Here is a 113,896-nt window from a genome sequence, read left to right as displayed (position 1 = left end):
GCCGCACCTGTCCGTGCTGATGGGCGCCTCGTACGGGGCCGGGCACTACGGCATGTGCGGGCGCGCCTACGACCCGCGCTTCCTGTTCTCCTGGCCCAGCAGCAAGTCCGCCGTCATGGGGCCGCAGCAGCTCGCCGGGGTGCTCTCGATCGTCGCCCGCGCCTCCGCCGCCGCGAAGGGGCGGCCGTACGACGAGGAGGCCGACGCCGGGCTGCGGGCCATGGTGGAGCAGCAGATCGAGTCGGAGTCGCTGCCCCTGTTCCTGTCCGGGCGGCTGTACGACGACGGGGTCATCGACCCACGCGACACCAGGACCGTCCTCGGGATGTGCCTGTCCGCGATCCACACCGCCCCGGTCGAAGGCGCCCGCGGCGGCTTCGGCGTCTTCCGGATGTGAGGCCAGGGATGACCACGAAGAAGTCCACGTCGACGTCCGCGACGTCCCCGACGACCTCCACGTCGACCTCCGCCGGGCCGGTCCCCGTGCCGATCTCCGAGCCGGTCCCCGTGCCGATTTCCGCGCCGATCTCGACGCTGCTCGTCGCCAACCGGGGCGAGATCGCCTGCCGGATCTTCCGCACCTGCCGGGCGCTCGGCATCGCCACCGTCGCCGTGTATTCCGACGCGGACGTCGACGCGCTGCACGTACGGGAGGCGGACACCGCCGTACGGCTGCCGGGCGCGGTCCCGGCCGACACCTATCTGCGCGGTGACCTGGTCGTACGCGCCGCCCTCGCGGCGGGCGCCGACGCCGTCCACCCCGGCTACGGCTTCCTCTCCGAGAACGCCGGTTTCGCGCGGTCCGTGCGGGACGCCGGACTCGTATGGGTGGGGCCGCCGCCCGAGGCCATCGAGCTGATGGCCTCCAAGACCCGGGCCAAGGAGCTGATGGCCGGGGCGGGAGTGCCGCTGCTCGCCCCCGTCGACCCGGAACGCGCCACCGGGGCCGATCTGCCGCTGCTGCTGAAGGCGGCGGCGGGCGGCGGCGGTCGTGGAATGCGGATCGTCCGCGAACTCGGTGAGCTGCCGGGTGAGTTGAAGGCGGCGGCGGCCGAGGCCGAGGCGGCGTTCGGGGACGGGGAGGTCTTCGCGGAGCCGTACGTGGAGCGCGGCCGGCACGTCGAGGTACAGATCATGGCCGACGGGCACGACGGGGTCTGGGCGCTCGGCACCCGGGACTGCTCGCTCCAGCGACGCCACCAGAAGGTCGTCGAGGAGGCTCCCGCGCCCGGTCTCGACGACGCGCTGCGGGCCCGGCTGCACGAGGCCGCCACGGCCGCCGCGCGGGCGGTGGGCTACCGGGGTGCGGGCACCGTCGAGTTCCTCCTCGCCCCCGACGGCAGACCGTACTTCCTGGAGATGAACACCCGCCTCCAGGTCGAACACCCCGTGACGGAAGCCGTGTTCGGCGTCGACCTCGTCGCCCTGCAACTGCGCGTCGCGGAAGGCGGGCCCCTGCCCGACGCCGCACCCCCCGAGCCGCACGGGCACGCCGTCGAGGCCCGGCTCTACGCCGAGGACCCCGCCCGCGACTGGCAGCCGCAGACCGGCGCACTGCTCGCGCTGGAGATACCCGACGAGCCCGGACTCCGCCTGGACGCCGGGTACACCGGGGGCGACACGATCGGCGTGCACTACGACGCGATGCTCGCCAAGGTCATCGCCCACGCCCCCACCCGCGACCAGGCCGTACGCCTTCTCGCCCGCGCCCTGGAACGCGCCCGTGTGCACGGGCCGGTCACCAACCGCGACCTGCTCGTACGGTCCCTGCGTCACCCCGACTTCCGCGCGGCCCGCCTCGACACCGGCTTCTACGACCGCAACCTCACGACCCTCACCGCGCCGCCCGACCCGGCGGAACTCCGCCTCGCCGCCCTGGCCGCCGCCCTCGCCGACGAGGCCGCCCGCCGGGAGGGCCCCGGACCGGGACCGGTCCGCTTCGGAGCCTGGCGCAACAACCCCTCCGGGCCCCAGGTCAAGCGCTACCGCGCCGAACCCGACGGCTCCGAGCACGAGGCCGTCTACCGCACCGGCCGCACGGGCCCGGTCCCCGCGACCGGGGAGCGCGTGATCGCCGCCCGCCCGGACCGCGTCACCCTCGAAGTCGGGGGCGTCGCACGCCACTTCACCATCAGCGCGTACGGGGAGAGCCCCTACGGCGGGGCCGTCCACCGCGGCAAGGTGCACGTCGACACCACCGGCGGCTCGTACACCCTCACCGCCCTGCCCCGCTTCACCGACCCCGCCGACCGCACCGAACCCGGCTCCCTGCTCGCCCCCATGCCCGGCACCGTCGTCCGCGTCGCGGAGGGACTGGCCGCCGGGGCGGCGGTCGAGGCCGGGCAGCCGCTGATCTGGCTGGAGGCGATGAAGATGGAACACCGCATCCTCGCCCCCACCTCCGGCATCCTCACCGCGTTCCATGCCGCCCCCGGCCTCCAGGTCGAGGTCGGCACCCTGCTCGCCGTCGTACGGGACACGGACGTCACCCCGGGCAGCCGGACGCCGGACACCGATACGAGCCCGAGCACCCAGGCACCGAGCACGCACGCACCGAGCACCCACGCACCGAGCACGCACGCACCGAGCACGCACGCACCGAGCACGCACGCGCCGAGCACCCACGTACCGGGCACCGACACACAGGAGGCACCGAAGCGATGAGCACCGTTCTCGAAACCGACGAACACCGGGACCTGCGCGCCGCCGTCGCCGCCCTCGGAAAGCGGTACGGGCGCGACTACATGATGTCCGTCGTGAGCGACGGCTCCCATCCCCGCGAACTGTGGGCCGAGGCCGCCAAGGCGGGCTACCTCGGCGTGAACCTCCCCGAGGAGTACGGCGGCGGGGGCGGTGGCATGGCCGAACTCTCCATCGTCCTGGAGGAGTTGGGGACAGCCGGCAGCCCACTGCTGATGATGGTCGTCTCCCCGGCGATCTGCGGCACGGTGATCGCCCGCTTCGGCACCGACGAGCAGAAGCGGCAGTGGCTCCCCGGCCTCGCCGACGGCAGCCTCATCATGGCCTTCGGCATCACCGAACCCGACGCCGGTTCCAACTCCCACCGCATCACCACCACCGCCCGCAGGGACGGCTCCGGAGCGGACGCCGACTGGCTGCTCACCGGACGCAAGGTCTTCGTCTCGGGCGTGGACATCGCCGACGCCACACTGATCGTCGGCCGCACCGAGGACGCCAGGACCGGGCGCCTCAAGCCCTGCCTGTTCATCGTCCCGCGCGACACCCCCGGCTTCGGCCGCTCGCCCATCGACATGGAACTCCAGGCTGCGGAGAAGCAGTTCGAACTCGTCCTTGACGACGTACGGCTGCCCGCCGACGCGCTGGTGGGAGGGGGTGCCTCCCACTCGGGCGAAGCCGAGAACGGGGGAGGGGACGCCGGACTGCTCCAGTTGTTCGCCGGCCTCAACCCCGAACGCATCATGACCGCCGCGTTCGGCATCGGGATGGGCCGCTACGCGCTCGCCCGCGCCGTCGACTACGCGAGGACCCGGCAGGTGTGGAAGGAACCCATCGGCGCCCACCAGGCCATCGCCCACCCCCTCGCCCAGGCCCACATCGAACTCGAACTGGCCCGGCTGATGATGCAGAAGGCGGCCCGGCTGTACGACGACGGTGACGACATCGGCGCCGGGGAGGCCGCCAACATGGCCAAGTACGCGGCGGGCGAGGCCTGCGTGAAGGCCGTGGATCAGGCCGTGCACACCCTCGGCGGCAACGGACTCGCCCGTGAATACGGCCTGGCGTCCCTGGTCACGGCGTCCCGCGTCGCCCGGATCGCCCCCGTCAGCCGGGAGATGATCCTGAACTACGTGTCCCACCAGTCCCTGGGTCTCCCCAAGTCGTACTGACCCGGGCCATCCTGTCCCTCCACCGTGCCGCGGCCACGCGCCGCGACCCGTCAGCGCGGCTGCCGATGCGCGGACGCACCGCACCGGCAGCCGTCCTTCGCCGCTCCGAAGGGGACCCACCGTCATGGCGCACGTGTTCCACAGCGATCTCCCGCCCGTCCGGGCACTCGACGTACCCGTGCACGACGCGGTCCTCGGGCGGGCCGCCGCGTACGGCGACACACCCGCCCTGATCGACGGTACGGACGACGGCTCCGCCCTCGGCTACCGGCAGCTCGACGACTTCCACCGCAAGGTCGCCGCCGCGCTCGCCGGGGCCGGGCTGCGCAAGGGGGACGTGCTGGCCCTGCACAGCCCCAACACCATCGCCTACCCCGTGGTCTTCCACGGCGCCACACGTGCGGGCGCCACCGTCACCACGGTCCACCCGCTGGCCACGGCGGAGGAGCTCGCGAAGCAGCTGCGCGACTCCTCCGCCCGCTGGATCGTCACCGTCTCCCCGCTGCTCGATACCGCCCGCCGCGCGGCCGAACTCGCGGGCGGTATCGAGGAGATCTTCGTCTGCGACCGGGCGGACGGGCACACCTCCGTCCTCGACATGCTCGCCACCACCGAGCCCGAACCCCGTGTCACCATCGACCCGGCCGAGGACATCGCCGCCCTCCCGTACTCCTCCGGCACCACCGGCACCCCCAAGGGGGTGATGCTCACCCACCGCTCCATGGCCACCAACCTGGAGCAGCTGCGCCCCTTCGCCCCCATGGGCCCCGGCGACCGCATCCTGGCGGTCCTGCCGTTCTTCCACATCTACGGGCTGACCGCCCTGATGAACGGCCCACTGCGCCTCGGGGCCACCGTGGTCGTGCTGCCGCGCTTCGACCTCGAACAGTTCCTCGCCGCGATCGAGAAGCACCGGATCACCGGCCTGTACGTGGCCCCGCCGATCGTCCTCGCCCTGGCGAAACACCCCGCGGTCGACCGGTACGACCTGTCCTCGCTGGAGTACGTCGTCAGCGCCGCCGCCCCGCTCGACGCCGAACTCGCCGCCGCCTGCTCGCGGCGGCTGGGCCTGCCGCCGGTCCGCCAGGCGTATGGCATGACGGAACTGTCGCCCGCCACCCATGTCGTCCCGCTCGCCGCCGAGAACCCGCCGCCCGGCACAGTGGGCAGGCTGATCCCCGGTACGGAGATGCGGATCGTCCCGCTCGACTACGAGGACAGCGAGAGCGGCGAGAACGGTGAGGATGGTGAGGACGCCACGCCCGGCACCGTCGGCGAGATCCTGATCCGAGGACCGCAGGTGATGAAGGGCTACCTGGGACGCCCCGACGCCACCGCCGAGATGATCGACGCGGAGGGATGGGTGCACACCGGCGACATCGGGCGGGTCGACGCCGACGGCTGGTTGTTCGTCGTCGACCGGGTGAAGGAACTGATCAAGTACAAGGGCTACCAGGTCGCCCCCGCCGAGCTCGAAGCACTGCTGCTCGGCCACGAAGCGATCGCGGACGCCGCCGTGATCGGCATACCCGACCCCGACGGCAACGAGGTCCCCAGGGCGTACCTGGTCCGCCGCCCCGGCGAGGCGGGGGAGCGGCTGACGTCGGACGACGTCATGGCGTACGTCGCCGAGCGCGTCGCCCCGTACAAGAAGGTCCGGCAGGTCGAGTTCGTCGCCGCGGTCCCGCGCGCGACCTCGGGCAAGGTCCTGCGCCGCGAGCTGCGCGAACGGCGGTGACATGCCAGCTGCGAGGACTTCGCCATCCGGACGGCCATCACTCGCCCCACCAGGCTCGGCCAACCCTTCACCCGCTGGTCGATCCGCAAACTCGCCGCCCACCTGCGGAAAGTGCACGGCCGCGTCATCCGCATCGGCCGTGAAGCCTTACGGTGCCTGCTCCGGCGCCGCGGCATCACCTTCCAGCGCACCAAGACCTGGAAGGAGTCGCCCGACCCTGATCGCGACGCCAAGCTCGACCGGATTGAGCAGGTGCTGGACCGCTTCCCGGACCGGGTCTTAGCCTTCGACGAGTTCGGGCCCCTGGGGATCCGGCCCACCGCAGGCTCCTGCTGGGCGAAACAGGGCAAGCCAAACCGGCTGCCGGCGACCTACCGCCGCACCCACGGCGTCACCTACTTCCACGGCTGCTACTCCGTGGGCGACGACCGCCTGTGGGGCGTCAACCGACGTCGCAAGGGCACCGCCAACACCCTGGCCGCGCTCAAGTCGATCCGCGCCGCCCGACTCGACGCCGACCTACGCTTCCTGGGCCAATTTGATCGAGGCCCACTTCGGCCCGCTGCGGCAGTTCACCCTGGCCAACTCCCACCACCGCAGCCACCCCGCGCAAACCCAGGCACTGCACCGCTACCTGCGTTGGCGCAATACCAACGCCCGCCACCCCGACGTACTCACCGCCCAACGCAAGGAACGCGCCCGCGTCCGGCGCGAGGAGGGCATCCGCTGGGGCGGACGCCCCCTCAACACCGCAGCCTGGCCAACCGCGAACCGCAGCCCCCGAGCGCCGAAGGAGGCAAGTTCAGGAGAAGGACAGCGACAGAAGGATGATTCAGGAGGCGGACGGTTCGATCTCCCCCGCAAAGACGATGACCTGGTCGATGAGGCTCCGCCGCAGATGGACGACGTCCGTTCCCGCCAGGCGGGGACCTCCATCCGGCGTGGTAAAGACCCACTGGTACCGGGCCCACTCGCCAGGCATGTCCACCGCCGAGCAGCGCACCATCGTGCCGGTCCCCGCCGGGTGGCGCCGGATGTCCAGCACGAACCGCTCGACCGCCGCGATTCCTTCGCTGCGACCCAACGGCCCCCAGAAGACCACGTCCGAGGTCAGAGCCTGGGAGAGCAGGGAAGTCACATACCTGTCGTCCGAGGCGTTGAACGCGGAGATGAACGTGTCGATCGCGGAGCGTGCAATCTCTTCCTGCATGCCCCAGTAATACCAGACCGTTTCGCGTGCACTCGTCCCGCGAGCCGCCTTCCGATCACGGTGAACCATCCCGGTCACAGCAGTAGATGGAGACGCGTCCAGAGCGGCCTGGGGCGCCGGTGAACCGATCGGCGGGACGGTGCGCGTTGTCGATCACCACGGGCGTTCCTTCGTTGTGGCAGAAGGAACAGGCGAGGCCGCACGCATCGATGATCTTCACGCGTAAGGTTCGGTCCGGCCGTACTTCGACGGGGAGGTCGGACAGGCTGAGCATGGGGCCCCTCTCGGTCCGGCCGGGCCGGGCGCCCCGGCCGGAGGGTGCGGGCGTCGACCTACTCGAACCGCAGGTCGACGATGCTTTCGAGGTCGATGCCGTACAAGCTGTAGACCTTTGTGGTGTTGATCGACGTGAGGCGGTCGAGGGCGAGCCCGAGGCCGGCGGCCGCTTCCCACACCTGCGCTTCGTCGTCGGCCTCGATCTCCAGATAGGGCGGGATGCGCGGCCACTCGTCCACCTCCAGGCGGACCGCACCGAGCTTGTAGGAAGTGCGGCGGTTCTCCTGGTAGCTGCGCGGAGTCAGTCCGGCGAGGCGGAGCAGGGCGGCGGCCTCGGCGAAGTCATCGACCTTCACCTCGGTCTCGCGGGTGCCGTCGACGGCGTCAGTGGTGATCTCCTTGACGCACAAGGTGACCGCGTCGCCCGTGTCGCGCAGGCGCACCCATCGACCGGGAACGGAAGGGACCGTGTCGTAGACGTACCGCCGCATGGCGCGTGGTGGGGCCACCTCGACTCCGCCGGCGGCGGAGATCCGCCGGGCGATGCTGGCCGCTCAACGGTGTGGCCCCGGCATCGCTGCGAACGCTGCCCGACCCGCCGCGACCGCGCCGGGGCCCCGTACCGCGCGGGCCGGAGTTCTCCGCCGCCGACCGCAGGCGCTTCTTCTCGTGCATGCGCCAGGCCGCCGAGCATGCACGCGGCAGGGATCGCTTTCCGCTGCGCCGCCAGGCCCTCTATCTGGCCGGATACGACGATGCGCCGGACACCTCAGAGTGGCTGGCCCAACAGCAGCGGGCCGAGCGCCCGGACGGCTGGCTGACGATCTGGCTCAATTCTCGCTCGGTCGCCGCCGTCGCCGCCAGGCAGGGCGACCGTGACCAGATGGGGCACTTCATCACCACGACGCTCATCGACGACGATGCCGGCGAGGCGGCGAACCTCAACTACTGGGCGTACTGGATCGGCGAGGCACCACACATCCAGATGTCCGACGACTTCATCGCCGCCGCGAATCCAGGACCGTGGCCCGGCGACAAGCTGATGCGTCATCTCGTGGGAGGCATGAACCCGAACCATGGCTTCTTCGACCTGAATGTCCACACCCTGTGGGCTTTGCTTGCCATCCGACCGAGCCTGCTGCGCCCCGGAACTCCGATCGGGAATGAGCTACGCGCCTCCCTCCCCGTGCTGTTGGATGGCCGGGAGTTGTCGGTGCGAGCGCGCCGGGAGCTGGAAGACATCCGGTACGCGATCCGCCTCGCTGAGGCGTGAGAGAGGAGAGGGCAGTGACCGACGACCTGTCCGCGGTGGGCCGCTTCCTGTACGAGGCGGGCACGCTCAAGCAGACGCGGCGTACCGGCTGGTGGATGGCTGGGGTTCGTGACCCCGAGAGCGTCGCCGAGCACTCATGGCGCACGTCGTTGATCGCCACGATCATCGCGAAGCTGGAAGGCGCCGACCCCGCCCGAGCCGCCTACCTGGCGGTGTGGCACGACACGCAGGAGAGCCGGACCGGGGATGTGAACCACCTCGGGAAGAAGTACGCGCCCGCCGCCGATCCGCACGAGGTCACCGCCGATCAGACGGCGGGCATGCCCGAGGTCCTGGCCTCGGAGGTCCGTGATCTGGTCGCGGAGTACGAGGCCAAGGAGACACCGGAAGCGATCTGCGCCCGTGACGCCGACAAGCTGGAGTGCCTGCTCCAGGGGATTGAGTACAAGGCGCAGGGCTACGGGAATGCTCAGCGGTGGATCGACAACAGCCGAGGGCGGCTCACCACCGAGACCGCGAACCGACTGGCCGATGAGCTGCTCTCGCAGGGAACCATCGACTGGCTGCGCACAACCCTGGGCGAGAGCACGGAGTGACGGACGCGCACATCGCGTCTTCCGTGTGCCGAGACGCGGGGTTGCCCCCAGACGGTCTACCGGAGGGCAGGGGGAGGCTGACCGTGTCGACCGGCGCGGCGTGCGGGAGAGGCGTCCGCCGACCGTTCGAGGACATCCGTTGCTGCCCGGCGATGCATCGGGGCGGCGGCGACATCGAATGCCGCATCCTTGTTCAGCACAAACGAAATCATGCAAGCACGCTTGATTGTTCTGTGTTCTGCTGTCACCCTCGGCGGGACCCGGGCACCGCCCCAGGGCAACCGGTGCCCCCGGGCCAACCGGCCCCCAGGACAAGGAGACGAACCGTATGACGCCGCTCGCCGCCCCCGTCCACGACCGGGGCATCACCACCCTCGCGCTCGACTCGCCGGGCAACCGCAACGCGCTCTCCGCCGCGCTGGTCGGCGAGCTGTCCGCCGCCCTGGAGGCGTGCGGCGCGGACGACGCCGTGCGGGCCGTGGTGCTCACCCACACCGGCAACACGTTCTGCGCGGGCGCCGACCTGACCGCGCCGCCCGATCCTGCGGCGTTCGTCGCCCTGATGCGGCGGATCGTCGCGCTGCCCAAGCCCGTCGTCGCCCGTGTCACCGGGCACGTCCGGGCGGGCGGGCTCGGGCTGCTGGCGGCCTGCGACATCTCCGTCGCCGGACCGGACTCCTCGTTCGCCCTCACCGAATCCCGGCTCGGGCTCGCCCCGGCCGTGATCTCGCTGCCTCTGCTGCCCCGTACCGACCCGCGCGCCGCCGCCCGCTACTACCTCACCGGCGAACGCTTCGACGCCGCCGAAGCGGCCCGCATCGGTCTCGTCACGCTCGCCGCCGAGGCGGACGTGGACCAGGCGCTCGTCCCCGTGCTCGACGGGCTGCGCAGGGCCTCCCCACAGGGGCTGACCGCGTCGAAGGAGCTGGTCACGGCTACTGTGCTGGAGAATTTCGACCAGTACGCCGAAGACCTCATCGCCCGCTCGGCGGCACTCTTCGCCTCCGCCGAGGCACGGGAGGGGATGACGGCCTTCCTCGAACGACGGGACCCCTCATGGGTGTTGTGACGCCCCCCACCGACAGGACGCCCAAGCAGGACCGCAGCCGGGCCACCCGCCGACGGCTCCTGGAGGCCGCGGTGGCCTGCCTGGCCGAACACGGCTGGGCGGGCTCCACGGTCTCGGTCGTCGCCGAACGCGCCGGGGTCTCGCGCGGTGCCGCCCAGCACCACTTCCCGACCCGCGAGGACCTGTTCACCGCGGCCGTCGAATTCGTTGCCGAGGAACGCTCCGCCGCTCTGCGCGCCCTGCCCGTCCAGGGCCGCACCGCCGTCGTCGCCGCCCTCGTCGACCTGTACACGGGCCCGCTGTTCCGTGCCGCGCTCCAGCTCTGGGCCGCCGCGTCCAACGAGGAGCAGCTCCGCCCCCGCGTCACCGAACTCGAAGCCCGCGTCGGCCGCGAGACCCACCGCATCGCCGTCGAACTCCTTGCCGCCGACGAGTCCAGACCCGGAGTGCGCGAGACCGTGCAGGGTTTCCTCGACATGGCGCGCGGCCTGGGCCTGGCCAACGTCCTCACCGACGACACCGCCCGTCGCCGCAGGGTCGTGACGCAGTGGGCACTGCTGCTGGACGAGGCGCTGGGCTGACCCGGGCGCGGCGGACCGCCCCGTTCCGACGTAGCCGCCGGGGCCGGCAAGTGGGGCTGGCACCAAGGCGGTTGGGGTGGCAGCCGTAGTGAGTGCCGACGCTCGCGTCCCTAGCGTCGACGGGTGTGAGACACGGACAGAGCAGAGCAACCAGGATCCCTGTCGGAAACCGGCCCCGTGCCGGAACGGGTCGTACGGCGCGCCGCGCGGCGGTGCTGGTGGCGGCCTCGGCCCTGCTGGCGGTCGCCGTCCCGGCGGCGAACGCGTCGGGTACGGCGCGTGCTTCGGGTGCGGCCGACGAGGCGAGAGCGACCCAGCGCACCACCGCAGCACACCGGGCGACCGGCGCACCGAACGGCTGCGACGCGGCGCGCACGGCGCTCGGGCGCTCCCTGGACACCCTCGTCACCCGGCACGGCATACCCGGTGTGGCCGCCGAGGTCATCGGTCGGGACTGCGGCCGGTGGACGGCGGAACGCGGCGTCGCGGACCTGGACACCGGCCGACCGATGCGCGCCGCGGACCGGCTGCGGATCGGCAGCGTCACCAAGACCTTCACCGCCACCGTCGTCGTACAGCTCGCCGACGAGGGCCGGATCGGCCTGGACGACCCGGTCGAGCGCCACCTCCCGGGGCTGATCCGGGGCAACGGCCACGACGGCCGCACGATCACCGTGCGCCAGCTCCTCCAGCACACCAGCGGGCTCCCCGACCACGTCGAGGCGATCGTCGCGCGGCCCGTCGAAGAATGGCGGCTGCGCCACTTCGAGCCCCGGGAACTGGTCGCGACCGCGCTGGCGATGCCGCGCCCCGCCACCGGGTGGTCCTACTCGACCACCAATTACGTCGTCGCCGGACTGATCGTCGAGAAGGTCACCGGGCACGGTGTCGAGGCGGAGGTGCGCCGCCGGATCATCGAGCCGCTCGGCCTGCGCGACACGTACTGGCCCGGCGACCACACCCGTATCCGGGGTCCGCACTCGCGCAGCTACTTCCCCGCCGTCGGCCCGGCGGAAACGGCACGGCCGGGCGGCACCCCGCTCGCCGACGGTACCGAGTGGAACATGAGCCTCGGCGGTGCGGGCGGGGCGCTGGTCTCCACGCCCGGCGATGTGAACCGGTTCTTCCGCGGCCTGTTCGGCGGGCGGCTCGTGTCCGCGCACGGGCTCGCCGAGATGAAGCGCACCGTTCCCGTGGACCCCGAACGGCTGTGGCCCGGCGCCCGATACGGCCTCGGCCTGATCGCCTCTCCGCTGACGTGCGGCGGCATGTGGTGGGGGCACGGCGGGACGGTGCCCGGCGGACACCGCGCGCTCGGGGCGATCGGTCCCGACGGGCGCGGCATCGCCCTCGCCCTCAACAAGGTGCCCGACAGCCAGGAGGCCGAGGCGGACTTCCTCGCCGCCGTGGACGCCGGCCTCTGCCCCGCCGACCGTGCCCCGCACGCGAGCAGCACCGACAGCACCAACGGCACTGAGAGCACCACCGGCACCGACAGCACCAACGGCACTGAGAGCACCACCAGCACCAACAGCAACGGCACCGACCAGCTCAGGGAGACAGAGTGAACGCCTCGAACAATCGCTTGACCAGTTCGACGAGTCCGGCCGGGGCCGTGCGTCGAGCCTCCGCCGTCGGCCTCGCCCTGGCCGCCTGCGTCACCGCGTCCTCCGCGCTGGCCACGGCCACGGCTGCCCCGGTGACCGACCGCGGGACGAACACCGCCACCGGGGCCGGCCTCGACCGCTACTACCGGCAGCACCTCGCCTGGGGCAGCTGCGTCACGGGCCCCGACGACACGGTGGGCCGTGAGCTGGACGAGGCCGGGGCCCAGTGCGCGGACGTGACCGTGCCGCTCGACTACGCCAAGCCCGACGGCCGCACGATCACCGTGGCCATGTCCCGGCTGAAGGCCACCGACAGCCGCCACCGCATCGGCACGATGCTGCTCAACTTCGGCGGCCCCGGCGGCACCGCCGTCGACACCCCGCCGCTCATGCGGAAGGCGATGAAGGACGTCGGCGCACGCTACGACATCATCGGCTTCGACCCCCGCTTCGTCGGCCGCAGCACCCCGCTCGACTGCGGTTGGCCCACCGGCATCTTCTTCCGCTCGGCCGGGCCCGACCGGGCGGGCTTCGACCGCCAGGTCGCTTTCCAGAAGGACCTCTCCGACAAGTGCCGGGCCACCAACGCGTCCGTGCTGCCACATGTCACCACCCGCAACACCGCACGCGACATGGACGTCATCCGGGGCGCGCTGGGTGAGCGGAAGATCTCCTACCTGGGCTACTCGTACGGCACCTACCTGGGCACCGTCTTCAGCCAGATGTTCCCCGGCCGCTACGACCGGATGGTGCTCGACGGGGCGATCTCCCCACAGGACTACGGCCCCGGGCTGCTGCGGGACGCGGTGTCCGAGAACGAACAGGCACTCGCGGACTGGGCCGGCTGGGCCGCATCCCGCGACACCACCCACCACCTGGGCCGCACCCGCGACCAGGTCCTCGCCACCGTCGACCGCGTCAACGAGGCGGCCTCCCGCCGGCCGCTGACCATCGGCACCGGCAGCGACACGTACCGGGTCGACGCCTCCCAGATACCGCTTCTCCTTTTCATGATGCTCTCGGACGACAGCGACTCCTCCCGGGCCGAACTCGCCGCGGCGGTCTCCGTGCTGTCCGAGGCGGCGAAGGGGAAGCCCACCCGGCCGTCACCGGCATTCACCCAAAGCTTGCGGCACGTGCTGACCGGCGACAGTTCGCCGACCGGCAGCGTGCAGACCGCGATCCTCTGCGGGGACAGGGCCGCGCCCCGGAACCCCGAGAGCTACTGGCGGGACGTCGAGCGCAGCCGCGCCGCCCACCCGCGGTTCGGCCCCATGACGGAGAACATCACGCCGTGCGCCTTCTGGGACCGGCCCCGTGAGGAGCCCACCCAGGTGCGCCACGACGTCCCGGCGCTGATCGTGGCCGCCACCGGCGACCCGCGCACCACGTACCGCAGCTCCCTCAAGCTGCATCGCGAGCTGCCGAGCTCCAAGCTGATCACCCTCACGGGAGCCAACCGCCACGGGATCTACGGCGACTACGGCAACGCCTGCGTCGACGACCAGGTCAACCGTTACCTGGCCACCGGAAAGCTGCCCGCGAAGGACCGGACCTGCGCCAAGCGGACGACCGGGCACCAGGACTGACGGAGCGCCCGACAACCCCGGCCCCGCCCGGACACCCCCGGCCCCCGGCAGCCCCGGCCCCGGCGGGCCCGACCCTCCGGGCGGGCCCGGCCTTGGGCAGGACCGGGGCCGGGGGGGGTCGGGCCCCGCCCGGGCCCGCGTCCCGCCCGGGCCCGGGTCCCGGAGCGTGCCGCGGGGGCGGGTGCCGACGCTCAGTTGGCCAGATCCCCGAGCTGTTCGTACCCCTCGATCGACCGGGGGTCGCGCGGGCCGGGCCCGATGTACCGGGCCGTGGGCCGCACCAGCCGGCCCGTCCGCTTCTGTTCCAGGATGTGCGCCGACCAGCCCGCCGTGCGCGCGCACGTGAACATCGACGTGAACATGTGCGCCGGGACCTCCGCGAAGTCCAGCACGATCGCCGCCCAGAACTCCACGTTCGTCGCCAGCACCCGGTCCGGGCGCCGCGCGTGCAGCTCCTCCAACGCGGCCTTCTCCAGCGCCCGCGCCACCTCGAAGCGCGGCGCGCCCAGTTCCTCGGCGGTGCGCCGCAGGACACGGGCCCGGGGGTCCTCCGCCCGGTAGACCCGGTGACCGAAGCCCATCAGTCGCTCGCCCCGGTCCAGGGCCCGCTTGACGTACGCGGTGGCGTCCCCGGTCCGTTCGATCTCCTCGATCATGCCGAGGACCCGGGACGGGGCGCCGCCGTGCAGCGGCCCCGACATCGCGCCGACCGCGCCCGACAGCGCGGCGGCCACATCGGCACCGGTCGACGCGATGACCCGCGCGGTGAACGTGGAGGCGTTCATGCCGTGCTCGGCGGCCGATGTCCAGTACGCGTCCACGGCCTTCACGTGTTTGGGGTCCGGCTCGCCACGCCAGCGGATCATGAACCGTTCGACCACGGAACCGGCCTTGTCGATCTCGCTCTGCGGCACCATCGGCCGACCCTGCCCGCGCGCCGACTGTGCGACGTACGACAACGCCATCACCGCCGCCCGCGCCAGGTCGTCGCGCGCCGTGCGCTCGTCGATGTCGAGCAGCGGCCGCAGCCCCCACACCGGGGCGAGCATCGCCAGCGCGGCCTGCACGTCGACCCGGATGTCACCGGAGTGCACCGGGATCGGGAACGGCTCGGCCGGCGGCAGACCCGGACTGAACGCGCCGTCGACCAGCAGCCCCCAGACGTTTCCGAACGAGACATGACCGACCAGGTCCTCGATGTCGACCCCGCGGTAACGAAGCGAACCGCCGGCCTTGTCCGGTTCGGCGATCTCCGTCTCGAAGGCGACGACTCCCTCTAGTCCCGGTACGAAGTCGGACATGGCGGCTCCCTCGGTCGACGGCTGTGCGGAGGCCACAGTGGCCCGCCCCAAGATATTGGCCGGTTCCCACGACTCGGGGAAGCGTGACATCCGGCACAGCTCTCCCAAACACCGATGACGGACAGTTGCCCTCCTCGCAGGGCTCCTCGCAAGGCCGGACGCCTTCCTCGCGGGTCTTCCCGGGCTGGACGCCCCTCCTTGCCGGGCGGCAGCGACCGCTGCGGCAGGATGACCCCGTGCCCACCGCAGACTCACCTTCCGATTCCATCACCGATCCGGCCGCGATGCGCGAGCAGTACCGCTCCGAGCCCTTCACCGAGGACTCGCTGGCCGCCGACCCGATGCAGCAGTTCGCCCACTGGTTCCGGCAGGTCGCCGTCGGCGGGCTGCTGTACGAGCCCAACGCCATGGTGGTCTCCACGGCAACGCCCGACGGCCGGCCGTCCTCCCGCACGGTGCTGCTGAAGAAGTACGACGAGCGCGGCTTCGTCTTCTTCACCAACTACGAGTCCCGCAAGGGCCGCGAGCTGGCCGCCAACCCGTACGTCTCGCTGCTCTTCCCCTGGCACCCCATGGCCCGCCAGGTCATCGTCACCGGCACCGCGTCCCGCGTCGGCCGCGAGGAGACCGTGGCCTACTTCCGTACCCGCCCGCACGGCTCCCAGCTCGGTGCCTGGGCGAGCGCCCAGTCCACCGTGATCGGCACCCGCACCGAACTGATCGCACGCTACGAGGAACTGGCCGCCCGCTACCCCGAGGGCGAACACGTCCCCGCGCCCCCGCACTGGGGCGGCTTCCGAGTCGTCCCCGCCACGATCGAGTTCTGGCAGGGCCACGAGAACCGGCTGCACGACCGGCTGAGGTACGTGCGCGAGGGCGAGAGCTGGCGCGTCGAGCGCCTGTGCCCGTAGCGGACCGCCGCGCGACGGGCGTTCCGTGGCGGAAACGCAGAAACCCGCAGGCTCTGGTCCCTCCTCACGGAGGAGCCGGCCGGACTTACCGGCGAGCCTGCGGGTCGGTGACTGCTTGGTATTGGCCGATGACCGGCCTGCACTGCGAAGAACGCGGCAACGGGCGTCAGCCCGCAGCCACCTCACGAGTCCGAGAAGAAATCACTTTTCGGAACACCTCCTTTCACGTGTGGCAGCAGCCTAGGAAGGCGTGGAGCGGGGCTCAACCCATTTATTTCGGCGGGGAGAACCGGAAGCCGGAAGCCGGGGCCCGAAGCCGGGTTCTGGGCGCCGGAGGCCGGTGGCCGGGGCCCGGAACGGGCCGGTCCCGCCATGTCCGGCAGGCCTCGTCGGGACCGGCCGTGACGGTGTCGGCCGTGGCAGGACCGGTCATGACGGTGTCGGCCGCGGCGGGACCGGCCATGAGGGGATCGGCCTCGGAGCTATCAGCCGTGGCGGTAGAAGATGCGGTCCTGGTACTCCGTCATCACGCGTCCGTTCCATTCGTGACCACCGTCCACGTTGCCGGACCGCAGCAGCGGCGGCTCGACGCCGCGCGCCACGAGCCGCTCCGCGGCGGCGGCCATCATGGCCTGCATGATCGCGCTGGTGACCACGGTCGACGCGGGCGCGAACGGCGCCTCGATGCCCTCGGTGGTCAGTTCCGCGTCGCCGATGGCGATCTTGCTGTCGAGCACGATGTCGCAGTGGTCCCGCAGGAAGCCGCCCGAGGAGTGCCGGGACCGGGTGCCCTCCGCGTATGCGACCGAGGTGACACCGATGACCTTCAGCCCGAGGGCCCGCGCGTTCATCGCCATCTCCACCGGGAGCGCGTTGCGGCCGGAGAGCGAGATGATCACGAGGAGGTCGCCCTCCCGGGCGGGGCTGGAGTCGAGCACCGCGCCCGCCAGACCGTCGACCCGCTCCAGGGCCGAGCCGAGGGTCGCCGGTACGACGTCGACGCCGACCGTCCCGGGCACCGCCAGCAGGTTCATCAGGGCGAGCCCGCCCGCCCGGTAGACGACGTCCTGCGCGGGCAGCGAGGAGTGCCCGGCGCCGAAGGCGAAGAGCCGGCCGCCCGCGGCGACGGTGTCGGCGATCGCGGCACCGGCCGCCGCGATGTTCCCGGACTCCTCGTCGCGCACGCGCTCCAGCAGGCCGATCGCGGCGTCGAAGAACTGACCGGCCAGCTTGCTGTCGCTCATCGAGGAGACCCTTTCCGCGGGGGGAGAAGTGTTCACGGGATGTCCATGGGGTGTCGTGCCGCGGATCACGTTGCGGTCCGGACCAGTGGCCTGTCAATACCGTCTCGGCCGCTTCACCGCTTGCTGTTCGACCGGCTCGGCACGGTTGTCAGCGGTATGCGTCAGAATTGGTGGAGGGCCAGCGCACGACGTTTTCCTGTCACAGCACCGAGGGGCACGAATGTCCGGACTGATCGACACCACGGAGATGTATCTCCGCACCATCCTCGAACTCGAAGAGGAAGGCGTGGTGCCCATGCGCGCCCGGATCGCGGAACGGCTGGACCAGAGTGGTCCGACCGTCAGCCAGACGGTGGCGCGGATGGAGCGCGACGGCCTGGTGCAGGTGGCGGGCGACCGCCATCTGGAGCTGACCGGTGAGGGGCGCCGCCTCGCCACCCGCGTCATGCGCAAGCACCGGCTCGCCGAATGCCTGCTCGTCGACGTCATCGGGCTGGAGTGGGAGCAGGTCCACGCCGAGGCGTGCCGGTGGGAGCACGTGATGAGCGAGGCGGTGGAGCGGCGTGTCCTGGAGCTGCTGCGCCACCCCACGGAGTCCCCGTACGGGAACCCGATCCCGGGCCTGGAGGAGCTGGGCGAGAAGGCCGAGGCCGACCCGTTCCTCGACGAGGGCATGGTGAGCCTGTCCGAGCTCGACCCGGGGGCCGAGGGCAAGACCGTGGTCGTGCGCCGGATCGGTGAGCCGATCCAGACGGACGCCCAGCTGATGTACACGCTGCGGAGGGCGGGTGTGCAGCCCGGTTCCGTGGTCAGCGTGACCCAGTCGCCCGGCGGGGTGCTGGTCGGCAGCAGCGGCGAGGCCGCGGAGCTGGACGCCGAGATCGCCTCGCACGTGTTCGTGGGCAAGCGCTGAGCCGTGCCCGGTGCGGCCGGGGGACCCCCTCGGCCGCACCGGGTGCCGTACCTCGACAGGACGCCGGAGCGGAGCCCGGCGTTCGTCTTTTTGTTTTGGCGTTCGCTTTTTTGTTTTTCCGTCCGGACCGCAGCGCTTGGACGGGTCACGTGCCAGGCTGTGGCTCCAGGCATGCCTGAGAGTGTCGGCACTCGGCCGCGCGGCCGGGGAGGGAGCAGGCGCATGCGCCCGTCGAACTGGCACGTCCGCCCCACCCAGCACGTCTGTCCTGTCCGTCCTGTCTATTCCATGCGGCCCGCCCGGCACGTCCTGCCTCTTCGGCACATTCGGCCGCTCCGGCGCATCCAGCCCGTCCGGCCTCCTGGCAGCCCGTCCGGCCTCCTGGGCCGTCCGGCTCGGCGGGTTCGCCCGGCCCGAACAGCAGAGGGCCCCGGCGCCTGCGGACGCCGGGGCCGGCCCTCCCCTGCTTCGACCCGGAGCCCCGAGCTCCCAGGGTCGGTCCCTACGGGCCCTCATCCCCGAGTGGCCCGCCTCCCGGGGAAGGTCTCCCCTCCGACATCGGCGCCAATCCTCGGGACCAGTCACTCGAACGAGGGGTGTTGGTCGGCGGAAACCCGTTTTCGAATAAAGGTTCGATAGTCTGCGTGCGCGTGACCACACGGTGATCGAGCGGGACCGAGCGGTGATCGAGGACGAGAAGGGGGTGCCAGAACCTATGGCGCGGCGCATCGATGTGACCGGGGCCGATGGCGTACGTCTCGCGGCCTGGGAGTTCGCCGAACCGCCCAAAGGAGGCGCGGAGGGCGAGCGGCCCCCCGGCGTCCTCCTGCTCCACGGCCTGATGGGCCGGGCCGCGCACTGGGCGTCGACCAGCCGCTGGCTCGCCGCGCGGTACCGCGCGGTGGGTCTCGATCAGCGGGGGCACGGCCGCAGCGAGAAACCGACCGAGGGCCCGTACACCCGGGACGCGTACGTGGCGGACGCCGAGGCGGCGATCGAACAGCTCGGACTCGCCCCCGTTACCCTCGTCGGGCATGCCATGGGGGCGCTCACCGCCTGGCAGGTCGCCGCGAAGCGCCCGGACCTGGTCCGGGCCCTGGTCGTCTGCGACATGCGGGCCTCCGCGCTCGGCGCGGCCTCGCAGCGGGAGTGGGAGGAGTGGTTCGCGTCCTGGCCGGTGCCGTTCGCGACGCTCTCCGACGTACGGAAGTGGTTCGGGGAGGACGACCCCCGGGTGGAGCGGCCCAACCCGGCGCGCGGCGACTTCTTCGCCGAGGTGATGGCCGAGCGGGCGGACGGCTGGCGGCCCGTCTTCTCCCGCCGCCAGATGCTCCGGTCCCGTGCGACCTGGGTCTTCGACGCGCACTGGGAGGAGCTGGCCCAGGTCCTCTGCCCGGCCCTGGTGCTCCGGGGCATCGACGGGGTGCTCGGCCGGGCGGAGGCCCAGGAGATGGTCCGCGTGCTTCCGCGCGGGCAGTACGCGGAGGTGGCCGACGCCGGTCACCTCGTCCACTACGACCAGCCGGAGGGCTGGCGCACGGCGGTCGAGCCGTTCCTGGAGCGGTTCGCCGAGGGCCCCCGGGGCGACGGCGAGTCCACGAACTCGCCTCCCGGTGAGCGGGCCATGACGGACTGAGCGGGCCATGACGGATCCGAGGACCGTTGACGGTCCGGCCCCGGATCCGGGGCCGGACCGTGACGGGTCGGTCCTGGGCAGCGGGCCGTGACGGAACCGGGCGGCCCGCCCACAACCTCCCGGGACAGAACACCTAGCCCTTGCTGACCGCCGCCAGGATCTCCGGCAGCCGGTCCGCCGTGCGCGGTGCGGCGATCCGCAGCCCCGCCCAGAGGATCAGTGCCCCGTACACCGCGCCCGCGGGCAGCAGCGCCCACAGCCACTCGTGCTGGTCGGTGACGCTCAGCCAGACCGTCGCCGTGATCACCGGCGCGCCCAGGACCATGGCCGAGATCATGCCGCCGAAGATCGAGATCCAGGCGAGCCCGGCCTGTCCCGGGGCGACGTTCTTGAACGCCCCGTCCTGCGGAATCGAGTACGGGAACAGCGCCGAGGACACCGCGCCCGTCCCCAGCATCCCGCCCAGCAGGGCGAACGACAGCCCCAGCGCCCCGGGGAACGCCGTCCAGTCGCCGACCATCGCCGCCGTCACCACCGTCACCACGGCCGTGAACGGCAGGGTGATCAGCAGCAGCGCCAGCGCCCGCGCCCGCAGTTCGACGTACGCGTCGCGGCGGGAGGAGATCGTCAGCGCCACCATCCAGAACGCGGAGGTGTCCTGGCCGAACTGGTTGTACATCTGGACGCCGAGCATCCCGGCGGCCAGGCAGGCGAAGTAGACCGAACCGTTGCCCTGCAACGCGTTGACCACCGGCACGATCAGCCCGACCGCCAGCGCGGTGACCCAGGACGCCTTGGTCTTCGGGTCGCGGGCGATGTACCGCAGGCTGCGCTCCATCACCGTTCCGGTGCGTCCGGCGGGCAGCAGAGCGGCGAGCCCGAAGCCGCCTCGGCCGGCCTTCTCACGGGTCGGCGCGGCGGCGGCCAGGGTAGAACCGTCGGGGGCCGTCATCAGCTTCACCAGGCTCCGCTGCCACAGCCACAGCAGGAGGACGAACGCCGCCAGGGACAGCAGGAGCTGCGCGGCGGCCTGCCCGTAGAGGCCCCGCGACGCCGAGTCCACGGAGCCGATCGCCGAGGCAGGCGGCAGCCAGCGCACCACGTCGGCCACCGGGGCGAGCGCGGACAGGCCGCCCGCCTCGCCCAGCCGCTGCGCCCCGAAGTTGACCACCTGGAAGCCCACCGCGATCACCAGTCCGCTGAGCACCGCCAGGTCGCGGCCCTTGCGCGAGGTCAGCAGGCGGGAGTTGGCCGTGGCCACGGCCCGGGCCAGGGCCACGCACACCAGCAGCGCGAGCGGCGCGGCGACCACGGCGAACGCCGCCCCGGCCGCCCCGTGCGCCACCGCGATGACCGAGCCCAGCACCAGGCACAGCGTGAACAGCGGGCCGATCCCGATCAGCGACGCCATCAGCAGCGCCGTGATCAGCGGACGGGGACGCAGCGGCAGCATCACCAGACGGCTCGGGTCGAGCGTCTCGTCACCGGCGGCGAAGAACAGCGGCATCACCGCCCAGGCGACCGCCAGCACCCCGGCCGTGAGCACGACGACGGAGTCGACGTGCGCGTTCCCGCGCAGCAGGATCAGCCCGAGCAGCTGGCTCACGGCGAACAGCGCGGCGAAGACGATGGAGGTGATGTACGCGGCGCGCCGGCCCGCCGACTGGCGCAGCCCGTTGCGCAGCAGCGCCAGCTTGAGCTGGACGAAGACGGGGACGAGCGCCGTGCGCCCGGTCGCGGCGGGCCGGACGGCCGCGGCTCCCGCCGGGGTGTCGAGCACGCTCATCGGTCGCCGCCCAGCCAGTCCAGGGACTCACCGGCGGTCCGCGCGCCCGCGCCGACCAGTTCGAGGAAGGCGTTCTGCAGGGAGGGCGCGTCGCCGCGCACCTCGGCCAGCGGGCCCTGGGCCCTGATCCGGCCCGCGGCCATGACGGCCACCCAGTCGCAGAGGGACTCCACCAGTTCCATCACATGGCTGGAGAAGACAACGGTCGCGCCCGAGTGCGTGTACCGCACCAGCACTTCGCGGATGGTCTGCGCCGACACCGGGTCGACGCCTTCGAACGGCTCGTCCAGGAACAGCACTTCGGGGTTGTGCAGCAGCGCGGCGGCGAGCCCGATCTTCTTCCGCATGCCGGTCGAGTAGTCGACGACCAGCTTGTGCTGGGAGCCCGCCAGGCCGAGGACGTCGAGGAGCTGGGTGGCCCGCTTGTCGACCTCCTCGCCCGGCAGCCCGCGCAGTCGCCCGGTGTACGCGAGGAGTTCGCGCCCCGAGAGGCGTTCGAAGAGGCGCAGCCCCTCCGGGAGCACGCCGATCCTGGACTTCACCTCGACCGGGTCGCGCCACACGTCGTGGCCGCCGATCTCTATGCGCCCCTCGTCGGGGCGGAGCAGCCCGGTGATCATCGACAGTGTGGTGGTCTTGCCCGCGCCGTTCGGTCCCACCAGACCGATGAACTTGCCCGCGGGCAGTTCGAGATCGATCCCGGCGACCGCGGTCTGCTGCCCGAACCGCTTCCACAGCCCCTGCACGCGAACGGCGGGCGGTGCCACCGGCACTCCGCTCGCCGTTCCCGTTTCCCCCGGCCGGACTTCTCTTTCGGTCTGTGCCCGGTCCTGCATGATTCCTTGCCTTTCGTCGCCCCGTTTGTACGGACAGCTTACGAAAGGTGTTCGCGGGCCCGCTCTTGCCTACGAAACGTGTGCTCGGCTCTAGCTGTCGCCCACGGGAAGCGCGCTCGGGTCCGTCGTCGCCCGTGCGAGGCGCGACCGGGCGTCGGCCGCTTCTCGTGCGCAGGCATAGGCGAGCGGGCCGATGGCCTCCTCCACGTCCGGCAGCCAGCGGTTGGCGGACGTGGGGCGGCGGGCCCACTGGACCGCGCCGCGTCCGCCGACCCGGGTCGGCGGAGCGGTCACGCAGCGGCCCTCGCCGTGGCCGACGAGGTCGATCGTGGCAGCCCGCCAGCCCAACTCCCTTACCAGGCCGTCCGCCTTGGTCGCCGCGCCCGGAAGGACGAGGAAGAACATCCGCCGGTCGGGGGTGCGGGTGACGGGGCCGAGCGGCAGTTCCATCCGCTCCATCCGGGCCAGGGCGAGGAAGCCCGCGGACTCCGGCACGTCGAGCGCGTCGAAGGAACGGCCGGTGGGCAGCAGGATCGACGCCGTCGGGTGCTCGGACCACATCCGGCGGACCGCGGAGCCGCTGCCGGTGGCGCGTTCCGCCCAGTCGGCCCCGGCGGGATGGGCGCCGGGCGAGGCGCAGTCGGTGTCGCCGCAGGAGCACCGCTCCGTGCCGTCCCCCGCCTCCAGCCAGGTGCCGGGACAGACGTCCCAGTGCCGTTCCTCCGCGTACCGCACGGCGGCGTCGAGCAGTTGCCCGCCCCTTTGCAGGGGGATGTGCGTGGCCTGCGCGGCACCGGTGCTCTCCCGTTCCCCGCCGGGCACGTGACCACGGCCGGACGCGGGGACACTGCCGGGTACGTGGCCGTCGTCGGGCTCCCCGGTCCCGGTCCGCTGCCGGACTCCGGCGAGATCTTCCACTCCGATGGGCTCTTCCATGATCGGCACAACTCCCGCCACCGGCCGGGGTTACGGGCGTACCGGGCGCGGCCACGGCGTACCGATCCGGTGAACGGGGCGCATGGATGCATGGGCGGGGGCGCGCGCGAGACGGCGCCCGGGCGGTCGGGTAGCCATGTACGGGCGAGGCCGCGACGACCGTCAGCGGCAACGCCGGAGGGGCGCCCGCGGCATCGTCGGAACGGCCGGCCTCCGTCGTGCGGCGACAGGAGTGACAGGTAATGACAAGGAACGGCAAGGAAAAGCAAGGAACAGTAAGGAAGACGACGGACGTGACGAACACGATGAATGTGCGCATTTTCCGTGCAATCGCCGGGCATTGATCCGCTCATCGATCTCTGCGGCCTCTGGGGGAAACATGGCAGCCAGGCCTCTCGTCGCCCGCCAGCCGAACGAACGGCTCCAGGCGCTCATTCAGGAAGCCGGATGTTCCAACGCCGGCCTTGCCCGCCGGGTCAACATGGTCGGCGCGGAGCGCGGCCTCGACCTGCGGTACGACAAGACCTCCGTGGCCCGTTGGCTGCGCGGGCAGCAACCGCGCGGCAGGGCACCGGGCATCATCGCCGAGGCGCTCGGCCGCAAACTGGGCCGTACGGTCACGATCGACGAGATCGGCATGGCCAACGGCAAGAACCTGGCGTCCGGCGTCGGTCTCCAGTTCGCCCCGACCGTCATCGGCGCGATCGAGCAGGTCTGTGAGTTGTGGCGGAGCGACGTCGGCCGTCGCGACTTCCTCTCGGGTGCGACGGTCGCCTCCTCGGCCCTGGTCGAACCCAGCCGCGACTGGCTGATCACCGGCGCCGACCCACAGGTGGCGCGGACCGCCGGGGCCCGGGTCGGGATGTCGGACGTGGCCGCGGTCGGGGCGATGACGTCCGCGCTGGTCGACCTCGACCACCGGTTCGGCAGCGGGCACGTGCGGCCGGTCCTCGTGCATTACCTGAACAGCGTGGTGTCCGGGCTGCTTTCGGGCGCGTACCGCGAATCCGTCGGACGGCAGCTGTTCGCCGCGGTCGCCCGACTCACCGAACTCGGCGGATACATGGCGGTCGACACGGGCCAGCCGGGGCTCGCCCAGCGCTACTACATCCAGGCACTGCGACTGGCCCAGGCGGCGGGCGACCGGGCGTACGGCGGTTATGTACTGGCCGCGTCGATGAGTCATCTGGCCGCCCAGCTCGGCAATCCGCGGGAGATCGCGCAGCTGGCGCGGGCCGCGCAGGAGGGGGCGCGCGGGCACGTCACCCCGCGCGCGCAGGCGATGTTCCACGCCGCGGAGGCGCGCGGCCACGCCCTGCTCGGCGACGCCCGCACCTGCCAGGCCGCGGCGGGCCGGGCGTCGGCGGCCATGGATCTCGTCGAGCCGGACACCGGGGACGACCCGGACTGGATCGCGCACTTCGATCACGCCTATCTGGCCGACGAGTTGGCGCACTGCCACCGCGACCTCGGTCAGGCGGAGGCCGCCGCGCGCCGGGCGAAGGAGGCCCTGGACGGTCATCCGGAGTCCCGGGCGCGCCGACGCGGCATCGGGCTCGTGCTTCTGGCCACCGCCCAGGTCCAGTTGCGCGAGGTGGAGCAGGCGTGTCACACCGGCACCCGGGCCATGGAGCTGCTGGCATCGGTGCGTTCGAGCCGGGGCGCGGAGTATCTGGACGACCTGCAGCAGCGTCTGGTCCCGTACGGGGACGAGGCGGCGGTACGGGAGTTCGGGGCGCGTCTGGAGCTCCAGGCGGCCTGACCGGATCCGCCGGTTCTGCGCCCGCCCCGCGTCGCTTCCCTGCGCCGCCCTGCCCCGGTTGCCTGCATCGGTTCCCTGCCGTCCTGTGCCCGTTCCTTGTCGTCCCAGGTTGTCCGAGTTGTTCCATGGTTCTCCGGTCGTGCCGTGAGGGCGCCGGGTGCCCGGCTTCTGTGAAGGGGCGGTGAGTGACCGGACACGCTTGGCGGACGGCGGGGACCACCCGATAGCGTGAGCCGACGATTCCGTAGGTCCACATGTAGGAGTCCCGGTGACGCAGAGCGGACAGGGTGACGAGCGGCAGCCCCCTGCTGTACGGCCCGCGCACGAAGGTGTCGTGCTGCCCGCAGGTGGCGGCGAGCCCTGGATACCAGGAGGGCCCGGCGAGCAGGGAGCCCCGGCGGGCGGTCAGCCGTGGGGGCAGCCCTGGGGGCCGCAGGCGGCGCACCCGGACGCCTCGTCGCTGCCGCAGCAGGCCGCTCCGGGGCAGGATCCGTACGGGCAGGATCCGTACGGGCAGCCGCCGCAGGGGCAGTCGTACAGGCAACCGCTGCCCCCGGCGCAGCAGCAGCCCCCGCAGCATCATCAGCACCACCAGCCGCCTCAGATTCCACAGCAGCCTCAGCATCAGCAGCCGCCGCAGCCGTACGCCCAGCCCCTGCCGCCCGAGGTGGTGCCCCACGCGGGCGGGGACGCGGACGCCACGCAGTACATCGCGCCGGTGCCCGGCGGACCGGCGCCGGGCGGGCTGCCGCCGGAGAACCCCGCGGAGGCCACCCAGTTCCTTCCCCACGGTGCGCAGCCGCAGCAGCCGTACCAGCAACAGCAGCAGCCCGCGCACGGCGGCGACGCGGAGGCGACCCAGTACATCCCGCCGGTCCCCGGCGGTGCCCCGTACGGGATCAGGCCCGGAGCCCCCGGTGACCGTCAGCCGCCGGCCGAGTTCGACAACCTGTTCCGCGAGGCCGGGACGGGCGGGTCCACCCAGCAGATGCCCCGGCTCGCCCCCGCGCAGCAGCACCCGGGCGGCGGCGCCCGTCAGGCACCCCCGGCGCCGCGACCGGGGTACCAGCAGGCGGACGAGCCGCAGGGGCGGGCCGCACCGCGCAAGAAGCGCGCGCACGTCACGCTCATCGCGGCGGTCGTCGCCGGCTGTGCCGTCGTGGGGCTCGGCGCCGGTGCGCTGATGAGCGGCGGCGACAACAAGGGCGACGACGACAAGCAGCCCGTGGCGGCCACCGGTTCACCGTCGAACGAGGCCCCCCAGCAGCCGGCCGAGGATCCGGTGAAGACGCAGGCCGAGGCGCTGGACAAGCTGCTGGCACACAGCAACAACAGCCGTTCCGCGGTCATCGGCGCCGTCGAGAAGACCAAGAACTGCCAGGACCTGGACCAGGCCGTGACGGACCTGAAGGACGCGGCCGGGCAGCGCCGCGATCTGGTGACCCAGCTCGGACAACTGAGCGTCGACAAGCTGCCGGACCACGAGCGGCTGACCGCCGCCCTCACCAAGGCGTGGCAGGCGTCAGCCTCCGCCGATGACCACTACGCCGCCTGGGCCGAGCAGGCCAAGCAGGGCAAGAAGGTCTGCAAGCACGGCAAGGCCCGCACGACGTACGAGACGCAGCAGGCCACCGTGCGCAGCGGCGAGGCGAGCAAGGCGAAGCAGCAGGCGTCGGAGCTGTGGAACGTGATCGCGTCCAAGTACGGACTGACCCGGCGGGAAGCGGTCGACCTCTGAGGAAGGCGGTCGGTCTCCGACGGCGGGGCGCGCCGGGGCGAGGCGGCCGGGACGGGAAGGGCCGGCCCCGGCCCGCATGCCGGCAGGGGCCCGGACGACGGCAGGATTCCGTACGTCGGCGGGGGGCTTACGCCCGTGGTGGGTGAGGAGCGGGGCTGCTCCTCACCCGCTCACCCCCTGGCGCTGGCGTCCGACAGCGTCTCGGCGACGTCCACGAAGCCCTTCTTGTCCTCGACGAGCCGCCCGTCGCGGACCACCTGGAACGTCACCTTGCTGTTGACGATGCGGGGGTACGCGGACGAGCCGAGCGTGTCCGAGAACCGCCAGCGCAGTGGTGGTGTCAGCCCGCCGGTCTCGATCCGCGGACCGTGGCCGAGCGCTCTGGCGACCTTTCCGGCGGTGACCTGCGGGGAGTCGATCGCCTTCACGATCTCTTTCAGCGCGGTGTAGGCGATCCACGTGGTCTGGACGCCCGCGTCGTCCGGGTCGATCCGGTTGTCGCCGAAGGCGTGCTCGCGGACCACCGCCCGCATCTCGTTCCAGCGGGAGTCGCTCGGCGCCGGGTACCAGCCGGTGACGTACGCACCCTCGAAGGGACTCTTCCGGCCACCGGTGCTGTCGATCATCTGCTGCCCGACACTGCCGAGGACGGACGAGATGCGGACCTCCCCGTACGAGGGTTCGAGCCGTCGGAAGGAGTCGAAGAAGGTCTCCGTACGGCTCCCGAGCACAGCCGTCACACAGCCGCCGCTCCGGCCCGCCGCCTGGAGCGCGCGATCGGCGGCGTCGTCGTACGACGTGGCCGCCTCGGCCGCCCGGATGTCGGCGGGGGCGGGGCGGTCGGCATCGGTGAGGCCGGTCTTCAGGAGCCACGCCTGGCCGTCGCCGCCCAGGGTGTCGGGCCGCACCACGGACACCCGGTCGCAGCGGCGGGCCAGCTGCCGGGCGTTGCCCGCGAGGAGCGCCGACTGTCCGCCGTTGACCGGGAAGGAGTCGTAGCTGCTGAACTCCTCCTCGGAAGCGCCGTAACCACCGATGAAGGGGATGCCTGCGGTCTCCAGCGGTGGCATGAACGACGAACCGTGCCGGCTGTAGGAGCCGACGACCGCCACCGCCTTCTTCTCGATGGCCAGCCGGGCGCAGTTGGCCGCACCGACCGGGGTGTCCGCCTCGTCACAGGTGACGACCCGCAGCTCGTGACCGTTGAGCCCGCCGTTCTCGTTGACCCAGCGCCCATACGTGACCGCCATGGCGGTCATGCCGGACATGTCCAGGGTGTCGGGCCCCGTGGTTCCCGCGGGGGCCCAGGTGACCACGGTGACGGGTTCCCTGGAACCCCCCGTGGCCCCAGGGAGCGCGCCGCAGCCGGTGGCCAGCAACGCCCCGGCCGCCACCGCGCTCATGAGGAGCCTGCGGGGGCGGGGGGAGGTGGGGCGTCGCCGTCCGGTCATGGACAAGGAGAATTCCGCCCCCGGGGTAACGGCACTGTGTGCTTAGTGCAACGCACGGTGACATCCAGGTGAATTACGGGGGCCTGTGCGGTTGGCTGAAAAGGGAACGTACGATCGACTACCGTGCAGCAAGGTTCGCAGAACACTTCCCGCCGCGGCCGCCGCTCCTCCACCATGGGCGGCATGCCGCTGAACGACATGCCGTGGTGGCGCTGGCGCAGCAACGTGCGCTCGGCGCTGCACATGCTCTCCGACCCCGTCTTCCACCAGGAGTGCTGGCTGGCCGGACGGGAAGGGTACGGCGACGTCACCGACGCCGTGTACCGCTTGGTCGAGGACACGTGGCTGGACAACTGGTCCGCCGAAAAGTACGTCGGCACGATCTTCCGCGACGCGGACGAGGCCGCCCTCGTCGACGCCGCCGTGTTGCAGGTGCTGCGCATCATGCACCAGATCGGCGCGGACGCCCCCGTGTCGGCGTACCTGGAGCACCCGGGCTGGCCGGAGGCCGTGGTCGCCGCCAGGGAGGCCCATGTGCTGCTCGCCACCAACGACGGCGAGGACCCGGACACCCCGCCGCGCTCCCTGGACGTGCTCCGCATCATGACCGGGTCCGCATCATGACGGGCCGGGGTGCCGGCTGCTCGGCGTGACGGCGGGTCCGGGCGGCGGCCGGCCCTCGTGCGGGTGCGTGTACACCATGACCGGGTCCGCATCATGATCGGGTCGGCCTGATCCCGGTCCGATGTGGCACCCTACGGGAATGACCGTGCCACATCCCGCCGAACCGGCCGAGACCACCCCCGAGCAGTACGTCCTCACGCTTTCCTGCCCCGACAAGCAGGGCATCGTGCACGCCGTGTCGAGCTATCTCTTCATGACGGGCTGCAACATCGAGGACAGTCAGCAGTTCGGCGACCACGACACGGGTCTGTTCTTCATGCGGGTCCACTTCTCGGCGGACAGCCCGGTGACCGTGGAGAAGCTGCGGGCCAGTTTCGCCGCGGTCGGCGACTCCTTCCGGATGGACTGGCAGATCCACCGTTCCTCGGAGCGGATGCGGATCGTGCTGCTGGTCAGCAGGTTCGGCCACTGCCTCAACGACCTGCTGTTCCGTTCCCGGATCGGGGCGCTGCCGGTCGAGATCGCGGCCGTCGTCTCCAACCACACGGACTTCGCGGAGCTCGTCGCCTCGTACGACATCCCGTTCCGGCACATCCCGGTGACGAAGGAGACGAAGACGGAGGCGGAGGCCGAGCTGCTGGAGCTGGTCGAGGCGGAGAACGTCGAGCTGGTCGTCCTCGCCCGCTACATGCAGGTCCTCTCGGACGACCTGTGCAAGCGGCTGAGCGGCCGGATCATCAACATCCACCACTCCTTCCTGCCGAGCTTCAAGGGCGCGAAGCCGTACCACCAGGCGCACGCACGCGGCGTGAAGCTGATCGGTGCGACGGCGCACTACGTGACGGCCGATCTCGACGAGGGGCCGATCATCGAGCAGGAGGTCGAGCGGGTGCGCCACGACGTCACCCCGGACCAACTGGTCGCCCTCGGCCGCGACGTGGAGTGCCGGGCGCTCGCACGGGCGGTGAAGTGGCACGCGGAGCGGCGCATCCTGCTCAACGGCCACCGCACGGTGATCTTCGCGTAGCGCGCGCCGCACGCTGAGGGCCGCACGCCGCACGCCGCGCGCCCCCGTCCCCGTCCCCGCTCGTCCAGGGCGCGGGCGGGGTGTCGCGCACCGGGTCGGACGGCCCGGCCGACCGGTTCGGCGGCCAGGACCGTCCCACCCGGCGCTCCGGGAATCCGGAGCAGGCCGTCCCGGGGCTACCCGGTCGGCCTGCTCCGCGGAACGGAGAGCGTCACTTGACGTCGACGTAGTCGCCGGCCGCGGTCGCGCCGCCGGTCGTGTCCGTCTCGCCGAAGGTCCAGCGCCAGTAGCCGTCGGCGGAGGCGGTGACCGTGGTCTTCAGGGCGCCGGTCGAGTTCGCCTTCACGATCTTGACCGTCTTGTACGTGCTGGTACCGGCCTTGCGGAACTGGAGTTTGGCCGCCTTGCCGCCGAAGCCGGTGTACTTGTGCTTCGCCCAGTCCGCGCGGGTGATCTTGCCGGTGACGGTGAGCCTGCCGCCCTTGGCGACGGGCTCGGGCGAGGCGTCGACGGTCACCTTCGCCGCGCGCTTGACCCGCACGGTGGCGGAGAGGGGCAGATACTCCTCTTTCCTGAGCCCGCCCTTCGCGTTCCAGATGCGTACCCAGACGGCGCTCTTCCAGGTCGTGGCGTCGTTGTTCGCGTCGAGGGTGTACCGCGGGTCGATGTACAGCTCGCCCTTGCAGTCGGCGGCCACGGAGCCGGACCCACAGGCGGTGAGGGCCATGTAGATGCCCCCGCGCTCCGAGGCCTTGGCGGCGGTGGTGCCGTGGTACAGGTACAGGTGGGTGCTCACGTCGGACTGCTTGAGGCCGGACGGCCACGACACGCGGTACGTGAAGGTGGGCCTGACCTCTCCGGACGTACCCACGATGATGGGCCTGCCCTTGTTCAGGACCAGGTTCGACACCTTGACACCGGTGTCCGCCGCCTGCGCGGACGGCGCGGTGAACGCTCCCAGGGCGAGCGTTCCCGCGACCACGACCGCGAAGCCGGATCTGCCTGCGCGCATGCACAACCTCTCGTCGGTGAGGGACTGGTAGAAGTCCGGTGAGGGAAGAATGGATCGCCGCAGGTTAACAGCCCCCGGACGGGGGCCGGTTCGAGAGGGCCGGGCTCGCACCACCGGCCCGACGGGCCTCGTGGCAGGCGAGGCCGAGACGGCAACCAGCCGGTCCGGATGCCGCTTGCGCCCCGGCTGCCGGGTGCGACGTTCCACGTTCGGCAGCGGCGGCCCGGTCGCCGCCCACAACTCGCCGCCGATGTCCCACGGCTTCGGCCGAGCCGCCCTGCCCCTCCCGGATCACCGCTCCCCGGACGACCCGACCACCGCGGAGATCAGTTCGTCGGGAGTTCTCAGAGGCGGCTCAGCGAGGCCGCGGTGAACAGGACATCGCGAATCGCCTCGCGGTCGCCCTGCTGACCGGCCGCCGCGTCCACCGGAGGCACCCGCCCGGCGATCAGCTGGCAGAACTCGACGCTGTCCAGCGCGATCTGCGCCACCGTGTGCGCGGGCGAACCGGAGGCGGCGGGGGAGTCCAGCGGGATGTACCAGTTGCCGCCGCCCGAGCCCTCGATCTCCAGATGCAGCGAACGGCCCGGCGAACCCGCCGTCACCAGATGGCTTACGGGCCCGGCCAGTCCCGTCCTGCGGCGTTCGGCCAGCGCAGCGGGCAGCACCCGGGCCGCCAGGTCGACGATCCGGTTCAGATGCGGGGCGGACGGCGACTCGTACGGGTAGTCCACCGCGTCCGCGATGTCACCGCCGTGCACCCAGCATTCGAAGGCGCGCTCCAGCAGCGCGTCGTGCATCGGCAGCGCGAAGTCGCCGTACGGGACGGAGAGCTCGGAGACCCGGCGGCCCGCGAACGACACCGTGCGGATGAGGGTGTGGCTCTGCGCCCGCCACGGGTCGTGGACCGAGCGGGTGGGCGGCAGACGGGTCGCGGACCAGTACCGCTCCGTGCGGGCGGTGGGCGACAGCGGCCAGTCCTCGGCCCGGCCGATGGTGCCGTCGCCGAGCGGCACGTCCAGACCGAGGGCCGTGCCGACCAGCCCGTCGACGGTCATGAGATGGCCGACGACGCCCGCGACCGTCGTCCTGCGACGGGCCTGCTCCTCGTCCTCGAACCACTTCAGCCGCACCGGGGCGTGCCACTCGGAGTCGCCGATGTCGTGCAGCAGCGCGTCGAGCCGGGCGGTCTCCGCCTCGTACGGAGCGGCCCAGTCCGGTACCGGGATGGCGGCCGGGCGACGGGTCAGGCAGGAGTCGATCACCCGGGAACGCAGCGCCGGATCGAGATCCAGACCGCGGTCGGTCTGCAACAGGCCGACCGCGTCGCGCAGCCGCAACGCCTCGTCCGCGCAGGTGGCGCACTCGGTCAGATGGGCCTCGACGGCCTCGGTCTCCTCCGCCGAGCACGCGGCCAGCGCCCAGGCGCCGAGCAGCGCTTTGAGGACGCGATGGGGCAGCAGCGGAGCCGGCGGCCCCATCGGCTTCTGCGACAACGGCGGGCCCTGTGGATTCGGCGAGCCCGGCGGGCTCTGCGGGTTCGATCGCGGGTTCTGCGGGCCGGATGGTGCCACGGCGGATTCCCGTTCCGGTGTCGTCGGCCGCGGTTCGTCGGGTGCCCACGGTCGCTCGTCCGGCGTCCGGTGCCGCTCCTCGGGCGGGGACGCCGGGGCGAGCGGCGGCAGCGGCAGGGAGCCGAGGTCGAAGTCGTCGGCGGCCGCCCGCGGTCCCGGTATGCGCGGTGCGCCCCGTACCTCCTCGTCGCGTCCCTCGCTCTCGTCGTCGCGTCCCTGCGCGTTGCCGTCGGTGGTCACAGCGCCCGTCCGTATCCGGGCGGGGACGCACCCTCCAGCGGGTGGGTGTGGGCGGTGGACAGCAGCTGCAGCCCGAGCCGCAGCCGGCGACGGGCCTCGTCCTCGGTGACCCCGAGGTCGGCGGCGGCCTGCCGGTAGTCCCTGCGCTGGACGTAGGCGAGCTCCAGCGCGGCGCGCAACGGGGCGGGCATGGACGTCACGATGTAGTCGGCGCGGGCCGAGGCCGTGGCCCGGCGCACCCGCTCCTCCAGCTCGGCGCCGGTCCGCCCGTCCGCGTCCTCGGCGGGGCGGTACGTCTCGCGCAGCCGCCGTACGGAGTGCCGGTGCGCGAGACGGGCCACCCAGGAGCGCATCGAGCCCTGCTTCGGGTCGTAGGCGTCCGGGTTCTCCCACACGTAACCGAAGACCTCGCGGGTCACCTGGTCCGCGGCCGCCTCGTCGTCGAGCATCCGGTGGGCCTGGCTGTGCACGAGAGAGGCGAACCGGTCGTAGAGCTCGCCGAGGGCGGCCGCCTCACCGCGCGCCAGCCGCTGCTGCATCTTGCGGTCCCAGCGGGGTGGTGCGTTTCTCGCCATGCGACCCCCAGCCCTGTTCCCCTCGTCACACCGAATGTAGTCGGCGGCGCCGACCACGGACGACCCTTTGTGGCAAGTGCGCCCCCGGAGAGGCCGGACGTGGTAAAGAAGGCGCCGTCTCACCGCGGTGGCGAAATCGTACTCGAACCAATCATTTCGGTTCGAACACGACTATGCCCTCTCGCGCGAGTCGGTGTTTCATGGGCCTGCGGCGGGGGCACCCGCGAGAAGGAACGGAAACCTCCGGAACGTCGGTTGATTCGGTCGGGAACAGCCGGAAGCAGTCAAGAAGTCGACGTTACGGAACAACGTCGGAAGACACGGAACGAGAGGCCCCGTCGCGTGACACTGAAAGTGGCCGAGACCGTGCACGGCGACTGGACCGTGCTGCGCATGCGCGGCGAGCTGGATCTGGTGTCGTCGCCTGCGATGCGCCAGTCCGTCCACGAGGCGGTCGCCGAGGGCCGCCACGACGTGGTGCTCGACCTCTCCGAGGTCCAGTTCTGCGATTCCAGCGGCGTCGGCGTACTGATCGCGGCCCGCCGCCTGATGCGCTCGTGCGGGGGCCGGCTGCGGCTGATCCTCCCGGCGCGGGGCGCGGAGGAGGGCTCGCACGTCAACCGGGTCATCTGCGCGCTCGGTGTACGCCGTCTCTTCGACGTCTACCCCGACCGGCGCGCAGCCGTCGACGACGGGGCCCGGCCGCTCCCGGTCTGAGGACCGGCGGGAACCGGGGCGCCGGTTCCCGCCGACAGGAGAACCGCTCGCCGTCAGGAGAACCGCTCCCGCAGCCGGTACTTCAGCACCTTCCGCAGGGTCTCGTTGCGCGGCAGCTCCGCGACCACCTCCAGCTGTTCCGGCAGCTTGTACACGGAGAGTCCCCGTTCCCGCAGGTAGCCGGTGATGTCCGGCAGGGTCAGCGGGGCGGCGCCCGCGGGCTGCTCCACGACCGCGCAGACCCGCTCGCCGCGCTCCGCGTCCGGGAGCCCGATCACCGCCACGTCCCCGACCTCCGGGTGTCCGTGCAGCAGGTCCTCCAGCTCCTTGGCGGAGACGTTCTCGCCCTTGCGGATGATGATGTCCTTCAGCCGCCCGGTGAGCACCAGGTGCCCGCTCGGCTCGACGTGGCCGATGTCCCCGGTGATCAGGAACCCGTCGGCGTCGAAGGCGGCGGCCGTCGCCGCAGGGTCCAGATATCCCTTGCAGACGGCCTCCCCGCGCAACCGCACCTCGCCGTCCGTACCGTGCGGCAACGGCATGCCGGACTCGTCCGTGATCCGGATCTCCATGCCCGCGGGCGGGCGCCCCTCCGTCCCGGCGAGGTGTTCCGCCGTGTCGTCGGGGGCGCCCATCGTGATCATGGGGACCTCGGTCATGCCGTACCCATGGGTCAGCTGGACGCCCATCTCCCGCACCACCGCGTGGTACAGCTCCGGAGGCTTCGGCGCCCCGCCGCCCGCCAGCAGCCGCAGGGTGGGGACCGGCCCGCGGTCCGGGGTCCTGCGCTGCTCGGCCAGGAACATCGAGTAGAACGCCGTGGAACCGCCCGCGACCGTCACTCCGTGGCGCCGGTACTCCGCCAGCGCGTCCGGCATCGCGAAGTGCTCGAAGAGCACCGCCGGGAACCCGTAGAGCAGCAGCATCACCGCGTAGTCGGGCCCGCCGACATGGGCGAACGGGAACGCGATCGAGCCGATGTCGTCGGCCGACAGACGCAGCGCGTGGGCCAGGCAGGAGCCGCCCGCGATCAGGCTGCGGTCGGTGTGCAGGACCCCCTTCGGGTCGGAGGTGGTGCCCGAGGTCCAGTAGATCCAGCGGACCGCGGTCCCGTCGGCGGGCGGCGGGGGCAGTACGGCCGGATCGCCGTCCGGCAGCGACGCGTACACCTCGAAGACCAGTGGTACGGGCCCGGCCGCCGGTGCCGCCGCCGCGGCCGGCTCCGCCGTGACCGCTTCCGGCGTCGAGGTCCTTGCCGCGGCCAGCCGGTGCGCCATCGCCGTGTGGTCGAAGCCGCGCCAGGTGCCCGGTACGGCGAAGAAGCCGGCCTTCGACTCGCGCAGCGCGAACCCCGTCTCGCGGTCCCGGTGGAACGGGATGACGGGCGACTGCACGGCCCCGATCCGGGTCAGCGCGAACGACAGCAACACCGTCTCGATCCGGGTCGGCAGCTGCCAGACGACCACGCTCCCGGGGCGCACCCCCATCCCCCAGAGCCCGGCCGCGACCCGTTCGCCGCGGGCCCGCAGCTCCCCGAAGGTCAGCGTGCGGTCGTCCTGGATCAGGAACGGGCGGTCCGGCGTCAGGGCGGCCCGTCGCTCGACGAGCTCCCAGAAAGTGCCCGACGTGCCCAGCGCGTGTGCGGTCTCGTCCACGGCGAACCCCTCAAAAGCTGACGGATAGTCAGATCGTGCGGAGAGCGTAGAGCGCCGCGCCTTGTCGGTCCAGGGGTGCGGGGCTAGCCTGAGTCCGGAGCTGGATCTGACGGGTCATCAGAAATGAATAAGCGTCCACCGGGGACGGAACGGGGCCGCGGGGGACCGGAGGAGACCCCGTCGGGGACGCGAAGCGCCCGCAGGGGACGGACAGGGGACACCGTGAAGGAGAAGGGGACACCATGACGGAACTGCCTCGGATCGTCAGCGTCGACGACCACGTGATCGAGCCGCCGCACCTCTTCTCCACCTGGCTGCCCGCCAAGTACCGCGAGCGCGGCCCGCAGCCGCTCACCGCGGGCATCGGGGAACTGGCCTACGTCGGCGGCAAGTACGTCATCACGATGGACCCGGACGGGCCGCCCACGGACTGGTGGATCTACGAGGACCTGAAGTTCCCGTACAAGCGGAACATCGCCGCCGTCGGCTTCGACCGCGACGACATGACGCTGGAGGGCATCACCCGGGCCGAGATGCGGCCCGGCTGCTGGGACCCCGCCGAGCGCCTCAAGGACATGGACCTCAACCACGTCGAGGCGAGCCTGTGCTTCCCCACCTTCCCGCGCTTCTGCGGCCAGACCTTCGCCGAGGCGCGGGACAGGGAAGTAGCGCTCGCCTGTGTCCGCGCCTACAACGACTGGATGGTCGAGGAGTGGTGCGGCGACAGCGGCGGACGGCTCGTCCCGCTCTGCATCATCCCGCTCTGGGACATCGACCTGGCGGTCGCGGAGATCCACCGGAACGCGGCGCGCGGGGTGCGCGCGGTGACGTTCTCCGAGATCCCCACCCATCTCGGCCTGCCGTCGATCCACACCGGCTACTGGGACCCGTTCTTCGCCGCGTGCCAGGAGACCGGCACGGTCGTCAACATGCACATCGGGTCCAGCTCGCAGATGCCCGCCGCCTCCCCGGACGCCCCGCCCGCCGTCCAGGCCAGCCTCTCCTTCAACAACGCCATGGCCTCGATGATGGACTTCCTGTTCAGCGGGGTCCTGGTGCGCTTCCCGCAGCTGAAACTCGCCTACAGCGAGGGCCAGATGGGCTGGATCCCGTACGCCCTGGAACGCGCCGACGACGTCTGGGAGGAGCACCGGGCCTGGGGCGGGGTGCGCGACCTGATCCCCGAGCCGCCGTCCACGTACTACTACCGGCAGATCTTCTGCTGCTTCTTCCGGGACAAGCACGGGGTCGCCTCGCTCGACGTCGTCGGACGGGACAACGCCACCTTCGAGACCGACTACCCGCACGTCGACTCGACGTTCCCGCACACCAAGGAGGTCGCGCTCGACCACGTCAAGGGGCTGGACGACGAGACGGTCTACAAACTGATGCGTGGAAACGCGATCCGGATGCTCGGCCTCGACCTCGACCGCCGCCCGGCCCCGAACGGCCGTACCGGTCAGGGAGCGTAGGCGCGCGATGGATCTCGCGTACACGGAGGCGGAGGAGGAGTTCCGGGCGCGGCTGCGCGCGTGGCTGGCCACCGTACTGCCCGCGCTGCCCGCGAAGCCCGCCCCCGACGACTGGCCGGGGCGGCGCGCGTACGACACCGCCTGGCAGCGGATGCTGTACGACGCCGGCTACGCAGGCCTGCACTGGCCCGTCGACGCGGGCGGGCAGGGTGCCACCCCGACCCAGCACCTGATCTTCCTGGAGGAGACGGAGAAGGCCGGCGCCCCGTACGTCGGCGCCAACTTCGTCGGACTGTTGCACGCCGGGCCCACCGTCGCCGCCGAGGGAACCGCCGAACAGCGGGCGCGCTGGCTGCCCCCCGTACTGCGCGGCGACGAGATCTGGTGCCAGGGGTTCAGCGAGCCCGACGCCGGATCGGACCTCGCCGCGCTGCGGACCCGGGCGATGCGCGACGGCGACCACTACGTGGTGAGCGGCAGCAAGATCTGGACCTCGCACGCGGAGGTCGCCGACTGGTGCGAACTGCTGGTGCGCACCGACCCCGCGGCCCCCCGGCACCGGGGCATCACCTGGCTCGCCATGAGGATGGACACCCCGGGCGTCACCGTCCGCCCGCTGCGCACCCTCGCCGGGTCCACCGAGTTCGCGGAGATGTTCCTCGACGAGGTGCGCGTGCCGGTCTCCCACCGGGTCGGCGCGGAGAACGACGGCTGGCGGGTCACCATGGTCACGCTCTCCTTCGAACGCGGCACGGCCTTCGTCGGAGAGGTCGTCGCCTGCCGCCGCACCCTGGCCGCCCTGGCCGCCCGAGCACAGGCCGACGGACGCTGGGACGACCCGGTGCTGCGCCGACGACTGGGCAGGCTGAACGCCGAGTTCCGGGCGCTGTGGCGGCTCACCCAGTGGAACGTGAGCGAGGCGTCGGGGCCGGGCCCCGGCGGGCGCGGCAAGGGCGCGTCCGGCACGGGCGGCGTACCCGGCACCGGGGGCTCGGTCTTCAAACTGCGTTACTCGCACGCCCGCCAGGAGCTGTACGAGACGGCCGCCGAGGTGCTCGGCGCGGACGCCGCCGATCTGGACCGGGAATGGGTCCTGGACCGGCTCTCCTCGCTCTCGTACACGATCGCCGCGGGCACCTCGCAGATCCAGCGGAACATCGTCGCCGAGCGGATACTCGGCCTGCCGAAGGGGCGCTGAACCGGCCATGGACTTCCAGCTCTCGGACGACCAGCGGGCCCTGCGCTCGGGGACAGGGGACATCCTCGCCGGGCGCTTCGGCAGGGACCGGATGCGGGCGGCCCTCGACGCGGGCACAGCGGTGGACCGCGGGCTGTGGCGGGAGCTCGGCGAGGCGGGGTTCTTCGCACTGCGGCTGCCGGAGGCGGAGGGCGGCGCCGGGCTCGGGCTGCCCGAGGCGGTCCTCCTCTTCGAGGAGGCCGGGCGGGCGCTGTTGCCGGGGCCGCTGATCGCCACGCACCTCGCGGCGGGGGCCGTGAAGGGCGCGGCGGAGGGGACGGCGGTGGTCGCCGTGCTGGAGCCGGGCCGGCCGGTGGAACACCTGGGGGACGCGGACGCGCTGCTGGTGCTCGGCCCGGAGGACGTGGGGGCGCGGGCGCCGGAGCGGGCGTCGGAGTCGGGCCCGGAGCGGGCGTACGCCGTGACGGGCGGGGAACTGCGGGGCCTCGTGGGCGGGGCCGCCGAGCCCGTACGGTCGATCGACCCGTTCACCCCGCTGTGGCGGATCACCGCCCCCGCCGGAGCGTCCCACGAGCGGCTGTCCGGTGAGCTGTTGTCCGGCCGGACGGCCCGGTGGCGTGACGAGGGCGCTCTGCTCGCCGCCGCCGAACAGCTCGGCAGCGCCGCCCGCACGACCGAGATGGCTGTTCAACACGCCGGTGGACGCGAGCAGTTCGGCGCCCCGATCGGATCGTTCCAGGCGGTCAAACACCTGTGCGCCGACATGCTGGTCCGGGCCGAGTTGGCGCGCTGCGCCGTCTACGCGGCGGCCGTGACCGCGGACCCCGTCGAGATCGCCGGCGCCAAGCTGCTCGCCGACGAGGCGGCGGTCCGCAACGCCCGCGACTGCCTCCAGGTGCACGGCGGCATGGGCTTCACCTGGGAGGCGGACGTCCACCTGCACCTCAAGCGGGCCTGGCTGCGCTCCGGCCGGTGGATCGGGGCGGCGGCGGCCGAGGAACGACTCGCGTCGGATCTGCGTGGAGGCGCCGGGATACCGCGCTGAGACCGGCGCCGGGGTTCCGCAACGGGGCCGGCGCGGGGGTGCGTCGCCGACGCCGGCTTCGGACTTGTGCTGAAACTGTCTCGGATCCGTGTCCGGTCCGGTCGGGACTCGTGTCGGGCGGTTCGAATCCGTGCTCGAGTCGGTCGGGTTCCGTGAAGAATTCCCGCCCGCAGATATGTGCGAACGCGGTTGGCGGAGAGGTGACGGAGGGGCCCCGGGGCCTCACGGTACGGAGTCACGCGGTGCATTCGGCCGCCTCGGGAGCGAGGCCCGTGCCCGCGGGTGGATTCGTCACGGGGCGGAGTCGGCGGTCACCTCGGGTACTCTCCGTGGGGTGCGAGAGGTTCTGGGGCCGGGTGTACCGGACGATCCGGGAGTTGCCCGCGTGGCGGCTCCGGACCGGAGGGGGCGGTCGGCCCGCATTCCGGGTGGTGACACCGGTCCCGCCCGGGAGATTCCCGAGACCTCCACGCGCTTCTGTTCGACTCCCCGCAATGTGCGTCGCACAGTATGTACCACGCGTACTCCTTCGCGCTGGAATATGCCCGAAGCGCTTGTTGCGGTGACTGTACGTCAACCATGCTGTCGCGTACGGGAATCACGTTCCGTGACCCCGAGGAGGCGCGAGGCGATGTGTCCGCCGGTTCGGATGGTGTGAGCGGTGCAGGTGCTTCAGGTTCAGCTGGAGGTCGGTCCGGATCCCGCAGAGGTCGGGCGGGCACGCAGATGGGCGCGGTCGAGACTGATCGGGTCGGGGATGAGGGGTGACGAGCCGCTGGCCGAGACCCTCATCCTGCTGATCTCGGAGCTCGTCACGAACGCGGTGGTCCATACGGGCTGCCCGGCCGTGCTGCGCATGCTGTTCGGCTGCGCGAGCGGGGCCGGCTCCGGGACGGTACGGGTCGAGGTGGCCGACGCCAGTTGCCGCCCGCCGCAGCAGCGCCACGCGCTGGGCGAGGACACCGGTGGCCGCGGACTGGAACTGGTCGACGGCCTCGCCGACCGCTGGGGCTGGCAGCCGGAGGGCGCGGGCAAGCGCATCTGGTGCGAGGTCGACCGGGAACCCCCGCTGGTCCAGGTCGTCCCCCTGCACCCGGGCGGCCAGGCGCTCCGGACCCCCTCGGGGGCGAAGGACACCCACGCGGCGCCCGGCGCACACACACGCGCGGTCCATGGCACGTCGTGCGTGGGCGGTACGCCCTGCGCGGGCGGTTCCTCGTGCGTGGGCGGCGTCGGCGGCACGGGGAGCGCGGACCGCAAGGCGTACGAGTCCCCGCGCGCTGTCACACGACGTGCATAAAGGTTAAAGCAGTGGCCCCGAGGGGCGGTTGGGGCCGAGCGGAGCCTTTCGGGCCGCGCCGGGTCCGGGGCCCGAGGGGCCCGGGTCACAGCACGGCGACCGGGGCGACCGGGGTGCCGGTGGCGCCGACGAACGGTTCGGGCATCGCCGACAGCAGGAAGGCGTAGCGCTTCTCCTGCGCACAGGCCGTGGACAGTGTCTCCAGGTTCCAGTTCTGGCCCTGGAGCATGCCCATCTCGACCAGGTCCAGCGCGTGCACGCCCAGCCACAGGTCCTCGATCTCGGGCGGGAAGATCTCGAAGGTCAGGGTGTCGTTGGCGACCGCCGCCACGTCGCGCGCGCGGAACCACTCGGGTGTGCGTATCGAGAGGCCGGGGGAGGGGTAGGCGTACGCGGGCCTGTCACCCGCCAGATAGACCCGCACCTGCCCCGTCCGTACGAGGACGATGTCGCCGGAACGGACCCGGACCCCGGCCAGGTCCTCCGCCGCGTCCAGGTCCTCGGGAGTGACGGCGTGGTCGCCGGGCAGCCGGTCCACGCCGTGCGCGCGGGCCACGTCGAGGAGGATTCCGCGCGAGACGAGGTGCGGCACCTTGTCGATGCCGCTGAACCGCGCACCCTCGTGCGCGGTGATCGTGTCGGCCGGGCGGCCGTTGTAGATCCTCCCGGAGTGCGAGACGTGGGTGAGGGCGTCCCAGTGGGTGGCCGTCTGGAGGCTCAGCACGGCCGAGTCGTCGCTGGTGGCGACGGTGCCGGGGCCGAAGAGCTCCTGGTTGATCTGGACCATGGTGTGCAGCGGGTTGATCCTCCCGGGGACCAGACCGCTCTGCACGCCGTCCTGTTGGAGGGGGAGCGCGAGCGGGACGCGTCTCCCGGAGCGGACCGTGGCGGCGGCGTCCCGTACGACGGAGTCGGTGATCAGGTTGAGCGTCCCGATCTCGTCGTCGGCGCCCCAACGGCCCCAGTTGTTCACGCGCTTGGCGATGTCGTGGAACTCCTCCGGCAGTGACACGGCGCCTCCCCAGGGCTTGTGTTCGCGGACCTGATGGCCCATAAAATCTAACGGTCCGTCAGAAATCGCGGGAAGGGGCCGGGCATGGGGAACTTCTTGGCAGGCAAAGTGGTGGCCGTGACGGGTGCCGGTCGCGGCATCGGACGGGCGGTCGCGATCGCGGCGGCGGCCGAGGGCGCCCGGGTCGTCGTCAACGACTACGGCGTCTCCGTCGACGGCGGCGAGCCGAGCAGCGAGGTGGCCGAGTCCGTCGTCAAGGAGATCGAGGCGGCGGGCGGGCAGGCGGTGGCCGTCGCCGACGACATCTCCACGATGGCGGGCGGGCAGCGGATCGTGGACACGGCGCTCGCGCGGTACGGCCGGATCGACGGGGTCGTGTGCGTGGCCGGCATCCTGCGCGAACGGATGCTGTTCAACATGTCCGAGGAGGAGTGGGACCCGGTCGTCGCCACCCATCTCAAGGGCACCTTCACCGTCTTCAGGGCCGCGTCGGCGGTCATGCGCAAGCAGGACGGCGGCGGCACGCTCATCGGATTCACCAGCGGCAACCACCAGGGCAGCGTCGCCCAGGCCAACTACAGCGCCGCGAAGGGCGGGATCATCTCGCTGGTACGGAGCGCGGCCCTCGGTCTGCACAAGTACGGCGTCACGGCGAACGCCGTCGCCCCGGTCGCCCGCACCCGGATGTCCGCCAACGTGCCCATGGAGCTCAAGGAGATCGGCGAGCCGGAGGACGTGGCGGCGCTCGTCGTCTACCTGCTCAGCGACCGGGCCCGCAAGGAGCGGATCACCGGCCAGGTGTACACCGTCGCCGGGCCGAAGATCGCGGTCTGGGCACAGCCGAGGGAGCTGCGCGCCGGGTACGCGGAGGGCCCGTGGACCCCGGAACGGATCGCCGACTTCCTGCCGGGGACGGTGGGCACCGACCCCATGCCCATGCTCGCGCAGCTGGAGGAGATGGCAGCGGCGGCGGCTGCCAAGGCCCGGCCGAACGCCTGACGGGGACCTTCCAGGACGTCCCGCGGGACCCCGCTTCCGCGGGCGTTCCCCGGTGCGGACCGTACCGACGCGGATCCCACCGAAGCGCCGTCCGGCCCCGGTGCGCGGGGCGCCGGGCGGCCCCCTCGCTCCGTACCCGTACGCAGGAGGCAACGTGGACTTCACCCTCGGCCCGGACGACACCGCCTTCCGCGCGGAGGCCCGCGCCTGGCTGGACGAACACCTCGTCGACGCGTACGCGGCGGCGGCCGGCACCGGTGGGCCGGGCAGCGAGCACGAGAGCGTCGGTGTCCGCCGTGCCTGGGAAGGCGAACTCGGGCGCGGCGGCTGGATCGGCCTCGGCTGGCCCGACGGCGAAGGCGACGAAGACGGGGACGGCCGCAGGGACGGCGGCGGGTACGGGAACCGGCGGGCGAGCCTGACCCAGCAGGTCGTCTGGGCGGAGGAGTACGCCCGCGCCGCCGCACCCGCCCGGGTCGGCCACATCGGTGAGAACCTCCTGGCCCCGACGTTGATCGCCCACGGCACCCCCGAGCAGCGGCGGCGCTTCCTGCCCGCCGTCGCGCGCGGCGAGGAGCTGTGGTGCCAGGGCTACAGCGAGCCCGGCGCCGGATCCGACCTCGCCGGGATACGGACCAGCGCCGTCCCCGACCCCGCACGCGGCGGCCACCGCGTGACCGGGCAGAAGATCTGGACGTCGCTCGCCCGGGAGGCCGACTGGTGCTTCGTGCTGGCCCGCACGGAGCCCGGCTCCCGGCGCCATCACGGCCTGTCGTTCCTGCTCGTGCCGATGGACCAGCCGGGCCGGATCGAGGTGCGGCCGATCCGCCAGATGTCGGGCACCAGCGAGTTCAACGAGGTCTTCTTCGACGGGGCGCACGCCGAGGAGTGCGTCGGCGGCGAGGGCAACGGCTGGACCGTCGCCATGGGACTGCTGGCCCTGGAGCGCGGCGTCTCCACGCTCGTCCAGCAGATCGGATTCGCCGCCGAGCTCGAACGGGTGGTGCGGGGCGCCGTGACCACCGGAGCCGTCACCGACCCGGTGCTGCGCGACAGCCTCGTCCGGCAGTGGGCGGAGCTCAAGGTCATGCGCTGGAACGCCCTGTGCACCCTGGGAGCCGTCGGCGACCCCGGCGCGCCCAGCGTGGCGAAGCTGCTGTGGGGCGGCTGGCATCAGCGCCTGGGCGAACTCGCCGTACGGATCAGGGGCGCGGCCGGGGCCGTCGGCCCGTACGACTGGACGCCGGACGTCCCGTACGAACTCGACGAGACGCAGCGGCTGTTCCTGTTCACCCGGTCCGACACCATCTACGGCGGCTCGGACGAGATCCAGCGGAACATCATCGCCGAGCGGGTGCTCGGCCTACCGAGGGAGTCGGGATGAGAGGCGTCGTCTTCGACGGCAGTCGCACCGAGGTCGTCGACGATCTGGAGATACGGGAGCCGGGGCCGGGCGAGGTGCTGGTGGCGGTGGCCGCGGCCGGGCTGTGCCACAGCGACCTGTCGGTGGTCGACGGGACGATCCCGTTCCCGTCGCCGGTGGTGCTGGGGCACGAGGGCGCGGGCGTGGTCGAGGCGGTCGGCGCGGGCGTCGGCCACGTGGCGCCCGGCGACCACGTGGCCCTGTCGACGCTGGCCAACTGCGGGGCGTGCGCGCAGTGCGACCGGGGCCGGCCGACGATGTGCCGCAAGGCGATCGGTATGCCGGGGCGGCCGTTCTCCCGGCGGGGCGAGTCGCTGTACCAGTTCGCCTCCAACTCGGCCTTCGCGGAACGGACCCTGGTCAAGGCCGTGCAGGCCGTGAAGATCCCGGCCGATCTGCCGTTCACCTCGGCGGCCCTGATCGGCTGCGGGGTGCTGACCGGGGTCGGGGCCGTGCTCAACCGGGCGAAGGTCGACCGCGGCGACACGGTGGTGGTGATCGGCACCGGCGGCATCGGGCTCAACGTGATCCAGGGGGCCCGGATCGCGGGCGCCCTGACGATCGTCGCGATCGACGCCAACCCGGCGAAGGAGGCGGTGGCCCGGCGCTTCGGCGCCACGCACTTCCTGACCTCGGCGTCGCCCGACGGCGTACGGGAGATCCTGCCGCACGGCGCCGACCACGCCTTCGAATGCGTGGGCCGTACGGAACTGATCCGCACCGCGATCGACCTGCTGGACCGGCATGGGCAGGCGGTCCTGCTGGGGGTTCCGGCGGCGACGGCGGAGGCGTCGTTCCTCGTCTCGTCGATGTACCTGGACAAGTCGATCCTGGGATGCCGCTACGGATCCTCGCGCCCGCAGCGGGACATCGCGCTGTACGCCGAGCTGTACCGGGAGGGCAGGCTGCTGCTGGACGAACTCGTCACCGAGACCTACCCGGTGGAGGACTTCGCCAAGGCGGCGGACGACGCGCACCACGGCCGGGTGGCCCGGGGGGTGCTGGTCTTCTGAACCCGGTGGCCCGGACGAGGCGGACCTCGGCTCCGTCCCGCGCGGCCCGGTTCCGGGTCCGGGTCCTGTCGGGCCTGGGTCCGGTCCGGTTCTGCCGGTCCCGTCAGTCCCGTCAGTCCCGTCAGTCCCGTGCGGCCCGGTCCCGGAACGTGCGCCGGTACGCGCTGGGGGAGACCCCCAGTACCGCCTGGAGGTGCTGTCGCAGCGAGGTGGCCGTGCCGAAGCCCGCGTCGCGCGCCACCTGGTCGATCGACAGATCCGTCGACTCCAGCAACTGTCGTGCGCGCTCGACCCGTTGACGGGTCAGCCACTGCACGGGGCTGACCCCGACCTCCTCCCGGAAGCGGCGGGTGAACGTCCGCACGCTCATCGACTCCTGCCGCGCCATGTCGCGGAGCTGGATCGGGTGCTCCAGCCGGCCGAGTGCCCAGGCGCGGGCGGTGGTGGTGGTCGCCAGCCGCGCCTCCGGCACGGGCCGTTGGATGTACTGCGCCTGCCCGCCGTCCCGGTGCGGTGGTACGACGGTACGGCGGGCGACGTCGTTGGCGACGGCGGTGCCGTGGTCGCGGCGCACGATGTGCAGGCACAGGTCGATCCCGGCGGCGACCCCGGCGGAGGTCAGAACGTCCCCGTCGTCGATGAACAGGACGTCCGGGTCGACCCGGACGTCCGGGAACAGCCGCTGGAAGTGGTCGGCGGAGGACCAGTGGGTGGTGGCCGGCCGCCCGTCCAGGTATCCGGCCGCCGCCAGCACGTAACTGCCCGTACAGATCGAGACCATCCGCGTGCCCGGCCTGATGTACGCGAACGCGGCGGCCAGTTCGTCGGTGAGCCTGCCCTGTGTGTACACGGGGCCCAGCTCGTAACTGGCCGGGATCACCACCGTGTCGGCCGTGGCCAGGGTCTCGGGGCCGCGTTCGACGGTGATCGTGAAGTCCGCGTCCGTACGGACCGGGCCCGGCGGGCGGACGGAACAGGTCACGACTTCGTAGAGCTTGCGGCCCTTGTCGAGCGGCTCGGAACCGATCGAGCGACCGAAGATCCTTTGCGGGATGCCCAGCTCGAAGGGGAGCAGCCCGTCGAGGGCCAGGACGACGACTCGGTGCGGCATGGACGGACTCCCTTCGACTCTAGCTGGTATAGACCACAAGTTGATGCATGTCACTCCCGTGAAGGCAAAGTCGGCGGGTCGCCCGCGCATTCCCGCCGCGGGTCATCCGTTCAAGCCTGCCGCGGGTCGTCCGAGCGCTCCCGCCGAGGTGCCTTCGGTGTCCGAGGCGTCCGAGGCGTCTGAGACGTCCGAGGTGTCCGAGGTGTCCGCGAGTGTGCCGTCCGGTTCGTCCCTCGGCCCGGCTGCCGACCCGGCCGATTCGGCGGCCCGAGCGGATCGGGCGAGGATGGAGCGGATCGGATGGGGGCGGTACGGACGATGTCGATGGTGTCGCGGGTGATGGCGGCGGGCGCGGCGGTGCTGACCGTCGCCGCCGGGCTCGGGGTCGGGGCGGTGGCCGAGGGCGACATCGCCAAGTACGCCGGGGACGCGCTCTACACCGTCCTGATCTGCACCTTGGTACTCGTGGGCGCGCCCCGCACCCGGCCCCTCGCCGCGGCCGGCATCGGGCTCGCGGTGAGCTGGGCGGTCGAACTGCTGCAACTGACCGGGCTTCCCGCGGACCTCTCCCGGCGCAGCGCGGTGGCACGTCTGGTGCTCGGATCCACCTTCAACGCGCCGGATCTGGTCTGGTACGCGGTCGGCGCCGGGGCCGCCTGGGCCGTGGCGGCGTCGGTCGATCGCCTTGCGCGCTCGGCGCGTTCCGCCCGCTCGGCCTGATCCGTGCGTTCCGCCCGCCCCGTTTCTTCTATCGACCCTGCGCGTCCTGCTTGGCACGGAGGCGCTCCTCGGACTTCTGCATCTCGATGACCTCGAAAATGTGCGCGGTGGTCTGCCTGCGGGTGCTGCCGCTGACACAGAGCGCCGTACCCGCGACGGCCGGAGGCACGGACAGCGCGAAGATGAGCATCAGTTCGGGCCAGTCGCGCTCGGGACCGCACCGCGATGAGGTGTTCTGGAAGGAGGAGTCCGCGACCGGGGAATCGCATTCCAGGGTGCCCGTACGGCTGTGCACGGTGTAGGGGGCCAGCAGCAGATAGCCCAGCCAGATCAACAGCCCGGTCGCGACGGCCAGCAGACCCAGGCCCCAGCCGATGAGCGTCCCGGAGCGGCGGTCGAAGTCCTGGCGGACGGCCCAGTGCATGACGGTTCCCTTCCCCTGTGGGCATGACTGACGAGCCTCGGCGGAACTGACGCATGCGCCTTCGAGGGTGTGGCGGACGGCAGTTCGAAGCCACGGCCCAGTGATCCTACGCACGGGTGGGCCCGCCGGGTTCCGCTGGCGCCGGGAGCGGCAGCGGCCCCGGAGCGTTCACGAGGCGGCGGCTGATGGGTGGGCGGAGCGGAGTCCGGCGGGAGAGGCATGCGGCCGGTGTGGAGCGCGGCATGGCCCGATCCTTTCGAACGATGTCCCTCCGGCCAGTGGCCCGGCCCGGGAGGCGGCCCCGATCCTGACGAATGTGACCCAGACGACCGACAGCACCACCGAGGCCGGGGGCGACGGCCGCGAGCCCGACCCCACGACCACCGGGCGTCCTTCCCCGCCAGGCGCCGACCCCACCACTCGCTCACGCGCTCGCCGCGTCCGCCGTGTCCATCGCGCCTGGATCGTCGCCGCCGTCACCTTCGTGACGATCATCGGCGGAGCCGCCTTCAACTCCCTCCCCGGTCTCCTCATCGACCCGCTCCACACGGAGTTCGGCTGGTCGCGCGGGGAGATCGGGCTCGCCGTCTCCATCGACATGGCGCTGTACGGGCTCACGGCACCGTTCGCCGCCGCGATGATGGACCGTTTCGGCATCCGCAGGGTGGTCGTCGTCGCGCTCGGCGCGGTGGCGGCCGGGGCACTGGCCAGCGTCTGGATGACCGCCTCCTGGCAACTGATGATCTACTGGGGGCTGCTCGTCGGCCTCGGCACCGGCTCGATGGCGCTGGCGTTCTCCGCGACCGTCACCAACCGGTGGTTCGTCGCCCGGCGCGGCCTGGTCACCGGCATCCTCACCGCGGCGGGCGCCTCCGGTCAGCTGATCTTCCTGCCGCTGTGCGCCTGGATCGTCGCCGAGCACGGCTGGCGCCCCGCCTCGGTGACCGTGGCGCTCGCCGCCCTGGTCGTCGTCCCGTTCGTCTGGCTCCTGCTGCACGACCATCCGGCCGACGCGGGCCTCGCCCCGTACGGCGGCGCGTACACACCCAAGCCCGCGCCCGCGCGCGGGGCGGCGCGGCGAACGCTGCGCGTGCTGTTCGACGCGGCGCGCACCGGCCCGTTCTGGCTGCTCGCCGGTACGTTCGCGATCTGCGGGGCCTCGACCAACGGCCTGATCCGCACGCACTTCGTGCCCTCGGCCCACGACCACGGCATGCCCATCACCGCCGCGGCCTCGCTGCTCGCCGTCATCGGGGTCTTCGACGTCATCGGCACGGTCTTCTCCGGCTGGCTCACCGACCGCTTCGACGCCCGCCGCCTCCTCGCCGTCTACTACGCGCTGCGCGGCGTCTCGCTGCTCTTCCTGCCGATGCTGATGGCGCCGGAGGTGCACCCGCCCATGATCTTCTTCATCGTCTTCTACGGTCTGGACTGGGTCGCCACCGTCCCGCCGACGCTCGCCCTGTGCCGCGAGCAGTACGGGGAGGACAGCGCCATCGTCTTCGGCTGGGTCCTCGCCTCCCACCAGGTGGGCGCGGCGGTGGTGGCGTTCCTGGGCGGCGTGGCGCGCGACGTGTTCGGCTCGTACGACGTGGTCTGGTACGCGTCGGGGGCGCTGTGCGCGATGGCGGCCCTGATGGCCCTGGTCATCCGGCGCCGCCGCGAGCCGTCGGGGGCGGGTGGGGGCGCGGTCGCCGGCTGAACCGTACGAGGGATGATCGGCAGGTGGCCGGAGCACCAGGCTCGGGCACTCGACGCGCCGTCGGGGGTCGCAACGGACTCCTTGCCGTGCGCACGGGACCACGACATCGGCGAGGTGGGGCTGTGGGAATGGTCGTGCGGCTGTGGGCGGCCGGAGAGATGCCGTACGGCGACGCGCTGTACCGGCCGGACGACACCGGCCTGGAGGTGCATGTGGAGGGGCCCGGGGCCTACCACCCGGACGCCGGCCAACCGATCCCCTTCCGCCTCGGAGGGCCGGTCGACGTGGCCCGGCTCATCGAGGAGAGCGGCACCACCGAGGTGGACCCCCACTTCGAGAGCCCGCTGCCGGACGGAACGGGATGGATGTGCGGCGGCGGGAGCGGGATGGGAAACGTCGGGTACCTCGCCCGTCTCGGCAGCGACCACTCCCTGCGGTGGGTGGCCATGATGTGGAACTCCAACCCCTTCGTGGGGGTGCGCCACGAGGGATCGACCGCCGTCTTCACCAACGACTGGGGGAACTGCCTGACCCTCGACCTCGGCGATCCCGCTCTTGCCTGAGCCTGTAGGCACGCCTACGAGCGGCCGGAGAACCGGTCACCGGCTGAACGACTCGAACCGCCCGAACCGCCCCCGGTGGAACAACAGCGGACCGTCCGCGTCCGCTGAGTTCGGTGTTCCCGAGGCACCCAGGGCCTCCACCCGGCCCACCACGATCAGATGGTCGCCCCCGGTGTGGACGGCGTGGATGCGGCAGTCGATCCAGGCCGGTACGCCGTCCAGCAGCGGCGAACCGGTCACCGGGGCCGCCTCGTACGCCACCCCCGCGAACTTGTCGGCCCCGCTCACCGCGAAGCTCCGGCACAACGCCTCCTGACTCGCCCCGAGCACGTTGACGCAGAAGGCCCCGGCGCGGGCGATGCGCGGCCAGGTCGTCGACGTACGGGCCACCATGAACGCGACCAGCGGCGGGTCGAGGGAGAGCGACGCGAACGACTGGCACGCGAAGCCCGCGGCACTCCCCGGGGCGCCGTCGCCGTCGCCCGGGTCGTGCGCGGTGACGAGGGTGACCCCGCTGGCGAAGTGACCCAGCACCCGGCGGAATTCCGCCGGGTCGACGGGGGCCCGTTCGTCCTCCGTGACAGCCCGCAGATCCGGGCGCGGCAGCGGATCGACCGGCGCCGGCCCGGTACTGGTGGGGGCGCCGACGGACCTGAGGTACCGGACGGCGGTGGCGGCCATTCCTGCGTGTCCCATCACACTGCCATTGAAACTGACGAGCCGTCAGATCGGAAGAGTCGGGGCGACGAATCCGGGCGGGACGGCAGGACTACTCTCGTTCCGGAGACGCTTCGGAGAAGCTTCAAGCCGCGCCCGGAGCCGGTTCCGTCCCGCCTGGGGAGTGGCCGGGGGGCGAGTACGGCGGCACGGGCGCCCGGGGAGGGGGAACGCGTGTCGACGCGTATCGCGGGAGGCACGAGGCAGGCCGCTACGGCATGGACGATGTGGAGCGGTCGGCCGATCGGGGCGAGCGTGATCGCCCAGCTCGTGATGGTCATGGTGGCCGTGGAGATCGCGGGTTTCGTGGAGCTCGCCTTCCCGGCACCCGCCCCGCCGGACGACCCCGCGATCGTGCTGCTGATGATGCCGTTCCTGCTCTGCGGCGCCCCGTTCTTCCTGGTGGCGAGCCTGCTGGTGGTGCTTCCGACCGTTGCGGCGGCGCGTTGGGCGAGCGTCCGGTTCACCGGCCGCGAGGTGTGGTGGTGGGTCCCGGTGGCCGCGCTGGTCCCGGCCGCGGTGGGCACCGCCGTAGCCGGTATCGCCCTGCACCTGGCCCCGGGCCCACTGCTCCTGTGCTGGCCGGCGGGCGCGGCGCTACTGACGGTCACCGCACTCGTGGCCCGCGAGGTCGTGCTGCGGCGCCGTCGGTTGCGGGGCGTGCTCGGCTGGTGCGTGGTGGCCGTCGTGGCCGTGTACGGAGTCGGCGCGGGGCTGTACGGCACCGGACTGGTCACGGAGTACCGCCCGCCGAAGGTCGACGCCGCCCAACTGGCCGGAACATGGACCGACGGCGGGGGCGGCACGTTGCGCCTGGCCGCCGACGGCACGGCACACGCCGACGCGCTGACCGACCCCGAGGAGGCGTGGCCGGACCCGGCGAAGTCGGCCCCCGCGAAGCACCGTTGCTCGGGGCGGGGCACATGGAGCTACGAAGCCGGTGACTCCACGACCTGGGGGCAGCGCGTGCGGCTCCACATCGGTGGCTGTCCGGACTACGACGCAACCGGCGGGTGGCGGGTCGGCGGTACCCCGGATCGGATCGAGCTCAACTATGAGTACGGGGACCCGGATTCACCGGACTGGTACGCGCTGACCACGTACTGATGGCCCGCTGACCACTCGCCGCCCGACTGGTCAGCTGGTGGCGTACACCAGGAAGTCCGACCAGGTGGTGGGGGCGAGGGAGAGGTGGGGGCCGTTCGCATTTTTGGAGTCACGGACGTGGACGGTGTGGGGGGTAGTGGCGACCTCGACGCAGTCATTGGGGTTGCTGCTGTCGCTGTAGCTGCTCTTGAACCATGTCGGCTCGGAGGCATTCCCAGCAGAGGCGTTCTGGATCACTTTTCCTCCAGCACTCGTTGGTACAGGTCGGTTTGGTGATCCGCCTCGCCCCCCGGTGGGAGGGCGAGGCGCGGGTGCCGCGCAGATCAGTGCTTGGCGGCGTACGTCACGAAGTCGCTCCAGGCGCCGGGAGCGACGGTGAACAGCGGGCCCGGGACGTTCTTGGAGTCACGAACGTGGACGGTGTGAGGAGTGGTGGCGACCTCGACGCAGTCGTGACCGTTGCTGCTGTCGCTGTAGCTGCTCTTGAACCACGTCAGCTCGGAGCCGTTCCCGGTAGAGGCATTCCGGATCATGTTTCCTCCAGCATTCGCTTGATGAAAGTCAGCGACTCCCGCGCGCTGAGAGCCTCTGCTCGGATGATGCCATAGCGCAGTTCCAGGATCCGTAGCTGCTTCGGGCTGGAGATGGGACGCCCCCCGAACTCGTCATCGGCACGTCCAACTGCGGTGCCGTCCCCGAACTTCAGCACCCGGATCCGGCCGCTCGTCCCAGGGTGATTCCAGCAGGTGGTCGGCATCACCTGAATCTCTACGTTGCGCAACTGCCCCACCTCCAAGAGGTGTTCCAACTGCCTGCGCTGGACCATCTTGCCCCCGATGGGTCGCCTGAGCGTCGACTCTTCCTGGACAAAGCTCAGCTCGGGTGCGGGCGAGCGGTCGAAGATGGAACGTCGGGCCATCCGGGCGGCCAGCAGGCGCTCCAACTCGTCCTGAGAATAGGCGGGACGCCTCGTCATCAGAAGTGCCCGGGCACACTCCTCGGTCTGGAGCAGCCCGTGCAGGTTATGGCTGCCATACGACAGCAGCTCCACCGCCCGCGCCTCCATCCGAGCCAGATCCCGGATCTTCTTCGGGTACCGGACCTCCGCCACGTCCGCCTTCATGGCGGAGATCAGCCCGCCCGCGCTCAGGGTCCTGTCGGCCTTGTCCAGATACTCCGGGCGCGGAATCCGTTTGCCCGCCTCGACCTTGTAGACCTGGTCCTCGCCGTACCCGATCGCGAGGCCGAATTCGGCCGCCCGCATCCCCGCGGCTTCTCGGCGCAGCTTCAGCTGCCGCCCCACCGTGGCGACGACCGCCGCGCCGGACTCGTCGTCGGGATCGACCTCCCAACCGGGCTCGTCCGTATCGGTCCCGGACCGTTCCGTACCGTCCGCATCCACCCGCATTCGCGCCACCTCCACCATGGCCTCGTGTCGTCGTTATCGCGACGACCGTGTCTGTCCGTACGTCCACTCCGGACAGCCCCGACAGCTCCGGACAAGCGGCGGACAGTTACCGTACGCATTCGCCTGATCACTGTTCAGCGTAGAGCGGTGCGGCGAGGCTGAGTGATGTGAAACAAGAAATCACCCTCCCTCAACACGGCGGCGCTGTCCGTGCGTTCGCCGTACTGCTCTCGTCCACCCGCCGAGGTGCTCGGCTGGCCCGACTGCTCGCCACGGCGCAGTTGGACGAGTGGGGAGTCACGTCGCGGGCGGAGGCCGCAGCCCAGATCGTGGCCGAGCTGGCGGCCAACGCCATGGCCCACGGTCGGGTTCAGGGGAGGGACTTCCGGCTAGGGCTCGCCCTGTACGGCGGTGGCGCGGTGCTGCGCGTCGAGGTGAGCGACGCACGTGGCGAGTGCCTGCCGCCCGAGCCGGGGCACACGCTGGTACCGGACGCCGGCCGCGAGTCCGGGCGCGGGCTGCTGATCGTCGAGGCGCTGGCGGACCGTTGGGGCGTCAGCCCCGGGCCCGTGCCCTGCAAGACCGTCTGGGCTGAACTCGACCTCGACCCCGCGCCGTGACCGGGGTCAGGGCTGGGAGCAGGACCGGTCTCCCCACAAGGAATCTGCCGGCCTGGCCCTCGGGGCACCGAGGGATGTCTGAACGAATATCCGTGCGATCACGCTCTCGCCGTCCCGTCACACACTTGGATGACCCAAGCCAACTGAGCTGGAAATAAGCCTGGTTGTCGGGCATATGCTCGCCAAGCGAACACCCTCAGAGGCGCGACGTCCTCAAAAGGGCCGCAACACCGTCTTCCGGGCGCCTGCGGCTCGGGACCGTCCGCGACGCACCTCCAGACGGGCCGTCACTCACCTTTTCTCTCCGCCCAATACATAGACGCAAGTCGTCGGTGACCTGTGCGCCTCCACCGGGCCACGCTCTTCGATCGTTTCAAGCAACTCCAAGGAATCCGTATGGTCAGCTCGTCCCACGAGGCGATGCACCGCATCTTTCAGGAGTATCCCGGGCTCTTCTCCCGTGTCTCCGAGGTGCTGGGGATCTCGATCGGCTCCCCGGCCTCGGCCACAGTCATGCCCACGGACCTCACCGAGAACCGGCCACTCGAACGCCGGGTGGACACCCTGCTGCGGATCGACATGGAGGACGACGACGAGTCGTACCTCCTGGCGATCGAGGCTCAGGGGAAGAAGGACCCGGAGAAGCCGGTGAGCTGGATGTACTACCTGTCCTACTTGCAGGCCAAGTACAAACTGCCGCCCATGCTGCTGGTCGTCTGCCAGGACCGGGCCACCGCCGAATGGGCCGCTCAGCCGTACTCCGTCGGGTACCCGCAGGCGCCCGTACTCACCCTGCGCCCCCTTGTCGCGGGGCCGCACAACATGCCGGTGATCAAGGACGTGACCGAGGTTCGAAAAGACCTGGTACTGGCCACGCTGGCGGCGATCACACATGCAGGCGATCCGGACATCAATGTCATACTGAAAGCGCTGTCGACCGCTCTGCGGGATGTGCCGGAAACCATCGCTGACCCCATCGTCGAACTCACCGCACAGGGCCTGGGCAATCGTCCGGCCGCACAACAGTGGAGGAACCTGGTGGCCGTGGATCTTTCGTTCTACAAGTCCGCCCTCTCGGAAGAGATCCGGGACGAGGGCCGCGCTGAAGGTATCGCGCGGAGTGTCCTGCTTCTGCTGGGGCAGGCCGGTGTGGAGGTCTCGGACGAGGCCCGTGTGCGGATCCTGGGCTGCGGGGACGTCGAGACGCTGAGCCGTTGGCTGCTGCGGGCTCCGAACGCCTCCATCGTTGAGGACATCTTCGCCGGAGAGTAGTAAGCCGCAGGATCGGCGCCGGACCCCGGGGGCCTCACCGCCCCCGGTACTTCGGCGCCCGCCGTTCCATGAAGCCGGCCACGCCCTCGTTGGCGTCGTGCGTGGTCATGTTGATCTCCTGTGCCATGGCCTCCGCCGCGAAGGCCGTCGCCCGGTCGGACTCCAGCGAGGCGTTCACCAGCTGTTTCGTGAGGGCGATGGACCGGGTCGGGCCCTCGGCCAGCCGTTCGGCCCAGGCGCGGGCCGTAGCCGCCAGCTCCTCGTCCGGTACGACCCGGTTGACCAGGCCCAGGCGTTCGGCGTCCGTCGCCGGGAGTGAATCGCCGAAGAACATCAGCTCCTTTGCTCGTTGCGGTCCGATCAGGCGCGGCAGCAGATACGCGCCACCGCCGTCCGGTACGAGCCCGCGGCGTACGAACACCTCGATGAACTTCGCCGACTCGGCGGCCAGTACCAGATCGCAGGCGAACGCGAGATGGGCGCCGATGCCCGCCGCCGTGCCGTTGACCGCCGCGATCACCGGCTTCTCGCAGTCCAGGACCGCGGCGATCAGGCGTTGCGCACCGAGCCTGATCGTCCGTGCCACGTCCCCCGGAATCCGGTCGCCGGGCGCGCGGGTGCCCGGGGCGGAGGAGCCCGTCGCCGGGGAGCCGCGCAGGTCGGCACCCGCGCAGAAGCCGCGGCCGGTGGCCGTGAGGACGACCGCCCGGACCGCCGGGTCGGCGGAGGCGTCGGCGAGCAGGGCGATGACGCGTTCCCGCTGGTCCCAGGTGACGGCGTTCATCGCCTCGGGGCGGTTGAGCGTGATCCACGAGACGCCGTTGTCAGTGGTGTGGAGTACCAATGAATCGAGCGGGTCGGCCGGCGAGGTCGGACCGGTTCGTTCGGCGTGCTCGGCGTGCTCGGTGCGATCGGTGCGCTGATCGCGTTCGGTGTGCTCGGCGGTGTCTTCGGGGGAGGACGGCATGAGGCAGCTCCTTGGCAGGTGGTGGGGTCGTGCGCGGCGGCCCGGGTCGGAACGGTGGTCCGGGTGGTTGCGGCGGGCCGGGGCGGTTCGGTCGGGCTGCGGGGCGGTTCGGCGGGACCGAGGTGTCCTGTGGGGCCGACGCGCGCAGTCGGTTCGGGCGGCCCGACGAGGGTTTCGGTCCCGCGACCCGTCAGCGGCAGACGGCCAGCGCGTCCAGTGCCACCGCGCCCTGGCCCCGCCCCAGCACCATCAGCGGGTTGATGTCCAGTTCGGCGAGGTCGTCACCCAGTTCCAGCGCCATCCGCTGCACCCGCAGCACGACCTCCACGAGCGCGTCCACGTCCGCCGGCGGGCCGCCGCGCACCGCTTCCAGCAGGGCCCGGCCGCGCAGTTCGCCGAGCATCGACCTGGCCTGATCCTCGCCGAACGGTGGCACCCGTACGGCCGCGTCGTGCAGCACCTCGACGAGCACGCCGCCCAGCCCGACCGTGACCGTCGGTCCGAACAGCGGGTCCTGCGTGACGCCGACCATCATCTCGACGCCCCGCTCGATCATCTGGCAGACCAGGATGCCGTCCAGGTCGATGTCCTCGTAGCGCGCGATGTCGGTCAGCTCGCGGTACGCGTCGCGCACCTGGCTGGCCGAGGTCAGCCCGACCTTGACGAGGCCCAGTTCCGTCTTGTGGGCGAGCCGGGCCCCCGACGCCTTCATGACGACCGGGTAGCCGACCAGCCCCGCTGCTCGGACGGCCGCCGCCGCGCTGGTCACCAGCTGCTCGCGCGGCACCCGGATCCCGTACGCCCGCAGCAGCTGCTTCGCCGCGTGCTCGCTCAGCTGGTTGCCCGCGCGCAGCAGTCCCTGTGCCTTGCGGAAGGACGGCGACGGCGTGCGCGGCGCCTCGTCGAAGGGGGAGCGGTAGCGGGTGGTGAACCGGTGGTGGTCCAGATACGCCTTCACGGCGGTGACGCAGTTGCGGAACGTACGGAACGTGGCGACGCGGGAGGACCCGAGCAGCGTCGTGCGGTACGCGTCCTCGGTGCCGACGGGCGAGCCCCACACCACGCAGACCAGCTTGTCCGTGGCCTCCGCCGCGTCCACCAGGTCCTGCGCGAGTTTGTCGCTCATCGGCGGGAAGGGGCCGGTGATCGGACAGATCAGGACCCCTACGTCCGGGTCGGCGAGGATCGCGTCGATGATCTTCCGGCCCCGCCAGTCGCCGACCGGGTGCCCGCCGTTGTCGACCGGGTTCGCGACGTTCAGATAGCCGGGGATCCACTGGTGCAGCTCGCGCTGCCTCTCCTCGGAGAGCGTGGGCAGGTTCAGTCCCGCCCCGGTCGCCAGGTCCGAGAAGTGCGCGCCCGTGCCGCCGGAGATCGAATACACGACGACTCCGTCGGCCAGCGGCTTGCGGGCCCGGGCCAGCAGAGCGGCCGTGTCCTGGAGCTCGTCGAGCCCGTCCACCCGGATCACGCCGAACTGCCGCATCGCCGCGTCCACCACCTCGTCCGCGCCGGTCAGTTTGCCGGTGTGCGAGGCGGCCGTCCTGGCCCCCGTCTCCGTACGCCCCACCTTGACCGCCACCACCGGCACCCCGGCCCGTGCGGCCCGGTCCGCGGCCAGCAGAAAGGAGCGCCCGTCCTTGAGCCCCTCCACGTAGCAGGCGATGGCCCCGACCTCAGGGCGCTGTGAGAAGTACGAGATGAAGTCGGCGGTCTCCAGATCCGCCTCGTTGCCCGTGGGGGCCCAGTGCGAGAGCCGCACCCCCAGCTCCTGAAGGGTGTACACGGGGCGTCCCTGGTGACCCGACTGGGTGATCAGGGCGATCGCCGGTCCGTCCAGGTCGTCCCGGAACTTCTCGAAGGCGTTGAGGTTGGTGTTCGGCCCGAGCAGCCGCAGCCCGGACCGCTCCACCGCCTCGGCCAACCGTGCCTGGGCGGCGGCTCCCTCTTCGCCGGTCTCGGCGAACCCGGAGGCGAAGGCGACCGCGAACCTCACCTTGGACCGGGCGAGTTCTTCGATCACCGGGAGCGGATCGCCGACCAGCAGCACGGCCAGGTCGACCTGCTCCGGCAGATCCGCGACGGACGGGAAGCAGGGCCGTCCGAACACGGTCCTGCGGGTGGGGTGGACGGGATGCAGCCGGGCGCCGACCCGTTCGGCCCAGGCGATCAGCTGTCGGGTGATCCCCGTGTTGGGGCGTCCCTCGGCGTCGGAGGCGCCGACGACCGCCACGGACTCGGGCCGGAAGAACCGGTCCAGGTCCGGCACGGGCGCGTGCAGCGGTCGGCCGCTGACATCGAGATCGCCCTCCGCGGCGGCGGTCGCCATGCAGCGGACGGTGGCGTGCGGTTCCTCGCCGCAGGCCACCACCCGGGCGCGGAAGTCGGTGGTGAGGGTGCCGTGAGTCGATCCAAGCATCGTTTCCGCCCGCTTCTGCTCGAAGTCCGTCGGGTGCCTGTTTACGGTCAGCCAATAGCTGACACTCTGTCAGGTTACTGAACTGACGGCTCGTCAGGAATGGGTGTGCAGGCAATACGTGCAGGCGATGCGTGTGTGCAGGCGATGCATGCGGGCGATGCGTGTGTGCGGGCAATGCGTGCGGGCGGTGCGCGCGTGGAGTGGGGACGGCGTGCGGACCCTCCGGTCCGTGAGGGCCGGTCGGGGCCGATCCGGGGCGGTCCGGGGTGATCCCGTTCGGTCCGAGGCGGTTCTGGCCGGCTCGGTCTTCCGGTTCTGGCTCCGGCTCCGGCGTCCGGACGCGGCGTACAACCTCTGTGTGATCTTGAACGTCCAATGTGCAGGCCGGTTTTCATCGGCCGAACTCGCCTTCCACGGCCCACCTTTGGGAGAGAGAATGAGATCTGACGTCGCCCGGCGCACCACGCGCCTCGGGGCCCGTACCGCCGCCGCAGCGGCCACCGGCCTGCTGACCGCCGGACTGCTCGCCGTCGGAGCCGCGGTACCCGCGTCCGCCGACGAGCCGACCGGCCAGACCGACCAGTTGTGGATCAACGCGCCCATCGAACAGACCCTGCCGCTCGGTGGTGGTTCCGACGGCGAGCCGCAGAGCCGTTCGCTGAACATCGGGCTCTCCCACGACAACGACAACTTCGCCGTCACGGACGGCCGGCTCACGGTCGACATCTCCGGCATCGCCGGAGTGGCCGAGGTGACCTGGCCCGACAACTGCACCCCGAGCGGGACGACCGCCGTGTGCGGTGTCCCCGAGGTTCCGATCATCGGCGACGCCTACGGCCCGCAGGTCCACCTCACGGTGCGGGCCGCCGAAGGCGCGGCGGCCGGGGCGCACGGCCGGATCACCTACGCGGCTGTCGCCACCGGCGGGCCCACCGGCAGCCTGGAGGCCCCGCTCGACTCGTTCGAGACCACGCTCACCGTCGCCGGCGGGCCGGACCTGTCCCTCGGGAACGTCGCCCCGGTGAAGGGCGCCCAGCCGGGCAGCACGCACACCGTGCCGTTCACGCTCACCAACAAGGGCGACGACCGTTCCGAGGGCTTCACCGCCAGGCTGGTCGCCTCGTACGGGCTCGATCTCGTCACCCGGTACCCGGAGTGCACCTACCGGACCATCGGCGGTGACGACTACGCCCCGATGACCGAGGCCACCTGTACGTTCGACGAGGTCCTCGAACCGGGGGAGTCCTTCGCGCTGCCCGAGCCGATGCGGGTGGCCCTGGCCCCGCACGCGTACGACGAGCGCCTCGACATCAGCGTCGAGCCCGGCAACGGGGCCACCGACCTGGCGGAGGAGGACAACTACACCATCGCCTCCCTCGGCGCGGTGAACACCGCCGACTTCGAGGCGCGGGGTGCCCGCGTCGCGGGTGTCGCCGGTGAGACCGTGACCGCCGAACTCGGATTCCGCAACAACGGTCCGGCCTGGCTCGGCAATCTCGGCTCCGGCGACCCCGTCGCCCTGGTCGACTTCACCGTCCCCGAGGGCGTCACCGTCACCTCCGCGCCCGAGGAGTGCATTGCGCGCACCCTGGACGGCAACGGCTCCCTGCCGGGCCGGACCGGCGCCCCGCGCTACGTGTGCGACCTGCCGTACTGGACGCTGCCGGACACGACGCACGCCTTCCCGTTCAAGCTGCGCATCGACCGGGTCGTGCCCGACGCCACCGGCCAGGTCGTTCTCCGGCCGAGCTTCGGCAGCACGCCGTTCCCGTTCGACCCGGACGCCGGGAACAACACCGCCCGGCTCGTGGTGAACGCCACCTCGGACGCCACCCCCGCGGGATAGCAGGCGGAGTGCGGGGCGCGGCCGGGTCCGTCCGGTCGCGCCCCGCGCGTGTCCGAAGGCCCCCTCGCGCCCCGCGCACACGCGCGGGTCCCGTCGTGTCCCGCGCACCTCGCGCCGCGCGCATGTGCGGAACGCCGGTGCGCAGGCCGGTCAGCGGGCCCGGCGTGCCGTCCCCCTGGCGATTCTTCTGGCCACCTTCCTGGCTATCTTCCGGGCGTCCAGGGCCATTTCGCGCAGCATGCCGCTGATCGGGTTGGTGAACCCGGTGAAGTACAGGCCGGGAGCCTGCTTGGGCGTACGGCCGCCGCGCACCACCGGGCGGCCCCGGGCGTCCAGCACGCCGAGGTGGCCGACCAACCCCTCCAGGGACCGCCGGTAGCCGGTCGCCGCGATCACCGCGTCCGGGGTGATCCGGTTCCCGTCGGCCAGTACCACCGCGTCCCCGTCGAACGACTCGACGGCCGCCACCGGCACCACCCGGCCGCGCTTCACCGCGGCTATCAGCCCCACGTCCTGCACCGGAATGGCGCCCTCCCGGACCCGTGAGTACAGCCCGGTGTCCGGACGCGGCAGCCCGTACGCGCCGAGGTCGGGCACCGCCAGTCGGCTCATCAGGCGCGCGGCCGGGTCCACCAGCCACACCGGCAGCCTGCGCACCAGGACGGCCGTCGCCTGGGAGGGCCAGCCGAGCGTCGAGCGGCGCACGATGTGCGGCGCCGTGCGCACCGCGATCCGCACCCGTGACGCCCCGCCCTCCACCAGGTCCACGGCGATCTCGGCGCCCGTGTTGCCGATGCCGACGACGAGGACGTCCCGACCCGCGTAGGGTGCGGCGCCGCGGTACTCGGAGGCGTGCGCGAACGCGCCGGTGAAGGTGTCGCACCCCGGCCAGTCGGGGACGCTCGGGGTGTGGTTGAAGCCGGTGGCGACCACGACCGCGCGTCCGGTCAGCATCCGTCCGCCGCTCGCGGCCAGCTGCCAGTCGGAGCCGTCCGGGGCCCGGTCGACGCGGGAGACCTCGACGCCCGTCACCACCTCCAACGCGTGGTGCTCGGCGTACTTCTCCAGGTAGCGCACCATGTCGTCCCGGGCCACCCAGCGCCCGAAGCGGCGCGGCATCGCCAGGCCCGGCAGCGCGGACCGGCGGCGGGTGGTGTGCAGGCGCAGCCGGTCGTAGTGGCCGCGCCAGGACGCCCCGACGTCGCCGGACTTCTCCAGCACCACCGCCCGCACACCGCGTTCGCGCAGGGCCGCGGCGGCGGCCAGACCGCCCGGACCACCGCCGATGACGTACACGGGCCGGTCCTCGGTGCGGTCGTTGAGGGCCGGGGCGGAACCAGCCGCGGCGGGGGCGGTGTGCGACATGGTTCTGGAGCGTAATCGCGAAGTTGATTGATGGGTCTCGGTCAAGCCCGGAATCGATTGCGAATCGGTCACAGGCCGAATCGATCACGGGAATCGATCGCTCGTGGGGGCCTGCGTCTTGTGCCCGCCGCCGACATCAGGTGAACTGACGTACCGTCAGATTCCTTGGGTGGGAGGGCTCATGCAGACGATCTGGCTCGGCGGAGCCGAGTGGCTGGCCGTTCTCCGGGTGGGCCTCGGGCTGTGGTGGCTGGAGAGCTGGCGGCACAAGGACAAGAAGGGCTGGTTCGAACGCGGTACGGGCATCGCCTGGGCCGCCGACGTGGCGGCGAAACACCGGTGGGGTGCCGTACGCACCGGCTTCCGGCGGATCGTCGCCCCCCGCCCCAGGGCGATGGCCTACGTCGTCGTGTACGCCGAACTCGCCCTCGGGCTGGGTCTGGTCGCCGGATTCCTCACCCCCGTCGCCCTCGTCGGCGGGCTGCTCCTCAACCTTCTCTACCTGGTGCTGATGATCCACGACTGGGCCGAGCAGGGACAGAACGCGATGATGGCGCTCATCTCGCTCGTGGCGCTGTTCGCGATGTCCTGGCAGACCTGGTCCCTCGACCACGCGATCGGACTCTTCCTGTGACCGCCACCGGCCCCGCCCCGCGCTTCGACCTTCCCGAACCCGATGCCTTCACCCGCCCCTACTGGGACGCCGCCGCCCGCGGGCGGCTGCTGCTGCGCCGCTGCGGTGCCTGTGGGCGTGCCCACCACTACCCGCGCGAGTTCTGCCCGTACTGCTGGAGCGAGGACGTCGTGTGGGAGGGAGCCAGCGGGGACGCCACGCTGTACACGTGGTCGGTCGTCCATCGCAACGACCTGCCGCCGTTCGGCGCCCGGGTCCCGTACACCGCTGCCGTGGTCGACCTGGCCGAGGGACCGCGGATGATGACGGAGATCGTGGACTGCGCGGAGCCGGACCTGGTGATCGGTATGCCGCTGCGGGTCACGTTCCGGCGGGAGCCGGGCCGGGAGGCCGTTGCGGTCTTCCGGCCCTGAGCCGCGATGCGATGCCCGGCGTGCCGGTGTCTCAACGCGTCCCGGCGTCGCGCAGCTTGCGGCGTTCCCGGAAGTTGGGGTGGCGAACGGTCACGCCCCCCATGCCGCACGATCCCGTCAGCCGGAGCAGCGGCGCACCGGGAACCCGCTCGCCCGTGGTCCTGTCCTTCAGTCCGCCGAGGCCGAGGGACAGCTCGTCGGCCTGTACGGCCCAGCCCTGCGGGACGACGATCTTCACGCCCCCCATGCCCCCGTGCACGTCCAGTTCGATCTCACGCCACCGGCAGTCGGCGAGGGTGAAGTCGATCCTGACGCCGCCGGCGCCGGCCCGGGCGCGTATCGCCGGGGGCACCTTCCAGCGTCCCGAGCGGGACGCCCCGTGCATGCCTCCGTCGAGGACCAGCGGCTCACCCGCGGCCACCGCGACGGGCACCAGGTCCTCGGTGAGGGGTACCAGTTCCGCGCAGGTCTTGGCGGACAGGGCCAGTCCGAGACGGGTGTCCAGTTCGTCGAGGTCGATGCGTCCCTCGGCCGCCGCCTCCCGCAACCGTTCGACCACCGCCTCGCGGTCGGCATCGGAAGCGCGCAGGGGTTTGACGGAACGCGAGGGCTCAGCAGTCATGGCAGTGATGATACGGACGGGCGCGTTGTGAGGCGCCTGTCGCGTTCACGCCCGTACCCGGCGATCCCTCAACGGCTCGCCACGCGCCCCGCAGCTCCCCAGGTCTCCCTCACAGGCCCGGCGCCCCCCACACCGGGAACCACCGCGCCAGGTCCTTCTCCATCCGCAGGTCGTCCCCGAGTACCGCCCTGATCTGCAGCTCCAGCTGGTTGTCACGCTTCTCGACGCCGCCGGGCGCGGGCGCGAACGGGTAGAACGTGCCGCGTTTGTACAGGTAGACCAGGGCCAGCGGGCGATCGTGGTCGTCGCGGAAGCCGATCAGCGAGCAGAGCAGCTGCGGGCCGAAGCCGCCGTCCTGGAGCAGGGTGTTGACCGCGTGCAGATCGTTGACCAGGGACGCCACGTCGTCCGGGGACTGGCGGGCGAGCAGCCAGGTGTAGCCGTACGCGTCCTGGCTGAACTCCACCGGGACGCCGCCGCGGTCGGTGTCGGCGTCGAGGAGTTCGCGCACGTCCTGCTGTACGCGGGCGAAGGAGCCGCCCTCGACGCCGGCGAAGCAGACCGAGCCGAGGCCGGTGGGCGTGAACCCGGCGCCCGCCTGGAGGGTGAGGGCGGCGGAGGGGACGGCGAAGAGCTGATCGAGGTCGGGGCGGACCGGTTTGCTGCGGCCCAGGATGGCGTCGAGAAGACCCATGAACGTTCCTTACGGGGGTTCTGGTCCTTGGCGGGTCGTGGACGGGGCGGGGCCGGCTCGCGGGTGAGCGGGGGCCCGGCTCACGGGCGGGCGAGGTCGGCGGAGATGCGGGCCAGCTGGTCGAGGCGCTGTTCCAGGGTCGGGTGGGAGGAGAGCAGCCGGCTCAGGCTCTCCTTGGACGAGAACGCGGGGACGAAGTAGAAGGCGTTGTACGGCTCCGCCTTGCGCAGGTCCTCGGTCGGGATGCGGGCCATCTGGCCGCTCACCTTCGTGAGGGCGGAGGCGAGGGCCGAGGGGCGGCCGGTCAGCAGGGCGGCGGCCCGGTCGGCGGACAGCTCGCGGTAGCGCGAGAGCAGTCGGGTGAGCAGGAAGCTCAGCACGTACACGACCGCGCTGATCAGCGGGATCAGCAGAACCACGATGCCGATGGGATCGTTGCTCCGGCTGCTGCGGGAGAGGCCGCCCCACAGGGCGACACGGGTGATGATCCCGGCCAGCACGCCGAGGAACGAGGCGATCGTCATCACGGCCACGTCGCGGTGGGCCACATGCGACATCTCGTGCGCGAGCACACCCTCCAGCTCCGGCGGCTCCAGCCTGCGCAGGAGTCCGGTGGTGGCGCAGACCAGGGCCGTCTTCTCGCTGCGGCCCGTGGCGAAGGCGTTCGGTACGTCGCTCTGCGCGATGGCCACGCGCGGCTTCGGCATGTCGGCAAGGGCGCAGATCCGGTCGATGGCGCCGTGCAGCTCGGGCGCCTCCTCCGGCGTCACCTCGCGGGCACCCATGCTGAACGCCGCGATGCGGTCACTGAACCAGAACTGCGCGATGAACATGCCGCCGACCAGGATCAGGATGATCGGCCAGGCGCCGCGCAGCACGGCGAGCAGTACGCCGACCAGGACCACGTACAGCAGTCCGATCAGGAACATGGTGCTGACCATGCGGGTGGTCAGCCCACTGTCCGGGGCGTAACGGGAACGGGTCCGGCTCATAGTCGCCTCCAGTCGCCCTGTCGACTTCCATCTTGCCCCTTTCACCCGAAAAGCGGGGACAAGGCGAGAGCGGGGACGGGCGGGAGGGGGAGGAGGTGCGAGAGCGGGGCACGTGCGGGAGACGGGGGCCGGGGAGGGGCTCGACGTGCGCGCTCGGTCCGGCGGCGGGAGAGTGGCCGACGGAGAGAAAATGGATCAGGGAGGGCCCGAGGGACCGCCGGAGGATATTTGGCCGAACATCACCTGGACCCATTAGATGCCTCGGGCATCTAGTGGGCAGAGATCGGTAGGACTCCCTCCACCCCTGCGAGGTCTGCCATGGCAGTTGCCGAGACCATCCCGTTCCCGCAGAACCGCACCTGCCCCTATCACCCCCCGACCGAATACCGCGGCGCGCACCACGGTGACCAGCCCGTCTTCCCTGTTCGTCTGTTCGATGGACGCACGGTGTGGATGGTGACGGGACACGCCGAGGCGCGCTCACTCCTGGTGGACCCGAGAGTGTCGTCCGACCGGGAGAACCCCTCGTTCCCGATCTTCGCCGAACGGGTGGCCAAGTCGTCCCTGCGCCGTGTCGAACTGATCGGCGTCGACGACCCGGAACACAACGTCCAGCGCCGGATGCTGATCCCGAGCTTCACGGTCAAGCGGACGGAGGCCCTGCGGCCGCATATCCAGCAGATCGTGGACCGGCTCCTCGACCAGATGATCGAGCAGGGGCCGCCGACCGACCTGATCAGCGACTTCGCACTGCCCGTGCCCTCCATGGTCATCTGCTCGCTCCTCGGCGTGCCCTACTCCGACCACGAGTTCTTCGAGGCGCAGTCGCGCAAGCTGCTGCGCGGTCCCGCGGCGGCCGACGTGGAGGCCGCGAGGGAGGCGCTCGACGACTACTTCCGTGTGCTGATCGAGCAGAAGCGCACCGCCCCGGGCGAGGGGCTGCTGGACGAGCTCATCGCGAAGCAGCTGGAGACCGGGGCCGTGGACCACGAACAACTGGTCCGGCTGTCCGAGATCCTGCTCGTGGCCGGCCACGAGACGACCGCCAACATGATCTCGCTCGGTACGTTCACCCTGCTCCAGCATCCCGACCAGCTGGCCCGGATGCGCGAGTCGGACGACCTGATGACCTCCGCGGTCGAGGAACTGCTGCGCTTCCTGTCCATCGCCGACGGGATGGCGCGGGTGGCCGTGGCGGACATCGAGGTGGGCGGCGTGACCATCAGGGAGGGCGACGGCATCATCCTGTCCACCTCGGTGATCAACCGCGACGAGAACGTCTACCCCGCGCCGGACGAACTGGACGTCGGCCGGAACGCGCGCAACCACGTCGCGTTCGGGTTCGGGGTCCACCAGTGCCTGGGGCAGAACCTGGCGCGGGCCGAACTGGAGATCGCGCTGCGCGAGCTGTTGCGGCGCCTTCCGGGGCTGAGTCTGGCGGTGCCCGCGGACGAGGTCCCGTTCAAGCCGGGCGACACCATTCAAGGGCTGCTCGAACTGCCCGTGACGTGGTGATCTCGAATCTCCCGTGACGTGGTGATCCGGTGACCGGGGCCGGAGTGCCCCGACCGGCCGGATCGGAAAGGTGTGACGAGATGCGGATCGACATCGACAAGGAGCGGTGCATCGGCGCGGGACAGTGCGCGCTCAACGCACCGAAGGTGTTCACGCAGGACGACGACGGGTTCAGCGAACTGCTGCCCGACTACGAGGACGCCCTCGAAGGGCCCACGGTCAAGGAGGCCGCCCGCGCCTGCCCGGTGCAGGCGATCACCATCACCTGACACCACTCCGGTCACCGGGTGCGACCCGTGGGTCCGTGAGCGTGCGGGGACGCGACATCGAATGGGTCGCGTCCCCGCACGGTGTCCACGCGGGCACCACTGCCCGCGCGGGCAGGGACTTCCGTGCGGGCAGGTCCTTCCGCGCGGTCGTGGTGGGCCGTCCGTGGTGGGCCGTCTGCGGTGGGCCGTCCGTGGTGGGCCGTCTGCGGTGGGCCGTCCGTGGTGGGCCGTCCGTGGTGGGCCGTCTGCGGTGGGCCGTCCGTGGTGGGTCGGCGGGGGTGGGCCGTACGTGGTCAGGGCCAGAGCAGTTCCCGGTCCCAGGCGTTCTCCCGCCTGACGTAGCGCAGCCGTACGTGCCGTCGCTCGGCGTCCCCCTGGAAGAACTCGACCGCCCGGGGCTCGACCACGTACCGCGTCCAGCTCACGACCTCCGCGTCCGGCTCCGCCCGGGCCCGCTCCCAGGCCAGGTCGGAGGCGCGGTTCAGATCGTCGTACGAGCCCAGCACCTCGCTCTGCCGTCCGACCAGCGCCGACGCCAGCGCCCCGGTCGAGCGGGCGCGCAGATCGGCCCGGCTCTCGGCGGGCGAGCAGGCGGTGACCGGCCCCCGTACCCGTACCTGCCGACCCTGGGCGGGCCAGTAGAAGCCGAGAGCGGCGTGCGGGTGGGCAGTGAGCTGGTGGCCCTTCGCGCTGGTGCGGTGGGTGGCGAAGTGCCAGCCGCGCTCGTCCGCGTCGTGCAGCATCACCGTCCGCACGTCGGGCCGCCCCTCGGCGTCGACGGTGGCCAGCGACATCGTGTGCGGCTCGGTCTGCCCGGCCGCCACGGCCTCGGCGAACCACGTGTGGAAGAGGGGGAGCGGGGCGGCGGGGGCGGCGTCCGGGGCGAAGGCCGGGAGGTCGATGTCCCAGACGCGCTGGGCGTGCAGCAGGTCGAGGAAGCTCTGCCGCGCGTCGGACTTCTGTACGTCACTCATGGCCCCCATTGCAGCGCATGGCCGCTCGCCGTGTTCCCGTGCGGTCCCGTCCCGTGTTCCCGTCCCGTGTTCCTGTCCGGTCCCTTCCTGTGTTCCCGTCCTTGCGTCTCTCCGTCTCTCCGTCTCTCCGTCCCTCCGTCCGTGCTTCCGGCTTCCGGCCCGTCCGTGTCTTCGCCCGGGCCTCATGCGTCGGCCGCTTCAGCCCCGCCCCAGTACCACGGTCCCCGACGAACAGAACCAGCCGCCCGTCCCCGACGCCACCGCCAGTTCCGGCAGTCGGCCGCCCCTCCTGCGCACCTGGCGCGCGCCCGCCTCCCCGCGCAGCTGCCGTACCGCCTCCACCAGCAGGAACAGCCCACGCATCCCGGGGTGGCAGGCGGACAGCCCGCCGCCGTCCGTGTTGACCGGCAGCTCGCCGGTCAGGCCGGTCCGGCCCTTCTCCACGAACGCGCCGCCCTCGCCCTTCGCGCAGAATCCCAGGTCCTCCAGCGTCACCAGCGTCATGTAGGTGAACGCGTCGTAGATCTCCGCGAGATCGATGTCCGACGGCCGCACCCCGGCCCGCTCGAACGCCAGCCGGCCCGAGACCGCCGCCGGGGAGACCGTGAAGTCGTCCCACTCGGACATGGCGGAGTGCGAGACGTGCTCGCCCGTGCCGAGGACCCACACGGGGTCCTTCGCCGTGTCCGGTACGTGGTCCTCGGCTGCCAGCAGCACCGCGCAGCCGCCGTCGCTGCGGATGCAGCAGTGCAGCTTGGTGAACGGGTCCGCGATCATCGGCCCCGACAGCACGTCGTCCACGGTGATCGGGTCACGGAACATCGCGTCCGGGTTGGCCGCGGCGTTCGCCCGGGCCTGGACCGCCACCTCGGCGAGCTGTTCCAGGGTCGTCCCGTACTCGTGCATGTGGCGGCGGGCGGCCATCGCGTACTTCGCGATCAGCGAGTGCCCGTACGGCACCTCGAACTGGAGCGGACCGCGCGCCCCGAAGGAGAGGTTGGAGGTCCGGCGCCCCGCCCTGATGTCCGCCCGGGCCGTCGACCCGTACACCAGCAGGACGGCATCGGCGTGACCCGCGGCGACGGCGTCCGCCGCGTGGGCCGCCATCACCTCCCAGGTCGAGCCGCCCACCGCGGTGGAATCCACCCATCTGGGCTTCAGCCCCAGGTACTCGGCGACCTCGACCGGGGCGAGCGCGCCGAGCCCGGCGGAGGCGAAACCGTCGACCACGGACCGGTCCAGGCCCGAATCGGCCAGTGCCCGACGCGCGGCCTGGGCGTGCAGGGCGTACGGCGTGGCGTCGTCGACGCGTCCGCAGTCCGCGAGCGATATGCCGACGACGGCGACCTTGCGGTGGGAGGCAGACATGAATCTGACGGTACATCAGATTCGCTTCGGGCGGACCGTCGTGTACGCCGTCGTCGCGCGGGCCGGTCGGCCGGGCCGCTCCACGATCGGCCGGGTGTGTGCCGCGCGGGCCGGTCGGCCGGGCCGCCCCGTCGGCGATGCGGGCGGCCCCGTCGGTCGCGTGACCGCCCCGGTTGCGCGGCTCTGGGCATCTCGGTGGATCGCCCCTAACATGACGCACCGTCAGATCGGCGGCCGGGGCCGCCGAGGGGAAGGAGCCCGACGATGGACGCCGCCTTCACCGCGGAGCAGGACGCGATCCGCCGCACCCTGCGGGAACTGCTCGCCGAGCACGCCGGATCGGACGGAATCCGGAGCGCCGTACGCACCGCCGACGGATACGACACGGCCCTGTGGCACCGCCTCGCCCGGGACCTCGGGCTGCCCGGACTCGCCCTCCCGGAGGAGTACGGGGGTGTCGGCTGCGGCCTCACCGAACTCGCCGTCGCCTGTGAGGAGACCGGGCGGGTCCTGCTGCCGTCGCCGCTGATCGCCACCGCCGCCCTGGCCGCGCCCCTGATCGCCGCACTCGGTACCGGGGCCCAGCGCGCCGCCCTGCTGCCGCGCCTCGCCACGGGCGGACTGACCGCGACCCTCGCCGTCCCCGGCGACTCGCTCCCCGCCGCGCTCGGCCTCACCGACGACCCGACCGGTGGCGCCTGGGCGGGTGGCGGCAGGGCGGGCGGCATCCAGGCCGTACCGGCCGCCGACGGGGCGGGCTGGCGGCTTTACGGGGAGGCCACGCGGGTCCTCGACGGGCACAGCGCGGGAATCCTCGTGGTCGCCGCCCACGCCGGGGGCTTCCCGCGCAGCCGTACGCTCCTCTTCCTGGTCCGCCCGGACGGGGCGGCCGGTGTCGTCCGGGTCCGTCGCACCGCCCTGGACGAGACCCGCCCGCTGGCCCGCGTCGAACTGCGGGACGCCGGTGCCGAGCTCCTGGGAGCGGACCGCACCGCGGACGTGACCGGCGCACTCGCCTCCGTCGGCCCCCCGGTCGCCGCCCTGCTCGCGGCGGAGGCGGTGGGGGCGGCGACGAGCGCGCTGGAGCGGACCGTCGAGTACGTCGGGACGCGCGAACAGTTCGGCCGGGCGATCGGCTCCTTCCAGGCCGTGAAGCACCGTCTCGCGGACCTGTACGTACGGGTACGGGCCGCTCGTTCCGCGGCGTACTACGCGGCCCGGGACCCGGCCGCCGCCGGGGGCCTCGCCCTCGCCCAGGCACTGGAGGCCCTGCGGACCACCGCGGCCGAGACCGTGCAACTGCACGGCGGGATCGGGTTCACCTGGGAGCACGACGCCCACCTGTACTTCAAGCGGGCCGCCGCGGACGAACTGCTCTTCGGGCCCGTCCACGGGCTCCGCGCCCACGCGGCGGAGCTGGCCGGGCTGTTCGCGCCTCCCGGCGGCGCGCGCCCCGGCGACGAACATCCCGACGGCGCACGGGCGGCCGGGAGGGTGGCCGTCTGATGGCGTTCGGTTTCCGGCTGATCCAGAAGGTCTCCGCCACCCGCGCCTTCGCGAGGATCGCCCCGCACGTCATCCCGGCCATGGACCGGGCGGTGCACCGGCTCACGCGCGGCAGGGTGCTGCTCAGCGCCCGGATGCTGCCGGGGCTGGTGCTCACGGTGCCGGGCGCGAGGAGCGGGCGTCCCAGGACCACTCCGCTGGCCTGCATGCCGGAGGGCGGGGCGGCCGTGCCGGGGGACGGGACACCCCGGAGCTGGATCCTGGTCGGCAGCAACTTCGGCCGCCCGGGGCATCCGGCCTGGACCGCGAACCTGCTGGCCGGTCCCGACAAGGCCGTCGTCAACTGGAACGGGCGCGACATCCCCGTCCGCGCCAGACTGCTGAAGGGGGCGGAGCGGGAGGCGGCGTGGCGGGCGGCGCTGAGGTTCTGGCCCCCGTACGCGTCCTACCAGGCGCGGATCGAGCGGGAGATCCGGCTCTTCAGACTGGAACAGTCGGGTGACGCGACGGGCTGACGGAGCGAACCGGCGGGGCCGGCCGTCCGGCGGAGCCGTGGGGCGCGCGACGAACCGGTGATGCGCAGCGGGGCACCCGGGGAGCCGGATACGCCGACGGCGGACCACAATGTGGTCCGCCGTCGGCGAGACAGGACCTGGGGCGCCCGGATCGGCCGGACGGTACCCAGTGGGGGAAGTGAGGGGGACCCTGCGCGGGACTACCTCGTCGGTTTCCTTCCGGTGATGCCCAGATGCACCAACAGTGCGAGGTTCGGCTTGAGTTCGGCCTGCTTCACGCCCCAGGTCGTGAAGCCCTTCTGGTGGGAGGCGACCGAGGCCAGCATCGCGACGATCGAGCCGGCCATCGCGGCGGCGCTGACGTCCTTGTCGACCTTGCCGCGGGCCTGGAGGTCCTTCACCGCCTCCGTGAGGGAGTTGGTCACCGAATTGAGGATCTTCATGCGGATCTTGTAGAAGCGTTTGTCGCCCTCGGCCGCTCCGAGGTCGACCACGCGCAGGATCGCGTCATGATGTCGCCAGAAGTCGAGGAACCCCTCGACGAGCTCTTCGGCGGTCTGCCAGCCGGCCTTGCCGACCCAGGAGCGACCGGCGACCAATTCGGTCAATCCGGCGCCCTCTTTGGCCATTTCCTCGGCGATTTCGAGGACGGCGCCCTCGACGTCGGGGAAGTACTGGTAGAAGGTCGCGGGTGAAGTCCCCGCCCTACGGGCCACGTCGATGACCTTGACGTCCCGGTACGGCGAGGAACTGAGCATCTCGCTGAGGCAGTCGAGCAGCTTCTGCCGCGTCGCCTGTCCGCGTCGACCGGCCACGCGGCCATCGACGGTGCGTACTTGTCCTGTCATGCCGTCAGCTTACCGAGGGGTGATCCGAGCGCGATTCGGCCGACTGCAAATGGGGAGCCCCGCAGGTGCGCCGGGGGGAGTGGCTGAAAAGTGACGCATGGACCCCACAGGCAGACAAGTCCTATCAACAGCCTGTGGATAACTTCGGTGGATAACTTTCTGTGACGCCATAGATATCGAACTTTCCTTCGAAGGGTGAGCCCGGTGTGGTCACCCGGGGCGCGGCATGCGCCACTCGCGGTTACGTTTGCTGTGACGAGCGTCACCGATGTGAACCGTGAACCATCGCGGACGGCCGAACGCGACCGCGAACGGCCGGGTGGTCGAGAGCGGTCGGGGCAACGGCGTGAACACGGAAGGACCGGGCCATGGCCGCATTCGCGCGATCCGCGCCGTGCTGGGTGGATGTGCAGCTTCCCGACCTCGAAGCGGGCAAGCGCTTCTACGGCGAGCTGTTCGGCTGGACCTTCCGGCCCGGCGAGGGCCCGTACGCGGACGCGTACAGCGGCGGCAGGCTGGTCGCCGCACTCGTCGCCAAGCAGGACGGCCGCATGCCCACCGCCTGGGGGATCTACTTCGCGACCGACGACGCCGCCGCGTCCGTCGCCCGGATCAGGGAGGCGGGCGGCACGGTGATCACCGATCCCGTATGGGCCGGCCGTGCGGGGGTGGTCGCCCAGGCGGCCGACCCCGGTGGGGCGGTGTTCGGTCTGTGGCAGGCCGGTGAGCGCGAGGGCTTCGAGAAGCAGAACGAACCCGTCTCGTTCTGCTGGACCGAGGTCCACACCCGGCAGCGGGACCGCGTCGACGCCTTCTACGAGGAGGTCTTCGGCTTCCAGGGCACCGATCTCGGCGCCTCCGGTGCCGACGCCTCCGATTCCGGTGACTCCGGCTCCGACGCCTCCGACTCCGATGTTCCCGGCACCTCCGACGCCTCCGGTCCCTCCGGCGCGGGCGGCTCCGGATCCGCCGAGCCCGGAGCGACCGGAAACGGAACCGCCGAGCCAGGATCCGCCGAACCCGATACGACCGAGCGGGGATCCGCCGAGCCCGGGTCCGCCGAACCCGATGCGACCGAGCACGGATCCGCCGCCTCCGGTCCCGATTTCCGTATGTGGTCCCCGGCGGGCACCGAACCGGGGCCCGCCACCGCGATCGGTGGCCGCAGCGTCATCACCGACGCCTTCCCCGCCGAACTGCCCAGTTACTTCCTCGTCTGCTTCGCGGTCGAGGACTGCAACTCCACCGCAGGTCACGCCGTACGCCTCGGCGGTCGTATCACCGAGCCGCCCTTCGACATCCCGTACGGACGGATGGCGGTGCTCCAGGACGATCAGGGCGCCGTGTTCGCCGTGCTTCAGCCCGTTGTGTCCGGGAAGCGGACGGAGTGACCTGTGACACCCCGGTCCGCCCCCGGGTTCGCAACCGGGGGCTCAGCCAGGAACAATCGGGGTGCGCACCGCCCGGTGGTGCCCAGTGGTGAGACGCCGCACAAGGCGGGTTTTCGCGGGCTTCCGTTTCCGGAGGTCCGTACGGGGAGGTGGCAGGGCAAGTGGTGGAGCAGCTGACGCAGCACGACCCGAGGCGGATCGGCCCGTTCGAGGTGCTGGGACGGCTCGGGGCCGGCGGCATGGGGCTGGTCTATCTCGCACGCTCGGCTTCGGGCCGGCGGGTGGCGATCAAGACGGTGCGTACGGAGCTCGCCGAGGACCAGCTGTTCCGGGTCCGCTTCACGCGCGAGGTGGAGGCCGCCCGGGCCGTCAGCGGCTTCTACACGGCCGCGGTCGTGGACGCCGACCCGCGGGCCGCCGTGCCGTGGCTCGCCACCGCCTATGTGCCCGCTCCCTCGCTCGAAGAGATCGTGAACGAGTGCGGTCCCATGCCGGCGCAGGCGGTGCGCTGGCTGGCCGCCGGGATCGCCGAGGCGCTCCAGTCGATCCACGGCGCCGGGCTCGTTCACCGCGACATGAAGCCGTCGAACGTGCTCGTCGTCGAGGACGGTCCCCGGGTGATCGACTTCGGGATCGCGTCGGGCGTCTCCAACACCCGGCTGACCATGACGAACGTCGCCGTCGGCACCCCCGCGTACATGTCGCCCGAGCAGGCCAGGGACTCGCGCAGCGTGACCGGCGCCAGCGACATCTTCTCGCTCGGCTCGACCCTGGTCTTCGCCGCCACCGGCCACGCGCCGTTCCACGGGGGCAACCCCGTGGAGACGGTCTTCATGCTGCTGCGCGAGGGCCCCGATCTGGAGGGGCTGCCGGAGGAGCTGCGTCCGCTGATCGAGTCCTGCATGCAGATGGACTCCTCCCTGCGCCCCAGCCCCGCCGACCTCCAGGCCCAGCTCGCCCCGCACCTCTTCGCCTCCGGCGGTGACGACAGCGGTACGGCCTCGGCCTGGCTCCCGTCCGCCGCCACCGCGCTGATCGAGCAACGCCGGGGCGGTCGCAAGCCCGCTTCCCACGCGCCCGCATCCGCGCCACCGGCACCTGCGCCCGGGCCCGCGCCCGCTCCGGCCCCGGTGCCTCCGCCGCCCCAGCAGCCACCGGCCGCCGATCCGCACCCCGCGTGGCACGGCGGCGACGCGGATCCGCACCCCGCCGCCCCGGCCCGGCTGCCCGACGGCGGCGGTCCGGTCCGGCTGCCCGGCACGCAGGTGCCGATCGGCCCCGGTCCGCGTGCCCAGGACGTGCGGGCCGCCGCCACGGCCGCCCCGGACGCCGGTCCCGCGACCGGCTGGGTGCGCCCGCCCACAGGGGTGAACGGTGCGGCCGCCACCGGCGCCGCCGGGGTGAACGGAGGCGCCCCGCCCGCCCCGCTGCCCGCGCCGACGCACGCCCCCGACGCGCCGCCCCCGGGCCCCGAGCGCTGGCGGCCCTGGCGCTTCCGGATGTCGAACGACGTCTGGGGCACCCCCGTCGTCGTCGGGGACCTCCTCTACGTCACCTCGTTCGAGGTGCACGCCCTGGACATCGGCAACGGGCGGCGCCAGTTCAAGACCCGGGACGTGGCCTGGGCGATGGCCGTCGAGGGCGGCAGGATCCACGCCTCCGACGGGCCGTCGCTGTACGCCCTGGACGCCACGACCGGCGCCGAGCGGTGGCGGCTGCAGACCGACGCCTGGGTGTACTCCCTGAAGGCCGAGCGCGGCACCGTCGTCACCGGCACCCGGGGCGGCGGCGTCCAGGCGTGGGAGGCGTCCACGGGCGAGAAGCTGTGGGAGGCCGTGGGCGTACAGACCGACTTCGAGTCGCAGGACGCGGGGCCCGCGCTCCACGACGGCATGGTCTTCCTCTGGCAGGACGCCCGGCTGCGCGCCGTCGACGCGCGCACCGGCATCGAGCGCTGGGCCTACCCCATCGGTGACGCGGCCTCCTGCGGCGGTGTGCCGGTCCGGGTGACCCCGGCGTCGGACGGTTTCGTGTACATCAGCGCCGGTGCCCGGGTGCTGGCCGTCGATCTCGTGTCCGGCCACGTCCGCTGGCACTTCGAGTCGCCCGCGGTGTTCCTCTCCCCGCCCGCGTTCGCGCCCGGCCCCGCCGTCACCGGAGGCGGCGTGTACCTCGCGGACTACCTCGGCACGGTGTACGCGCTCGACGCCTCGACCGGCAAGGACCGCTGGCGGATCGCCACGGAGTCCCGGCAGTCGGCCGAGCCGGTCCTGGTGACGGCGGGGAACGTCCATGTCGGCAGTGGCAGCGCGCTGTACACGCTCGACGCGGTCACCGGCACCCCGAAGTGGCGGTTCGCGGCGGGCGGAGAGGTGGTGGGCGCGCCCGTGGTCGCCGACGGCCGGGTGCACTTCGGCTCCGCCGACCACGTCCTCTACACCCTGGACGCGGCGGGCGGACAGCTCCGCTGGAAGCTGGCGACGGGAGGCGAGATCACCGGTTCCCCGGTGGCGCGGGGCGGTGTCGTGTACGCGTGCAGCAAGGACCGCTGCGTGTACGCGCTGGACGCGCTGAAGGGAACGGGCACGGGTAACCGCGCCCGCACGTAGACGGGCACGGGCAACCGCGCCCGCACGTAGCACAGCGGTCTCGCTCTCACGGGTTCACGGCGGCATCGGGGCAGGGCGCCACGGGGGCTACGGCGTCAGGGCGTCACGGGGTTACGGCGTCATGGCGTCACGACGCCACCGGGTCACGGCTCCCCGGCCCCCGACCCCGGGCGCCCGGGACCGTCGTCCGGCCGGTCCCTGTGCCCGGGGCCCTCGTCCGGCCCGGTGTACCCGGGCCCTTCGTCCGGCTCCGGGCGCGGCCCCGGTCCCGGCCGCTCGTGCCGTTCCGGCCCGGTGTACGGGTGCGGCTCGGGCTCCGGGAGCGTGCTCGTCTGCACGGACGGCCCCGGCTCCTGCGTCGGCGGCCAGGTGTCCGGGTGCTCCGAACCGGGCGCCGCGTACGGCCGGGCGTCCCCCTCGCGCACGGGGTGCTGCCGGCCGGGCCGCCATCCGCCTTCGCGCCGCTCACCACCGTGCCGCCGCCCCGGCATCAGGGCCGCGCCCAGCAGGGTCAGCACCCCGCCCGCCGCCGCGCCGGCCGCGCCCCACCGCAGCCCGGAACCGTTGCTCGCGATCCCCAGACTGCCCAGCACCTGCCCCTGGCGCACCATCCACAGCACGGTGAACCCGAGCACCAGCACACCTGCCACCGCCACCAGCGACCGCGAACGCAGCACCACGCCGATCAGCGTCAGCAGGGCCGTGAAGAGGAAGAACAGAAGGATCGAGCTCAGCAGGCCCGGTCGGGCGGAGGTGATTCCGGTGAACGGGTCCAGGATTCGGTACTGACGCCCGAGGCGTCCGTCGTACCAGTGGCGGTAGGGGCTCAGCACGGTGACGGCCGCACCGGCGAGGGCGAGAACCGAACCTGGGACATTGCGGATCATCGTCGGCCTCCTGCCTGCGCACGCGCGGTCCGGTGCCGCGGGCCGGTAGGGGGCCGGCCCTGCGAACCGGTGTCGCGTGCCGGCGTCACAGGTCCGTGTCACGGATCGGCACCACTCCCGGCCTCGACGCTACGCCCGCCCCACGGGCCTCGCCACCGTGCGCTAACGTGACGCGGTTGTTCGATGCACAACAACTCGGAGCGGGCAACCGCACGGGTGCCGCCCGGGACGGCATGGGCCGTCCGGGATGTGGATGGCGCCATCCGGGACGTCAACGGACGACGACACAGGACGACGACTAAGGGGGGCTGCATCGATGATGCGGCGGCACATCAGACTCTCGGCGGTACTACTCGTGGTGGTGCTCGCGCTCACCGGCTTCGCCACCGGCCGGGGCCACTCCGGCAAGAGCAAGAGCAGGAGCGGCGGATCGAGCAGCAGCGGTGGCGGCTGCTCCAGCTCCAAGAAGAGCAACAACGACTACCGCCACAGCGACTACGACAACGACGACCACGGATCGTCGAGCAGCTCCTCCGGCGGCACGGCCCCGTCGCCGTCCGCCTCGGACGCGGCGGACGCGTACGTGTTCCGGTGTGCCCAGCCCCGCAAGGGCAAGCGCAAGGCCGTCACCACCGCCACGGTCAGGCTCACGGCGAACGCCGCCGGTCCGCACACCTACGAGGTCGACGTGACCTTCCTCGACGCGATGGGCAACACCGTCGACACCGGTGAGGCGCGGGTGAAGGCCGAGGGTGGGGACGCCAGGACCGTGTCCGTGCGCATGGACGACCCGCGCAAGGTCTCCAGGGTCAAGAAGTGCCGCGTCGAGGCGGAACTGACCTACTGAGCCGTCCGGCCACCGGACCACGGAGCCACCGGACCGTCCGGCACCCGCCCACAGGTCACCGGACGTCCGGCCACCGGGCCACCGGGCCAGCGGGATCCCGGACCACGGAGCCACCGGGCCGACGCTCTCACCGCGGCCGGAATCCGCCGTCCTTCCCGCCCACGCCCCGCCCCCGGAAGAGCTCGGACTGCCGCTCCGGCGGCAGGTTCCCGAGCGCGATCAGGTGCGGGGCGTGGGCCATGGCCTGCGTCCTGGCCGCCTCCTTCGCGGACCACACCGCCCGTACCGTCCCCTGCACCGCCTCCGTCGGGTACGAGGCGATCACCCCCGCGGCGCTCAGTGCCGCCGCCACCGCGTCGCCCGGCGCCGTCACCTCGCTGACCAGTCCGGTCTCGTACGCCCGCCGGGCCGTGACCCGTTCCGCCGTCCCCATCAGGGACATCCGGGCCACCTCCCCGAACGGCATCCGCTGCGCCATGGCGATCGCCTCGTACGCGCTGACCATGCCGTACGTGGTGTGCGGGTCGAAGAACGTCGCCTCCTGCGACGCCACGACGAACTCCGCCTCGCCCAGCAGATAGAACGCCCCGCCGCAGGCCATCCCCTCCACGGCCGCGATCACCGGCTTCCACAGATCGTTCGCCTTCGGCCCGATCGTGAGCAGCGGATCGTCGATCGCGTACGGGGACGAGGGCTGCGGGACGTGTGCCGACCGGTCGATCCCCGTGCAGAACGCCCGGCCGCCCGCGCCGGTGAGGACGACCGCGCGCACCCCGTCGTCGTACCGGAACGCCCGCCAGGCGGCGGCCAGTTCGGCGGCCGTCGTCAGGTCGATCGCGTTCAGTTTCTCCGGCCGGTCCAGGGTGACGAGCGCGACGCCGGTCTCCTCGTCCTTCTCCGTGCGCAGGGTCATCGCCGCCGTCCCCTCACCGCTCCAGCAGCCAGCGCACCAGGGTGGTTCCGGAGGCGTCCGGACAGAACACCGCCCGCACCGGCGCCCCGATGCGCAGCCGCCCCGGATCGACCGAGTCCAGCGGGGCTCCGGGACCGCTCACCACGTTCCCGACCAGCCGGATCGCGGGCGCGTCGGCCAGTTCGACCACGACGGCGTTGTACGGCGCCTGCGCGGCGTACGCGGGCAGCAGCGGCGGGTGCGGCAGCACGTACGACCAGATCCGGCCGCGCCCGCTCGTCGCCCGCCACTCGCTCTCGAAGGACCGGCAGTGCGGGCAGCACGGCCGGGGCGGGAAACGGAGCTTCCCGCACTCCGGGGCGGCACACGCCTGGACCCGGAGTTCGCCGCGGGCCGCGTATTCCCAGAAGGGGGCGCCGTCGTCGTCCACGACGGGTGTCAGCAGAGCGTCATCCATGTCGGCTCTCCAATTCTTCGATTCCCCGGTTCCCCGATTTCTCGGTTTCCCATTCCCTCGGTTCCTCGGTTCCTCAGTTCCTCAGCAGTACGGCGGACGTGGGCACGCCCTCGCCCGCGGTGACCAGGCACGTCCCGGCGTCCGGGACCTGGGCGGTGGAGGTGCCGCGCAGCTGCTTCACGCCCTCGTTGATCAGGTTGAAGCCGTGCACGTACGCCTCGCTGAGCCCGCCGCCCCCGGTGTTGAGGGGCAGCCGCCCGCCGCTCTCCAGTGCCCCGCCCTCGGTGAACGCGGCACCCTCGCCGCGCCCGCAGAAGCCATAGCCCTCCAGCGACAAGGGGACGAGCGGGGTGAAGGCGTCGTAGATCTGCGCGACGTCCACGTCCTGCGGGCCGAGGTCGGCCTGTTTCCACAGCTGCCGGGCGGCCGTCCACGCCGGGCCCGAGAGCGGGTCGTCGTTCCAGTAGTTGACCATCCCGTGGTGCTGCGCGGGCAGGCCCTGCGCGACGGAGTGGATGTAGACGGGCCGGTGCCGGCAGTCCCTGGCCCGCTCCGCGGAGACGATGACGCAGGCCAGTGCCCCGTCCGTCTCCAGGCAGTTGTCGAAGAGGCAGAGCGGCTCGCTGATCCAGCGCGAGGTCATATACATGTCGCGGGTCAGCGGGCGCTCGTACATCACCGCGTCCGGGTTCTGGTTGGCGCGGTTGCGGCAGGCGAGGGCCACGTTGAAGAGGTGGTCGCGGGTCGCCCCGTACTCGTGCATGTAGCGCCGGGCCAGCATCCCGATCTCGTCGGCCGGTCGCAACAGCCCGTACGGCCGGGTCCATTGGGCGGGCGTGGGCAGTTGCGCGGTGGTGTTCTTCCACGGGCGGGGGCCCGAGCCCCGCTTCCGCGACCGCCAGGCCACCCCGACGCTCGCCTGCCCGGTCGCCACCGCGGCGGCCAGATGCGCGACCGTGGCGCAGGAACCCCCGCCCCCGAAGCCCACCTTGCTGAAGAAGGTCACGTCGCCCGCGCCGATCGCCTTGGCGATTTCGACCTCGTCGGTCTCCTCCATCGTGTACGAGGCGAAGGCGTCCACCTCCGATGCGTCGATCCCGGCGTCGTCGAGCGCCGCGACGATGGCCCGGCAGGCCAACGTCTTCTCGGACTCCGGCAGTTGCCTCGCGAACCGTGTCTGACCTATGCCGGCTATCGCCGTCCTGTCCTTGAGCGCCGTCACCGTCACCTCCGAGACCGTCCTGACCGCTGACAGCGGCAGAGGCTACAGCTAATCTGACGGATAGTCAGCTACTGGTGGTCGACTGGCACCGCGATCGGCTACCGCGTCGATCGGCTACCGGGTCGATCGACTACTGCGTCAGGAGGGCGGGCGATGCGCGGCGACGAGGAATGGGGCAGTGTCCCGGGACTGGTGCGCGCGGCGGCGCGGCGGTACGGGGACCGGGAGGCGGTCGTCGAGGGCCGGACCCGGGTCTCGTACGCCGAACTCGGCGAACGCGTCGAACGGGCCGCCGCCGCGTGCATGGCCGCGGGCGTCGAGCCGGGGGACCGGGTCGCGGTGTGGGCCCCGAACACCCTGGACTGGATCGTCTCCGCGCTCGGCGCCGTCACCGCCGGAGCGGTCCTCGTCCCCCTCAACACGCGCTTCAAGGGCACGGAGGCGGCGTACGTCCTGCGTCGCAGCCGGGCGAGAATCCTCTTCGTCACCGGCACCTTCCTCGGCACCTCGTACGTGGCGTCGCTGCGCCGGGCCGATGTACCGCTCCCGCACCTGGAGCGGGTGGTGGTGCTGGCGGACAGCGCCCCCGACGACTACCTCACCTGGAAGGACTTCCTGGCGGCGGGGGAAGGGGTCGGTGCCGCGGCGGTCCGGGCCCGCGCCGACGCGATCGCCCCCACCGACCCCTCCGACATCATCTACACCTCGGGCACCACCGGCCGGCCCAAGGGCGCCGTCATCACCCACGCCCAGACCCTGCGCTGCTACGCGATCTGGAGCGAGCTGGCCGGCCTGCGCGAGGGCGACCGCTATCTGATCGTGAACCCCTTCTTCCACACCTTCGGCTACAAGGCGGGGGTGCTCGCCTGCCTGATGCGCGGTGCGACGATGGTGCCGCAGCCGGTGTTCAACGTGAACACGGTCCTGGCCAACGTGGCCGCCGAACGCGTCTCGGTGCTGCCCGGTCCGCCCACCCTGCACCAGTCCCTGCTCGACCATCCGGCCCGGGGCACCCACGACCTCTCCGCCCTCCGCCTGGTGGTGACGGGCGCGGCGGTGGTGCCGCTGCGGCTGGTGGAGCGCCTGCGCACCGAGTTGGGCGTGGCGACGGTCCTCACGGCGTACGGCCTCTCCGAGGCGAGCGGCATCGTCACGATGTGCCGCCGGGGCGACCCGCCGGAGACGATCGCCTCGACGTCGGGACGGGCGATCCCGGGCACGGAGATCCGCGTCCTGGCCGAGCCGGGCGCGCCCGGCGAGGTCCTGGTGCGCGGCTTCAACGTGATGGCGGGCTACTTCGAGGACCCGGGGACCACGGCGGCGACGATCACCCCGGACGGCTGGCTGCACACCGGCGACGTGGGTGTCCTCGACGACCACGGCAACCTCCGGATCACCGACCGGATCAAGGACATGTTCATCGTCGGCGGCTTCAACGCGTACCCCGCCGAGATAGAGCAGATCCTCGGTCTGCACCCGGACGTCGCCGACGTGGCCGTCATCGGCGTCCCGGACCCCCGCCTGGGCGAGGTCGGGAGGGCATACGTGGTCCGCAGGCCGGGAGCCACCGCCACGGCCGACGACCTGGTCGCCTGGTCGCGCCGCGAGATGGCGAACTACAAGGTCCCCAGGTCGGTGGAGTTCGTCCCCGCCCTGCCGCGCAACGCGAGCGGCAAGGTCCTGAAGGGGGAGCTGCGGGGGCGGGCGGACGAGCTGCGGGGCTGACGGGTGGGGGACAGGTTGCCGAGCCGGTCACGAGGGGCGTCGCCGACGAGGCGATCCGCCTGCTGGGCGCCACCGGGCCGCACGGCCGCAAGCACGCCGTCGACGCGGCACTCGCGGTGATCGCGGGGCGTCGGGCGGGCCGGTGGTGGTCTTCACCTCGGACGAGGACGCCATGGGCAAGCTGTGCGGGGCGGGTGCACCGGCCCCGGGGGCTGGAGGGCCGCGCGGGACACGGAGAGGGGCACGAACCGTCGGGTTCGTGCCCCTCTTTTGGGCCTCACGCCCGTGGACGCGCCACGGCCGCGACGGCTCCCCCTCCGCGCCGCCGCGGCCGTTCCCCCGTGCCGGTGACGACTAGTGCTGTGACCGGGAAGGTTCACCGGCTCGCGATGCCCGGCACGGCACCTCGCGGTGTTGTCGCATCACCCGCGTACGTCCAGTACGCGGACGATGCTCCGCCTTGCGATGCACCGCACCGGACGCCGCGAGCCACCCGGTGAACCTTCCCGGTCACAGCACTAGTTGGGCTTGGGAGCCGAGGCGTGGCTGTCGAGCGTGGTGATCTTCTCGCCGGAGGCGTGGCTGTCCTGAACGGTGAGCTTTCCGCCGGACGCGTGGCTGTCCTGCACCGTGAGCTTTCCGCCGGACGCGTGGCTGTCCTGAACGGTGAGCTTCCCCCCGGACGCGTGGCTGTCCTGCACCGTGAGCTCCTCGCCGGACGCGTGGCTGTCCAGCGGCTTGGTGGCAGGCTTCTTGACGTCGCTCATCGTGGTCAACTCCCGTGATTCGTTCGAGGCAAAAGGTCGGGGACGCCCGTCCGGTGATTCCCCCGTGGATCGCCGGACGGGCATCGTTGGGCCGTTCACCCTAGTGGGGCGGCCATTTGTCGATCCGTCTGCCCCCCGACGCGACGGGTCGACGGGTGTAAGAGTGTCGTCAGCCGATAAACGAACGATGAACGCCGGGGCGGAAGGGCTCTCACGCAGCAGTGAGGGGTTCCAGGAGGTTGCGGACCTCCGCCGCCTCGTCGGCGCCCAGACGCTCGTAGATGGCCAGGGCCTCGTTCCAACAGGCTCTGGCCCGGTCCGCCTGGCCCATGTGCTTCAGCGCCTGGCCCAGAACCGTGAGCACGGTGCCGCGTCGCCACTCGCCGCCGATGCCCCGCAGGGCTATCGCCTGTTCGGCATGGGCTGCTGACAGCGCGTAACGCCGGGCGGCGAGGTGCAGCTCCGCGAGCCTGAAGTGGGTGACACCTTCCCACAGAGGCTGGCGGTTCTCGTGGAATATGCCGAGTGCCTGTGTCAACTGGTCGAGTGCCTCGGGCAGCCGACGGGCCTGGGTGAGCGCGAGGCCGAGGGCATAGCGCCCGTTGGCGAGACGCAGCGCGAAACCCAACTGATCGTAGATTTCGATTCCTTGTTCAGCAAGATCAACGGCGCTGACGGTACGGGACAGGGCCAGATGAATTCTGGAGAGATTGCACAGCGCACTTGCCTCCCCGGGCCTGTTGCCGTCCGCGCGAAAGGCCGCGATGGCCTCCTGGAGGTATGCCTCTCCCTCCGCGTGGTGATTGCGGTAGATCGCGAGGATTCCGCGCTCGTTGGGGGCGTTTCCGCTGATCCACGGGTCCTGGGCCGCCACGGCGAGCGCCATGGCGTGATGCGCTTCTGTATCGGCCTGTTCGAACAGGCCCGCGTTGCTGTAGACCTGAGTGAGCGTGATGCGTGCGCGGCCCTCCGTCCGGGGGTCGCCCGCGGCGATGGCGGCGTCGCGGAGCGCGGTGACCGCGCTTTCGTACCTACGGGCGTTGGCTCCTGATTCCGCGAGGTCCTTGACGGCCATCAACAGGTCGATCGCTCGCCGCCGGGTTCGCTCGCCGAGGGACTGGAGCACGCATGCGAGCAGGCAGTCCGCTTCGGAGTACAGCCAGTCGAGCGCCTGAGGATGCTCGTTGAACGTGAGCCCCGGGTACTGGGTGGGCTCCAGGTGATCCACGGTCCGGTCCCCCGGCCGCTCCAGCGCGTACACCCCCGCCGCCGTCGCCAGGTAGAAGTCCAGCAGGCGCGACAGTGCCGCCTCGCGCTCCTCCGGGGGCTGTTCGTCCCGTTCCGCGCAGGAGCGGGCGTAGAGGCGCACCAGGTCGTGGTAGCGGTAGCGGCCCGGGGCGGCGGACTCCAGGAGGCTGGTGTCGACGAGGGACTCCAGCATGTCCTCCGCGACGTGCGTGCCCAGGTTGAGCAGCGCGGCGGCGGCGGCCAGGGAGATGTCGGGGCCGTCGGCCAGACCCAGCAGGCGGAAGGCGCGGGCCTGGGCGGGTTCGAGCTGGCCGTAGCCGAGTTCGAAGGTGGCCTTCACCGCGAGGTCCCCGGCCTGGAGTTCGTCCAGGCGGCGGCGTTCGTCGGCGAGCCGGGCCGCCAGGGCGGAGACCGTCCAGGTGCGGCGGGCGGCGAGGCGGGAGGCGGCGATGCGGATGGCCAGGGGGAGGAAGCCGCAGGCGGCGACCACGTCGAGGGCGGCCTCGCGCTCCCCGTCGACGCGGTCCGCGCCGACGATGCGGGTGAAGAGCTGGAGCGCCTCCTCCGGGGACATCACGTCCAGGTCGATCAGATGGGCGCCGGCCAGGTCGACGAGCCGGACGCGGCTGGTGACCAGGGCGGCGCAGCCGGGCGTGCCGGGGAGCAGGGGGCGGATCTGGGCCGCGTCGTGGGCGTTGTCGAGCAGGACCAGGATGCGGCGCCCGTCGAGCGTCGAGCGGTAGAGGGCGGCGCGTTCGTCGAGCGAGTCGGGGATCGCCGACTCCGCCGTGCCCAGGGCGCGCAGGAACGCGCCGAGGACCGTCTCCGGTTCGGCCGCGCGGGCGCCCGCGCCCTGGAGGTCCACGTACAGCTGGCCGTCCGGGAAGTGCTGGCGCGCCTGGTGGGCGACGTGCACGGCGAGGGTGGTCTTGCCGACGCCGCCGATGCCGGCCAGCGCGGAGACGGCCATGACGGAGCCCTCGGCGGTCGCCAGCCGCTCGCCCAGCTCCCGGACGAAGGCGGCGCGGCCGGTGAAGTCCGGCACGGTGGCCGGGAGCTGCGCGGGGCGCACCGGCACGTGGACCGGGGCCGGTTCGTCGGCCGGGCGTGCCAGTTCCTCGTCGGCCCGCAGGATGCGCTGCTGGAGCTGGGAGAGTTCGGGGCGCGGGTCGACGCCCAGTTCGTCGGCGAGCAGTCGGCGGGTGTCCGCGTACACCGCGAGCGCCTCCGCCTGACGGCCGCTGCGGTACAGGGCGACCATGAGGAGTTCGCGCAGCCGCTCGCGCAGCGGGTGCGCGGCCGTGAGCGCGGTCAGTTCGGAGACTGCCTCCGCGTGGCAGCCGAGGTCCAGGTCCAGGTCCAGCCGGGCCTCGGTGAGCTGGAGCCGCCATTCCTCCAGGCGGGTGCGCTGGTTCTCGGCGTACGGGCCGGGCACGGAGGCCAGTGCCTCGCCGTCCCACAGGCCGAGCGCCTTGTCGAGCAGGGCACGGGCCTGGGCGCGGTCGCCGCCGGCGCGGGCCTTCTCCGCCCCGGCCGCCAGTTCCTGGGCCACGGTCAGGTCGACGGCGTCGTGAGTGGTGCGGATCGCGTATCCGCCGGCGTCGCTGACGAGCGTCTGCTGGTCGAGGACCTTGCGGAGCCGGGAGGCGTACGTGCGTACGGCGGCGAGCGCCTGCGAGGGCGGATCCTCGCCCCAGATGGCGTCGATGAGTTCGGCGGCGGTGGCCGTACGGCCGCCCCGCAGCAGCAGGGCGGTCAGCAGGGCGCGCTGTTGCGGGGAACCGGACGGCAGGGCCTCGCCGCCCCGCCACGCCCGTACCGGCCCGAGGACGGAGAAGCGCAGACCGCCGTCGTCGGCGGCGGACCGCTGGCGCGGAGCACGTTGCTCCGGAACCCGCGCTCGCGGTCCGTTGTCACGCTCCATTGCCGCCTCCTTGTCCTGCTCGCCTTGCCGGTCCTGCCGATCGTGCCGCTGTGCCGTCCCGGACCGCCCGCCGTCCCGTGTTCCGGTCCGGGACGCATCCGGATTGCCGCGTACCGCTGGTATCGCGCTCAACAGTCTGCCTTGTCGCGGGCGGGGACGTCAGCAGTGGGTGACGCTCTGCACAAGCCCTCGACAACGATCGCAGAACGGGGACCGGTCCAGGTAGCTGACGGTTCGTCAGATCGACGCTACCGTGGTGTGCATGGAGACCTTCCCGAAGATCATCTCGGTGGACGACCACACGGTGGAGCCCCCTCATGTCTGGCGGGACCGGCTCCCGTCCAAGTACCTCGACCGTGCTCCCCGGATCGTCCGCGCGCCGCTCAAAGAAATGACCTTCATGGGTGGAAAGTTCGCGCCTGTGATGGGTGCCGAGGGGGACGACGGGCCGATCGGCGACTGGTGGGTGTACGAGGACCTGCACCGGCCGCTCACCCGGCTGGACACCGCGGTCGGCTACGACCGGGACGAGATCAAGCTGGAGATCATCACGTACGAGCAGATGCGTCCGGGCTCGTTCTCGGTGCCGGACCGGCTCGCCGACATGGACGCCAACCACGTCCAGTCCGCCCTCTGTTTCCCCACATTTCCCCGCTTCTGCGGCCAGACCTTCACCGAAGCGAAGGATCGGGAGCTGGGGCTGCTCGGCGTGCGCGCGTACAACGACTGGATGGTGGAGGAGTGGTGCGGGCCCGAGGCGCGCGGCCGGCTCGTCCCGCTCACACTGATCCCGCTCTGGGACGCGGAGCTGGCCGCGGACGAGGTCCGGCGCAACGCGGCACGCGGGGTGCGCGCGGTGGCGTTCTCCGAGATACCCCCGCATCTCGGGCTGCCGTCCATTCACACGGATGAGTGGGACCCGTTCCTGCGCGCCTGTGACGAGACGGGGACGGTGATCGCGATGCACATCGGCTCGTCCTCGCGGATGCCGTCCACCTCGGCCGACGCCCCGCCCGCCGTCGGCTCCACCATCACCTTCGCCAACTGCTGCTTCTCGATGGTCGACTGGCTGATGAGCGGCAAGTTCGAGCGGTTCCCCAACCTCCGGATCATGTACGCGGAGGGGCAGATCGGCTGGATCCCGTACATCCTGGAACGCGCCGACGTGGTCTGGGAGGAGAACCGGGCCTGGGGCGGCGTCGCCGACAAGGTCCGCCGCCCGCCGTCGGAGCTGTTCGCGGACCACGTCTACGGCTGCTTCTTCGACGACGCCTTCGGGCTCAGGAACCTGGACTCGATCGGCGTCGGGAACGTGCTGTACGAGACGGACTACCCGCACTCCGACTCCACCTGGCCCAGGTCCCGCGAGGTCGGCGAGGCGCAGATGGGGCATCTGGCCGCCGACGTGGTGGAACGGATCGTCCGCCGCAACGCGATCGAGCTGCTGGGGCTGACGGACGAGGGGTTGTGGGCCGGGCCGGGAGGGCGATAGCGGGCGGGAGAGCGGCGGCGGTACGCGGAGAGTGCCGGAGAGGCACAGAAGGCGGCCGAGGGCGGCCGGGGTGCGAGGAGGGCGTGGCATCCGGGGCGTGAGTGTCCGGAGCGCGAGTGTCCGGAGCGTGGGCGGTCGGAGCGCCGCGTCCGGGGCAGGGGCGTCCTGGACGCGAGGCGTCGGGGCGCGAGGCGTCACTTGTGCCGCCGCCCCGCTGCCCCGCCGCCCCGCTGCCCCGCCGCCACGGGGCCTGAAGCGGGCCCGGCCCCCGAGGCGTACCGGGCCGACGCGGGGCCGCACCCGAGTGCGCCAGGCCCTGGGGCCGCCGGCACGGCCGGCCCTGCCGCGCGTCAGGCCCTCGCGATCGGCTCCTGGAGTTCGGTCACCCACGCGTCCCGGTCATCGGGGCACTCCAGGTTGACCTCGCGGGCGTACCCCGCCGACCGGTAGCCGTTGGCGTCGATCCAGCGCGCCAGGGCCTGTGCCGTGGACAGCACGTCGTCCATCGATCCGCGGTGGACCACGGTGGCCGCCTCGACCGGGGGCAGTTCCACCACCGTGATCCCGGTGTCGCCGATCGGCCCCGGCGGGGCGGAGACCGTCACCCCCGCGTGCACGACGACCGCACCGCCGCCGTCCGGAGCGGCCTCGTAGTGCGCGATCCCGGGGCCGCTCGGGCTGACGCCCGCCGCCGCCAGCAGCGGGAAGAGCCGGTCGTACAGCGGCCCGATCACCGGAGAGATGTCCTCCGGCCCGTAGCCCGCCGCGACACCGGTCAACTCGGCCACCCGCACCGCGGGCACCCTCCGTACCACCACATCGTCCGCGGACATGCGTCCCTCGCTCTCGATCGACCGGAGCCTCGCCTCGACCCGTGCCAGCCGTGCCGCCGTCGCCGCCATGGCTTCCTCCAGCTCCGCCCGCCGCAGTCGCAGCATTCCGCGCAGCTCCTCCGTGCTCACCCGCTCGTCGAGGACGGCGCGCACCTGCTGGAGCGTGAAGCCGAGATCCTTCAGGGCGATGACGCGGTTGAGACGGGCGAGCTGGGCGGCGGTGTAGAAGCGGTACCCGGTGGCGGGATCGGTCCGGTCGGGGCGCAGGAGCCCGATGGCGTCGTAGTGGCGCAGCATCCGGGCCGACACCTGCCCGTACCTGGCGAAGTCTCCGATGGTGAACATGACGTCTCCCAGTGCAGGGCTTCACACGGTGTCAAGGTCAAGTGCGGTTCGCCGCCCGGGTGGGACACCGGCCGGTGGGATTCGCCGCGAGGACGAGTCCGTTCAGGAGGTGGGTCCGTTTCACGGGGCGGGTTTGTCGCGCGGCGGAGGATTCCGGCGCGAAAAGGCAGGAGCCCTGCTCCCCGGCGAGACGGGGAACAGAGCTCCTTGGGTACTGCTAGTCGGCCGCGATCGGCCGACCCGGGCAACTAGGCCGGGGTGACGTTCTCAGCCTGCGGGCCCTTCGGACCCTGGGTGACGTCGAAGTTCACGACCTGGTTCTCCTCGAGGGAGCGGAACCCGGACGCGTTGATCGCGGAGTAGTGGACGAAGACATCCGGGCCGCCGCCGTCCTGGGCGATGAAGCCGAAGCCCTTTTCAGCGTTGAACCACTTGACGGTTCCGGTAGCCATAAGCCCTCCTTGGGCCAAAGGGTTGCCCTGCTCCAGAACCTGCAAAGAAGTCTGAAAACTACAAAAGCCTGCGGGTCACATGCTCCGCAGGCTCTGTACTGCAAGGGAAACCAAACTGCAACTTGCGTCGAGCCTAGCACGCAGCGTGTACGGAAGGGTAGAGGGAAAGATCACTTCACTCGGATGTTTCATTGCTGTGCGGATGAGCTGATGAAGTACGCGTCCGGGAGGGTGACGCGCAGGCGTCCCCGAGGCGTCTCGGGAGCGTCTTCGGAGGCAACTTCGAGGGGCGACTTCCGGGGGCGGGCCGAGGCAGCGACTTCAAGAGGGGCGAAGGGGGCTCCGGAGCGCTTCCGGGGTGCTTTCCGGGTGGTTCCGGCGCGTCGGCGCGGGGACCGGGCCGTGCCGCGCGCACCCGGTGCCCCTCGGGCGGCGCCCCGGGTCTAGCCTCGCGACGTGGACAATTCAACCGTTTCAACCGCCGTGCGCGACGACCGTCGCAGTCGGCCGCGCGTCGGTCACATCCAGTTCCTGAACTGCCTCCCCCTCTACTGGGGCCTGGCCAGGACCGGGACCCTGCTCGACCTGGAGCTGTCGAAGGACACCCCCGAGAAGCTCAGCGAGCAGTTGGTCCGGGGCGATCTGGACATCGGCCCGGTCACGCTGGTCGAGTTCCTGCGCAACGCCGACGACCTGGTCGCCTTCCCCGACATCGCGGTGGGCTGCGACGGACCCGTCATGTCGTGCGTGATCGTGTCGCAGGTGCCGCTGGAGCAGCTGGACCGGGCCCGGGTGGCACTCGGTTCGACCTCGCGGACCTCCGTGCGGCTGGCCCGGCTGCTGCTCGCCGAACGGTACGGGGTCAGCCCGGACTACTACACCTGCCCGCCGGACCTCGGCGTGATGATGCAGGAGGCGGACGCCGCCGTCCTGATCGGCGACGCCGCGCTCCGGGCCAACCTGCACGACGCCCCCCGTCTCGGCCTCCAGGTCCACGACCTGGGGCAGATGTGGAAGGACTGGACCGGACTGCCGTTCGTCTTCGCGGTCTGGGCGGCCCGCAAGGACTTCGTCGCCGCCGAGCCCGACCAGGTGCACAAGGTGCACGAGGCGTTCCTGGCCTCGCGGGACGTCTCCCTGGAGGAGGTCACCAAGGTCGCGGAGCAGGCGTCGCGCTGGGAGGCGTTCGACGCGAGGACGCTGGAGCGGTACTTCACGACCCTGGACTTCCGCTTCGGCCCCGAGCAGCTCGCGGGTGTGGCGGAGTTCGCGCGCCGGGTCGGCCCCACGACCGGGTTCCCGGCCGATGTGAAGGTCGAACTGCTCGGCGGCTGACCGGACGGGAAGGGGGCGCGGGGAAGGGGCCCGGGCGGCGCCGCGGACGGATGTCGTGCGCGACGGCCGGGAATGGGTTCGAGAAAGTGGATGAATCTCGAACTTTCGGGGCGGAAAAATGCCTCCGCCGTTCTCGTCGGCCTCTCCCGTTCTTCTCCGCGCCTTCTCCTCGCCGGCTATCGGTTCGGGTTAATACGCGGCGAATAGCCGATTCCCGGCCGATTCCCGGAAGCTGTCCGGACACGGTCACGGTTCTACGTCGGAATCGCTCGCGTGAACGACGTATTCACGCCTTTTGTTGTGTCGAAAGCCGTTCTTCGTTCCCTTGGGGGCGAAATCGGCGGATGGTTTCCTCTGGGAACCGATGACCTTCGCCGCCTAGGCTTCGACCGGAGATCCGGCCGTACACGGGGGGAGTCACGTATATGCAGCCGCTGGAAGCCGGCGAACCGCTGACCATCGGTGCCTACCGATTGCTCGGCAGGCTCGGTGCGGGCGGCATGGGCCGGGTGTATCTGGGGCGCAGCGCGGGGGGCCGCACCGTCGCGGTCAAGGTCGTGCATCCCCACTTCGCCCTCGACGAACAGTTCCGGGCCCGCTTCCGGCGGGAGGTGGACGCGGCCCGGCGCATCGGCGCGCAGTGGACGGCGCCGGTGCTGGACGCCGACCCGGACGCTCCCATCCCGTGGGTCGCCACCGGCTATGTGGCCGGCCCGCCGCTGTCCACCGCGATCGTCGAGCACGGGCCGCTGCCCGAGCACGCGGTGCGGACCCTGGGTGCCGGGCTCGCGGAGGCGCTGGCCGCGGTCCACGGACTGGGGCTCGTCCACCGCGACGTGAAGCCGTCCAACGTGCTCCTCGCCCTCGACGGCCCCCGGCTGATCGACTTCGGGATCGCCCACGCCGTCGGCGCCACCTCCTCCCTCACCTCCACCGGGGTCTCCGTCGGCTCGCCCGGCTACATGGCGCCGGAACAGATCAGGGGCATGGAGGACATCTCGGGGGCGGTCGACGTCTTCTCGCTCGGCGCGGTGCTCGCCTACGCGGCGACCGGCAGCGCCCCCTTCCTGGGCGACTCCTCCGCCGTACTGCTCTACAAGGTCGTGCACGAGGAGCCCGAGCTGGGGGAGCTGGAGGGCGAGCTGAGGGAGGTCGTCGCCGGGTGCCTGGAGAAGTACCCGGAGGACCGGCCGACCCCCATGGAACTGGCCCGTCGGCTGGCGCCGGGCGGGGCCGCGGGGCTGGTGACGGGGGGCTGGCTGCCCGGTCCGCTGGTGCGCCAGGTGAGCCGGGCGGCGGTGGCGCTGCTGGACCTGGAGCCGCAGGACGCCCCGGCGCAGTCGGGTCCGGTGCCGTTCAGCGCGGCGTCCTGGGGCTCGGACGCCGCGAATGCCGCGAATGCCGCGGACACCCCGGAGAGCGGGCGCGGCGCGTGGGGCGGGCCCGGCCCACAAGGCGCGGGAGGTGCGTACGACGGGCGCGGCTCGACGGGCGCGGGAGGCGTGTACGGCCCACCTGGCGAGCCGTCTTCGCCCGCGTCCTCGTCCTCGTTCCCGTCTCCGTCGCCCGCCCCGGATGCGTACGAACCGACCCGGCCGCCCTTCTGGACCGCGACCGCCGCGGACGGCTCCGCGGCGCGCGGCCCCGCGCGGCCGGACACGCCCGGGGCCCCGGGGCTGCCGGGGCAGCGGTCGCCGGATCCCCGGTTCTCCGTCACCGTCGGCGCGGAATCCGGTCCGTCGCGGTCCGACGGCCACCGCGGCCGACGGCTCAGCTGCACCGTGGCCCTCGCCGTGGCGGGCGTGCTGGCCGCGGTCACCGTCGGCGGCGCGTTCCTCTTCGACCTGATGCCGGGCGGGGGCGGCCGGGACACCGCCGACCACGGCGTGGGCGCCACCCCCTCCACCCGGCCCTCGAACCCCCCGGCGTCCGACACGGACCCGGGCCAGGGCGGTGTGGAACAGGTCACCGAGGTGCCGAAGGCGTTCGTCGGCACCTGGAGCGGCCCGCTCACCGAGAAGACCACCGGACAGCCGCACGGCACGCTCACCGCCGTGTTCACCGAGGGCCGAAAGGGCACGGACGTGGTCCGCATGACCACCGAGGTCACCGCCCTCGGGCTGACCGTCCGCTGCAACAGCGTCGCCGCCCTCACCTCCGGCACCGACGAGGAACTGGTCCTCCACGAACGCTCCGACCCGGACCGCCCCGGCGACCGCGCCTTCTGCACCTCCACCGAGACCGACGTGCACTTCACGCGGAACGCGGACGGCACCCTGCGCTTCCGGTCCGAGGAGAGGGGCGCCGGGCTGCCGTACGGCACGCTCACCCGGTCCGGCGGCTGACGCCGACGGGCGCTGGCGTACGCTGAACCGGTCCGTGGACCCGTTGAAAACCCGCCGAAAGGTGACAGCTCGGTGACCGAGAAGGCCGCTCTCCAGCCCATCCTCGACCGCGCCGCCGAAGGCGGCCGGATCACTCCGGAGGAGGCCCTCGACCTCTACCGGTCGGCGCCGCTGCATGCGCTGGGGGCCGCCGCCGACGCCGCGCGCCGCCGCCGTTACGCCGGTACGGAGCACATTGCGACGTACATCATCGAGCGCAACATCAACTACACCAACGTGTGCGTCACGGCCTGCCGGTTCTGCGCCTTCTACGCGGCGCCCAAGGACACGGCCAAGGGCTGGACCCGCGACCTCGACGACATCCTGCGCCGCTGCGCGGAGACCGTCGAACTGGGCGGCACGCAGATCATGTTCCAGGGCGGGCACCACCCGGACTACGGCGTCGAGTACTACGAGAAGCACTTCTCCGCGATCAAGGAGGCGTTCCCGCAGCTGGTCATCCACTCGCTGGGCGCCTCCGAGGTCGAGCACATGGCCCGGATCTCCAAGGTGTCCGTCGAGGAGGCCGTCCAGCGGATCCACGCGGCCGGCCTCGACTCCTTCGCGGGCGCGGGCGCCGAACTGCTGCCCGCCCGCCCGCGCAAGGCGATCGCCCCGCTCAAGGAGTCCGGCGAGCGCTGGCTGGAGATCATGGAGATCGCACACGGCCTCGGTGTCGAGTCCACCTCCACCATGCTGATGGGCACCGGCGAGACCAACGCCGAGCGCATCGAGCACCTGCGGATGATCCGTGACGTGCAGGACCGTACGGGCGGCTTCCGCGCCTTCATCCCGTACACGTACCAGCCGGAGAACAACCACCTGAAGGGGCGGACGCAGGCGACGCTCTTCGAGTACCTGCGGATGATCGCCATCGCCCGCGTCTTCCTCGACAACGTCGCGCACATCCAGGGCTCCTGGCTGACCACCGGCAAGGAGGTCGGCCAGCTGTCGCTGCACTACGGCGCCGACGACCTCGGCTCGATCATGCTGGAGGAGAACGTCGTCTCCTCGGCCGGTGCCAAGCACCGCTCCAACCGCCTGGAGATCATCGACCTGATCCGCAAGGCCGACCGGGTGCCCGCGCAGCGCTCCACCACCTACGAGCACCTCGTCGTCCACGACGACCCGGCGAACGACCCGGTCGACGACCGCGTCGTCTCGCACATCTCGTCCATCGCGATCGAGGGGGGCACGGCGCACCCCGAGCTGAAGCTCCTGGACGCCAACTGAGACCGGGGACCCACGTGTTGACGGTGCACACCGCCGACGCGGTGCACGGCGCCGGGTCGGCCCCGGCCGGGGCGGACTCCGTGGCCGTGGACGGTGCCGTGGTCGTCGCGATCGGCCCGTACGAGGAGCTGGTCGCGGACCGCCCCGCGGCCCGGGTGCGGCGGTGGTCCGGACTGATCACCCCGGGGCTGCTGAACGCGGGGGCACCGGCCCTGCTGGAGGCCGCCTACCACCCGGACCCGCGCGAGGCGGACGAACTGGGCACCGAACCCCTCACCGGCGCCGCGCTCACCGCGCTGGGCATGGACGAGGTCCGCTGGGGCGCGAGCGCCCGGCGCGGGCTGCAGCGGATGCTGCGGCACGGCACGACGGCCGTCCGGGGGCCGTTCGCCCGCCCCGCCGTGCGTACCGCCGTCGCCCGCTCGGGGCTGCGTGTCCACGCCCCGGCCCGCCCGGCGGGGCAGGTCGCCGTCGACCCGTTGTCCGCCGTGCCGGAACCGACCGGCCTCGACCCGCTGGCCTCGGTACCGGATCCGGCCGAGGCGTTCGCCGCGTCTCTGGCCGTCGGCGGCCCCGCCGACCTGGCGGTGTTCGCCGTACGGGACTTGGCGCACCTGCGCACGGAGGGTGCCGGGAGCTGCGTGGCGACGGTGCTCGGCGGGCGCCTGGTCTTCCGCCGCGGCTGACGCGGACGGGTCACGTCGCGCGGGAGGAACGGGAGAAGCGGGCGGGAGACGCGGGAGAGGACAGGCGGTTGCGCCACCGGGCCGGGTCGGTCACGGCACGGCCGGGCCGCTCAGGTAGCGCCCCTTCGCGTCGTACGGCCAGGCGTTGGAGACGCAGCCCTTCAGCCCGTGGATCTGCTGCATCATCGCGGGGGCCGGGCGGCCCCTGCCCGGACAGGTCTCGTGGCCGTGGCCCAGCCAGTGGCCGACCTCGTGGTTGATGATGAGGGCCCGGTAGTCGGCGAGCGGCCCGTGGAACTCGGGCGACCCGTGCTGCCAGCGCTTCAGGTTGACCACGACATCGGTGCCGACCCGGCAGTTGACCTCGCCGTGGGTGTCCAGACCGCCCTTCGCGCAGATGGCGTCGGTGGTCTTGGGCGTCGCGATGCGGATGACCAGTCCCGCCGGGGCTTCGGCGACCTGGCGGAAGGCGCGCTCGCCGTGGTGCGACCAGCCGCGCGGGGCGGCCAGGACGCGGGCGACCTCGGCGGCGGCCCCGTCGGGGTCGACGCCCGTACCGTCCTCCACCTCGACCTGGTAGGCGTTGCTCCCGCTCCCCTTCCCGCCCCGGCCCTCGTCCGTGCCGTCGTTCGCCGTGCCGGCGCCGTGGCCGCCGTCACGCTCGCTGCCGTCCGCGCCGATGTCCGTGGCCTTCGCGCGGGCGACCGTGAACGCGCCGGTGCCCGCCCGACGCACGGGCGCGGACGCCGAACCGCCCTTGCCGTCGCTGTCGTTGATCGCTCGTATCCCCGCCACGGCGGCGACGCAGAGCAGCGCTGTCGGGACGGCGACCACGATCAGACCTGTCCCGCGCCCTCTCGACCGCTTCGGGCGGCGCGCGCCTGGTGCGGACATCCGGCCTCCCCCCGCTCGCGGTTGCTCCGTGCTCCTCATCCGTCATGAGTGCCGGTGGACACGATCGGTTTATTCCGCCACATCGCGAGCGGGACCGGCGCGACCCGGTACAGGCACGGCGCGACCGGCGCGGTGGGCGCCCTATGCGCTGTGCACGATCTGGATCAGGTTGCCGCAGGTGTCGTCGAAGACCGCGGTGGTGATCCGACCCATCTCCAGCGGCTCCTGGGTGAAGTGCACCCCGAGCGCGCGCAGCCGGTCGAACTCCGCCCGTACGTCGTCCACGGCGAAGGAGGTGGCCGGGATGCCGTCCTGGACCAGCGCGTCCTTGTACGGCCGCACGGCGGGATGGCCGGAGGGTTCGAGCAGCAGCTCGGTCCCGCCGGGATCCTCCGGCGAGACCACGGTCAGCCACCGGGCCTCGCCCACCGGGACGTCGTGCTTCTTCACGAAGCCCAGGACGTCGGTGTAGAAGTGCAGGGCCTTGGCCTGGTCGTCGACGAAGACGCTGGTCAGATGGATTCTCATGGGGTGTTCTCCGGTGGGTCGGGCCTGAGCCATCGGGTCGCGATCCGATCGAGGGGCTCGGTGTTCAGATCATGGAACTTGTAGCGGCCCTGGCGCCGGGAGAGGACCAGACCCGCCGATTCGAGCACGGCCAGATGCTGGCTGATCGCCTGGCGGGACAGGCCCAGACCGTGCTTGGTCACCAGTCGCGTGCATATCTCGAACAGGGTCTGACCGTCCCGTTCCGTCAACTCGTCGAGGATGCGCCGACGGGTCGGGTCGGCCAGTGCCTTGAAGACGTCGTCCGCCATGACCACCACCATAGGCAAGTCGCGACTTGCCTACCAGGTGGGGTGCTCCGGGCCGCCCGGCGAGGAGACGCGCCCCGGACGCGACCGGCGCGAGGTGCCGCGGACCGGGCTGCTTGAATGGACGGGTGATCCGAGCTTCCCTGGACAAGCAGCCGCACGAAGTCGCCACGATGTTCGACGACGTGGCGGCCAACTACGACCTCACCAACGACGTGCTGTCCCTCGGCCAGGCCCGGCTCTGGCGCAAGGAGGTCGCGAAGGCGGTGCACGCCCGGCCCGCGGAGAAGATCCTGGACCTGGCGGCGGGCACGGCGACGTCCTCGCTGCCGTTCGCCGCGACCGGCGCGTATGTGGTGCCCTGCGACTTCTCCCTCGGCATGCTGCGGGAGGGGAAGCGCCGCCACTCGTGGATGCCGTTCACCGCGGGCGACGCCACGAAGCTCCCGTTCCGCGACGAGACCTTCGACGCGGTGACGATCTCCTTCGGGCTGCGCAACGTCCAGGACACGGACGCGGCGCTGCGCGAGCTGTACCGGGTGACGAAGCCGGGCGGCCGGGTGGTCATCTGCGAGTTCTCGAAGCCGACGTGGACGCCGTTCCGCACGGTGTACACCGAGTACCTGATGCGGGCGCTGCCGCCGGTCGCGCGCGCGGTGTCGTCCAACCCGGGCGCGTACGTGTACCTCGCCGAGTCCATCCGCGCCTGGCCCGACCAGCCGGGGCTCGCGGCGAAGCTCCAGCGGGCCGGCTGGTCGAAGGTCGCCTGGCGCAACCTCACCGGCGGCGTGGTGGCCCTGCACCGGGGCGTGCGCGCGTAGTCCTCCCGGTCCTCCGGAGCCGGGCCTTCGGAAGGGCGCGTTCCGCGCGGCCCCTCCGTACGGCCCCTCCGTACGGCCCCTCCGAACCGGCCCTTCGGAACGGAGCGTTCCGCTCGGCCCCCCGGAACCGGGCCCTCGGGACCGGTGGTTCGGCCCGCCCCTTCGAAGCCGGTCCCGGCCCCGATCGAGGAGCCCTCCGGGAGCCGGGCGGGGGACCCCCATAGACTGCATGGGACAGGTGCCGCGCGGCACGCGCTTTCGAGCCTCCGGGAGATCCGACCGTGACCGAGCCCCTCTCCGAGCACAGCGCGGACGTGATCGTCGTCGGGGCAGGCCCGGCCGGTTCCACCACCGCGTACTACCTCGCCAAGGCCGGGCTGGACGTCCTGCTGCTGGAGAAGACGGCCTTCCCCCGCGAGAAGGTCTGCGGCGACGGCCTCACCCCGCGCGCCACCAAGCAGCTCGCCGCCATGGGCATCGACATCTCCGAAGAGGCCGGCTGGCTGCGCAACAAGGGCCTGCGCATCATCGGCGGCGGCATGCGCCTCCAGCTCGACTGGCCGGAGCTCGCCTCCTACCCGAACTACGGACTGGTCCGCAAGCGCGACGACTTCGACGAGCAGCTGGCCCGGCAGGCGCAGAAGGCGGGCGCGCGGCTGCACGAGCGCTGCAACGTCGGCGCCCCGGTCATCGACGACCGCACCGGCCGCATCACCGGCGTCCACGCCAAGCTCGGCGAGGAGAAGACCCCGGTCACCTTCCACGCCCCGCTCGTCGTCACCGCCGACGGCAACTCCTCCCGGCTGTCGCTCGCCATGGGCCTGCACCGCCGCGAGGACCGCCCGATGGGCGTCGCCGTGCGCACGTACTTCACCTCGCCCCGGCACGACGACGACTACCTGGAGTCCTGGCTGGAGCTGTGGGACCGGCGCGGTCCGCAGGACCGGCTGCTGCCCGGCTACGGCTGGATCTTCGGCATGGGCGACGGCACGTCCAATGTCGGTCTCGGCATCCTCAACTCCTCGTCCGCGTTCAAGGAGCTGGACTGGCGCGAGGTCCTCAAGGCGTGGTGCGCCTCGATGCCGGAGGACTGGGGCTTCACCCCGGAGAACATGACGGACCCGATCCGCGGCGCCGCCCTGCCGATGGCGTTCAACCGCCAGCCGCACTACACCCGCGGCCTGCTGCTCGTCGGCGACGCGGGCGGCATGGTCAACCCGTTCAACGGCGAGGGCATCGCGTACGCCATGGAGTCGGGCCAGATCGCCGCCGACGTCATCGTCCAGGCGCATGCCCGCGCCACCCCGGCCCAGCGCGAACTGGCCCTCACCAACTACCCGAAGGTGCTCAAGGAGACCTACGGCGGCTACTACACGCTGGGCCGCGCCTTCGTGAAGCTGATCGGCAACCCGAAGGTGATGAAGGTCGCCACCCAGCGCGGTCTTACGCACCCGCTGCTGATGAAGTTCACGCTGAAGATGCTCGCCAACCTGACCGACCCGACGGGCGGCGACGCCATGGACCGGATCATCAACGGCCTCTCCAAGGTGGCCCCGAGGGCCTGATCCGCCGCGGGACCGGCCTTCCCCGGTCCTTTCCTTCCGTCGTCCCGGCCTTCCCCGTCCCGGTCCGGGCCGGCCACGGCCGTGCTCCGAGCGGGCAGCCTTTAGGGTCGGCCGGCCGCGCGCGGCGAGGCCCGGAACCCCGGTCAGGCCCTGACCGGGGTGGTCTGCGGCGCCGCGGGCGCGGTGCTCGCCTTCATCACCCGAGGCCGCTGCCGACGCCCGCCCCCGCCTTCACGCGGTCGTCCTCCGCCTGCGGCAGCGGCCGTTCGGCGTCCGTCTCCGTGTGCCGTTCGGCGTCGGAGTCCTTGGGGGCCAGGTGCGTCCGGCCCTTCCGGTACCAGCGCGGCGTGAGCGAGCCCAGCCGGCGGGCGAGGGCGGTCTCGTAACGGGGCTGGAGCAGCAGGACGAGCCCCAGCGCGCAGACGCATGTGACGCCGTACAGGATCCACGACTTGGCGCCCCGGGCGGAGAACGCCACGATTCCGAACGAGAACAGCGCCGACCAGAAGTACATCAGCAGCACGGCCCGCCGGTGCGAGTGGCCGAGCTGGAGCAGCCGGTGGTGGAGGTGGCCCTTGTCGGCGGCGAACGGCGACTTCCCGTTCCATGTGCGCCGGACGACCGCGAGCACGAGGTCGGCGATGGGCAGCGCGATCACGGACAGCGGCAGCAGCAGCGGAATGTAGACCGGCACCATCGCGGCCGACCCGGCCGTGCCGTCGACCGACTGGTTGAGGAGGCTCGGGTCGACCTCGCCCGTGACCGAGACCGCGCACCCCGCGATCAGCAGTCCGAGCAGCATGGAGCCCGAGTCGCCCATGAAGATGCGCGCCGGGTGCGAGTTGTGGACCAGGAACCCGAGGCACATGCCCGCGAGGATCGCGGAGATCAGGGTGGTGGAGGCGGCCGACTCGATGCCGTAGCCGTACCAGAGCCGGTACGCGTACAGGAAGAACGCCGTCGCCGCGATGCCGACCGTGCCGGCGGACAGCCCGTCGAGTCCGTCGACGAAGTTGACCGCGTTGATGGTGACCAGGATCAGCCCCACGGTCAGCAGCGTGCCCTGCCAGTCGGCGAGGTAGAACCCGTCGGTGCCCGGCACCGGGAGCCAGAGGATCGTCAGACCCTGGAACACCATCACCCCGGCGGCGAGCACCTGCCCGCCGAGCTTGACCAGCGAGTCCAGCTCCCACTTGTCGTCCAGGACGCCCAGCAGCCAGATGATCGTGGCACCGGACAGCAGCGCCCGGGGCGTCGAGCTCTGGGTGAAGATCTCCTCCATGTACGGCAGATGGGAGCCCACCAGATAACCGGTCAGCAGCCCGCCGAACATGGCGATCCCACCGAGGCGCGGAGTGGGCTCGCGGTGGACGTCGCGCGCCCGGATCTCCGGCATCGCGCCGATCGCGATGGCGAACTTCCGCACCGGGCCGGTCAGAAGATGGGTCACCGCCGCCGTGATGAACAGCATGAGCAAGTAGTCCCGCACGGGCGGCCTCACATCCCGGCCACGTCGGGCCGATTCCTGAACAGCTTCTTCCGGTTCCGCTTCTCCGGGGCTGCTGCTCAGGGTTGGGACGGGCCGATCGGCGAGTCCGATGCGTGGCGGCACTGGATCCTGGCTCCTGGCTCCGGATCCCGGTCGAGGCCCCTCGCTGCGCCCCGCCGAGCCTAACCCATGCGTATTCCGGAAGCGCGGGGTGCCGGGCGGGGATGGCCGGATGCCGAGCCTCCGCGGGCGGCGGCCGGACGGCCGGTGCGGGCGAGCCGGCGGGTTCGCCGGGTCCGGTGGGGCGGTCGGTTCCGACGGGCGGCGACGCGCGGTGACCGTGTTGTCGTCGTACGTACGCAGGGCGCAACCCTGCCCCTGTGTGCAGGTGTCCGTCACGTGCGAGAGCCCCTGCCCGGAGGGGAAAGGGGCAAGGGCTCTCGCATGTGACGGCGCGGCGTACTAACGGACGAAGTGGTCGAACTCGCCCGCCTTGACGCCCTGGACGAGCGCGGCGAACTCGTTGCGGCTCGTCCGGGTGACCACGCGCGGGTCGTCGCTCTCGCGCAACAGGATCTCCCCGGCGTGCCGTGCGACCTCGACGCACTGCTCTCCGCCGCCGCCGGAGAACGACGACTTCTGCCAGCTGATCTGAGTGTCCATGGCGCGGATTATCACAGGTCGCGAGCGAGGTGGTGAATGAAGCTGCGCGACTCCTCGGGGTCGAGACCGGCCTGCTCCGCGAAGTCGAGCTGCACGCGATACCGGTTCAGATCGGCCACGGCGTCCAGCTGGCCCCCGCCGAACGGGGCATCGATGTGGACGGTGTCCAGCTGAGGTGTCACGCCGCCCGCGTACAGCACGGTCTGCGTCGCCTCGACGAACTGCTCGCTGGCGAACGGGATCACACGCAGGGTCACCGCCGGCCGGTCCGCCGCCTCCAGGAGGCGTTCCAACTGGGCGCGCGCCACCTTGCGGCCGCCTATCCGCATGCGCAGTCCGGCCTCGTGGATGACGACGTCGAACTTCGGCGGCGCCTCGCGGTCGAGCACGGTCTGTCTGCGCATCCGGTGCTCTACCCGCGCCTCGACCTCGTCCTCGGGCAGCTTGGGAAGGACACCCCCGAAGAGCGCCCGCGCGTACTCCGGGGTCTGGAGCAGCCCGGGTGCCATCACGGGCTGGAGGCAGCGCATGTAACGGGCGTGATGCTCCAGTTCCGCGATGTTCAGGAAGCCGGGCGCCAGCACGCCGCGGTACTCGTCCCACCAGAACTGTCCCCGGTGCTCGCGCGCGATGGCGCACAGCGCGTCGATCAACGCGGAGTCGTCGCACGAGTAGAAGCTCGCCAGGCGGCGGATCCGTTCCTCGCTCACGCCGATGCGGCCCGCCTCGATATGGCTGATCTTCGCCTGGTCGGTGGAGATCAGCCCGGCGGCCTCGCGCGCGGTCATGCCGGCCTGCTCGCGCAGCTTTCTCAACTCGCGGCCCAGGCGCACCTGTCGTGCGGTGGGATTGTCCCTCGGTGGCATGTCACCTTCCTCTGATCGCGCACAGTCTCGCGCGGTGCGGACGGTCCGGTCCACCCGGTCGTTGTGAGGCGCTGACGGCAATCCTGCTCCGAGGGACTCATGTGTCTCAGGGGTCTCGCGTCGATGCCGCCCGGCAGCCGTCGTGGTGCGAAGTCCGTGCTCTTTCAGGAGAGTTGGAGGAGCGAGCGGTCAGGACCACCACTGCGGAAGGGTGAGCAGCAGGCCCAGTCCGGCCATCAGGGCGGCCATGGCGAGATTGACGGTCCGGTTCTCCCAGAGCACGGCCACGAACTCGCGGATGGTGGCGCTCGGCCAGAAGTACCGGGCGGTGGGGGAGCCCAGCACCTGTCCGCGCACTCCCTCCCGGCGGGCGGTCATCGCGGCGCGGAACGCGTGAAAGTTGTTGGTGACCACCACACAGGTGTAGTCCGGCTTCTCCGCCTCCATGATCACGCGGCTGAAACGGAGGTTCTCCTCCGTGTCGCGGGAGCGCTCCTCGGTGAGCACGTGGGCCGCGGGCGCGCCGTTCCCCACCAGCCATCCGGCCATGGCCGTGGCCTCCGGCATCTTCTCGTCCGGTCCCTGGCCGCCGGACGTGAGCAGCCGGGGCGCCCGTCCGCCGCGTGCCACCTGCCGATCGTGGATCCGCAGCCCCTCGCGCAGGCGCGAGGCCAGCAACGGGGAGACCCGCTCACCGCCGAGCAGCCCCGACCCCAGCATCACCACGAAATCCACGTCCCCGCGCACGACGATCCGGCCGTAGAGGAAGGCATAGCCGAGAAAGCAGACGAAGAGGAAGGAGACGTAGGCGCACAGCATGAGCAGGATCGCCAGAACGAGTGAAGCGAGGGCCGAGGGATTGCGGCCCAGGACGGTCAGCACGAAGTACAGGGCGATGATCGCCAGCCCGGTCAGCAGAGAGAGGAGGTTGGCGGGGCTGCGCCCTTCCTTGCGCACCATCGTCAGGCCGTTCGCGATCAGGAACGCCGACAGGACGAGGCTGGCGAACGCGGGAAGGACGAGGTACAGCACCAGCAGCGCCCCGGCGTGCTCCGGCCGGCTCAGCAGCAGACCGGCCCCGGCGCTGATGACGGTCAGCCCCAGGAGCACGGCATTGCGGAACATTCTGCGGTCCTGGCGCACACTGATCGCAAAGGCGGAGAGAAACACCAGAGCGGGGGCGAAGCTGAGCATGTCGCTGATCATAGGCATTTCCGCCCTGCCGGGATCGGGGTCGCGGGCGGGGTCCCGATCCCGGCACAGGACGCCGCCCCGGCTCGAAGGCGGCTCGGGCGGACCCGGGCGCCGACGGTGCGCCGGGCCTCGACGTAGGAGGCGGCGGACGGCGGCGGAGCCGGTCGCGCTCAGGGCGTGAGGCCCTCGCCCCCTGCATGTGCCGTGAGAGCCCGGGCGCCGTCACGGTGGACACCCGCCTGGGCGGGTACCGTGCGGGACCATTGCACGTCGACGGCTCCCGGCATGTTCTTCTCCCGTACGAGGAACAGCCCTGACAGCACCATCAGTACCCAGAGCACCGGCCCCAGCGGGTTTCCGGGGGACATGAACCCCTGAGCCGCGAGCCCGAGGAGCCCGCAGGAGGAAAGCACGGCCGCAAGAACGACCCTGCGCAGACTCGTACGCGGCGTCCTGCCGGACCTGCGGCGGATCTCGAACCGGCCGAAGAGTCCGGTGAAGCATCCCAGGAAGATCCCCGCGACGCCGACCCACACCGGAGCCACGGCGAACCACATCGGGCTGCCGGGTGTCGGTGATGCGAAGCCGAGCCCGACGACCCAGATTCCCGCGGTGACCACGAGCGCTGGCATGTGCCAGAGATACAGGGTCATGAAGCGGGCCCCGCACCACCGCAGGACGGTGACGGCGAACGGCCGTTCAGCGAGTCGCGTCATCACGGGCTTGAGCGTCAGCCACAGTCCGAGCTGGCCGATCGTCAGCGACAGCATCACCGCGGTCGGAGGGCTCATGTTGGAGACGGGGGCGCCGGGCATTCCGATCATGGACGCCGGGTAGGGCCCAAGGAGAACAGCGGTCGCGGTGAGTCCGAAGCCGACGACGGCCAGACCCGACGATTTCCAATCGGTCCACGTGCGCAGGCCGCCGTCGGCATAGTGGAAGCCGAATTGATGGGCCGCCAGCCAGACGAACAAGGCATTCAAATAGCCGATCGCAGGGCTGACCTCGAAGCGCAATACGTCGACGGTCAGGGAACAGACGGCGAGAATTCCGATCACGCGCCATCCATACCGGTGATACAGCTTGAACATGACCGGAGTGGCTGCGATGACAAGCAGGTAGACGGCGAGGAACCAGAGCAGCTGACCGGCGATCTTGCCGGCTATCAGCACCGGTTGAGCAGGCACACCTTCGCTTATTAGCACATGGGGCAACAGCAGCCATACGGCGGCCAAGGGGACGACCGGCGCCAGGAGGCGGGCGATCCTGCTCCGGAGCCAGTCGCGCACCGAGTCCACGGCTCGGAACGAGAAGAAATTGGCGGCTCCGCCGGCGAAGAACACCATGGGCATGACCTGCGTCAGCCAGGTGAGGGTCCACCATCCAGGACTGGCGAGGGCATTCCCTGTGCTCAAATGCCCATTCTCATAGGAAAGGACCGGCATCAGCCAGTGCTGGGAAATGACAGCAAGCACGCACAGCGCTCGGATGATGTCTATGAACGAGTCGCGACCGTGACTTGATGAATGAGCTCGCGTCGGCTGCATTCAATTATTGTGTGATCAGCGGCGGATACACACAGTAAAGAGGGCACCCGAATCCTTCCGGGGGTCAGCACCGGGTGCCGTGGTGGGGTCTTCCCCACCGACGCCTGCCCACCCGTGGCGCCCAGGGCGGTCACGGCCGGGCCGGGGGCGGGGGAGGGGCCGGCCCGCTCATGGCGAAGGGCCGTCGCCCCCGGGCAAGGAGGGGAGCGACGGCCCTTCGCGCGTATCGCGCTTGTGAATCAGAGAACGCGGACCGCGCCGGACGGCGGGTCGTACGAAAGGGAGCGCTGCACCACGCCGGTGCTGGAGTTCTGCGCGCCGACGAACTCGCCGCCGCCCACGTACACCGCGACGTGGTACGCGCTGCCCGCGCCGCCCCAGTACAGGATGTCGCCCGGCTGAAGGTTGCTCAGGGAGACCTGGGTGCCGGCGGTGGACTGGGCCTGCGAGATGCGCGGCAGGTCGACGCCCACCGTGCGGAACGCGGCCTGGACGAGGCCGGAGCAGTCCCACGAGTTGGGGCCGGTGCCACCGGACACGTACGCGTCGCCGACCTGGGCCTTCACGAAGGAGACGACGGACGCGGCGGAACCGGTCGCGCTCGACGAGGAAGAGGAAGAGGAAGAGGAGGACGAGGTGGCGACGGCCGTGCTCGCGGGGGAACCGCCGGTGGGCGCGCTGAGCGTCGTACGGGCCTGGGTGCGCGAGGCGCGCAGTGCGGCCTCGGCCTTCGCCTTGGCGGCGGCTTCCGCCTTCTTCTTGGCCTCGGCCTTGCGGACCGCCTCGGCCTTGGCCTTCTTGGCGGCCTTCGCGGCGGAGGCCGCGGCCTCGTCCTGCTGGGCCTGCGTCCGAAGGTCCTGGGCGACCTGCTCGGTCGCCTGGGCGGAGGCGGCGACGGCGGTGGAGAGGCCGTCGGTGATGGTGGGCATCTCGATCGTCCGGGCCACCGGCTCGGCCTGGGCCGGACCGGCCGCGCCCGCGACCGCGATGGTGCTGAGGACGCCACCGGCAACTCCGGCGCGCAGCGCCGTCTTCGGTGCGCTGCGGCGGGGCTTCCGGTGGCTGGGTATGTGAGCGGTGTGGGACATGAGTACTAGCGCTATCAGGGCGTCGGGGCTCCCATCAAGAAACGTGTGTTGCGACACAGTTACGTTCGGAATCTCTGAATCCGCTTTCCGGTGAGCCTTATTGACGCCGTAACGGGCAAATCGGGCGCACCCGATCACCGCTGTGATCACGGACTTTCGCCAATTCGTCCGAAATGCCCGCCACTTACCATCCACTCGTACTGTTGGCCAAGCCCGCTTTCCTTGGGGTGATGGGCGAGTGGTGCAGGTCACATCCTGATCTCCGCGTGCGGGGTGTGCGCGATCCATGTGGGCGATCCGTGCGGGTGGCCGCGCGGACGGTCGTGCGAACCACCCGCGCGGCGGGGCGGTGCGGAGGGGTGTGCGGAGGCTTCGGGGTGCCGCCGGTCGAGGGGTGTGCGGGTGGTCCGTGGGTGCGGTCGCGCGGGATCTCCCGCGAGCACTCCGTCGACTCACGGGCATCGTGCGTCCCGCGTCCGGAAGATCGTGAATGCGTGCACACGTCCACTTCGCTCCACACGGCCCCCCTCGCGCGGGTGAGTCCGGAGTGGGATGGATGCCCATATCATGCATCGCTGTCCATTGCCAATTTGCGTGCAGAGGCGTTCCATTGTTAAAGGAACAACGCTTTGACCAGCGATGACAGCACCAGATGTCACATCTCGTAACGGCACTGCCGCTTTGAGTGAAAAGATCGCCCCTCATCCGGCTTCATGATCGTTCGCCTGGTGGTGGAGATCACAAACTCCGTCTACTGCCCCGTGTCGCAGATCACAGGACGGCGGGCATAAGATGCGGGGCAGTCGGGCTTGTGAACTGCCTCACATGTGCACGATCTTGATGGGGTGGCGAGCCGGAAACGCCCGATGCGGTCCAACGGTCAAGGACGACTGGAAGGAGCGAGGAGCGTGAATGCCTACGCGCCCATCCTCGTGCTCGGCGCCCTCGGGGCAGGGTTTGCGATCTTCTCCGTGGTCATGGCCACGCTTATCGGCCCCAGGCGATACAACCGGGCGAAGCTCGAAGCGTACGAGTGCGGGATCGAACCCACCCCCACTCCGGCCGGCGGCGGCCGCTTCCCCATCAAGTACTACCTGACGGCGATGCTCTTCATCGTCTTCGACATCGAGATCGTCTTCCTCTATCCCTGGGCGGTCACCTTCGACGCGCTGGGGATCTTCGGGCTCGTGGAGATGCTGCTCTTCGTGCTCACCGTCTTCGTCGCCTATGCGTACGTATGGCGTCGCGGCGGCCTGGAATGGGACTGAGGGGCTGAGGGGCACACCATGGGACTCGAAGAGAAGCTGCCCAGCGGCTTCATGCTGACCACCGTCGAACAGGCCGCGGGATGGGTGCGGAAGTCCTCCGTCTTCCCCGCCACGTTCGGTCTCGCCTGCTGCGCCATCGAGATGATGACGACCGGCGCGGGGCGTTACGACCTGGCCCGTTTCGGGATGGAGGTCTTCCGCGGATCTCCGCGCCAGGCGGATCTGATGATCGTGGCGGGACGGGTCAGCCAGAAGATGGCGCCCGTCCTGCGGCAGGTCTACGACCAGATGCCCAACCCCAAGTGGGTGATCTCCATGGGGGTTTGCGCCTCATCGGGCGGAATGTTCAATAACTACGCCATTGTTCAGGGCGTTGATCATATTGTGCCGGTTGACATCTATTTGCCCGGTTGCCCGCCGCGGCCCGAGATGCTGGTGGACGCGATCCTCAAGCTCCACCAGAAGATCCAGAACACCAAGCTCGGGGTCAACGCGGAGGAGGCCGCCCGCGAGGCGGAGGACGCGGCGCTCAAGGCCCTTCCCCTGATCGAGATGAAGGGGCTGCTGCGATGAGCGAGAACCACGGCCACGAGCGCGGCGGCGCGGACGGCCTGCCCGCACCTCGCGACGAGAGCGGCGAGGTCATCGGCGTACGCAGGGGCATGTTCGGCGCGAACAACGGCGGCGACACCTCCGGCTACGGCGGCCTCGTCCGCACCGTGGCGCTGCCCGGCGCCTCGTCCCGCCCCTACGGCGGCTGGTTCGACGAGGTGGCCGACGAACTCGAAGGGGCCCTGGAGGAGCAGGACCTGCTGCCCGCCAACGCCATCGAGAAGACCGTCGTCGACCGCGGCGAACTCACCTTCCACATCGCCCGCGAACACCTCGTCCGGGTGGCCCGCACGCTGCGCGACGACCCGGCGCTCCGCTTCGAGCTGTGCACCGGCGTGAGCGGCGTCCACTTCCTCGGCGACAAGGGCCGCGAGCTGCACGCCGTCTACCACCTGCGCTCGATCACCCACGGCCGGCTGATCCGCCTGGAGGTGTCGGCCCCGGACAGCGACCCGCACATCCCGTCGCTCGTCGCGGTCTACCCGACCAACGACTGGCACGAGCGCGAGACGTACGACTTCTTCGGGCTCGTCTTCGACGGGCACCCCGCCCTCACCCGGATCATGATGCCGGACGACTGGCAGGGCTTCCCGCAGCGCAAGGACTACCCGCTCGGCGGCATCGCCGTCGAGTACAAGGGCGCCCAGATCCCGGCTCCGGACCAGCGGAGGTCGTACTCCTGATGTCTACTCCCCACGCAACGCCTCCCGGGACGCCCCTGTCGGACTCCCGTGCCACGACCGAGGGGACCGTGTACACGGTCACCGGCGGCGACTGGGACGAGATCGCCGAGTCGGCGGTCAAGTCCGACGACGAACGCATCATCGTCAACATGGGCCCCCAGCACCCGTCCACGCACGGGGTGCTGCGGCTGATCCTGGAGATCGACGGCGAGACCGTCACCGAGGCCCGCTGCGGCATCGGCTACCTCCACACCGGCATCGAGAAGAACCTCGAATTCCGGAGCTGGACCCAGGGCACCACGTTCGTGACGCGCATGGACTACCTGACGCCGTTCTTCAACGAGGCGGCGTACTGCCTCGGCGTCGAGAAGCTCCTCGGCATCGAGGACCAGATCCCCGACCGGGCCACCGTCCTGCGCGTGCTGCTGATGGAGCTCAACCGGATCTCCTCGCACCTGGTGTGCATCGCCACCGGCGGCATGGAGCTCGGCGCCACCACGATCATGATCTACGGGTTCCGCGACCGCGAGCTCGTCCTCGACCTCTTCGAGCTGATCACCGGCCTGCGCATGAACCACGCGTTCATCCGGCCCGGCGGACTCGCCCAGGACCTGCCGCCCGGGGCGATCGACCAGCTCCGCGAGTTCGTGAAGACCATGAAGAGGAACCTGCCGGAGTACGACAAGCTCGCCACCGGCAACCCCATCTTCAAGGCCCGCATGCAGGACGTCGGCTACCTCGACCTGACCGGCTGCATGGCACTCGGCGCCACCGGCCCGATCCTGCGCTCCGCCGGACTCCCGCACGACCTGCGCAGGACGGACCCGTACTGCGGATACGAGACGTACGAGTTCGACGTCCCCACCGCCGACAGCTGCGACGCCTACGGCCGCTTCCTCATCCGCCTGGAGGAGATGCGTCAGTCGCTGCGGATCGTCGAGCAGTGCATCGACCGGCTCGAACCCGGACCGGTCATGGTCGCCGACAAGAAGATCGCCTGGCCCGCACAGCTCGCGCTCGGCCCCGACGGGCTCGGCAACTCGCTCGACCACATCAAGAAGATCATGGGCACCTCCATGGAGGCCCTGATCCACCACTTCAAGCTGGTGACCGAGGGCTTCCGCGTCCCCGCCGGTCAGACGTACACCGCCGTCGAATCACCCAAGGGCGAACTCGGCGTGCACGTCGTATCGGACGGCGGCACCCGCCCCTACAGGGTCCACTTCCGCGACCCGTCCTTCACCAACCTCCAGGCCATGGCGGCGATGTGCGAGGGCGGCCAGGTCGCCGACGTCATCGTCGCCGTCGCGTCCATCGACCCCGTGATGGGAGGCGTCGACCGGTGACCGAAGCACGCCAGGAAGTCAGTCTGGGGATGCCGCAGCTCCCCGCACCCGCCTACCCGGACGAGGTGCGCGCCAGGCTCGAGGCGGACGCGAAGGAGGTGATCGCCCGCTACCCCGGCAGCCGGTCCGCACTGCTGCCGCTGCTGCACCTCGTGCAGTCGGAGGAGGGCCACGTCTCCCGCACCGGCATGGCGTTCTGCGCCGAGATGCTCGGCCTGACCACCGCCGAGGTCACCGCCGTCGCCACCTTCTACACCATGTACCGGCGCGGGCCGAGCGGCGACTACCAGGTCGGCGTCTGCACCAACACCCTGTGCGCGGTGATGGGCGGCGACGCGATCTTCGAGCGGCTGGGGGAGCACCTCGGCGTCGGCAACGGCGAGACCACCGAGGACGGCAAGATCACCCTCGAACACATCGAGTGCAACGCCGCCTGCGACTTCGCCCCCGTGGTGATGGTCAACTGGGAGTTCTTCGACAACCAGACGCCCGAGAGCGCGACCCGCCTGGTCGACGACCTCATCGCCGGACGCGGTGCAGAACCCACCCGGGGCGCGCCCCTGTGCACGTACAAGGAGACCGCCCGGATCCTGGCCGGCTTCCCCGACGAGCGCCCCGGCGCCGTCGAGGCGTCCGGCGGCGCCGGGCCCGCCTCGCTCGCCGGGCTCCGGCTCGCCCGGGGCGAGGAACCGCACCCGCGCGTCGTCGCCCCCCGCGGCGAGAGCCCGCGCGGTGACCAGCCGCACGACCCGTCGCCGTCCGAGCACCTCGGTTCCCAGGACGCACCGCAGCCGACCTCGGCCTCCGATCCGGACCACCCGGCAGGCCCCACGGCCGAGGAGGGAGCGTGATGACGTTGGCCACCCAGCTCAGCGACAACGGCAGCGGCGGCGGGGGAGACCCCGAGAAGCTGCTCGCCCCCGTCCTCTCCGCCTTCTGGGACGAACCGCGCTCCTGGACCCTGGAGACCTACCGGCGCCACGGCGGCTACGAAGGGCTGCGCAAGGCCCTCGCCATGCCCCCGGACGACCTCATCGCGTACGTGAAGGAATCCGGGCTGCGCGGGCGCGGCGGGGCCGGTTTCCCCACCGGCATGAAGTGGCAGTTCATCCCGCAGGGCGACGGCAAACCGCACTACCTCGTCGTCAACGCCGACGAGTCGGAACCCGGCACCTGCAAGGACATCCCGCTCCTCTTCGCCAACCCGCACGCCCTCATCGAGGGCATCGTGATCGCCTGCTACGCGATCCGTTCCGCGCACGCCTTCATCTACCTGCGCGGTGAGGTCGTCCCCGTACTGCGGCGGTTGCACGAGGCCGTGCGCGAGGCGTACGCGGCGGGATACCTCGGCAAGGACGCCCTCGGCCCCGGGCTCGACCTGGAACTCACCGTCCACGCGGGCGCGGGCGCGTACATCTGCGGCGAGGAGACCGCCCTGCTCGACTCGCTCGAAGGACGGCGCGGCCAGCCCCGGCTGCGACCCCCCTTCCCCGCGGTCGCCGGTCTGTACGCCTGCCCCACCGTGGTGAACAACGTCGAGTCCATCGCCTCGGTTCCCGCGATCCTGAACAACGGCAAGGACTGGTTCACGGCCATGGGGACCGAGAAGTCCCCGGGCTTCACGCTGTACTCGCTCAGCGGACACGTCGCGAGCCCCGGCCAGTACGAGGCTCCGCTCGGCATCACGCTGCGCCAGCTGCTCGACATGAGCGGCGGCATGCGTCCCGGGCACCGGCTGAAGTTCTGGACCCCCGGCGGGTCCTCCACCCCGATGTTCACCGACGAACACCTCGACGTACCGCTCGACTACGAGGGCGTCGGCGCCGCCGGGTCCATGCTCGGCACCAAGGCGCTCCAGTGCTTCGACGAGACGACCTGCGTGGTGCGGGCCGTCACCCGCTGGACCGAGTTCTACGCCCACGAGTCCTGCGGCAAGTGCACGCCCTGCCGCGAAGGGACGTACTGGCTCGTCCAGTTGCTCCGCGACATCGAAGCGGGCAAGGGCCGGGCGGACGACCTCGACAAGCTGAACGACATCGCCGACAACATCAACGGCAAGTCCTTCTGCGCCCTCGGCGACGGCGCCGCCTCGCCGATCTTCTCCTCGCTGAAGTACTTCCGCGAGGAGTACGAGCAGCACATCACGGGCAGGGGCTGCCCCTTCGATCCCGCCAGGTCGACCGCCTGGGCCGACGACAAGACCGCTCACCAGGGGGTGAACGCATGACCGTCACCACGAGCGCGCCCACCGGGGGCGGCGAGGCGGCCGTCCCGCCCGAGGACCTCGTCACACTGACGATCGACGGCATCGAGATCAGCGTGCCCAAGGGCACCCTGGTCATCCGCGCCGCCGAACTCCTCGGCATCGAGATCCCGCGCTTCTGCGACCACCCGCTCCTCGACCCGGCCGGCGCCTGCCGGCAGTGCATCGTCGAGGTCGAGGGCCAGCGCAAGCCGATGGCGTCCTGCACCATCACCTGCACCGACGGCATGGTGGTGCGCACCCAGCTCACCTCGCCCGTCGCGGAGAAGGCGCAGAAGGGTGTGATGGAGCTGCTGCTCATCAACCACCCGCTGGACTGCCCGGTCTGCGACAAGGGCGGCGAGTGCCCGCTGCAGAACCAGGCGATGTCGCACGGCGACGCCGAATCCCGCTTCGACGGGAAGAAGCGGACGTACGAGAAGCCCGTCCCGATCTCCACCCAGGTGCTGCTGGACCGTGAGCGGTGCGTGCTCTGCGCCCGCTGCACCCGGTTCTCCAACCAGGTGGCGGGCGACCCCATGATCGAGCTGATCGAACGTGGCGCGCTCCAGCAGGTCGGCACGGGGGAGGGCGACCCGTTCGAGTCGTACTTCTCCGGGAACACCATCCAGATCTGCCCGGTCGGGGCGCTGACCTCGGCCGCGTACCGGTTCCGTTCCCGCCCCTTCGACCTGGTGTCGTCGCCGTCGGTGTGCGAACACTGCGCGGGCGGCTGCGCCACCCGCACCGACCACCGGCGCGGCAAGGTCATGCGGCGGCTCGCCGCCGACGACCCCGAGGTCAACGAGGAGTGGATCTGCGACAAGGGCCGCTTCGCCTTCCGCTACGCGCAGCAGCGCGACCGGCTCACCACCCCGCTGGTGCGCAGCGCCGACGGGGTGCTGGAACCGGCGAGCTGGCCCGAGGCCCTGGCCGCCGCGGCCACCGGGCTCGCCGCCGCGCGCGGCCGGGCGGGCGTCCTGACCGGCGGCCGGCTGACCGTCGAGGACGCGTACGCGTACGGCAAGTTCGCCCGGGTCGTCCTCGACACCAATGACGTCGACTTCCGGGCCCGCGCGCACAGCGGCGAGGAGGCCGACTTCCTGGCCGCCCGCGTCGCCGGACGCGGCCGGGACCTGGAACCGGGAAGCACGGGCGTCACCTACGCCTCGCTGGAGAAGGCCCCGGCGGTGCTGCTCGTCGGCTTCGAGGCGGAGGAGGAGTCGCCCGGCGTCTTCCTGCGGCTGCGCAAGGCGATGCGCAAGCACGGCCTGCGCACCTGGGCCATCGCCTCGCACGCCACCCGCGGCCTCACGAAGGCGGGCGGCACGCTGCTGCCGGCCGCGCCCGGCACCGAGACCGAGTGGCTGGACGCCCTCGCGGGCGGCGTCGGGCTCGACGGCGACGGGGCCGCGGCGGCCGAGGCGCTGCGCGGCGACGGGGCCGTGATCGTGGTCGGCGAGCGGCTGGCCGCCGTGCCGGGCGGGCTGACCGCCGCGGTGCGGGCCGCGACGGCGACCGGGGCGAAGCTGGTGTGGATCCCGCGCCGGGCCGGTGAGCGCGGCGCGATCGAGGCGGGCCTGCTGCCGTCGCTGCTGCCCGGCGGGCGCCCCGCGACCGACCCGCGCGCCCGGGACGAGGTGGCGGCCGTGTGGGGCGTCGCCGAACTGCCCTCCGGCTTCGGCCGCGACACCGGCCAGATCCTTCAGGCCGCGGCCACCGGCGAGCTGGGCGCGCTGCTCGTCGCCGGGGTCGAGCCGGCCGATCTGCCGGACCCGGCGCGGGCCCTGGAGGCCCTGGACGGGGTCGGCTTCCTGGTCTCGCTGGAGCTGCGGCCGAGCGAGGTCACCGAGCGGGCCGACGTGGTCCTGCCGGTCGCCGCGGTCGCCGAGAAGGCCGGGACCTTCCTCAACTGGGAGGGCAGGGCCCGGCCGTTCGAGGCGGCGCTGAAGCCCGAGCAGATGACGCGGACGCTCCCGCCGACCGACGCCCGGGTGCTGCACATGCTGGCCGACGCGATGGGCGCCCCGCTCGCGCTGCCGGACCTGAGGTCCGTACGCCGCGAGCTGGACCGGCTCGGCGGCTGGAGCGGTGCGCACGCCGAGGACCCGGACGAGCCGACCCGGCCGCTGCCCCGGCCCGGCGACGGCGAGGCGGTCCTGGCGGGCCACCGGATGCTGCTCGACCTGGGCCGACTCCAGGAGGGCGACGACGCGCTGGCCGGCACCCGGCACGCCTCGGTCGCCCGGCTCTC

Annotated in this window: 99 protein-coding genes and 4 pseudogenes (2 of these 103 cut by a window edge); 57 read left to right on the top strand and 46 right to left on the bottom strand. The window is 71.7% G+C overall.

The window, feature by feature from the left end; all coding sequences use genetic code 11:
* The 5 genes and pseudogenes from AMK22_RS16060 to AMK22_RS40855 form a co-directional block, all read left to right on the top strand.
* Positions 1–397, top strand: partial view of an acyl-CoA carboxylase subunit beta gene (locus tag AMK22_RS16060; RefSeq protein ID WP_073785591.1) — the 3' portion only. 1,202 nt of this gene lie to the left of the window's left edge; only the last 397 of its 1,599 coding nucleotides appear in the window; its start codon lies off the left edge, out of view; it ends in the stop codon at positions 395–397.
* Positions 398–405: 8 nt separating this feature from the next.
* Positions 406–2,664, top strand: a complete 2,259-nt coding sequence (locus tag AMK22_RS16055) for an ATP-binding protein (protein WP_079186176.1) — start codon at positions 406–408, stop codon at positions 2,662–2,664.
* Positions 2,661–3,869: an acyl-CoA dehydrogenase family protein gene (locus tag AMK22_RS16050; RefSeq protein ID WP_073785589.1), complete on the top strand. Its 1,209-nt coding sequence runs from the start codon at positions 2,661–2,663 to the stop codon at positions 3,867–3,869. The genes AMK22_RS16055 and AMK22_RS16050 overlap by 4 nt, the downstream gene beginning before the upstream one ends.
* A 124-nt stretch (positions 3,870–3,993) precedes the next feature.
* Complete coding sequence (locus tag AMK22_RS16045) at positions 3,994–5,607, top strand: 4-coumarate--CoA ligase family protein (RefSeq protein WP_073785587.1); 1,614 nt, start codon at positions 3,994–3,996, stop codon at positions 5,605–5,607.
* 12 nt (positions 5,608–5,619) lie between these two features.
* Positions 5,620–6,364 (top strand): annotated as a pseudogene (locus AMK22_RS40855) (IS630 family transposase); the annotation flags it as partial.
* 75 nt (positions 6,365–6,439) lie between these two features.
* On the opposite strand, the gene AMK22_RS16035 reads toward AMK22_RS40855, so the two are convergent.
* The 3 genes and pseudogenes from AMK22_RS16035 to AMK22_RS16025 all read right to left on the bottom strand — a co-directional run bounded on the left by AMK22_RS16035 (position 6,440) and on the right by AMK22_RS16025 (position 7,638).
* Positions 6,440–6,817, bottom strand: a complete 378-nt coding sequence (locus AMK22_RS16035; RefSeq protein ID WP_073785585.1) for a nuclear transport factor 2 family protein — start codon at positions 6,815–6,817, stop codon at positions 6,440–6,442.
* Positions 6,818–6,899: 82 nt separating this feature from the next.
* Positions 6,900–7,091, bottom strand: a pseudogene (locus AMK22_RS16030) (radical SAM protein); the annotation flags it as partial.
* A gap of 58 nt (positions 7,092–7,149) precedes the next feature.
* Complete coding sequence (locus AMK22_RS16025) at positions 7,150–7,638, bottom strand: CYTH domain-containing protein (protein WP_073785583.1); 489 nt, start codon at positions 7,636–7,638, stop codon at positions 7,150–7,152.
* A 2-nt stretch (positions 7,639–7,640) separates the two neighbouring features.
* Here AMK22_RS16025 and AMK22_RS16020 point away from each other — a divergent pair.
* The 6 genes and pseudogenes from AMK22_RS16020 to AMK22_RS15995 all read left to right on the top strand — a co-directional run.
* Positions 7,641–8,366, top strand: a pseudogene (locus tag AMK22_RS16020) (transcriptional regulator); the annotation flags it as partial.
* Between the two features lie 14 nt (positions 8,367–8,380).
* Positions 8,381–8,962, top strand: coding sequence for an HD domain-containing protein (locus AMK22_RS16015; protein WP_073785581.1), 582 nt, complete (start codon positions 8,381–8,383; stop codon positions 8,960–8,962).
* A 328-nt stretch (positions 8,963–9,290) separates the two neighbouring features.
* A complete protein-coding gene (locus AMK22_RS16010; RefSeq protein WP_073785579.1) occupies positions 9,291–10,031 on the top strand; it encodes an enoyl-CoA hydratase family protein in 741 nt (246 codons plus the stop codon).
* Positions 10,019–10,612 (top strand): TetR/AcrR family transcriptional regulator, encoded by a 594-nt coding sequence (locus tag AMK22_RS16005; RefSeq protein WP_073785577.1) that lies wholly within the window; start codon positions 10,019–10,021, stop codon positions 10,610–10,612. The genes AMK22_RS16010 and AMK22_RS16005 overlap by 13 nt, the downstream gene beginning before the upstream one ends.
* Positions 10,613–10,737: 125 nt before the next feature.
* Complete coding sequence (locus AMK22_RS16000) at positions 10,738–12,180, top strand: serine hydrolase domain-containing protein (RefSeq protein WP_242433993.1); 1,443 nt, start codon at positions 10,738–10,740, stop codon at positions 12,178–12,180.
* Between the two features lie 17 nt (positions 12,181–12,197).
* A complete protein-coding gene (locus AMK22_RS15995) occupies positions 12,198–13,808 on the top strand; it encodes an alpha/beta hydrolase (RefSeq protein ID WP_073785695.1) in 1,611 nt (536 codons plus the stop codon).
* A 191-nt stretch (positions 13,809–13,999) separates the two neighbouring features.
* On the opposite strand, the gene AMK22_RS15990 is transcribed toward AMK22_RS15995, so the two are convergent.
* On the bottom strand, positions 14,000–15,109 hold the full coding sequence (locus AMK22_RS15990; protein WP_073785575.1) for a citrate synthase 2: 1,110 nt from the start codon (positions 15,107–15,109) through the stop codon (positions 14,000–14,002).
* A 284-nt stretch (positions 15,110–15,393) separates the two neighbouring features.
* Between AMK22_RS15990 and pdxH the strand changes: the two genes are divergently transcribed.
* On the top strand, positions 15,394–16,020 hold the full coding sequence (gene pdxH / locus AMK22_RS15985) for a pyridoxamine 5'-phosphate oxidase (RefSeq protein ID WP_073785693.1): 627 nt from the start codon (positions 15,394–15,396) through the stop codon (positions 16,018–16,020).
* 485 nt (positions 16,021–16,505) lie between these two features.
* On the opposite strand, the gene AMK22_RS15975 is transcribed toward pdxH, so the two are convergent.
* Positions 16,506–17,264 carry an SIS domain-containing protein gene (locus AMK22_RS15975; protein ID WP_073785571.1) on the bottom strand — a complete coding sequence of 253 codons (759 nt, stop codon included), beginning with the start codon at positions 17,262–17,264 and terminating at the stop codon, positions 16,506–16,508.
* Between the two features lie 220 nt (positions 17,265–17,484).
* Between AMK22_RS15975 and AMK22_RS15970 the strand changes: the two genes are divergently transcribed.
* Both AMK22_RS15970 and AMK22_RS15965 read left to right on the top strand, forming a co-directional pair.
* Positions 17,485–18,177: a metal-dependent transcriptional regulator gene (locus AMK22_RS15970; protein WP_073785569.1), complete on the top strand. Its 693-nt coding sequence runs from the start codon at positions 17,485–17,487 to the stop codon at positions 18,175–18,177.
* Between the two features lie 715 nt (positions 18,178–18,892).
* Positions 18,893–19,813 carry an alpha/beta fold hydrolase gene (locus AMK22_RS15965; RefSeq protein WP_073785567.1) on the top strand — a complete coding sequence of 307 codons (921 nt, stop codon included), beginning with the start codon at positions 18,893–18,895 and terminating at the stop codon, positions 19,811–19,813.
* Positions 19,814–19,946: 133 nt separating this feature from the next.
* Here the strand turns inward: AMK22_RS15965 and AMK22_RS15960 are convergent, their stop codons facing one another.
* The 3 genes from AMK22_RS15960 to AMK22_RS15950 all read right to left on the bottom strand — a co-directional run bounded on the left by AMK22_RS15960 (position 19,947) and on the right by AMK22_RS15950 (position 23,257).
* Positions 19,947–21,599, bottom strand: coding sequence for a transporter (locus AMK22_RS15960; RefSeq protein WP_073785565.1), 1,653 nt, complete (start codon positions 21,597–21,599; stop codon positions 19,947–19,949).
* Positions 21,596–22,435 (bottom strand): ABC transporter ATP-binding protein, encoded by an 840-nt coding sequence (locus AMK22_RS15955; protein ID WP_073785563.1) that lies wholly within the window; start codon positions 22,433–22,435, stop codon positions 21,596–21,598. The genes AMK22_RS15960 and AMK22_RS15955 overlap by 4 nt, the downstream gene beginning before the upstream one ends.
* A 90-nt stretch (positions 22,436–22,525) precedes the next feature.
* The gene (locus tag AMK22_RS15950) at positions 22,526–23,257 is read right to left on the bottom strand and encodes a bifunctional DNA primase/polymerase (protein WP_073785691.1); all 732 of its coding nucleotides are present in this window, start codon (positions 23,255–23,257) and stop codon (positions 22,526–22,528) included.
* Positions 23,258–23,750: 493 nt separating this feature from the next.
* Between AMK22_RS15950 and AMK22_RS15945 the strand changes: the two genes are divergently transcribed.
* Together AMK22_RS15945 and AMK22_RS15940 are read left to right on the top strand one after the other, a co-directional pair.
* Positions 23,751–25,133 carry a transcriptional regulator gene (locus AMK22_RS15945; RefSeq protein WP_073785561.1) on the top strand — a complete coding sequence of 461 codons (1,383 nt, stop codon included), beginning with the start codon at positions 23,751–23,753 and terminating at the stop codon, positions 25,131–25,133.
* A 268-nt stretch (positions 25,134–25,401) separates the two neighbouring features.
* Positions 25,402–26,871: a hypothetical protein gene (locus AMK22_RS15940; RefSeq protein WP_199883233.1), complete on the top strand. Its 1,470-nt coding sequence runs from the start codon at positions 25,402–25,404 to the stop codon at positions 26,869–26,871.
* Positions 26,872–27,041: 170 nt separating this feature from the next.
* On the opposite strand, the gene AMK22_RS15935 is transcribed toward AMK22_RS15940, so the two are convergent.
* A complete protein-coding gene (locus AMK22_RS15935) occupies positions 27,042–28,322 on the bottom strand; it encodes an ABC transporter substrate-binding protein (RefSeq protein WP_073785557.1) in 1,281 nt (426 codons plus the stop codon).
* Positions 28,323–28,496: 174 nt separating this feature from the next.
* Here AMK22_RS15935 and AMK22_RS15925 point away from each other — a divergent pair, with 174 nt between their 5' ends.
* The gene (locus AMK22_RS15925) at positions 28,497–28,946 is read left to right on the top strand and encodes an SCO4402 family protein (protein ID WP_073785553.1); all 450 of its coding nucleotides are present in this window, start codon (positions 28,497–28,499) and stop codon (positions 28,944–28,946) included.
* 139 nt (positions 28,947–29,085) lie between these two features.
* Positions 29,086–29,973 carry a formyltetrahydrofolate deformylase gene (gene purU, locus AMK22_RS15920; protein WP_073785551.1) on the top strand — a complete coding sequence of 296 codons (888 nt, stop codon included), beginning with the start codon at positions 29,086–29,088 and terminating at the stop codon, positions 29,971–29,973.
* 211 nt (positions 29,974–30,184) lie between these two features.
* On the opposite strand, the gene AMK22_RS15915 is transcribed toward purU, so the two are convergent.
* The 3 genes from AMK22_RS15915 to AMK22_RS15905 form a co-directional block, all read right to left on the bottom strand.
* Positions 30,185–30,985, bottom strand: a complete 801-nt coding sequence (locus AMK22_RS15915; RefSeq protein ID WP_073785550.1) for a hypothetical protein — start codon at positions 30,983–30,985, stop codon at positions 30,185–30,187.
* Positions 30,986–31,329: 344 nt separating this feature from the next.
* Positions 31,330–32,799 carry a zf-HC2 domain-containing protein gene (locus AMK22_RS15910; protein WP_073785548.1) on the bottom strand — a complete coding sequence of 490 codons (1,470 nt, stop codon included), beginning with the start codon at positions 32,797–32,799 and terminating at the stop codon, positions 31,330–31,332.
* Complete coding sequence (locus tag AMK22_RS15905) at positions 32,796–33,374, bottom strand: RNA polymerase sigma factor (protein ID WP_073785546.1); 579 nt, start codon at positions 33,372–33,374, stop codon at positions 32,796–32,798. Before AMK22_RS15905 ends, AMK22_RS15910 begins: the two co-directional genes overlap by 4 nt.
* Positions 33,375–33,716: 342 nt before the next feature.
* Here AMK22_RS15905 and AMK22_RS15900 point away from each other — a divergent pair, with 342 nt between their 5' ends.
* Entirely contained in the window at positions 33,717–34,091 is a 375-nt protein-coding gene (locus AMK22_RS15900) for an STAS domain-containing protein (protein WP_073785544.1), read from the top strand.
* 53 nt (positions 34,092–34,144) lie between these two features.
* Here AMK22_RS15900 and AMK22_RS15895 read toward each other — a convergent pair whose 3' ends face one another.
* Positions 34,145–35,746: a class I adenylate-forming enzyme family protein gene (locus AMK22_RS15895; protein ID WP_073785542.1), complete on the bottom strand. Its 1,602-nt coding sequence runs from the start codon at positions 35,744–35,746 to the stop codon at positions 34,145–34,147.
* A gap of 242 nt (positions 35,747–35,988) precedes the next feature.
* On the opposite strand from AMK22_RS15895, the gene AMK22_RS15890 reads away from it, so the two are divergent.
* The 4 genes and pseudogenes from AMK22_RS15890 to AMK22_RS40850 all read left to right on the top strand — a co-directional run.
* On the top strand, positions 35,989–37,218 hold the full coding sequence (locus tag AMK22_RS15890; protein WP_073785540.1) for an amidohydrolase family protein: 1,230 nt from the start codon (positions 35,989–35,991) through the stop codon (positions 37,216–37,218).
* 7 nt (positions 37,219–37,225) lie between these two features.
* Positions 37,226–38,416: an acyl-CoA dehydrogenase family protein gene (locus tag AMK22_RS15885; RefSeq protein WP_073785538.1), complete on the top strand. Its 1,191-nt coding sequence runs from the start codon at positions 37,226–37,228 to the stop codon at positions 38,414–38,416.
* A 7-nt stretch (positions 38,417–38,423) separates the two neighbouring features.
* Positions 38,424–39,461, top strand: coding sequence for an acyl-CoA dehydrogenase family protein (locus AMK22_RS15880; protein WP_073785536.1), 1,038 nt, complete (start codon positions 38,424–38,426; stop codon positions 39,459–39,461).
* Positions 39,462–40,122: 661 nt separating this feature from the next.
* A pseudogene (locus AMK22_RS40850) lies at positions 40,123–40,560 on the top strand (ATP-binding protein); the annotation flags it as partial.
* Positions 40,561–40,846: 286 nt separating this feature from the next.
* Here AMK22_RS40850 and AMK22_RS15870 read toward each other — a convergent pair.
* Positions 40,847–41,773, bottom strand: a complete 927-nt coding sequence (locus tag AMK22_RS15870) for a cyclase family protein (protein WP_073785689.1) — start codon at positions 41,771–41,773, stop codon at positions 40,847–40,849.
* Positions 41,774–41,857: 84 nt separating this feature from the next.
* On the opposite strand from AMK22_RS15870, the gene AMK22_RS15865 reads away from it, so the two are divergent.
* The 3 genes from AMK22_RS15865 (at position 41,858) to AMK22_RS15855 (ending at position 45,208) form a co-directional block, all read left to right on the top strand.
* On the top strand, positions 41,858–42,772 hold the full coding sequence (locus tag AMK22_RS15865; protein WP_073785534.1) for an SDR family oxidoreductase: 915 nt from the start codon (positions 41,858–41,860) through the stop codon (positions 42,770–42,772).
* Positions 42,773–42,926: 154 nt separating this feature from the next.
* Positions 42,927–44,156, top strand: coding sequence for an acyl-CoA dehydrogenase family protein (locus AMK22_RS15860; RefSeq protein WP_073785532.1), 1,230 nt, complete (start codon positions 42,927–42,929; stop codon positions 44,154–44,156).
* The gene (locus tag AMK22_RS15855; RefSeq protein WP_073785530.1) at positions 44,153–45,208 is read left to right on the top strand and encodes a Zn-dependent alcohol dehydrogenase; all 1,056 of its coding nucleotides are present in this window, start codon (positions 44,153–44,155) and stop codon (positions 45,206–45,208) included. The genes AMK22_RS15860 and AMK22_RS15855 overlap by 4 nt, the downstream gene beginning before the upstream one ends.
* Positions 45,209–45,329: 121 nt before the next feature.
* Here AMK22_RS15855 and AMK22_RS15850 read toward each other — a convergent pair whose 3' ends face one another.
* Positions 45,330–46,319: a GlxA family transcriptional regulator gene (locus AMK22_RS15850; protein ID WP_073785528.1), complete on the bottom strand. Its 990-nt coding sequence runs from the start codon at positions 46,317–46,319 to the stop codon at positions 45,330–45,332.
* 300 nt (positions 46,320–46,619) lie between these two features.
* On the opposite strand from AMK22_RS15850, the gene AMK22_RS15845 reads away from it, so the two are divergent.
* On the top strand, positions 46,620–47,039 hold the full coding sequence (locus AMK22_RS15845; RefSeq protein WP_073785526.1) for a ribosomal maturation YjgA family protein: 420 nt from the start codon (positions 46,620–46,622) through the stop codon (positions 47,037–47,039).
* A gap of 28 nt (positions 47,040–47,067) precedes the next feature.
* Here the strand turns inward: AMK22_RS15845 and AMK22_RS15840 are convergent, their stop codons facing one another.
* Positions 47,068–47,463, bottom strand: coding sequence for a hypothetical protein (locus AMK22_RS15840; RefSeq protein WP_073785524.1), 396 nt, complete (start codon positions 47,461–47,463; stop codon positions 47,068–47,070).
* 316 nt (positions 47,464–47,779) lie between these two features.
* Between AMK22_RS15840 and AMK22_RS15835 the strand changes: the two genes are divergently transcribed.
* Positions 47,780–49,165 carry an MFS transporter gene (locus tag AMK22_RS15835; RefSeq protein ID WP_073785522.1) on the top strand — a complete coding sequence of 462 codons (1,386 nt, stop codon included), beginning with the start codon at positions 47,780–47,782 and terminating at the stop codon, positions 49,163–49,165.
* Positions 49,166–49,293: 128 nt separating this feature from the next.
* Positions 49,294–49,728 (top strand): hypothetical protein, encoded by a 435-nt coding sequence (locus AMK22_RS15830; RefSeq protein WP_242433999.1) that lies wholly within the window; start codon positions 49,294–49,296, stop codon positions 49,726–49,728.
* Between the two features lie 36 nt (positions 49,729–49,764).
* Here the strand turns inward: AMK22_RS15830 and AMK22_RS15825 are convergent, their stop codons facing one another.
* On the bottom strand, positions 49,765–50,409 hold the full coding sequence (locus AMK22_RS15825) for a flavin reductase family protein (RefSeq protein WP_073785518.1): 645 nt from the start codon (positions 50,407–50,409) through the stop codon (positions 49,765–49,767).
* Positions 50,410–50,619: 210 nt separating this feature from the next.
* On the opposite strand from AMK22_RS15825, the gene AMK22_RS38385 reads away from it, so the two are divergent.
* Positions 50,620–51,552 carry a hypothetical protein gene (locus AMK22_RS38385; protein WP_242433991.1) on the top strand — a complete coding sequence of 311 codons (933 nt, stop codon included), beginning with the start codon at positions 50,620–50,622 and terminating at the stop codon, positions 51,550–51,552.
* A gap of 30 nt (positions 51,553–51,582) precedes the next feature.
* On the opposite strand, the gene AMK22_RS15815 is transcribed toward AMK22_RS38385, so the two are convergent.
* From AMK22_RS15815 to AMK22_RS15805, 3 genes are all read right to left on the bottom strand, one after another.
* Positions 51,583–51,789 carry a DUF397 domain-containing protein gene (locus AMK22_RS15815; protein ID WP_073785514.1) on the bottom strand — a complete coding sequence of 69 codons (207 nt, stop codon included), beginning with the start codon at positions 51,787–51,789 and terminating at the stop codon, positions 51,583–51,585.
* Between the two features lie 86 nt (positions 51,790–51,875).
* The gene (locus AMK22_RS15810) at positions 51,876–52,085 is read right to left on the bottom strand and encodes a DUF397 domain-containing protein (protein ID WP_073785512.1); all 210 of its coding nucleotides are present in this window, start codon (positions 52,083–52,085) and stop codon (positions 51,876–51,878) included.
* The gene (locus AMK22_RS15805; RefSeq protein ID WP_073785687.1) at positions 52,082–52,960 is read right to left on the bottom strand and encodes a helix-turn-helix domain-containing protein; all 879 of its coding nucleotides are present in this window, start codon (positions 52,958–52,960) and stop codon (positions 52,082–52,084) included. The genes AMK22_RS15810 and AMK22_RS15805 overlap by 4 nt, the downstream gene beginning before the upstream one ends.
* A 167-nt stretch (positions 52,961–53,127) precedes the next feature.
* Between AMK22_RS15805 and AMK22_RS15800 the strand changes: the two genes are divergently transcribed.
* Positions 53,128–53,580, top strand: a complete 453-nt coding sequence (locus AMK22_RS15800; RefSeq protein WP_073785510.1) for an ATP-binding protein — start codon at positions 53,128–53,130, stop codon at positions 53,578–53,580.
* Between the two features lie 396 nt (positions 53,581–53,976).
* Complete coding sequence (locus tag AMK22_RS15795; RefSeq protein ID WP_073785508.1) at positions 53,977–54,852, top strand: hypothetical protein; 876 nt, start codon at positions 53,977–53,979, stop codon at positions 54,850–54,852.
* Positions 54,853–54,886: 34 nt separating this feature from the next.
* Here AMK22_RS15795 and AMK22_RS15790 read toward each other — a convergent pair whose 3' ends face one another.
* Together AMK22_RS15790 and AMK22_RS15785 are read right to left on the bottom strand one after the other, a co-directional pair.
* Positions 54,887–55,819: an enoyl-CoA hydratase/isomerase family protein gene (locus AMK22_RS15790; protein ID WP_073785506.1), complete on the bottom strand. Its 933-nt coding sequence runs from the start codon at positions 55,817–55,819 to the stop codon at positions 54,887–54,889.
* Positions 55,820–56,009: 190 nt separating this feature from the next.
* Entirely contained in the window at positions 56,010–58,238 is a 2,229-nt protein-coding gene (locus AMK22_RS15785) for an acetate--CoA ligase family protein (protein ID WP_073785504.1), read from the bottom strand.
* Between the two features lie 436 nt (positions 58,239–58,674).
* Here AMK22_RS15785 and AMK22_RS15780 point away from each other — a divergent pair, with 436 nt between their 5' ends.
* Positions 58,675–60,084, top strand: coding sequence for a hypothetical protein (locus tag AMK22_RS15780; protein ID WP_073785502.1), 1,410 nt, complete (start codon positions 58,675–58,677; stop codon positions 60,082–60,084).
* Between the two features lie 150 nt (positions 60,085–60,234).
* Here AMK22_RS15780 and AMK22_RS15775 read toward each other — a convergent pair whose 3' ends face one another.
* Positions 60,235–61,449 carry a flavin-containing monooxygenase gene (locus AMK22_RS15775; protein ID WP_073785500.1) on the bottom strand — a complete coding sequence of 405 codons (1,215 nt, stop codon included), beginning with the start codon at positions 61,447–61,449 and terminating at the stop codon, positions 60,235–60,237.
* A gap of 181 nt (positions 61,450–61,630) precedes the next feature.
* Here AMK22_RS15775 and AMK22_RS15770 point away from each other — a divergent pair, with 181 nt between their 5' ends.
* Together AMK22_RS15770 and AMK22_RS15765 are read left to right on the top strand one after the other, a co-directional pair.
* Entirely contained in the window at positions 61,631–62,083 is a 453-nt protein-coding gene (locus tag AMK22_RS15770; protein ID WP_073785498.1) for a DoxX family protein, read from the top strand.
* Positions 62,080–62,496 (top strand): Zn-ribbon domain-containing OB-fold protein, encoded by a 417-nt coding sequence (locus AMK22_RS15765; protein ID WP_073785495.1) that lies wholly within the window; start codon positions 62,080–62,082, stop codon positions 62,494–62,496. The genes AMK22_RS15770 and AMK22_RS15765 overlap by 4 nt, the downstream gene beginning before the upstream one ends.
* A gap of 31 nt (positions 62,497–62,527) precedes the next feature.
* Here AMK22_RS15765 and AMK22_RS15760 read toward each other — a convergent pair whose 3' ends face one another.
* From AMK22_RS15760 to htpX, 3 genes are all read right to left on the bottom strand, one after another.
* Positions 62,528–63,118 (bottom strand): DUF1707 SHOCT-like domain-containing protein, encoded by a 591-nt coding sequence (locus AMK22_RS15760; RefSeq protein WP_073785493.1) that lies wholly within the window; start codon positions 63,116–63,118, stop codon positions 62,528–62,530.
* Positions 63,119–63,227: 109 nt separating this feature from the next.
* Positions 63,228–63,812 carry a PspA-associated protein PspAB gene (gene pspAB / locus AMK22_RS15755; RefSeq protein WP_073785491.1) on the bottom strand — a complete coding sequence of 195 codons (585 nt, stop codon included), beginning with the start codon at positions 63,810–63,812 and terminating at the stop codon, positions 63,228–63,230.
* Between the two features lie 80 nt (positions 63,813–63,892).
* Entirely contained in the window at positions 63,893–64,804 is a 912-nt protein-coding gene (gene htpX, locus AMK22_RS15750) for a zinc metalloprotease HtpX (RefSeq protein ID WP_073785489.1), read from the bottom strand.
* Positions 64,805–65,122: 318 nt separating this feature from the next.
* Here htpX and AMK22_RS15745 point away from each other — a divergent pair, with 318 nt between their 5' ends.
* Positions 65,123–66,319, top strand: coding sequence for a cytochrome P450 (locus AMK22_RS15745; protein WP_073785487.1), 1,197 nt, complete (start codon positions 65,123–65,125; stop codon positions 66,317–66,319).
* 80 nt (positions 66,320–66,399) lie between these two features.
* Positions 66,400–66,588, top strand: coding sequence for a ferredoxin (locus AMK22_RS15740; RefSeq protein WP_073785485.1), 189 nt, complete (start codon positions 66,400–66,402; stop codon positions 66,586–66,588).
* Positions 66,589–66,881: 293 nt separating this feature from the next.
* Here the strand turns inward: AMK22_RS15740 and AMK22_RS15735 are convergent, their stop codons facing one another.
* Both AMK22_RS15735 and AMK22_RS15730 read right to left on the bottom strand, forming a co-directional pair.
* The gene (locus tag AMK22_RS15735; protein WP_443333295.1) at positions 66,882–67,571 is read right to left on the bottom strand and encodes a pyridoxine/pyridoxamine 5'-phosphate oxidase; all 690 of its coding nucleotides are present in this window, start codon (positions 67,569–67,571) and stop codon (positions 66,882–66,884) included.
* 189 nt (positions 67,572–67,760) lie between these two features.
* Entirely contained in the window at positions 67,761–68,930 is a 1,170-nt protein-coding gene (locus AMK22_RS15730; protein ID WP_073785481.1) for a thiolase C-terminal domain-containing protein, read from the bottom strand.
* Positions 68,931–69,194: 264 nt separating this feature from the next.
* Between AMK22_RS15730 and AMK22_RS15725 the strand changes: the two genes are divergently transcribed.
* Together AMK22_RS15725 and AMK22_RS15720 are read left to right on the top strand one after the other, a co-directional pair.
* Entirely contained in the window at positions 69,195–70,436 is a 1,242-nt protein-coding gene (locus AMK22_RS15725) for an acyl-CoA dehydrogenase family protein (protein ID WP_073785479.1), read from the top strand.
* Positions 70,436–70,951, top strand: a complete 516-nt coding sequence (locus AMK22_RS15720; protein ID WP_073785477.1) for a nitroreductase family deazaflavin-dependent oxidoreductase — start codon at positions 70,436–70,438, stop codon at positions 70,949–70,951. The genes AMK22_RS15725 and AMK22_RS15720 overlap by 1 nt, the downstream gene beginning before the upstream one ends.
* A gap of 200 nt (positions 70,952–71,151) precedes the next feature.
* Here AMK22_RS15720 and AMK22_RS15715 read toward each other — a convergent pair whose 3' ends face one another.
* Positions 71,152–71,799: a TetR family transcriptional regulator gene (locus AMK22_RS15715; RefSeq protein WP_073785475.1), complete on the bottom strand. Its 648-nt coding sequence runs from the start codon at positions 71,797–71,799 to the stop codon at positions 71,152–71,154.
* A gap of 368 nt (positions 71,800–72,167) precedes the next feature.
* On the opposite strand from AMK22_RS15715, the gene AMK22_RS40845 reads away from it, so the two are divergent.
* The gene (locus AMK22_RS40845) at positions 72,168–73,190 is read left to right on the top strand and encodes a VOC family protein (RefSeq protein WP_242433990.1); all 1,023 of its coding nucleotides are present in this window, start codon (positions 72,168–72,170) and stop codon (positions 73,188–73,190) included.
* Between the two features lie 164 nt (positions 73,191–73,354).
* Entirely contained in the window at positions 73,355–75,799 is a 2,445-nt protein-coding gene (locus AMK22_RS15700; RefSeq protein ID WP_073785685.1) for an outer membrane protein assembly factor BamB family protein, read from the top strand.
* A 143-nt stretch (positions 75,800–75,942) separates the two neighbouring features.
* On the opposite strand, the gene AMK22_RS15695 is transcribed toward AMK22_RS15700, so the two are convergent.
* On the bottom strand, positions 75,943–76,686 hold the full coding sequence (locus tag AMK22_RS15695) for a hypothetical protein (protein ID WP_073785473.1): 744 nt from the start codon (positions 76,684–76,686) through the stop codon (positions 75,943–75,945).
* A 316-nt stretch (positions 76,687–77,002) separates the two neighbouring features.
* On the opposite strand from AMK22_RS15695, the gene AMK22_RS15690 reads away from it, so the two are divergent.
* Positions 77,003–77,533, top strand: a complete 531-nt coding sequence (locus AMK22_RS15690; RefSeq protein WP_073785471.1) for a hypothetical protein — start codon at positions 77,003–77,005, stop codon at positions 77,531–77,533.
* A gap of 127 nt (positions 77,534–77,660) precedes the next feature.
* Here the strand turns inward: AMK22_RS15690 and AMK22_RS15685 are convergent, their stop codons facing one another.
* The 3 genes from AMK22_RS15685 to AMK22_RS15675 form a co-directional block, all read right to left on the bottom strand.
* Entirely contained in the window at positions 77,661–78,446 is a 786-nt protein-coding gene (locus AMK22_RS15685; RefSeq protein WP_073785469.1) for an enoyl-CoA hydratase/isomerase family protein, read from the bottom strand.
* A gap of 13 nt (positions 78,447–78,459) precedes the next feature.
* A complete protein-coding gene (locus tag AMK22_RS15680; RefSeq protein ID WP_073785467.1) occupies positions 78,460–78,903 on the bottom strand; it encodes a Zn-ribbon domain-containing OB-fold protein in 444 nt (147 codons plus the stop codon).
* A gap of 73 nt (positions 78,904–78,976) precedes the next feature.
* Entirely contained in the window at positions 78,977–80,125 is a 1,149-nt protein-coding gene (locus AMK22_RS15675) for a lipid-transfer protein (protein WP_073785682.1), read from the bottom strand.
* Between the two features lie 153 nt (positions 80,126–80,278).
* On the opposite strand from AMK22_RS15675, the gene AMK22_RS15670 reads away from it, so the two are divergent.
* Positions 80,279–81,850 (top strand): FadD3 family acyl-CoA ligase, encoded by a 1,572-nt coding sequence (locus tag AMK22_RS15670; protein WP_073785465.1) that lies wholly within the window; start codon positions 80,279–80,281, stop codon positions 81,848–81,850.
* A 518-nt stretch (positions 81,851–82,368) separates the two neighbouring features.
* Here AMK22_RS15670 and AMK22_RS15665 read toward each other — a convergent pair.
* Both AMK22_RS15665 and AMK22_RS15660 read right to left on the bottom strand, forming a co-directional pair.
* Positions 82,369–82,617, bottom strand: a complete 249-nt coding sequence (locus AMK22_RS15665; RefSeq protein ID WP_242433989.1) for a hypothetical protein — start codon at positions 82,615–82,617, stop codon at positions 82,369–82,371.
* 211 nt (positions 82,618–82,828) lie between these two features.
* Complete coding sequence (locus tag AMK22_RS15660; protein ID WP_073785462.1) at positions 82,829–85,789, bottom strand: AfsR/SARP family transcriptional regulator; 2,961 nt, start codon at positions 85,787–85,789, stop codon at positions 82,829–82,831.
* Positions 85,790–86,051: 262 nt separating this feature from the next.
* Between AMK22_RS15660 and AMK22_RS15655 the strand changes: the two genes are divergently transcribed.
* Positions 86,052–87,281 carry an amidohydrolase family protein gene (locus AMK22_RS15655; RefSeq protein WP_073785461.1) on the top strand — a complete coding sequence of 410 codons (1,230 nt, stop codon included), beginning with the start codon at positions 86,052–86,054 and terminating at the stop codon, positions 87,279–87,281.
* Between the two features lie 350 nt (positions 87,282–87,631).
* Here the strand turns inward: AMK22_RS15655 and AMK22_RS15650 are convergent, their stop codons facing one another.
* Positions 87,632–88,459, bottom strand: coding sequence for a MerR family transcriptional regulator (locus tag AMK22_RS15650; protein ID WP_073785460.1), 828 nt, complete (start codon positions 88,457–88,459; stop codon positions 87,632–87,634).
* 248 nt (positions 88,460–88,707) lie between these two features.
* Positions 88,708–88,911, bottom strand: a complete 204-nt coding sequence (locus AMK22_RS15645) for a cold-shock protein (RefSeq protein ID WP_003967102.1) — start codon at positions 88,909–88,911, stop codon at positions 88,708–88,710.
* A 456-nt stretch (positions 88,912–89,367) separates the two neighbouring features.
* On the opposite strand from AMK22_RS15645, the gene AMK22_RS15640 reads away from it, so the two are divergent.
* The 4 genes from AMK22_RS15640 to AMK22_RS15625 all read left to right on the top strand — a co-directional run bounded on the left by AMK22_RS15640 (position 89,368) and on the right by AMK22_RS15625 (position 94,549).
* Positions 89,368–90,246, top strand: a complete 879-nt coding sequence (locus tag AMK22_RS15640) for a menaquinone biosynthetic enzyme MqnA/MqnD family protein (protein WP_073785459.1) — start codon at positions 89,368–89,370, stop codon at positions 90,244–90,246.
* 425 nt (positions 90,247–90,671) lie between these two features.
* Complete coding sequence (locus AMK22_RS15635) at positions 90,672–92,591, top strand: serine/threonine-protein kinase (RefSeq protein WP_073785458.1); 1,920 nt, start codon at positions 90,672–90,674, stop codon at positions 92,589–92,591.
* Positions 92,592–92,663: 72 nt separating this feature from the next.
* On the top strand, positions 92,664–93,863 hold the full coding sequence (mqnC, locus tag AMK22_RS15630; RefSeq protein ID WP_073785457.1) for a cyclic dehypoxanthinyl futalosine synthase: 1,200 nt from the start codon (positions 92,664–92,666) through the stop codon (positions 93,861–93,863).
* A gap of 14 nt (positions 93,864–93,877) precedes the next feature.
* Entirely contained in the window at positions 93,878–94,549 is a 672-nt protein-coding gene (locus tag AMK22_RS15625; RefSeq protein ID WP_073785456.1) for a hypothetical protein, read from the top strand.
* Between the two features lie 90 nt (positions 94,550–94,639).
* Here AMK22_RS15625 and AMK22_RS15620 read toward each other — a convergent pair whose 3' ends face one another.
* From AMK22_RS15620 to AMK22_RS15610, 3 genes are all read right to left on the bottom strand, one after another.
* Positions 94,640–95,443 carry a DUF3152 domain-containing protein gene (locus AMK22_RS15620; RefSeq protein WP_242433988.1) on the bottom strand — a complete coding sequence of 268 codons (804 nt, stop codon included), beginning with the start codon at positions 95,441–95,443 and terminating at the stop codon, positions 94,640–94,642.
* Positions 95,444–95,584: 141 nt separating this feature from the next.
* Complete coding sequence (locus AMK22_RS15615; RefSeq protein WP_073785454.1) at positions 95,585–95,971, bottom strand: VOC family protein; 387 nt, start codon at positions 95,969–95,971, stop codon at positions 95,585–95,587.
* Positions 95,968–96,261 carry an ArsR/SmtB family transcription factor gene (locus AMK22_RS15610; protein ID WP_073785680.1) on the bottom strand — a complete coding sequence of 98 codons (294 nt, stop codon included), beginning with the start codon at positions 96,259–96,261 and terminating at the stop codon, positions 95,968–95,970. The genes AMK22_RS15615 and AMK22_RS15610 overlap by 4 nt, the downstream gene beginning before the upstream one ends.
* A gap of 125 nt (positions 96,262–96,386) precedes the next feature.
* Between AMK22_RS15610 and AMK22_RS15605 the strand changes: the two genes are divergently transcribed.
* Both AMK22_RS15605 and AMK22_RS15600 read left to right on the top strand, forming a co-directional pair.
* Positions 96,387–97,079, top strand: coding sequence for a demethylmenaquinone methyltransferase (locus tag AMK22_RS15605; RefSeq protein WP_073785453.1), 693 nt, complete (start codon positions 96,387–96,389; stop codon positions 97,077–97,079).
* A 281-nt stretch (positions 97,080–97,360) separates the two neighbouring features.
* The gene (locus AMK22_RS15600) at positions 97,361–98,644 is read left to right on the top strand and encodes a geranylgeranyl reductase family protein (protein WP_073785452.1); all 1,284 of its coding nucleotides are present in this window, start codon (positions 97,361–97,363) and stop codon (positions 98,642–98,644) included.
* 196 nt (positions 98,645–98,840) lie between these two features.
* On the opposite strand, the gene AMK22_RS15595 is transcribed toward AMK22_RS15600, so the two are convergent.
* The 6 genes from AMK22_RS15595 to AMK22_RS15570 form a co-directional block, all read right to left on the bottom strand.
* Entirely contained in the window at positions 98,841–100,133 is a 1,293-nt protein-coding gene (locus AMK22_RS15595; protein WP_242433987.1) for an MraY family glycosyltransferase, read from the bottom strand.
* 462 nt (positions 100,134–100,595) lie between these two features.
* Positions 100,596–100,796: a DUF397 domain-containing protein gene (locus AMK22_RS15590; protein WP_073785451.1), complete on the bottom strand. Its 201-nt coding sequence runs from the start codon at positions 100,794–100,796 to the stop codon at positions 100,596–100,598.
* 11 nt (positions 100,797–100,807) lie between these two features.
* Positions 100,808–101,662, bottom strand: coding sequence for a helix-turn-helix domain-containing protein (locus tag AMK22_RS15585; RefSeq protein WP_073785450.1), 855 nt, complete (start codon positions 101,660–101,662; stop codon positions 100,808–100,810).
* A gap of 189 nt (positions 101,663–101,851) precedes the next feature.
* A complete protein-coding gene (locus AMK22_RS15580) occupies positions 101,852–102,856 on the bottom strand; it encodes a YdcF family protein (protein ID WP_073785678.1) in 1,005 nt (334 codons plus the stop codon).
* Between the two features lie 170 nt (positions 102,857–103,026).
* Positions 103,027–104,403, bottom strand: coding sequence for an acyltransferase family protein (locus tag AMK22_RS15575; RefSeq protein WP_073785448.1), 1,377 nt, complete (start codon positions 104,401–104,403; stop codon positions 103,027–103,029).
* A gap of 239 nt (positions 104,404–104,642) precedes the next feature.
* On the bottom strand, positions 104,643–105,491 hold the full coding sequence (locus AMK22_RS15570) for a C40 family peptidase (protein ID WP_073785446.1): 849 nt from the start codon (positions 105,489–105,491) through the stop codon (positions 104,643–104,645).
* A gap of 908 nt (positions 105,492–106,399) precedes the next feature.
* Here AMK22_RS15570 and AMK22_RS15565 point away from each other — a divergent pair.
* The 7 genes in view from AMK22_RS15565 to AMK22_RS15535 are tightly spaced (at most 29 nt apart) and all read left to right on the top strand, a layout consistent with a single transcriptional unit that may run on beyond the window.
* Positions 106,400–106,759, top strand: coding sequence for an NADH-quinone oxidoreductase subunit A (locus AMK22_RS15565; RefSeq protein ID WP_031093067.1), 360 nt, complete (start codon positions 106,400–106,402; stop codon positions 106,757–106,759).
* 18 nt (positions 106,760–106,777) lie between these two features.
* Positions 106,778–107,332, top strand: coding sequence for a NuoB/complex I 20 kDa subunit family protein (locus AMK22_RS15560; RefSeq protein WP_073785444.1), 555 nt, complete (start codon positions 106,778–106,780; stop codon positions 107,330–107,332).
* Positions 107,329–108,054, top strand: a complete 726-nt coding sequence (locus tag AMK22_RS15555) for an NADH-quinone oxidoreductase subunit C (RefSeq protein ID WP_073785442.1) — start codon at positions 107,329–107,331, stop codon at positions 108,052–108,054. Before AMK22_RS15560 ends, AMK22_RS15555 begins: the two co-directional genes overlap by 4 nt.
* Complete coding sequence (locus tag AMK22_RS15550; RefSeq protein WP_073785440.1) at positions 108,054–109,400, top strand: NADH-quinone oxidoreductase subunit D; 1,347 nt, start codon at positions 108,054–108,056, stop codon at positions 109,398–109,400. The genes AMK22_RS15555 and AMK22_RS15550 overlap by 1 nt, the downstream gene beginning before the upstream one ends.
* Positions 109,401–109,429: 29 nt before the next feature.
* A complete protein-coding gene (gene nuoE / locus AMK22_RS15545; protein WP_073785438.1) occupies positions 109,430–110,251 on the top strand; it encodes an NADH-quinone oxidoreductase subunit NuoE in 822 nt (273 codons plus the stop codon).
* Positions 110,251–111,627, top strand: a complete 1,377-nt coding sequence (gene nuoF / locus AMK22_RS15540) for an NADH-quinone oxidoreductase subunit NuoF (RefSeq protein WP_073785436.1) — start codon at positions 110,251–110,253, stop codon at positions 111,625–111,627. The genes nuoE and nuoF overlap by 1 nt, the downstream gene beginning before the upstream one ends.
* Positions 111,624–113,896: the 5' portion of an NADH-quinone oxidoreductase subunit G gene (locus AMK22_RS15535; protein WP_073785434.1), read on the top strand. 241 nt of this gene lie beyond the right edge of the window; 2,273 of the gene's 2,514 nt are visible here — the first part of the coding sequence; the start codon lies at positions 111,624–111,626; its stop codon lies beyond the right edge, outside the window. Before nuoF ends, AMK22_RS15535 begins: the two co-directional genes overlap by 4 nt.

Origin of the sequence: Streptomyces sp. CB01580 (assembly GCF_001905795.1) — a bacterium.
In the GTDB taxonomy this organism is placed as follows: Bacteria; Actinomycetota; Actinomycetes; order Streptomycetales; family Streptomycetaceae; genus Streptomyces.
Note: the sequence above shows the minus strand (reverse complement) of the source record. Positions and strands in the feature narration are given on the sequence as shown.

Coding starts and splice junctions, on each gene's coding strand:
- AMK22_RS16055 (WP_079186176.1), top strand. CDS start 406: ATGACCACGAAGAAGTCCACGTCGACGTCCGCGACGTCCCCGACGACC.
- AMK22_RS16050 (WP_073785589.1), top strand. CDS start 2,661: ATGAGCACCGTTCTCGAAACCGACGAACACCGGGACCTGCGCGCCGCC.
- AMK22_RS16045 (WP_073785587.1), top strand. CDS start 3,994: ATGGCGCACGTGTTCCACAGCGATCTCCCGCCCGTCCGGGCACTCGAC.
- AMK22_RS16035 (WP_073785585.1), bottom strand. CDS start 6,817: ATGCAGGAAGAGATTGCACGCTCCGCGATCGACACGTTCATCTCCGCG.
- AMK22_RS16010 (WP_073785579.1), top strand. CDS start 9,291: ATGACGCCGCTCGCCGCCCCCGTCCACGACCGGGGCATCACCACCCTC.
- AMK22_RS16005 (WP_073785577.1), top strand. CDS start 10,019: ATGGGTGTTGTGACGCCCCCCACCGACAGGACGCCCAAGCAGGACCGC.
- AMK22_RS15990 (WP_073785575.1), bottom strand. CDS start 15,109: ATGTCCGACTTCGTACCGGGACTAGAGGGAGTCGTCGCCTTCGAGACG.
- pdxH (WP_073785693.1), top strand. CDS start 15,394: ATGCGCGAGCAGTACCGCTCCGAGCCCTTCACCGAGGACTCGCTGGCC.
- AMK22_RS15975 (WP_073785571.1), bottom strand. CDS start 17,264: ATGAGCGACAGCAAGCTGGCCGGTCAGTTCTTCGACGCCGCGATCGGC.
- AMK22_RS15970 (WP_073785569.1), top strand. CDS start 17,485: ATGTCCGGACTGATCGACACCACGGAGATGTATCTCCGCACCATCCTC.
- AMK22_RS15965 (WP_073785567.1), top strand. CDS start 18,893: ATGGCGCGGCGCATCGATGTGACCGGGGCCGATGGCGTACGTCTCGCG.
- AMK22_RS15960 (WP_073785565.1), bottom strand. CDS start 21,599: ATGAGCGTGCTCGACACCCCGGCGGGAGCCGCGGCCGTCCGGCCCGCC.
- AMK22_RS15955 (WP_073785563.1), bottom strand. CDS start 22,435: ATGCAGGACCGGGCACAGACCGAAAGAGAAGTCCGGCCGGGGGAAACG.
- AMK22_RS15945 (WP_073785561.1), top strand. CDS start 23,751: ATGGCAGCCAGGCCTCTCGTCGCCCGCCAGCCGAACGAACGGCTCCAG.
- AMK22_RS15935 (WP_073785557.1), bottom strand. CDS start 28,322: ATGACCGGACGGCGACGCCCCACCTCCCCCCGCCCCCGCAGGCTCCTC.
- AMK22_RS15925 (WP_073785553.1), top strand. CDS start 28,497: ATGGGCGGCATGCCGCTGAACGACATGCCGTGGTGGCGCTGGCGCAGC.
- purU (WP_073785551.1), top strand. CDS start 29,086: ATGACCGTGCCACATCCCGCCGAACCGGCCGAGACCACCCCCGAGCAG.
- AMK22_RS15915 (WP_073785550.1), bottom strand. CDS start 30,985: ATGCGCGCAGGCAGATCCGGCTTCGCGGTCGTGGTCGCGGGAACGCTC.
- AMK22_RS15905 (WP_073785546.1), bottom strand. CDS start 33,374: ATGGCGAGAAACGCACCACCCCGCTGGGACCGCAAGATGCAGCAGCGG.
- AMK22_RS15890 (WP_073785540.1), top strand. CDS start 35,989: ATGACGGAACTGCCTCGGATCGTCAGCGTCGACGACCACGTGATCGAG.
- AMK22_RS15885 (WP_073785538.1), top strand. CDS start 37,226: ATGGATCTCGCGTACACGGAGGCGGAGGAGGAGTTCCGGGCGCGGCTG.
- AMK22_RS15880 (WP_073785536.1), top strand. CDS start 38,424: ATGGACTTCCAGCTCTCGGACGACCAGCGGGCCCTGCGCTCGGGGACA.
- AMK22_RS15865 (WP_073785534.1), top strand. CDS start 41,858: ATGGGGAACTTCTTGGCAGGCAAAGTGGTGGCCGTGACGGGTGCCGGT.
- AMK22_RS15855 (WP_073785530.1), top strand. CDS start 44,153: ATGAGAGGCGTCGTCTTCGACGGCAGTCGCACCGAGGTCGTCGACGAT.
- AMK22_RS15850 (WP_073785528.1), bottom strand. CDS start 46,319: ATGCCGCACCGAGTCGTCGTCCTGGCCCTCGACGGGCTGCTCCCCTTC.
- AMK22_RS15845 (WP_073785526.1), top strand. CDS start 46,620: ATGGGGGCGGTACGGACGATGTCGATGGTGTCGCGGGTGATGGCGGCG.
- AMK22_RS15840 (WP_073785524.1), bottom strand. CDS start 47,463: ATGCACTGGGCCGTCCGCCAGGACTTCGACCGCCGCTCCGGGACGCTC.
- AMK22_RS15830 (WP_242433999.1), top strand. CDS start 49,294: ATGGTCGTGCGGCTGTGGGCGGCCGGAGAGATGCCGTACGGCGACGCG.
- AMK22_RS15825 (WP_073785518.1), bottom strand. CDS start 50,409: ATGGCCGCCACCGCCGTCCGGTACCTCAGGTCCGTCGGCGCCCCCACC.
- AMK22_RS15810 (WP_073785512.1), bottom strand. CDS start 52,085: ATGATCCGGAATGCCTCTACCGGGAACGGCTCCGAGCTGACGTGGTTC.
- AMK22_RS15805 (WP_073785687.1), bottom strand. CDS start 52,960: ATGCGGGTGGATGCGGACGGTACGGAACGGTCCGGGACCGATACGGAC.
- AMK22_RS15795 (WP_073785508.1), top strand. CDS start 53,977: ATGGTCAGCTCGTCCCACGAGGCGATGCACCGCATCTTTCAGGAGTAT.
- AMK22_RS15790 (WP_073785506.1), bottom strand. CDS start 55,819: ATGCCGTCCTCCCCCGAAGACACCGCCGAGCACACCGAACGCGATCAG.
- AMK22_RS15785 (WP_073785504.1), bottom strand. CDS start 58,238: ATGCTTGGATCGACTCACGGCACCCTCACCACCGACTTCCGCGCCCGG.
- AMK22_RS15780 (WP_073785502.1), top strand. CDS start 58,675: ATGAGATCTGACGTCGCCCGGCGCACCACGCGCCTCGGGGCCCGTACC.
- AMK22_RS15775 (WP_073785500.1), bottom strand. CDS start 61,449: ATGTCGCACACCGCCCCCGCCGCGGCTGGTTCCGCCCCGGCCCTCAAC.
- AMK22_RS15770 (WP_073785498.1), top strand. CDS start 61,631: ATGCAGACGATCTGGCTCGGCGGAGCCGAGTGGCTGGCCGTTCTCCGG.
- AMK22_RS15760 (WP_073785493.1), bottom strand. CDS start 63,118: ATGACTGCTGAGCCCTCGCGTTCCGTCAAACCCCTGCGCGCTTCCGAT.
- pspAB (WP_073785491.1), bottom strand. CDS start 63,812: ATGGGTCTTCTCGACGCCATCCTGGGCCGCAGCAAACCGGTCCGCCCC.
- htpX (WP_073785489.1), bottom strand. CDS start 64,804: ATGAGCCGGACCCGTTCCCGTTACGCCCCGGACAGTGGGCTGACCACC.
- AMK22_RS15745 (WP_073785487.1), top strand. CDS start 65,123: ATGGCAGTTGCCGAGACCATCCCGTTCCCGCAGAACCGCACCTGCCCC.
- AMK22_RS15740 (WP_073785485.1), top strand. CDS start 66,400: ATGCGGATCGACATCGACAAGGAGCGGTGCATCGGCGCGGGACAGTGC.
- AMK22_RS15735 (WP_443333295.1), bottom strand. CDS start 67,571: ATGGGGGCCATGAGTGACGTACAGAAGTCCGACGCGCGGCAGAGCTTC.
- AMK22_RS15730 (WP_073785481.1), bottom strand. CDS start 68,930: ATGTCTGCCTCCCACCGCAAGGTCGCCGTCGTCGGCATATCGCTCGCG.
- AMK22_RS15725 (WP_073785479.1), top strand. CDS start 69,195: ATGGACGCCGCCTTCACCGCGGAGCAGGACGCGATCCGCCGCACCCTG.
- AMK22_RS15720 (WP_073785477.1), top strand. CDS start 70,436: ATGGCGTTCGGTTTCCGGCTGATCCAGAAGGTCTCCGCCACCCGCGCC.
- AMK22_RS15715 (WP_073785475.1), bottom strand. CDS start 71,799: ATGACAGGACAAGTACGCACCGTCGATGGCCGCGTGGCCGGTCGACGC.
- AMK22_RS40845 (WP_242433990.1), top strand. CDS start 72,168: ATGGCCGCATTCGCGCGATCCGCGCCGTGCTGGGTGGATGTGCAGCTT.
- AMK22_RS15695 (WP_073785473.1), bottom strand. CDS start 76,686: ATGATCCGCAATGTCCCAGGTTCGGTTCTCGCCCTCGCCGGTGCGGCC.
- AMK22_RS15690 (WP_073785471.1), top strand. CDS start 77,003: ATGATGCGGCGGCACATCAGACTCTCGGCGGTACTACTCGTGGTGGTG.
- AMK22_RS15685 (WP_073785469.1), bottom strand. CDS start 78,446: ATGACCCTGCGCACGGAGAAGGACGAGGAGACCGGCGTCGCGCTCGTC.
- AMK22_RS15680 (WP_073785467.1), bottom strand. CDS start 78,903: ATGGATGACGCTCTGCTGACACCCGTCGTGGACGACGACGGCGCCCCC.
- AMK22_RS15670 (WP_073785465.1), top strand. CDS start 80,279: ATGCGCGGCGACGAGGAATGGGGCAGTGTCCCGGGACTGGTGCGCGCG.
- AMK22_RS15665 (WP_242433989.1), bottom strand. CDS start 82,617: ATGAGCGACGTCAAGAAGCCTGCCACCAAGCCGCTGGACAGCCACGCG.
- AMK22_RS15660 (WP_073785462.1), bottom strand. CDS start 85,789: ATGGAGCGTGACAACGGACCGCGAGCGCGGGTTCCGGAGCAACGTGCT.
- AMK22_RS15655 (WP_073785461.1), top strand. CDS start 86,052: ATGGAGACCTTCCCGAAGATCATCTCGGTGGACGACCACACGGTGGAG.
- AMK22_RS15650 (WP_073785460.1), bottom strand. CDS start 88,459: ATGTTCACCATCGGAGACTTCGCCAGGTACGGGCAGGTGTCGGCCCGG.
- AMK22_RS15645 (WP_003967102.1), bottom strand. CDS start 88,911: ATGGCTACCGGAACCGTCAAGTGGTTCAACGCTGAAAAGGGCTTCGGC.
- AMK22_RS15635 (WP_073785458.1), top strand. CDS start 90,672: ATGCAGCCGCTGGAAGCCGGCGAACCGCTGACCATCGGTGCCTACCGA.
- AMK22_RS15620 (WP_242433988.1), bottom strand. CDS start 95,443: ATGTCCGCACCAGGCGCGCGCCGCCCGAAGCGGTCGAGAGGGCGCGGG.
- AMK22_RS15615 (WP_073785454.1), bottom strand. CDS start 95,971: ATGAGAATCCATCTGACCAGCGTCTTCGTCGACGACCAGGCCAAGGCC.
- AMK22_RS15610 (WP_073785680.1), bottom strand. CDS start 96,261: ATGGCGGACGACGTCTTCAAGGCACTGGCCGACCCGACCCGTCGGCGC.
- AMK22_RS15590 (WP_073785451.1), bottom strand. CDS start 100,796: ATGGACACTCAGATCAGCTGGCAGAAGTCGTCGTTCTCCGGCGGCGGC.
- AMK22_RS15585 (WP_073785450.1), bottom strand. CDS start 101,662: ATGCCACCGAGGGACAATCCCACCGCACGACAGGTGCGCCTGGGCCGC.
- AMK22_RS15580 (WP_073785678.1), bottom strand. CDS start 102,856: ATGCTCAGCTTCGCCCCCGCTCTGGTGTTTCTCTCCGCCTTTGCGATC.
- AMK22_RS15575 (WP_073785448.1), bottom strand. CDS start 104,403: ATGCAGCCGACGCGAGCTCATTCATCAAGTCACGGTCGCGACTCGTTC.
- AMK22_RS15570 (WP_073785446.1), bottom strand. CDS start 105,491: ATGTCCCACACCGCTCACATACCCAGCCACCGGAAGCCCCGCCGCAGC.
- AMK22_RS15560 (WP_073785444.1), top strand. CDS start 106,778: ATGGGACTCGAAGAGAAGCTGCCCAGCGGCTTCATGCTGACCACCGTC.
- AMK22_RS15555 (WP_073785442.1), top strand. CDS start 107,329: ATGAGCGAGAACCACGGCCACGAGCGCGGCGGCGCGGACGGCCTGCCC.
- AMK22_RS15550 (WP_073785440.1), top strand. CDS start 108,054: ATGTCTACTCCCCACGCAACGCCTCCCGGGACGCCCCTGTCGGACTCC.
- nuoE (WP_073785438.1), top strand. CDS start 109,430: ATGCCGCAGCTCCCCGCACCCGCCTACCCGGACGAGGTGCGCGCCAGG.
- nuoF (WP_073785436.1), top strand. CDS start 110,251: ATGACGTTGGCCACCCAGCTCAGCGACAACGGCAGCGGCGGCGGGGGA.